The 88,503-nt window shown below is 41.9% G+C and carries 74 protein-coding genes and 1 tRNA gene (1 of these 75 cut by a window edge); 33 read left to right on the forward strand and 42 right to left on the reverse strand.

Annotated elements, in window-relative coordinates:
• The 3 genes from EPX21_RS06960 to EPX21_RS06970 form a co-directional block, all read right to left on the reverse strand.
• Nucleotides 1-465, reverse strand: the 5' portion of a protein-coding gene (locus EPX21_RS06960) for a phosphatidylserine decarboxylase family protein (RefSeq protein ID WP_134088947.1). Its footprint begins 213 nt before the window's first position; 465 of the gene's 678 nt are visible here — the first part of the coding sequence; it begins with the start codon at nucleotides 463-465; its stop codon lies off the left edge, out of view.
• A 119-nt stretch (nucleotides 466-584) separates the two neighbouring features.
• Nucleotides 585-1,118, reverse strand: a complete 534-nt coding sequence (hpt, locus tag EPX21_RS06965; protein ID WP_134088948.1) for a hypoxanthine phosphoribosyltransferase — start codon at nucleotides 1,116-1,118, stop codon at nucleotides 585-587.
• Nucleotides 1,119-1,124: 6 nt separating this feature from the next.
• The gene (locus tag EPX21_RS06970; protein WP_134088949.1) at nucleotides 1,125-3,143 is read right to left on the reverse strand and encodes a biosynthetic peptidoglycan transglycosylase; all 2,019 of its coding nucleotides are present in this window, start codon (nucleotides 3,141-3,143) and stop codon (nucleotides 1,125-1,127) included.
• 213 nt (nucleotides 3,144-3,356) lie between these two features.
• Here EPX21_RS06970 and EPX21_RS06975 point away from each other — a divergent pair, with 213 nt between their 5' ends.
• The 3 genes from EPX21_RS06975 (at nucleotide 3,357) to EPX21_RS06985 (ending at nucleotide 5,488) form a co-directional block, all read left to right on the forward strand.
• Complete coding sequence (locus EPX21_RS06975) at nucleotides 3,357-4,445, forward strand: Mrp/NBP35 family ATP-binding protein (RefSeq protein ID WP_134088950.1); 1,089 nt, start codon at nucleotides 3,357-3,359, stop codon at nucleotides 4,443-4,445.
• A gap of 45 nt (nucleotides 4,446-4,490) precedes the next feature.
• The gene (locus EPX21_RS06980) at nucleotides 4,491-4,769 is read left to right on the forward strand and encodes a NifU family protein (protein ID WP_134088951.1); all 279 of its coding nucleotides are present in this window, start codon (nucleotides 4,491-4,493) and stop codon (nucleotides 4,767-4,769) included.
• 65 nt (nucleotides 4,770-4,834) lie between these two features.
• A complete protein-coding gene (locus EPX21_RS06985; protein WP_134088952.1) occupies nucleotides 4,835-5,488 on the forward strand; it encodes a hypothetical protein in 654 nt (217 codons plus the stop codon).
• A 40-nt stretch (nucleotides 5,489-5,528) separates the two neighbouring features.
• Here EPX21_RS06985 and EPX21_RS06990 read toward each other — a convergent pair whose 3' ends face one another.
• From EPX21_RS06990 to EPX21_RS07000, 3 genes are all read right to left on the reverse strand, one after another.
• On the reverse strand, nucleotides 5,529-6,101 hold the full coding sequence (locus tag EPX21_RS06990; RefSeq protein ID WP_134088953.1) for a nitroreductase: 573 nt from the start codon (nucleotides 6,099-6,101) through the stop codon (nucleotides 5,529-5,531).
• 117 nt (nucleotides 6,102-6,218) lie between these two features.
• Nucleotides 6,219-8,405 carry a carboxy terminal-processing peptidase gene (locus tag EPX21_RS06995; RefSeq protein ID WP_240768571.1) on the reverse strand — a complete coding sequence of 729 codons (2,187 nt, stop codon included), beginning with the start codon at nucleotides 8,403-8,405 and terminating at the stop codon, nucleotides 6,219-6,221.
• 153 nt (nucleotides 8,406-8,558) lie between these two features.
• Nucleotides 8,559-9,761, reverse strand: a complete 1,203-nt coding sequence (locus tag EPX21_RS07000) for a tetratricopeptide repeat protein (protein ID WP_134088954.1) — start codon at nucleotides 9,759-9,761, stop codon at nucleotides 8,559-8,561.
• 158 nt (nucleotides 9,762-9,919) lie between these two features.
• On the opposite strand from EPX21_RS07000, the gene EPX21_RS07005 reads away from it, so the two are divergent.
• The gene (locus EPX21_RS07005; protein WP_134088955.1) at nucleotides 9,920-11,200 is read left to right on the forward strand and encodes a replication-associated recombination protein A; all 1,281 of its coding nucleotides are present in this window, start codon (nucleotides 9,920-9,922) and stop codon (nucleotides 11,198-11,200) included.
• Between the two features lie 19 nt (nucleotides 11,201-11,219).
• On the opposite strand, the gene rnc is transcribed toward EPX21_RS07005, so the two are convergent.
• From rnc to EPX21_RS07020, 3 genes are all read right to left on the reverse strand, one after another.
• Complete coding sequence (rnc, locus tag EPX21_RS07010; protein WP_134088956.1) at nucleotides 11,220-11,951, reverse strand: ribonuclease III; 732 nt, start codon at nucleotides 11,949-11,951, stop codon at nucleotides 11,220-11,222.
• A gap of 82 nt (nucleotides 11,952-12,033) precedes the next feature.
• Nucleotides 12,034-13,287, reverse strand: coding sequence for a beta-ketoacyl-ACP synthase II (gene fabF, locus EPX21_RS07015; RefSeq protein WP_134088957.1), 1,254 nt, complete (start codon nucleotides 13,285-13,287; stop codon nucleotides 12,034-12,036).
• Nucleotides 13,288-13,311: 24 nt separating this feature from the next.
• On the reverse strand, nucleotides 13,312-13,548 hold the full coding sequence (locus tag EPX21_RS07020) for an acyl carrier protein (protein ID WP_013664647.1): 237 nt from the start codon (nucleotides 13,546-13,548) through the stop codon (nucleotides 13,312-13,314).
• 268 nt (nucleotides 13,549-13,816) lie between these two features.
• On the opposite strand from EPX21_RS07020, the gene EPX21_RS07025 reads away from it, so the two are divergent.
• Together EPX21_RS07025 and pyk are read left to right on the forward strand one after the other, a co-directional pair.
• Nucleotides 13,817-14,236, forward strand: a complete 420-nt coding sequence (locus EPX21_RS07025; RefSeq protein WP_134088958.1) for an IPExxxVDY family protein — start codon at nucleotides 13,817-13,819, stop codon at nucleotides 14,234-14,236.
• Between the two features lie 190 nt (nucleotides 14,237-14,426).
• On the forward strand, nucleotides 14,427-15,857 hold the full coding sequence (gene pyk, locus EPX21_RS07030; protein WP_134088959.1) for a pyruvate kinase: 1,431 nt from the start codon (nucleotides 14,427-14,429) through the stop codon (nucleotides 15,855-15,857).
• Nucleotides 15,858-15,907: 50 nt separating this feature from the next.
• Here the strand turns inward: pyk and EPX21_RS07035 are convergent, their stop codons facing one another.
• The 4 genes from EPX21_RS07035 to EPX21_RS07050 all read right to left on the reverse strand — a co-directional run bounded on the left by EPX21_RS07035 (nucleotide 15,908) and on the right by EPX21_RS07050 (nucleotide 20,433).
• The gene (locus EPX21_RS07035; RefSeq protein WP_134088960.1) at nucleotides 15,908-16,987 is read right to left on the reverse strand and encodes a DUF4407 domain-containing protein; all 1,080 of its coding nucleotides are present in this window, start codon (nucleotides 16,985-16,987) and stop codon (nucleotides 15,908-15,910) included.
• A 13-nt stretch (nucleotides 16,988-17,000) separates the two neighbouring features.
• Nucleotides 17,001-18,317, reverse strand: a complete 1,317-nt coding sequence (murF, locus tag EPX21_RS07040) for a UDP-N-acetylmuramoyl-tripeptide--D-alanyl-D-alanine ligase (RefSeq protein ID WP_134088961.1) — start codon at nucleotides 18,315-18,317, stop codon at nucleotides 17,001-17,003.
• A 91-nt stretch (nucleotides 18,318-18,408) separates the two neighbouring features.
• Complete coding sequence (locus EPX21_RS07045) at nucleotides 18,409-20,058, reverse strand: PspC domain-containing protein (protein WP_134088962.1); 1,650 nt, start codon at nucleotides 20,056-20,058, stop codon at nucleotides 18,409-18,411.
• A gap of 15 nt (nucleotides 20,059-20,073) precedes the next feature.
• Nucleotides 20,074-20,433, reverse strand: coding sequence for a PadR family transcriptional regulator (locus EPX21_RS07050; protein ID WP_134088963.1), 360 nt, complete (start codon nucleotides 20,431-20,433; stop codon nucleotides 20,074-20,076).
• A 271-nt stretch (nucleotides 20,434-20,704) separates the two neighbouring features.
• On the opposite strand from EPX21_RS07050, the gene EPX21_RS07055 reads away from it, so the two are divergent.
• From EPX21_RS07055 to EPX21_RS07070, 4 genes are read left to right on the forward strand one after another with little or no spacing between them, the layout of a single operon-like run.
• Nucleotides 20,705-21,868, forward strand: a complete 1,164-nt coding sequence (locus EPX21_RS07055) for a galactokinase (RefSeq protein ID WP_134088964.1) — start codon at nucleotides 20,705-20,707, stop codon at nucleotides 21,866-21,868.
• 8 nt (nucleotides 21,869-21,876) lie between these two features.
• Nucleotides 21,877-22,950 (forward strand): aldose epimerase family protein, encoded by a 1,074-nt coding sequence (locus tag EPX21_RS07060; protein ID WP_134088965.1) that lies wholly within the window; start codon nucleotides 21,877-21,879, stop codon nucleotides 22,948-22,950.
• 21 nt (nucleotides 22,951-22,971) lie between these two features.
• A complete protein-coding gene (locus tag EPX21_RS07065; RefSeq protein WP_134088966.1) occupies nucleotides 22,972-24,642 on the forward strand; it encodes a sodium/sugar symporter in 1,671 nt (556 codons plus the stop codon).
• 50 nt (nucleotides 24,643-24,692) lie between these two features.
• Nucleotides 24,693-25,364 carry a DUF2461 domain-containing protein gene (locus EPX21_RS07070; protein ID WP_134088967.1) on the forward strand — a complete coding sequence of 224 codons (672 nt, stop codon included), beginning with the start codon at nucleotides 24,693-24,695 and terminating at the stop codon, nucleotides 25,362-25,364.
• A 1-nt stretch (nucleotide 25,365) separates the two neighbouring features.
• Here EPX21_RS07070 and EPX21_RS07075 read toward each other — a convergent pair whose 3' ends face one another.
• From EPX21_RS07075 to EPX21_RS07110, 8 genes are all read right to left on the reverse strand, one after another.
• Nucleotides 25,366-25,926, reverse strand: coding sequence for an NADPH-dependent FMN reductase (locus tag EPX21_RS07075; protein ID WP_134088968.1), 561 nt, complete (start codon nucleotides 25,924-25,926; stop codon nucleotides 25,366-25,368).
• Between the two features lie 38 nt (nucleotides 25,927-25,964).
• A complete protein-coding gene (locus tag EPX21_RS07080) occupies nucleotides 25,965-26,195 on the reverse strand; it encodes a DUF3820 family protein (RefSeq protein ID WP_134088969.1) in 231 nt (76 codons plus the stop codon).
• A gap of 4 nt (nucleotides 26,196-26,199) precedes the next feature.
• Nucleotides 26,200-29,538: a transcription-repair coupling factor gene (mfd, locus tag EPX21_RS07085; RefSeq protein ID WP_134088970.1), complete on the reverse strand. Its 3,339-nt coding sequence runs from the start codon at nucleotides 29,536-29,538 to the stop codon at nucleotides 26,200-26,202.
• Between the two features lie 32 nt (nucleotides 29,539-29,570).
• A complete protein-coding gene (locus EPX21_RS07090) occupies nucleotides 29,571-30,797 on the reverse strand; it encodes an FtsX-like permease family protein (RefSeq protein WP_134088971.1) in 1,227 nt (408 codons plus the stop codon).
• A gap of 11 nt (nucleotides 30,798-30,808) precedes the next feature.
• Complete coding sequence (locus EPX21_RS07095) at nucleotides 30,809-31,450, reverse strand: MBL fold metallo-hydrolase (protein ID WP_134088972.1); 642 nt, start codon at nucleotides 31,448-31,450, stop codon at nucleotides 30,809-30,811.
• A 268-nt stretch (nucleotides 31,451-31,718) separates the two neighbouring features.
• On the reverse strand, nucleotides 31,719-32,498 hold the full coding sequence (locus EPX21_RS07100) for a shikimate dehydrogenase (RefSeq protein WP_134088973.1): 780 nt from the start codon (nucleotides 32,496-32,498) through the stop codon (nucleotides 31,719-31,721).
• A gap of 91 nt (nucleotides 32,499-32,589) precedes the next feature.
• Nucleotides 32,590-33,351, reverse strand: coding sequence for a phosphosulfolactate synthase (locus EPX21_RS07105; protein WP_134088974.1), 762 nt, complete (start codon nucleotides 33,349-33,351; stop codon nucleotides 32,590-32,592).
• Nucleotides 33,352-33,415: 64 nt separating this feature from the next.
• On the reverse strand, nucleotides 33,416-34,819 hold the full coding sequence (locus EPX21_RS07110; protein ID WP_134088975.1) for a tetratricopeptide repeat protein: 1,404 nt from the start codon (nucleotides 34,817-34,819) through the stop codon (nucleotides 33,416-33,418).
• Nucleotides 34,820-35,282: 463 nt separating this feature from the next.
• On the opposite strand from EPX21_RS07110, the gene EPX21_RS07115 reads away from it, so the two are divergent.
• Nucleotides 35,283-36,164 (forward strand): bestrophin family protein, encoded by an 882-nt coding sequence (locus EPX21_RS07115; protein ID WP_134088976.1) that lies wholly within the window; start codon nucleotides 35,283-35,285, stop codon nucleotides 36,162-36,164.
• On the opposite strand, the gene EPX21_RS07120 is transcribed toward EPX21_RS07115, so the two are convergent.
• From EPX21_RS07120 to EPX21_RS07130, 3 genes are all read right to left on the reverse strand, one after another.
• A complete protein-coding gene (locus EPX21_RS07120; RefSeq protein ID WP_134088977.1) occupies nucleotides 36,161-36,856 on the reverse strand; it encodes a response regulator transcription factor in 696 nt (231 codons plus the stop codon). The genes EPX21_RS07115 and EPX21_RS07120 overlap by 4 nt on opposite strands.
• A gap of 11 nt (nucleotides 36,857-36,867) precedes the next feature.
• Nucleotides 36,868-38,670 (reverse strand): sensor histidine kinase KdpD, encoded by a 1,803-nt coding sequence (locus EPX21_RS07125; RefSeq protein ID WP_134088978.1) that lies wholly within the window; start codon nucleotides 38,668-38,670, stop codon nucleotides 36,868-36,870.
• Between the two features lie 221 nt (nucleotides 38,671-38,891).
• Nucleotides 38,892-39,257, reverse strand: a complete 366-nt coding sequence (locus tag EPX21_RS07130) for a DUF3127 domain-containing protein (protein WP_134088979.1) — start codon at nucleotides 39,255-39,257, stop codon at nucleotides 38,892-38,894.
• Between the two features lie 73 nt (nucleotides 39,258-39,330).
• Here EPX21_RS07130 and EPX21_RS07135 point away from each other — a divergent pair, with 73 nt between their 5' ends.
• The 3 genes from EPX21_RS07135 to EPX21_RS07145 are packed head-to-tail and all read left to right on the forward strand — an operon-like array spanning nucleotide 39,331 to nucleotide 41,529.
• Nucleotides 39,331-40,515 carry a class I SAM-dependent RNA methyltransferase gene (locus EPX21_RS07135; protein ID WP_134088980.1) on the forward strand — a complete coding sequence of 395 codons (1,185 nt, stop codon included), beginning with the start codon at nucleotides 39,331-39,333 and terminating at the stop codon, nucleotides 40,513-40,515.
• Complete coding sequence (locus EPX21_RS07140) at nucleotides 40,499-40,873, forward strand: hypothetical protein (RefSeq protein ID WP_134088981.1); 375 nt, start codon at nucleotides 40,499-40,501, stop codon at nucleotides 40,871-40,873. Before EPX21_RS07135 ends, EPX21_RS07140 begins: the two co-directional genes overlap by 17 nt.
• A gap of 5 nt (nucleotides 40,874-40,878) precedes the next feature.
• Nucleotides 40,879-41,529, forward strand: a complete 651-nt coding sequence (locus tag EPX21_RS07145; protein ID WP_134088982.1) for an HD domain-containing protein — start codon at nucleotides 40,879-40,881, stop codon at nucleotides 41,527-41,529.
• Nucleotides 41,530-41,593: 64 nt separating this feature from the next.
• Here the strand turns inward: EPX21_RS07145 and rplS are convergent, their stop codons facing one another.
• The 4 genes from rplS to EPX21_RS07165 form a co-directional block, all read right to left on the reverse strand.
• Entirely contained in the window at nucleotides 41,594-41,941 is a 348-nt protein-coding gene (gene rplS / locus EPX21_RS07150) for a 50S ribosomal protein L19 (protein WP_134088983.1), read from the reverse strand.
• 118 nt (nucleotides 41,942-42,059) lie between these two features.
• A complete protein-coding gene (trmD, locus tag EPX21_RS07155) occupies nucleotides 42,060-42,737 on the reverse strand; it encodes a tRNA (guanosine(37)-N1)-methyltransferase TrmD (protein WP_134088984.1) in 678 nt (225 codons plus the stop codon).
• 12 nt (nucleotides 42,738-42,749) lie between these two features.
• Nucleotides 42,750-43,271, reverse strand: coding sequence for a ribosome maturation factor RimM (gene rimM / locus EPX21_RS07160; RefSeq protein WP_134088985.1), 522 nt, complete (start codon nucleotides 43,269-43,271; stop codon nucleotides 42,750-42,752).
• 130 nt (nucleotides 43,272-43,401) lie between these two features.
• Nucleotides 43,402-43,932 (reverse strand): 30S ribosomal protein S16, encoded by a 531-nt coding sequence (locus tag EPX21_RS07165; protein WP_134088986.1) that lies wholly within the window; start codon nucleotides 43,930-43,932, stop codon nucleotides 43,402-43,404.
• A gap of 466 nt (nucleotides 43,933-44,398) precedes the next feature.
• Between EPX21_RS07165 and EPX21_RS07170 the strand changes: the two genes are divergently transcribed.
• Complete coding sequence (locus EPX21_RS07170) at nucleotides 44,399-46,576, forward strand: bifunctional alpha,alpha-trehalose-phosphate synthase (UDP-forming)/trehalose-phosphatase (RefSeq protein ID WP_134088987.1); 2,178 nt, start codon at nucleotides 44,399-44,401, stop codon at nucleotides 46,574-46,576.
• A gap of 8 nt (nucleotides 46,577-46,584) precedes the next feature.
• Here the strand turns inward: EPX21_RS07170 and EPX21_RS07175 are convergent, their stop codons facing one another.
• The 3 genes from EPX21_RS07175 to mqnB all read right to left on the reverse strand — a co-directional run bounded on the left by EPX21_RS07175 (nucleotide 46,585) and on the right by mqnB (nucleotide 50,021).
• Nucleotides 46,585-48,375 carry a glycoside hydrolase family 15 protein gene (locus tag EPX21_RS07175; RefSeq protein ID WP_134088988.1) on the reverse strand — a complete coding sequence of 597 codons (1,791 nt, stop codon included), beginning with the start codon at nucleotides 48,373-48,375 and terminating at the stop codon, nucleotides 46,585-46,587.
• 66 nt (nucleotides 48,376-48,441) lie between these two features.
• Entirely contained in the window at nucleotides 48,442-49,299 is an 858-nt protein-coding gene (locus EPX21_RS07180; protein ID WP_134088989.1) for a 1,4-dihydroxy-6-naphthoate synthase, read from the reverse strand.
• Between the two features lie 101 nt (nucleotides 49,300-49,400).
• Nucleotides 49,401-50,021: a futalosine hydrolase gene (gene mqnB, locus EPX21_RS07185; protein ID WP_134088990.1), complete on the reverse strand. Its 621-nt coding sequence runs from the start codon at nucleotides 50,019-50,021 to the stop codon at nucleotides 49,401-49,403.
• 93 nt (nucleotides 50,022-50,114) lie between these two features.
• Here mqnB and EPX21_RS07190 point away from each other — a divergent pair, with 93 nt between their 5' ends.
• From EPX21_RS07190 to EPX21_RS07205, 4 genes are all read left to right on the forward strand, one after another.
• Nucleotides 50,115-50,528, forward strand: coding sequence for a 6-carboxytetrahydropterin synthase (locus EPX21_RS07190; RefSeq protein ID WP_134089022.1), 414 nt, complete (start codon nucleotides 50,115-50,117; stop codon nucleotides 50,526-50,528).
• 20 nt (nucleotides 50,529-50,548) lie between these two features.
• A complete protein-coding gene (folE, locus tag EPX21_RS07195; RefSeq protein WP_134088991.1) occupies nucleotides 50,549-51,190 on the forward strand; it encodes a GTP cyclohydrolase I FolE in 642 nt (213 codons plus the stop codon).
• Nucleotides 51,191-51,243: 53 nt separating this feature from the next.
• Complete coding sequence (gene fabD / locus EPX21_RS07200) at nucleotides 51,244-52,131, forward strand: ACP S-malonyltransferase (protein WP_134088992.1); 888 nt, start codon at nucleotides 51,244-51,246, stop codon at nucleotides 52,129-52,131.
• A 187-nt stretch (nucleotides 52,132-52,318) separates the two neighbouring features.
• Entirely contained in the window at nucleotides 52,319-56,041 is a 3,723-nt protein-coding gene (locus tag EPX21_RS07205; RefSeq protein WP_134088993.1) for a HAMP domain-containing sensor histidine kinase, read from the forward strand.
• Between the two features lie 127 nt (nucleotides 56,042-56,168).
• Here EPX21_RS07205 and EPX21_RS07210 read toward each other — a convergent pair whose 3' ends face one another.
• On the reverse strand, nucleotides 56,169-57,143 hold the full coding sequence (locus EPX21_RS07210) for a hypothetical protein (RefSeq protein WP_134088994.1): 975 nt from the start codon (nucleotides 57,141-57,143) through the stop codon (nucleotides 56,169-56,171).
• Nucleotides 57,144-57,389: 246 nt separating this feature from the next.
• On the opposite strand from EPX21_RS07210, the gene EPX21_RS07215 reads away from it, so the two are divergent.
• From EPX21_RS07215 to EPX21_RS07230, 4 genes are all read left to right on the forward strand, one after another.
• Nucleotides 57,390-58,946, forward strand: a complete 1,557-nt coding sequence (locus EPX21_RS07215; protein ID WP_134088995.1) for a glycoside hydrolase family 10 protein — start codon at nucleotides 57,390-57,392, stop codon at nucleotides 58,944-58,946.
• A 181-nt stretch (nucleotides 58,947-59,127) separates the two neighbouring features.
• Nucleotides 59,128-62,472 (forward strand): exodeoxyribonuclease V subunit beta, encoded by a 3,345-nt coding sequence (locus EPX21_RS07220; RefSeq protein ID WP_134088996.1) that lies wholly within the window; start codon nucleotides 59,128-59,130, stop codon nucleotides 62,470-62,472.
• Nucleotides 62,473-62,500: 28 nt separating this feature from the next.
• Nucleotides 62,501-65,413: a PD-(D/E)XK nuclease family protein gene (locus tag EPX21_RS07225; RefSeq protein ID WP_134088997.1), complete on the forward strand. Its 2,913-nt coding sequence runs from the start codon at nucleotides 62,501-62,503 to the stop codon at nucleotides 65,411-65,413.
• Nucleotides 65,414-65,501: 88 nt separating this feature from the next.
• The gene (locus EPX21_RS07230; RefSeq protein ID WP_134088998.1) at nucleotides 65,502-66,485 is read left to right on the forward strand and encodes a pyruvate dehydrogenase complex E1 component subunit beta; all 984 of its coding nucleotides are present in this window, start codon (nucleotides 65,502-65,504) and stop codon (nucleotides 66,483-66,485) included.
• A 235-nt stretch (nucleotides 66,486-66,720) separates the two neighbouring features.
• Here the strand turns inward: EPX21_RS07230 and EPX21_RS07235 are convergent, their stop codons facing one another.
• From EPX21_RS07235 to EPX21_RS07245, 3 genes are all read right to left on the reverse strand, one after another.
• Nucleotides 66,721-67,194, reverse strand: coding sequence for an Lrp/AsnC ligand binding domain-containing protein (locus EPX21_RS07235; RefSeq protein ID WP_134088999.1), 474 nt, complete (start codon nucleotides 67,192-67,194; stop codon nucleotides 66,721-66,723).
• Nucleotides 67,195-67,811: 617 nt separating this feature from the next.
• On the reverse strand, nucleotides 67,812-68,300 hold the full coding sequence (locus EPX21_RS07240) for a hypothetical protein (protein ID WP_134089000.1): 489 nt from the start codon (nucleotides 68,298-68,300) through the stop codon (nucleotides 67,812-67,814).
• Between the two features lie 254 nt (nucleotides 68,301-68,554).
• Nucleotides 68,555-69,067, reverse strand: coding sequence for a DUF2911 domain-containing protein (locus EPX21_RS07245; RefSeq protein WP_134089001.1), 513 nt, complete (start codon nucleotides 69,065-69,067; stop codon nucleotides 68,555-68,557).
• Between the two features lie 146 nt (nucleotides 69,068-69,213).
• On the opposite strand from EPX21_RS07245, the gene hisS reads away from it, so the two are divergent.
• Nucleotides 69,214-70,584: a histidine--tRNA ligase gene (hisS, locus tag EPX21_RS07250; RefSeq protein WP_134089002.1), complete on the forward strand. Its 1,371-nt coding sequence runs from the start codon at nucleotides 69,214-69,216 to the stop codon at nucleotides 70,582-70,584.
• A gap of 107 nt (nucleotides 70,585-70,691) precedes the next feature.
• On the opposite strand, the gene EPX21_RS07255 is transcribed toward hisS, so the two are convergent.
• Both EPX21_RS07255 and EPX21_RS07260 read right to left on the reverse strand, forming a co-directional pair.
• Entirely contained in the window at nucleotides 70,692-71,492 is an 801-nt protein-coding gene (locus tag EPX21_RS07255; protein WP_134089003.1) for a phosphatidate cytidylyltransferase, read from the reverse strand.
• 8 nt (nucleotides 71,493-71,500) lie between these two features.
• Nucleotides 71,501-72,379: a CPBP family intramembrane glutamic endopeptidase gene (locus EPX21_RS07260; protein ID WP_134089004.1), complete on the reverse strand. Its 879-nt coding sequence runs from the start codon at nucleotides 72,377-72,379 to the stop codon at nucleotides 71,501-71,503.
• Nucleotides 72,380-72,469: 90 nt separating this feature from the next.
• Between EPX21_RS07260 and dusB the strand changes: the two genes are divergently transcribed.
• The 5 genes from dusB to EPX21_RS07285 all read left to right on the forward strand — a co-directional run bounded on the left by dusB (nucleotide 72,470) and on the right by EPX21_RS07285 (nucleotide 79,656).
• Entirely contained in the window at nucleotides 72,470-73,471 is a 1,002-nt protein-coding gene (gene dusB, locus EPX21_RS07265) for a tRNA dihydrouridine synthase DusB (protein ID WP_134089005.1), read from the forward strand.
• A 73-nt stretch (nucleotides 73,472-73,544) separates the two neighbouring features.
• The gene (gene apaG, locus EPX21_RS07270; RefSeq protein WP_134089006.1) at nucleotides 73,545-73,931 is read left to right on the forward strand and encodes a Co2+/Mg2+ efflux protein ApaG; all 387 of its coding nucleotides are present in this window, start codon (nucleotides 73,545-73,547) and stop codon (nucleotides 73,929-73,931) included.
• A 173-nt stretch (nucleotides 73,932-74,104) separates the two neighbouring features.
• Nucleotides 74,105-75,961: an ABC-F family ATP-binding cassette domain-containing protein gene (locus EPX21_RS07275; protein WP_134089007.1), complete on the forward strand. Its 1,857-nt coding sequence runs from the start codon at nucleotides 74,105-74,107 to the stop codon at nucleotides 75,959-75,961.
• Nucleotides 75,962-76,008: 47 nt separating this feature from the next.
• Nucleotides 76,009-77,868, forward strand: a complete 1,860-nt coding sequence (gene mnmG, locus EPX21_RS07280; protein WP_134089008.1) for a tRNA uridine-5-carboxymethylaminomethyl(34) synthesis enzyme MnmG — start codon at nucleotides 76,009-76,011, stop codon at nucleotides 77,866-77,868.
• 123 nt (nucleotides 77,869-77,991) lie between these two features.
• Nucleotides 77,992-79,656, forward strand: coding sequence for an Ig-like domain-containing protein (locus tag EPX21_RS07285; protein WP_240768572.1), 1,665 nt, complete (start codon nucleotides 77,992-77,994; stop codon nucleotides 79,654-79,656).
• Here EPX21_RS07285 and EPX21_RS07290 read toward each other — a convergent pair.
• Entirely contained in the window at nucleotides 79,634-80,149 is a 516-nt protein-coding gene (locus EPX21_RS07290) for a gamma carbonic anhydrase family protein (RefSeq protein ID WP_134089010.1), read from the reverse strand. The two genes, EPX21_RS07285 and EPX21_RS07290, sit on opposite strands and share 23 nt — an antisense overlap.
• A gap of 12 nt (nucleotides 80,150-80,161) precedes the next feature.
• A complete protein-coding gene (gene nadB, locus EPX21_RS07295; protein WP_134089011.1) occupies nucleotides 80,162-81,748 on the reverse strand; it encodes an L-aspartate oxidase in 1,587 nt (528 codons plus the stop codon).
• A 477-nt stretch (nucleotides 81,749-82,225) separates the two neighbouring features.
• Between nadB and nadA the strand changes: the two genes are divergently transcribed.
• Entirely contained in the window at nucleotides 82,226-83,221 is a 996-nt protein-coding gene (nadA, locus tag EPX21_RS07300; RefSeq protein ID WP_134089012.1) for a quinolinate synthase NadA, read from the forward strand.
• 31 nt (nucleotides 83,222-83,252) lie between these two features.
• Nucleotides 83,253-84,290: a thiamine-phosphate kinase gene (gene thiL, locus EPX21_RS07305; protein WP_134089013.1), complete on the forward strand. Its 1,038-nt coding sequence runs from the start codon at nucleotides 83,253-83,255 to the stop codon at nucleotides 84,288-84,290.
• A 70-nt stretch (nucleotides 84,291-84,360) separates the two neighbouring features.
• Here thiL and rmuC read toward each other — a convergent pair whose 3' ends face one another.
• Entirely contained in the window at nucleotides 84,361-85,701 is a 1,341-nt protein-coding gene (gene rmuC / locus EPX21_RS07310; RefSeq protein ID WP_134089014.1) for a DNA recombination protein RmuC, read from the reverse strand.
• Between the two features lie 262 nt (nucleotides 85,702-85,963).
• Between rmuC and EPX21_RS07315 the strand changes: the two genes are divergently transcribed.
• Nucleotides 85,964-86,656, forward strand: coding sequence for a zinc metallopeptidase (locus EPX21_RS07315; RefSeq protein ID WP_134089015.1), 693 nt, complete (start codon nucleotides 85,964-85,966; stop codon nucleotides 86,654-86,656).
• 50 nt (nucleotides 86,657-86,706) lie between these two features.
• On the opposite strand, the gene ybeY is transcribed toward EPX21_RS07315, so the two are convergent.
• Nucleotides 86,707-87,141 (reverse strand): rRNA maturation RNase YbeY, encoded by a 435-nt coding sequence (gene ybeY / locus EPX21_RS07320; protein ID WP_134089016.1) that lies wholly within the window; start codon nucleotides 87,139-87,141, stop codon nucleotides 86,707-86,709.
• A gap of 471 nt (nucleotides 87,142-87,612) precedes the next feature.
• Between ybeY and EPX21_RS07325 the strand changes: the two genes are divergently transcribed.
• Nucleotides 87,613-87,686 (forward strand) — tRNA-Pro (locus EPX21_RS07325).
• A gap of 254 nt (nucleotides 87,687-87,940) precedes the next feature.
• Here the strand turns inward: EPX21_RS07325 and EPX21_RS07330 are convergent.
• Entirely contained in the window at nucleotides 87,941-88,441 is a 501-nt protein-coding gene (locus EPX21_RS07330) for a hypothetical protein (protein WP_134089017.1), read from the reverse strand.
• Nucleotides 88,442-88,503: the final 62 nt, after the last annotated feature.

The raw sequence follows: 88,503 nt of genomic DNA on the forward strand, positions 1-88,503 counted from the left end.
CCTAAATAAAACCTCTACACCGAAGGAGCTTTCCACGACGATGGTGGTCCGCTCGTTTAAAGTGGACGATTTTGGGTTCCAAGCCATCAGGTATTTCCCCGGATGATATTTGAAAAACCGAACGACTCCCGCAATCGGACTGCGGTTGATGTGTACGTTGATAGGTGACATGAAAATAGATATCTGTAAACGTCGATCCTTGAAGTATTCGGTTTCTTCTGTTTCCTCGATAACTACGACCTTGCCGTCGGCCGGACACAGAATCTTTTGCTCACCGGGGGTTATCTTACGAATTGGACTTCTGAAAAACTGTATAACCGTTACCAAAAGCACGAACGAAATGATATACACAATCCAGGTCAGCACGACATTGTCTGAATAAAAAAAATGCACCAATGCGTTTATTACAAAAACGAACAATATGGAAAGCGCTAACGTTGTGTAACCCTCTTTGTGAAATTTCATCCGTGTATAAAATTGTATTTACCTGTATTACGGTACAAACTTAGCATATTTTTTTCATTCGAATGCCCTGCTTCCCCCACCTGGTGTAAATACCTGTTAGTTGTCACCTGAAAGCCGCCTCATACAGCCCGGTAAATGTCTTTCAGATTACGCCCTATCCCGTTATAATCCAACCCATACCCCACCACGAACTCATTTTCAATTTCAAAACCGACATAAGCCAGCTCCTCAAATTCATGTTCCAAGGCATCGGGCTTTAATAGCAAGGTACAAACAGCAATGGAGGCTGGTTCTTCTTTCTCTACCATTTGTATCACTTCTTTCAACGTGTTTCCAGTGTCTATAATATCCTCAACAATAATCACTTCTCTTCCTTTTAAAGAGTGGCTCAGACCGATCAAACTTTTTACTTCTTCCTGCCGTTGATCTCCATTATATGAAGCCATTTTGACGAAACAAACTTCTGAAGCAATGTGAACCTCCTTCATCAGATCCGCCATAAACATAAAGCACCCATTAAGTACACCAATAAATACGGGTATGCTATACTCGTAGGCTACATTCAGTTGGATCCCTATCAGCCGCAAGCGCTTTTTAACTTGCTCGTGCTCGATCATTAACTCGAAATCTTTATGGTCTATTTGTATTTTCATCACTTCTTATTGCTCTTGCTTTTTATCTTTTCCAAAAAGCTTTTCCAAAAAGCTTTTTGCTTCTTCGAATTCCTGTTCCAAAAGATCGCGTTTTATCGTGTCTGTTTGAAGTGTGTCTGGCCGCGCCGGCCTAAGCGCCTCACGAAGCCTCACGTCATAAAACCCATAGCTGCTGCTATCACGCGGAACAAGCCCTCTTCTCGCCATAATACCGCCTATTAGCCGAAAATACCCCCCTAAATAGGGCTTCAAGTGACCGTCCCATAGGAAAGGATAGAGACCTGTTTTCGGCTTCGGTATAATGCTGGCCAAGTAAATACTTTCACCCAAGTTTAGTTGCGATGGATGTTTGCCGAAATAAAACCTAGACGCTTCTCCAATTCCGTACACATTTCTTCCCCATTCGATGATATTGAGATACACCTCGAACATTCTGCTTTTACTTACTACCCGGTTGTTTTCTATTAACCACACCATCAGGATCTCTTCAATCTTTCTCGCCAAAGTCTTCTCTCTTCCGAGATATACGTTTTTTACCAGTTGCATGGAAATAGTGCTTCCCCCCCGCTTAAAAGCCTTTGCCTTTAGATTAGCGGTAATTGACGCTTTAAAGGCATCTTCCACAAAACCCTTATGACTGAAAAAGGAAGGATCTTCGGCCGTTAATACAGCATTTTTAAGAACAGGGGCGATTTGATCCAAAGGCGTAAAATTGGGATTCTCAGGCGATACATGGATGCTCCGCATCGCTTTCCCATCTTCGTACGCTGTATATATAAATGGCGTATTGATCTTAGCTAGATTTGTTTTTCCCCAGGAGTTTATTCTAAAATCCTTCTTATCCATTCCGGCAGACAAACGCACACTGTCGGGGTTATCCAAGTCGACAAACAAGTCTAAGTGATATTTTAATTTTCCGGATACCCTGATGCCTTCCAGGTTATCGAACATTCCCTGTGGAAAGGAATCGAACATGTCCTGTGCCTCTATTTCCGGCATCAATACTCCGGCCTCTACCGTTCGATGCGGCCTGAAGCTTAGCTTACCGAATGGGTGGGCCGACAATTGTTTGATCTTTACTTCAGAACTTTTATCTAAACTTATGTAGCTTTCGCCCACCAATACCTTTGCGTCGATAGTGGTTCGCGGAACTGCGATCTCTTGCTCGGATATTCTCCAATGTTGAACAATCAGATTTTTGGCTGCCAAACCACCGGAAACCTGCAATTCCCCACGGTCCATTACAACATTCCGAAGGTCGGTTTCCAAGGTATCGAACTTCAAGGTGAGCCCATATTTCCGCTTGATAATAGGCAATTCGACAGCCTTTCCTTCGGCATAAACCTTGAAGTAAAGCTGCTTTTTTTTCGGCTGAACTTTCCCGAGAACGTGCCATATTGCCTCCTTGCCATTGATTTCCACCGTAGAGGAGAGGTTTCCATCGTCAATTATGGCTTTCGGTACGGATAAGGTTTGTTTAGTGCTGTCATCTAGATAAGTCGCTTCGAAATGCGCCAGTTTCATGTTCTCGGGAACCTTATAAAGTACGCTATTGATCAATTTGTCAGCGAGTTCGGCCAGGTTCATGTCCGCCTGCCGTCGTACCGTATCTGCTTGTTTCTGCTTAAATAAAAAGTCGTAATTGCTCAAACTGTCCTTCTTCACAAAAGAGAGTTTGGCATCATGAAGGTTCAGTGCAGATACCTTGACATTGCCTGCTAACAGCGGCCACAGTTCTACCGTCACGTCGAGATACTCCACGTCTAATAGCTGGGCTCGCTGATTCGGTTGTACCCGAAAATTTTCGAACGTCACCGTACTGAACGCGGAAAAATAGGCATCATCTATGCTTACATCCAGATCATATTCGGTCTTTGCCCGCTCTTTTATTTGTTGTAAGGCCTCTTGTAGTAGGCCCGCTCTTTTATAATAAATGATGCCAAGTACAACAGCCGACACCACCAATATACCTCCAACGGCGATTAAAGCAATTTTAACGTGTTTTGAGTGAATCTTTTTAAACATATTCTTATCCTAGCGAATGAAGGCTTCTATATTTGGCAAAAGTAACACTATTCTATCATTATCAGCGGTAAACCTCATGAAGATAGGCGTACAAGCGCCATTCCGTTACGCAGAACCCGTTTGTTTATAAAATGTAGAAATACCGCAAACCTCCACAAACTCCACATTATGTGCCCCATATTTCGTATTTTTGCAAAAAACATGGAGTTCAAAATGATAACTAAAGAACAGGTATTACATGCTTTAAGTTTTGTTGAAGATCCTGATTTCAAAAAAGATCTTGTAACCCTGAATATGGTTAAAGACATTGAGATCATGCCCAACAAGGTTAGCTTTAGCGTGGTACTGACTACTCCGGCATGTCCAATGAAAGATCATATTGAACATGCCTGCCGTAACGCCATTGCACACTTCGTCGATAAAGATATTGAAGTTTCCATTAATATGACCTCACAGGTAAAGAGTGCTCCGAACCAACAGCTGGAGAACATTAAAAACATTATCGTTGTAGCTTCGGGTAAAGGTGGAGTTGGTAAATCAACCGTAGCAGCTAATTTGGCATTAGCCCTGCATTTAAAAGGGGCTAAAACGGGCTTATTAGATGCAGACATATATGGTCCTTCAATCCCTATTATGTTCGGCGTGGAAGGTGCACGTCCAAAAGCCTCGAAAACGGCCGACGGCAAGACTAAGATTGAGCCTATCGAAAAATTTGGAATTAAACTGCTATCCATTGGCTTCTTCACCGATCCAAACCAGCCCATTCCTTGGCGCGGCCCTATGGTAAGCGCGGCTATTAAACAATTATTCAATGATGCCGACTGGGGCGACTTGGACTACCTGGTCGTTGATCTACCTCCGGGCACCGGCGACGTACATATTACGGTTGCTCAAAATTATCCGGTGGCTGGTGCCGTGATTGTGACAACGCCACAAAACGTAGCATTGGCGGACGCCACGAAAGGAATCGGCATGTTTATGATGAACACGGTGAATATCCCCTTATTGGGAATTGTTGAAAACATGGCATATTTCACACCAGCGGAGCTGCCTGCCAACAAATATTATATTTTTGGAAAGGACGGCGGAAAACACCTTGCTGAAAAATTCGAGGCTCCTTTTTTAGGTGAACTTCCTTTGGTCAAAAGCATTAGCGATGCGGGCGACAACGGTTATCCTATCGTGACAGACGAAGACGACTTAATTGCACAGAACTTTTTGTCTATTGCCGAGAAGGTTGCACAGCAACTGTCTTTACAACACCGCTTGTCCGCACAACACAAGCCCGATTTTATACAATAAATAATTTTTAGTATCTTTACATCTATTTTTAAACCCACAAAGGTTATGAGCTTACAGGAGAGAGTAGAAGAAGCACTGAACACCCTAAGACCTTATCTTGAGGCAGACGGTGGCAATGTAACCATAGAAGAAATCACGCCGGACAATGTCGTTCGCTTGCGTTTGTTGGGGTCCTGTGCGTCGTGTTCAATGAGTATTATGACCTTCAAAGCGGGATTGGAACAGGCCATTCAAAAAGCCGTTCCTGAGATTACCGCGGTAGAAGCCATTAACATTACCGACCCGAATGACCCGAACGCCACCATGCCTCAACGCATTAACTAAACCTGATCGTCCTTTAACATTATTTAACAGGTGGTTTTGTTGAGTTTTGGTAGTTTTACTGCATTATGAAAAACATCATCTTTGTAGCTTGCTTACTTATTTTTGGCGTACCTGCTTTGGCACTAGCCCAGCAGTCTACGGAAAGAAAGCTCGTGCAGTTTAGTGGAGTTATACATAATGCCGATTCCAACATTGCTGTTCCTTATGTGACCTTAACAAACCTTTCTTATCAAAGGCAACTTTTTAACGCAAATCACCAAGGGTTCTTTTCATTTGTGGCTCATGAAGGAGATACAATTAAACTAAGTGCCGTAGGCTACCGCTCGGAACAGCTCGTTATACCAAGAACAAATGACAATAAAGTCACCGTTAACTTAACCATGAAGGCGCAGATTATTGATCTTCCTGTTGTTACCGTATACCCTTGGGCAAGTATCGACGAGTTCAACTACGCCTTTATGAACTTGCAGATTGCAGACGACGATTACTTGATCGCCCAAAGAAACCTCTCGTATGAGTCTTTGGTAGCAATGTCTAAAGTGGTTCCAAGAAATGCCGCGGAAATACAAAATCTAGATGCAACAGGCAGGCATATCGGATTGACGAACAAGGCTGTCAATCAACGTAATTCTAATGCTTTATTTAGTCCCTTAGCATGGGCAAACTTTATCAATCAGATTACCCAAGGAGATAAAAGCAGAGCGAGAGACCGGAATTGATCGCTCGGAGATGATTTCATGCATTTGTGGCGAATAAGCTTTAACGCTTCACCCAGCGAATTTTTTCTTCGATAGGCTTTCGCAATCCGAGCCTTTCCTTTTCCTCATGATATCCTAAGTAGAAAAGACCCAAGCACTCTTCATGCGCTTCAAGTTGTAAAAATTCCTGCATATCGCCTAGCGTCCCGGGCGTACTCCAATAGCCCCCGATGCCTTTTGCGCGTGCAGCTAACCATAGATTTTGTGTTGCACATCCTACAGCCGCAATTTCCTCCCACCGAGGAACCACATCGCTATAGGCTATATTAATCGCAATTACCGCTGCGGATTTCAGAACCTTTTCGCGAATATTGTCGTACTTTTTTTGTAAAAACTGCTCTTCGTCTGTTTGCAAGCGATATAACTCAGCCATCTTATCTGCAAGCCCTAAGAGGCCCTCCCCGTTGAACACCGTAAAAAACCAAGGTTGCGTAAGTTTGTGACTTGGCGCGTAATTCGCATATGTCAGAAGTTCTTTAATTACCTCATCCGGAATATCCCGATCAATATAACTTGCAGGGAAAATACTCCTTCTGTATTTTATATTATCCAAAATGATCTTCTCAGTAGACATAAGAAACTATTATAGGTAAACACTAACTCTTCTTATTTTTAAATGTAGAAAAATCCTGTAAACAAAGATAGCCACTTCGAGTGGCTATCTTTGTTTACAGGAGGCGCCCCCTAGGCACTACCTTACCGCGGTGGCTGTCTTGCTATTAGCGGCCGGCTTCAACTCTATAAAATCAGCCATAATCTCCAGACTTTCGTCTTCAATAAAATCATTATCCATGCGTGGCAACGCTTCCCCCTTGGCTATTGCAGGCAAGCCTTTTAGTTGCCGACGGGCATTTACCCGCTCTCGGTTTTTTGCCTCCTGCTCTTCTCGTTCTTTCTTTAACTTCGCTTCCTGTAAAGATACCGCAGTTTCCCCTTCCCGCTTATTAAACGTCTCGATATCATCAAGGAGGTATTTATATTCCGTGGAGTTCTTCATACGCTCGTTGTGCTTTTCGATCAATGTAGGTTTAACAGCACTTAGATCGGCATAAGGCGTAAATGCAGACGATTTAATCTGATCCCAGGGCAGGGCCGCCTTTTCCGAACTCTCACCAAATTTATCGGCCGCATAAATCATTGGAAACTCAATATCCGGTGTAACTCCCTTATGCTGCGTGCTGCTCCCGTTTACTCGATAGAATTTAAACGTAGTAAAGTTAATCTGACCAAATTTAGGTGCTCCTTGCGGCATACTTTCGTCTACATTAGTCGGCTCGCTTGCCTTATCTCTTGCACTCAGCAACAACCTATCTGCTCTGCTAATAAATTGGTCCATTACTACCGCGCTTTGAACGGTTCCTTTACCGTACGACTGCGTTCCGATAATAATTCCCCGTCCATAATCTTGAATAGCGGCCGCGAATATTTCCGACGCAGAAGCGCTAAACCGGTCGATCATAACGCCCAACGGTCCTTCCCAACTAATACTTTCGTCTTCATCGTTGTTGATCTCCACGCGGTCGTTCGGATCTCTTACCTGCACAACCGGGCCGGATTTAATAAAAAGTCCCGTTAATTCAACGGCCTCTATCAAAGATCCTCCTCCATTGGCTCTTAAATCCATCAACACCCCGTCTACCTTCTCTTGCTTTAAGGTATCTAAAATTCGCCTTACGTCTCGTGTGGTACTTTTGTAGTCCGGATTCCCCGCTTGCATTTCTTTAAAGTTCAAATAAAAACCCGGCACCTTAATGACACCGATTCTATAAGTGCGTCCATCTGCTCCCTTTACTTCTTTTATCTCCTTTTTTGCAGACTGCTCTTCATCCACAATCTTGTCCCTCACCAGCGATATAATCTTCGGCTCCGAGGTCAGTTCTTGTCCGGCAGGAATCACTTTCAGCCGAACCGTAGTTCCTTTAGGTCCCTTTATTTTAGACACCACGTTGCCAAGTCGCCAACCAACTACATCCACAAATTCGCCATCGCCTTGCGCAACCGCGATAATCCGATCGTCTTGCTTGAGTGTCTTATCCCGAAACGCAGGGCCGCCGGGTACAATACGCATGACCTTTACCACCTCGTTGTCCATCATTAACTGAGCCCCAATCCCTTCGAATGAACGAGCCATGCTTTCATTGAATCGCTGCGCGTCTTCCGGTGTGAAATAGTTGGTATGCGGATCAATTGCACCTGTAAACGCGTTCATCATAATTTGAAAAGCATCGTAGTTATTAGACGTGTTTTCTTGTGAAAGCAAATTTTGATAGCGTTCCTTCAGCGTCTTTCTATTCTTTGCTTCTTCTCCCTCTTTTCCCGTGCTGCTCAATTTCAAGTTTAAGAGATCATACTTTATTCTCTTCTTCCAACTCTCTTTAGCCTCTGCCTCAGTTTTAAACCAGCCCAATTGCTCACGGTCGTAAACAAAGGACTCGTCCTTTGTAAAATCGTACTTATTATCGATCTGGGAGATAGCATACTTCAATTGCTCATTAAATCGCTTTCTATAAACGTTGTAAATATGAAACATCGCACTTAAATCGCCATTTTTCAAATCATTTAGCAACACTTTACGATAAGGCTCAAAACTATCAATATCTGATTGGAGAAAGTAATTCTTCCCTTGGTCAAGTCCCTTCAAATACAGATCGAACACGGCCGAAGACAGAGAATCATTAAAAGGAACCTTCTTGTAGTGCGCCTTCTCCAATAGGGCCACTAAGTCCTTCGTTATAATCTCTTGCTTGGCATTGGGCCGCAGAACGCCTGCACCTTCATCCAATTTAACGCGTGGATTAGCACTGCAAGCAACTGCTGCAGCAATAAACAACGCCAAAAACAATTTTTTCAACATCTCTTGGAATGATTTAATATCCATTATTTAAATATATACTTTCTTGGACGACGCCGTCGTCAAGGCTTTAAATTTATCAAAAAAAGAACCAAAAACGACATCGCTATGTCGCACAACGCTATTTCCCTTGTAAATCATATAATTTTTACATTTGTGCGATGCTTGTTCTTTTACGGGTTACCTTTGCATAGAAAAATGCTGCATCACTGTCATGGCACTTCCTACCCTAGGTGCCGACGCAACATCCTTTACACTGGCAGGGGGGAATAACCGGTTTTTAATATGCTGATATTCAGCTAGGTATTCGGCGGCTTTTTCGTAGTCTTTTGTTTGCAAATACATATCGCCTAAGTCGTCATAAATACGCAGCGTTAACATTTCATCACCGGCCTGCAAAGCGTAGGTAGCAGCAGATGTATAGTCACTGATCGCTAGATCATACTCTTTCAATATCTTTTTCACGTTCCCAAGGTGATATAAACTGTATGACAGGTCGCGCTGTTTATCGTTTGCCATCGATGCGACTTTCACCGCTTGCAGATGAAACCACCTAGATTCGGTATATCTTTCTTCCAACAAATAGACAGCCGCTAAACTATTGTAAGCACTCACGCGGCCGCTTATGTTTTTGTCCCGCTTATATAAGGGCAAAACTCGCTTTATAATATCGTGTTGCGCTTCTTTAAACTGCCCTTTTCTTGCCTTCAATAGTGCCAAATGCTCTAGAGCCACCGCTTCGTTATGAATATTCTTTGCTTTTAACGCCGCTTTATTCATACGTTCATAATACAGCAACGCTTTGTCTGTACTGTCCAAAAACTCGTATAAAGCCCCCAGATTGTTTGCGATAACCGCCTGTGCATTGAAATCGTCGATTTCGACTTTTATTGCCAGTGCCCTTTCGAAACTACCGATAGCCCTTTCGTATCCCTTATCCTCTACATACAGGACGGCTAGGCGATTTTGTAAATCAGACACCATCTCCATGTTTCCGAGCTGCAAATACGATTGTAAAGAGCGTTGAAGAGCTGCTTGTAAATCCGCCCTGTTGGCGGTGTTTATGGGGTTAGGAAGCGGTGGGGAATAGGGTCCTGTTTGCTGCAAAACCGATGCCAGCCCCCGTTCTTCTAAACTCTTCATGACAGACACGGCTGCCCTATGTTTCCGCTCATACTCTTCTTCGAGCAGTTGCTCCTTTGTCTTTTCGGGAGGGAGCTCATAATAAAATGGCCCTATGCCTGTAAACTCTTGCTTTTTCGATACAGTGTCTGCCAACACCCCTCCATCATCACTTGTTTTATCGGACGACTTGCTTTTTACACTTAATGAAATACCTAGAAACAAACAAGAAGCCAATATATATTTAAGCGTCTTTTGCACGTACACTGTTTTTATTTTTTTGCTATTATACAAACTTATATAAAATTGATTTGATTTGCAATTTTATGATAACCAAGGATTAACTGAACGACCTGAAATCAACGCAAATAAATCGCTATTGCTTTTCGACAAAAATAACAGTAGGTTTGCTAAAAATCATGGCAAATATTCCTCCTTTGGCCGAGCGAATGCGGCCAGATAACATAGACGATTATGTCGGCCAATATCACTTGTTAGGCCCCGATGCTGTATTAAGAAAATCAATAGAGGCTAACAATCTGCCGTCAATGATTCTTTGGGGACCTCCCGGAGTGGGAAAGACGACCTTAGCCCATATCATATCCAAGCGGTTAAATCGTCCGTTTTTCAGTCTGAGTGCAATCAACGCTGGCGTCAAAGACGTGAGAGAGGTAATAGAGCAAGCGAATCGGAGCAAAGCGATGTTTCAGGAGCAGCCTATTCTCTTTATTGACGAAATTCATCGTTTTTCCAAATCGCAACAAGACTCCTTATTAAATGCAGTAGAAAGAGGCTTGGTAACATTAATAGGAGCGACTACTGAAAATCCTTCTTTCGAAGTGATATCCGCATTGCTGTCGAGATGCCAGGTATATACCCTTAAGGCTTTAGCAGAAAATGATCTGCTAACCCTTCTGCAGAAAGCGATAGCCAACGACCCTGTGCTGAAAGAAAAAGAAATCATCATTGACGAGCATGAAGCCCTTTTTAGGATTTCGGGAGGGGACGCCAGAAAACTTCTCAATGTGTTAGAATTGGTCAGCAACGCACTTCCAAGTCACGCGCATCACATCAATAATGAATTTGTGCTCAAACAGGTTCAGCAAAATATGGCGCTGTACGATAAGGCCGGAGAGCAGCACTACGATATTATTTCTGCTTTTATAAAGTCGATTAGAGGGAGCGACCCAAATGCCGCCGTGTATTGGCTTGCACGGATGATTGAAGGAGGAGAGGATCCCTTGTTTATCGCGCGGCGATTGCTAATTTTGGCTTCCGAAGACATCGGCAATGCGAATCCGAACGCTTTATTACTTGCCAACAACTGTTTTCAAGCGGTTAATGTTATCGGATGGCCCGAGTCGAGAATTATCTTATCGCAGACCGTGACCTATATGGCTTCTTCGCCCAAAAGCAATGCCTCCTATGAAGCAATAAACCGTGCACAGGCCCTCGTTAAACAAACCGGCAACCTGTCTGTACCGCTGCATCTCCGAAATGCGCCGACAAAATTGATGAAAAATTTAGATTACGGAAAGGACTATAAATACGCGCATGCCTACGAAGGAAATTTCGTCAACCAAGAGTTTATGCCAAAAGAATTAAGCGGTCAACAGTTGTATAACCCCGGAAGTAACCCGGCCGAACAAAAACTACGGGAACATTTAAGAAAATTGTGGAGAGATAAATATGGATATTGAAAACCTTTGCACGTATCCGTTAAACAATACCAAGTGCTTCACAGGCTTTTTCTGCGGCTAACTTTTCTGCGTTCTTTTTATTGTAATCTCGCCCTGTGCCCCTAACTTCGCCAGAGATAATTGCCTCTACCGTAAATAACTTAGCACTTTCCCCTTCGGCATTATTGGTAACTTCAAAGAGCACCTCATTTCCGGTAGATTGGCACCATTCAATCAATCTGCTCTTAAAGTTGGTTTCCGTCTGCTCCAGCAAATGAATATCAACATGCGGCTTAATGATGCGGCTCAAAAGAAAGTTCCGCGTAAACAGGTATCCCTTGTCTAAATAAACCGCGCCGACTAGCGCCTCAAAAGCATCTCCTAATAAAGAGCTTGATTTGCCGGGATATCCCACCATCTTCGAATCGTATTGTATGAGTTCATCAAAACCAAGTTTTCTGGCCAACTGGTTTAGATGCACCCGACTTACAATCTTGGATCTCATCTCCGTCAAAAAACCTTCGTCTTTGTACGGATACATCTTGAATAGAAGCTCCGCAATCACCGCTCCCAAAATGGCATCACCCAAAAACTCCAAGCGCTCATTACTGTTTTTGGTACCCTTTTTTACTTGTATCGCAACCGACTTATGACGAAAGGCCATTTGGTAGAGATACAGATTTCCAGGTATAAATCCCAGTAAATTCTTTAACGCCCGGACGTATTTGCGTTTGGGCGAAAGATAGAGCTTATAAATGCTAAAAATAGACATTATTCATTTGGAAATTTTCAGTATTCCACAGATACCATCAACGAAGCGTTCAAAGAAGATACGTTTCTTAAGAGAAACGCATCTATTCTTCGTACTTTTTGAATATTACTGAAGCATTATGTCCACCAAAACCAAATGTATTACTTAAAGCATAGTTAACCGTCCGACTTTGCGGTTTATTAAACGTAAAGTTAAGTCGGCTATCTAAGTTCGGGTCATCGGTAAAGTGATTGATCGTTGGTGGTATAATACCATTGCGGATGGCCAAAATAGAGGCGATCGACTCCACCGCGCCGGCCGCACCTAACAAGTGCCCTGTCATGGATTTGGTTGAGCTGATATTAAGCGCATAGGCATGCTCGCCGAAATGGTCGAGAATTGCCTTCGATTCGCTTATATCTCCTACAGGTGTTGAAGTACCGTGTACATTAATATAATCGATATCTTCATTGGAAATATGTGCATCTCTTATCGCGTTGGTCATTGCTAAGCGCGCACCAAGACCCTCTGGATGAGAAGCCGTAATATGGTGTGCATCAGCACTCATGCCGCCTCCAATAAGTTCCGCATAAATTTTTGCTCCTCGCGCTTTTGCGTGCTCAAGGCTTTCCAGAACAATTGTTCCCGATCCTTCTCCAGCAACAAAGCCGTCCCGATCATTGTCAAACGGACGCGAGGCCGTTGAGGGGTCATCGTTGCGCGTGGAAAGCGCATGCATGGCATTGAATCCGCCAATACCCGCCTCATTGATAATCGCTTCCGACCCGCCGCTGATGATCACATCGGCATATCCTGTACGGATATAATTAAGGGAATCGATCAAGGCATGGGTTGAAGAGGCACAGGCAGACACGGTAGAGAAGTTCAACCCATGCAACCCATACTTCATAGATATATGTCCGGGACATATATCTAATATCATTTTCGGTATAAAAAAAGGATTGTATCTCGGTGTTCCGTCTCCCTTAGCAAAATTGCTTACTTCATCTAAAAAGGTTTTTAAACCTCCGATTCCCGACCCCCAAATTACACCGATACGATTTGTATTTAACTTGTCAAATTCTAACCCGGCGTCCCTTACAGCCTCTTCCGTAGAGGCTAGGGCGTAGTGAACAAATGGATCTAACTTACGAGCCTCCTTCCGATCCATAAATTGAGTAGGATCAAAGCCTTTTACTTCACACGCAAATCTCGTCTTGAATTTCTCTGCATCAAAATGCGTAATAGGAGCAGCTCCGCTTACCCCGTTGATCAAACCATTCCAATATTCAGAAACAGTATTACCAATAGGAGTAAGCGCACCTAATCCTGTTACTACTACTCTTTTAAGCTCCATTTATTCGATTGGCCTAATTTTTAGTTAGTTAACGTTTTTTTCTAAGTAAGCTACAGCTTGTCCAACAGTGCTGATGGTTTCAGCTTGGTCATCAGGGATAGCTACGTTGAATTCCTTTTCAAACTCCATGATCAACTCTACGGTGTCTAGTGAATCAGCACCTAAATCATTGGTGAATGAAGCCTCTGGTGTAACTTCATTTTCGTCAACACCTAATTTCTCAACGATAATTGCTTTAACTCTTGAAGCGATATCAGACATGATTTTTATGGTTTAATGTTTAATAAATCAGTGCAAAGAAAAATAAAATTCAGCAAAAATCAAACCTTTTTAAGTTTTAGCCCCAATTACTTTATATACCAGGTATTTTACCAACGGCAATTGCAGCCAACTTCAGCTAGAAAATTACTCCCTTTTGGCTCTTCGTGCCCTAAGTGTTCTTTATAACAATCGATTTTTCATTTTGTGTTAAGTATGTAGATTGCAATAAAATAGCAATTTATCTAAGTTTGCAACAAAGTATAGAAAATTGAACAAGCTGACGTTAAAATACGAATTGGATATCGATTTCAATTTAGTGGCCATTACCTGCCCCCTAAAGGATTACCGCCTTTGCTATTATATTAATAAAGTTACAGGGCTCGACCTTCACAAGATCGATGATCATGAGATTTGGCAGGATCCGCAACAGATTTTTTATTTTGGAAGGTATAACCACGAGGACATCAATAATGAAACCTCCTATTACCTTTTAAATAATAAAGGCATAGAAGGCGGAACGCTGATTCCTGAAATGAAAGTTACCGATTTCTTTCTCTTGGTGAAGAATGCGATTGACGAAGAGCTTTTAGTCTGGCAGATCAATCAGATAAATAATCTTAAGGATGTGGTGGTTGCCTCCGAAATAGATCCACACAAGTTGAAATCGAGAGAAAATTTAGTATTTTAGCTTGAGAATGATTTTCTTACCTTTGCCTGTGTAACTTTTACACTATTATAGAAAAAAGTAAGAAAAGTCTTCTCAGAGGGGAGAAATAACAATTAAAAGAACAAGAAAATTAACAACCATAAAAGAGCTTCTACTTGCCCTACAATCAAGGGCTTATAGGATGCTCTAAGCCATTAAAACTAGCAATAAAATGAAGAAAGTTCATAAGAGAACTAAAATTGTGGCCACTTTAGGCCCTGCCTCGTCGCCGAAAGAAATATTAAGCAGCTTAATTGAAAAAGGTGTAGATGTATGTCGTTTAAACTTTTCACATGGTAGCCAAGAAGACCATTTGAAGGTGATCAATACGATCAAAGAAATTAACGCTGAAAACAATCTGAATATTGGCATTTTAGCCGACTTACAGGGCCCCAAAATACGGATTGGAAAAATGAAAGAAGGCGGAGCTATTTTATTAAATGGTAAACAGCTACGTATTACGACAAAAGAAATGATAGGAAATGAAGACGAAATCTATATTACCTATCAGGAATTTCCAAAGGACGTTACAGAGGGCGAGATTATTTTATTAGATGATGGAAAGATCCAATTAAGGGTGCTGAACACCAACGGTATTGATACCGTAGCTTGTGAGGTAGTTCACGGCGGCGTGTTAACCTCAAGAAAGGGCGTCAATCTTCCCAACACGAAAGTATCCATCCCTAGTTTAACGGAAGAAGATTTAGACAACCTCCATTTCGTGCTCAATTATGATGTCGAATGGATCGGTATGTCCTTCGTTCGTACAGCTGAAGACATTCTTCTGTGCAAAAAAATAATCGCCGAACGAGGAAAAACGGCGCGGATTATCGCAAAAATAGAAAAGCCGGAAGCCATCGAGAATATAGACAGTATTATTGCCGCTACTGATGGTGTTATGGTTGCCAGGGGAGATCTCGGTGTTGAGATACCCATGGAGCAGGTGCCGTTATTGCAAAAAATGATCGTTCAGAAATGCCGCGATACTTCTAAGCCCGTTATTATTGCTACGCAGATGCTGGAAAGCATGATCACAACGCCTCGACCAACGCGAGCGGAAGTGAATGATGTGGCAAATTCCGTTTTGGATGGAGCAGACGCAGTCATGCTTAGTGGAGAAACGTCAGTAGGTGAGTTTCCTGAAATAGTGATCGAAACCATGACCAAGATTATTAAAAACGTAGAGAGCACCGCTTATCCCTACTCCTCTCCACGTAAGCCGGGCCACAATCCTTCTACCTCTATTCCGGATTCGATCTGCGCCTCATCTGTATACCTCGCACAGCAAGTGAAGGCAAAGGCCATTGTTGCGATGACGTCATCGGGATATACAGCATTCGAAATTTCAAGTCATAGACCGGACTCTGATATCCATATTTTTACAGGGAACAAAGCGCTTTTAAATACCTTAAGTTTGCTTTGGGGAGTAAAAGGATTCTATTATGACGGAGAGGAAAGTACGGATTCTTCCATCGCCGATGTAAATTCTCAACTAAAGGAAACGGGCCTTATTTCTTCCGGCGACCTCGTTGTTAATACGGCATCTATTCCAATCAGCGAGAAAGGTCGAACCAACATGATTAAGGTTTCAGAAATCAGATAAATGGCAGCTGCTCATTATTAATGCGTATTTGTTAGCGTTAATAATGAGCGCTATCCTAATTCGGCCTGTATCTTTTTTAGGTAAGCGTCTACTTTGATCGCTTGTGCACGGTCTAATAATTCCATCTCTATAGCCCTGTCTTTATCGGATCGGTAGACAAGTACAAACTCCTCATTATTTATTAAAGCGTCATAAGGCCCTTTTGCACTCATCAGTTTAACCAGCACGGGCAAACATTCGAAAAAAACAAACAACAGACTGATAAATGTAATTGCCCAGTAATTACTCTCATTTATTTCTCCCGTTTCACGATACTTTAATTGCTCGAGCGCCGCATTGCTGTCGGCAAACCCCGCAAGCTTTACCATACTGTCCAGCTGAATGGAAGTTAATAGCTTTTCATCATATAGGCCATCGGCCTGCTTCTTTCCATTTAGCGCACGTTCCTCCGCATCAATTCTCTTCTGCAAATCGACAGCCCTATTTTCCTGCGCTATTAAAGATTCTTCTTTCCTCTTCGCATAGGGTCCGTATCCCATTATCCCGGAAGTTTCTGTTGTCTTATTGCCAAATATCTCGAAGTTCAAATTTTTACGATCTTGCTTAATCGCTTCTGAGAGCACATTGAGTTCCAATTTGAGCTCCTGCAATTTGGCCAGCTCGTTCCCATACTTTTCGCTGAAGGTGCGGTTTTGCTTATTTATGCGCTGTATTTGTCCGTTTAGGTAATTTATTTTGAGTTGTTCTTTTATTTCTTTATCAAAGATCTTTAACTCTAAAGGCCTGGAAATTACAATTCCGATCAATATCGCCAATAGTAAGCGCGGCGTGGCCTGTAAAACTTGTTTGAAAGGAGAAGCGCTCTTATTGATCGTCGAAACGATGTAGCGATCCAGATTAAAAATAGCTAAGCCCCAAAGCGCACCGAAAACCAAAGAAGCGGAAAACGCATAAGCACTTCCACTAAAAACAAAATAAAGCGCATAACTTGCCGCCAAAGCGGCAAACAGGCCCGTAAAGAAGATCGTTGCGCCGATGCTAACATATTTGTTATGTTCTGAAGGCGTTTTTAACAAGGTAGGAATATGTGCCCCGCTACAAAACCAAAAAAGCTGCTTAATCCTCCTCATAATCATTTATTGCTTATAATAGTACTAACAAGCGCTCAAAGGCCATTCCTCTTGATGCTTTTAAAAGAACCGTACTGTTAACAAGTGGGTGCGACTGCAGGGCTTCTTTGGCAGCATCCAGGTTTTCATAATATTCCATATCGTCCCCGCCCGCCTGTTTCTGCTCAAAAAAGTTTTTGCCGACAAAAATTTTCCGATTAAGCGGCATCGCGTTAACCCGTTCAATGAGGCGTCGATGCTCTTGAGGCGCTTCTTCTCCCAACTCGAACATATCGCCCAATATAACTGCCTTTTCTCCGGCATCGAGGCTCTCTAAATTATCCAGAGCGGCCGACATACTGCTGGCGTTCGCGTTATAGTAATCACAAATGACCGTATTTTTTCCTGTTTCAGTTATTTGCGACCGGTTATTGCTTGGCTTATATGCCTCTATCCCCTTATTGATTTCGTCCGGCTTTAGTCCGAAATATAGACCCACCGCCACTGCCGCTAATACATTTTCAAGGTTATATGATCCTGTAAGATGGGTGAATACCGACTGGTTTTCGCACCCATAGGCCTTGAAACTGTCCCACCGTAGCGTTAACACCGGGTTGACGGCCAGCAACTCACCGCTCACACTGTTCGCTTTGTTCATGCCGTAGGTGATAATCTCCTTGAAGGTCTTGTTGTTAGCCATGGCTAATAAATGACTATTATCTCCCTGCAAAAACAAAACACCCTTATGCGCTTCTAACCAAACATACAATTCTCCCTTGGCTTGCTTCACCCCCTCGAAACTGCCGAATCCCTCTAAATGGGCTTTCCCGACATTCGTGATAAGTCCCAACCCGGGCTTTGCAATGCTGCACAAAAAAGCTATTTCTCCGATATGGTTGGCACCCATTTCTATAATGGCTACCTCCACGTCGGGTTTAATTGACAAAATGCTTAAGGGCACACCTATGTGATTATTTAGGTTGCCTTTTGTGGCGTATGTATTAAATTTTTGCGAGAGCACTGCGTGCAAAAGCTCTTTTGTTGTCGTCTTTCCGTTTGTCCCCGTAATGCCGATAAGAGGTATCCCTAACTGGTCACGATGGTATCTTGCTAAATTTTGTAAAGTTTCTAAAACGTCCGAAACCAATAGGACCTTGTCGTTTTCGGCCAACACCGGCTCATCTACAACAGCGAAGCTAGCCCCTAATGACAAAGCCTTTTCTGCAAACTGGTTCCCATTAAATGTAGTGCCCTTTAGTGCAAAAAAAATGGATCCCGGAAGAATATTTCGTGTATCGGTAGATATACTCGGATGTTTCTGAAAAAGCTGATAAAGTTTGGCAGTATCCATAAGTCTGTTTTTGGCACTAATTTACATATTTATAACGCACAGAAAAGGATCTCGCTTGCATTCGTCGCATAATGTGTTGCCCAATTTCCTCTCAATTCCCAGTGCGAATTGAATCCGCGGGAAGCGCATGCTCTTCTTCCGCCATTTCAGCAATACACTTGAGTCCTTCTTCGGTCATAATCCATTCCGTATAAGACGCCCGGTTCTCCTCCGAAAAATGCTCCCGGCATTGCCAAACGGGCAAATTTCGAATATGTCGGTCGGCGTCATTGCTTACGAATAATTTTGCACCTACCGGCAATAGCATCTTGATGCTTACGCGTTGATCGCGCATGAGCTCTCCCTTGGGCAAGGTTGAATTGTTATCAAATACAACGTGCTGTGCTTGCTGCTGAACATTATAAATGATGCGCTCGGCTCTTTTAGCGGCTAAATCGAAATTCTTACCGCTAGCGTGAAATTCCTGCACCAATTTTGCGGGCCCTTTGCCTTCTCCTTTGATAATACTGATGTCTACTGCGTTCATATTCCGAAGATTCCCTCTCTTGCGATTAGACTTTATAATGGTTCCCAAAGAGTCTAACGAATTGCCATTTGTGTCGACCTTCTTGATCACATTCACATCATTCACATCGAGGTAATAAGCGGGAAAAGGCGCCAACATACGCTCCTGCACGATGGAGGCGTCTTCCCGAAAGTCTTGCGTCGTTTGGATGGTATAATAAGAAAGGGTTCCTGCGGAGACCAACCAGAGGATGAGTAATCCAAAACCGACATAACTTCCTGCTATGCGCCTGTTAAACACAATGCGGATGGCAAGGATGATAAGGGCTAAGAGAGGAATGGCTAAACTGAAAAATGCCGCGACAATAATCGTGTTTTTATAGGCTTCCGGGACAAGATATATCGGAAAATCCGGATCGTAAAACCCGCCGAAGCCGTCTCCCGTCCAATCTGGAATTGCAAGAACTAAGCAAATCAGTAAGCCGATAATACCGGCGCTCAAACCAAAGATGACAAGCGCCCCGATAACTTTTAATAGGACGACAAAGGCCTTGGCAATAAAATTGGCAGCACCCTCCAAAGAGTCGGCAGCTTTATTTAGGCCGGGTTTGATTCTTTCCCCGGCCATCGTAAAATTTCCTCGGAGGCCCTCCATTTCCTCTTCGAAATTCCTTTTGAAATTCTGTAAGTTAGGCGCCTCGCCACGCATTGCCATGCGATCAGCACGCGTTTTGGCTATTGGCACCACAATCCAGAGTATGATGTACAGCAAAAACCCTGTTCCAGCAAAAACAAAAAGAAGAACCATTGCCAACCTAACCCACAGCGTTTCGATATCTAAATAGTGCCCTAAGCCCGAACAGACACCGCCAAATACTTTGTCGTCGGGATCTCGGTATAATTTACGAGCACCAGAATAACTCGAACCGTAATAGGTCGATTGCGAATAGTCGTAGGCTTCACCGGTGCTTTCGCTTTCAAAATCGCTCACCTTTCCCATCTGCGCACAAACCTCTTCCACGTCCTGCATAGTGATGACTTCTTTCTTTCCCGGAACAATCCGTTCGTTAAACATCTCTGCTATCCTATTTTCAATGTCGCCAACAATCTCTTTACTGTCTTCTGTATAAGCAAAATGCTTCTTTACATCGATCATGTACGACCGCAGGGCGTCATAAGCATCCTCTTCAATGTGAAAAACTATGCCGTTTATATTTATTATTATCGTTTTATTCATGGCTAATCAAATTTATTAAAGGTTGGTGTCTCTTTTCTCTTCTATATTTCTCGGCGAAGTAGAGGTCTGTACGGCAAACACGAGCTCGTTCCACGTTTCATCCAGGGCTTTCAGTACTTCCTCGCCAGCTGCAGTTATCTGGTAATATTTCCTTGGCGGCCCTGAATTGGATTCCTTCCAGATATAACTTAACAGCTCATTGTTTTTTAACCTGGTCAACAGAGGATATAGCGTACCCTCTACCACCAACAAGCGAGCTGCCTTGAGCTCATTGATGATATCTGAGGCGTATATTTCTCCCCGGGAAATAATCGACAGAATACAGTATTCGAGTATTCCCTTCCTCATTTGGGTTTGTGTATTTTCTACTATCATATAACAAAGATATATGTTTTAGTAGGTATTATGCAATACATAGTAGCTTGCAAAAGCACAAATAGTACATAACAGACTGTAAATCAAAACAAAAATATTTTTTCCGTTTTTTGACCAACTAGCTTGTAACCGGTTTTTGTACATGCAATTTCACAGATTATACCCAATATATCCACGGAGAATAGGCAAACAGTGTATTTTTAACACAATCCATTTGCTTTTTAATGTTTCATCCAATACATTTACAAACTAAATCTTTATAAACAAAAGCATGATTAAAGCTGCCAACCTAAAAAGATCATTTATCGAAAATTTTAGTCAAGAACCCTTAATTGTCCGCTCGCCTGGAAGAATTAACCTTATCGGAGAACATACCGACTATAATGAAGGCCTCGTTCTACCGGCAGCTATCAATAAAAATGTATACTTAGCCATTGCAAAAAACGGCACCGATAAAGTTCGTCTTTATGCTATTGATCTCTCCGACTCTTTTGAAACAACGCTGGATGCCATAAAAAAGACCGACAAATTGTGGCCCGACTATATTTTAGGAGTAATTGAACAATTGCAGTTAAACAATTACGCTATTACGGAAGGGATCGACATTGCATTTACAGGCGATATACCACAAGGAGCCGGCTTATCTTCCTCAGCAGCTCTTGAATGCGCTACCGCTTTTGCTTTAAGTACCGTTTTTAATCTTAATCTAGCGCAATTAGATATAGCGCTATTATCACAGGCCGCTGAAAACCAATTTGTCGGCGTAAACTGTGGTTTAATGGATCAATTCGCCAGCGTCTTTGGCAAAGAACAACATCTTATAAAATTAGACTGTGCAGACTACTCTTACGAGTATATACCTTTTAACACGACTGATATTAAAATTCTGCTGCTCGATACACAGGTGAAACACTCCTTAGCGTCCTCCGCCTATAACGAACGCCGAGAACAATGCGAAAAAGGCGTAGAACTCATCGCTAAGCATGAGCCTTCCGTTACGAGCTTAAGACACGCTTCGGAAGAAATGCTTCTCAAATACGTTAAGCCGATTGACGAAATTGTTTACAAAAGATGCAGCTATGTAGTAAGCGAAATTAGCCGACTTCAGCTTGCCTGTGAAGACTTAAAAAAGGACGATTTTACTGCCTTTGGAAAACGCATGTTCGAAACACATGAAGGCTTGGAAAAACAATATGAAGTGAGCTGTAAGGAACTTGACCTGCTGGTGCAATTGGTAAAAAACAACCCTTACGTTTTAGGAGCCCGTATGATGGGAGGGGGCTTTGGCGGATGTACGGTCAATCTTGTAAAAGCGGATCGGGCAGAGCAAGTTGCCGAGGAAGTTGCCGCAGCGTATAAGGAACAAACCGGAATAAATATTCCCTACTATATCGCTGAAATAAATTCTGGAACAACTGTCGTTCATTTAACTTAAAATATAACATGGCCAAGTATCAGCTTCCCTTACTTAAAGATTTTAAAAAGAAAGAAGGAGATAAGACCACTGCGCTTATTATATTAAAGAACAACCGGGGAATGCAGGTGGCACTAACGAACTATGGTGCCAGAATAGTCAGCCTCATCGTTCCGGATAAGGACGGTAACCTTGTCGACGTCGTTTTAGGCTTTAACACCATTAGCGATTACTTGCAAGCGGATGAGCCCTATCACGGCGCCACTATCGGACGCTATGCGAACCGGATAAGTAGAGGAGCCTTTGCACTCGATGGACACGAATACCACGTTGCCCCGAACAACGGCCCTAATGCCTTGCATGGAGGGAATCAGGGCTTCCATACGAAAATCTGGGATCGAAGACTCAACAATCCAAATCAGGTAACATTCTATTATACCTCTCCGGACGGCGAAGAAGGCTTTCCAGGCCAGTTAACGGTATCCGTCGATTACATCCTTACAGACAACAACGAGCTTCAAATAAGCTATCGTGCCAAGAGTGATAAGGATACCATTATCAACCTGACCAACCATGCTTACTTTAACCTTAACGGAGAGGGAACAGGTACGATCGTTGATCATGTGGTTGAACTCGCTGCTGACGCTTTTCTTCCTATTGACGCTGTTCAGATCCCATTGGGAGAGGTCCGATCGGTAATCGGTACCCCTTTTGATTTTCGTGAGCCGAAACGAATATCGGCCGACATAGCGAAAGAGGATGAGCAACTTAAGAGGGGAGGATATGGCTATGACCATACCTTCGTTTTGACTAAAAACAACGCAGATAAGAACCCTGTCGTGGCATCCGCTTATGCCGAGAAAAGTGGCATTAAGCTTCAGCTACTTACAACGGAGCCCGGTATACAGTTTTATACCGGAAACGCGCTTACGGGCAAAGACATAGGGAAAACGGGGAATCACTATTCACGACAAGACGCATTCTGTTTTGAAACGCAGCATTTTCCCGATGCGCCGAACCAACCGCAATTCCCTTCAACGCTGCTAAAAGCAGAGCAAGCGTTTCAGTCACAAACCATTTATCGATTTAATGTGCTAAAATAAAATCACCATAAAAAAAGGCCAATGAAAACCTTACACACAACCGATTATTTTGTCTTTCTTTTTTATTTTTTGATCGTAGCGCTCTACGGCTACTGGGTATACCAAAGAAAGAAGTCGCTCACTGCCGATTCCAAAGACTACTTCCTTGCAGAAGGCTCCTTAACTTGGTGGGCAATTGGAGCTTCTTTAATTGCTTCTAATATTTCCGCAGAACAGTTTATAGGAATGAGCGGCTCCGGATTTAAAATGGGCTTAGCGATTGCAGCTTATGAATGGATGGCCGCTATAACACTTATTATTGTGGGCATCTTCTTCATTCCGGTATATCTTAAAAACAAGATATACACGATGCCGCAATTTCTCAACCAGCGTTATAACAGTACCGTCAGTATCGTCATGGCTGTCTTTTGGCTATTGCTATACGTCGTTGTTAACCTGACTTCCATTTTGTATTTAGGGGCCTTGGCGGTATCCAGTATTTCGGGGATAAATTTCACTGTTTGTATCTTCGCGCTTGCCATATTCGCTATTATCATTACGCTGGGCGGAATGAAAGTGATTGGTTTTACCGATGTCATCCAAGTGTTCTTCCTCATTCTCGGCGGATTGGCTACCACTTACATCGCGCTGAACTTAGTTGCCGATCATTTTGGCGTACAAGGGGCCTTGAACGGCTTAGGACTTATGTATGAGAAAGCTCCCGACCACTTTGAGATGATTTTCGGAAAAGACAATGAGAACTACCTTGATTTACCGGGTCTCTCCGTACTGATTGGTGGCCTGTGGATTGTAAACCTCAACTACTGGGGATGCAACCAGTATATCACGCAGCGCGCCTTAGGCGCCGATTTGAAAACGGCAAGGGGCGGTTTGTTGTTTGCGGCAGGACTGAAGCTGCTAATGCCCGTTATCGTGGTCCTTCCTGGAATAGCTGCTTATATATTATACAAAGAAGGATACTTTCAGGAGGAGATGATTCAAGATGGAAGCGTAAATCCCGACCACGCCTATCCTGTGCTATTAAACTTATTGCCAACAGGCTTGAAGGGATTGTCTTTCGCAGCACTCACAGCAGCAGTTGTGGCATCCCTTGCTGGTAAAGCCAATAGTATCGCTACCATATTTTCATTAGACGTTTACAAGAAAATCTTCAATACGGAAGCTTCTGAAAAAAAGTTGGTCAATGTTGGTAAAACAACCATTATTGTGTCCATGCTCTTGGCTATTGTGATTTCTCCTTACCTCGGGATAGATAAAAAGGGTGGCTTCCAGTACATTCAGGAGTATACCGGTTTTGTGTCGCCTGGCATTTTTGCCATGTTTATCCTCGGCTTCTTCTGGAAAAAAGCAACCTCCTCTGCGGCAATGTTTGCAACCGTTGGTGGTTTTATCCTCTCAGTTATTTTTAAATTTTTGCCGAATATAATGGATTTATCCTTTTTGGCTCCCCTTGGCTTTGCTGTCGAGAATGCGGAAGGCATTTACGAAATTCCATTTCTTGATCGTATGGCTTTTGTTTTCGTCATCTGTATCGCCGCGATGTTCTTCATCAGTATTGCCGAAAATAAGCGTGGTGTGAAGCCGAAGGGCTTAGAAGTGGACACCACTATGTTCAAGGTACATACCGGCTTTGCCGTCGGATCCCTCCTAATAGTAGGGGTAGTTGCTGCCTTGTATCTATTATTTTGGTAATTGCTTATCTTTGCTACGGGATGAATCCCGTAGCAAAAACTTTTAGTGTAATGCATATTTATCCGTCTACCTTCAATTTTTTAGCCAACTTAAAGGAAAACAACAATAGAGAATGGTTCCAGGAAAACAGAGCGGAGTATGACTCGGCCCATCAAAACGTAAAAGACTTCGTAGCCGCATGTATTACCGCCCTGTCGAAAATAGACCTTTATATTAGCGAAGACATTCCCGTTTCTAAATGCCTTTTCAGAATTTACCGGGATACGCGCTTTAGTAAAGACAAAACGCCTTACAAAAACTGGTTCGGTGCGGGTATTTCAGTTGCCGGACGAAAACTAAACGGCCCTGAATATTATTTGCATATAGAACCCGGCAACTCCTTTATTGCTGGTGGATATTGGCGCCCCGAGAAGGATCATCTCGCGTCTATCCGACAGGAAATTGATTATAATGGCGATCAATTTAGGCAGATTATCAGTTCGCCAAATTTTACTGCTCTGTGCGTTTTAAACGACGATGATAAACTAAAAAAGGCTCCGGCCGGTTATGATCCGAGTCATCCGGATATCGAATTTCTTAAACTAAAAAGCTTCACGGCGAGTAGCGCTTTAAGTGATGCTGAGCTTTCCGCAGGCGACGAGGCAATCAAACGCTTATCAGACTTCGCCGAAGCCATGTACGACTTCAAATTATTTCTGCACCAAGCGTTGGGACACGAATAAATTACTGACGGAATTCCTTTAGCGTCTCATGTAGCTTCTGAAGTTGAACAAACATCGCTTCCGCCGCTTTTTCATTGGCTTCGGTTGCAGCAAATCCACCTCCCTCATTTAGCTGTTTTGTAAAATTGGCTAATAATAGGCCATCAAAGGCGAACATCTGCAACGTATTTGTAACCTGTTTGAGCTGTTGTATTGCCCGGGTACCGCCAGCAACCCCACCGTAGCCCACCATGGCGACTGGCTTATACGCCCATTCTTTAAACAGGAAATCTAAGGCATTCTTTAGCGGTGCAGGCATGCCATGATTGTATTCTGGTGTAACAAATATAAAGGCGTCCGCAGCGCTGATTTTTGCGCTCCAATCTTTGGTATGTTGATGTGTATATTGCTGCATCCTGGGATGAACAGGCTCATCCATAAAAGGTAAATTGACCTGCTTAAGGTCTATTAGCTCGGTCTCGAACGCGGTATACTTTTTTGCTACCTCAAACACCCAATTAGCTACGGCCGGCCCTTTTCTGCCTTCTCTTGTACTTCCTAAAATAATCTTTAACTGAATCATACGCTTGTTATATATTTAATCTATAACAACCCGAGAAGTTATTTGTTGAACTTTTCGTTTTCCAGAGGAGACAGTAAACCTTCCAGTCCATTTAATTTAATCTCATACATCGTGGCTAGTAATATACCCAGCTTTCCTTTCGGAAAGCCTTGGTTTCGAAACCAGATGAGATAGCTTTCCGGCAAGCGCGATATAGGCCAATCCTTATATTTTCCATAAGGCATCTTATAAACGACTAGTTCTTTAAGGATTTCTTTATTGGGCTCCATTCTCTTAATTAACTAGTTCCTGAAGAAGCGTAACGGCCTCGTCAACACTCTGGATCCTTTCAAAACCGATGCGCAAACTTCCTTTCACTTCTTTTAAATTACAGATAGAAGGATTCGCCTGAACGAACTGCAAAATCTTTCCAAAACGTTCGCTTTCGAAATAGGGCGACTTTTTATTACTGATAAAGTATCCCCGTAATACGTTTTTCTTATAGGAGATTTTCTCAAAGCCGATCTCTTTTCCTAACCATTGTAAGCGAAGGGTATTCAATAGTTCTTTTACCGGATGCGGCACAGGGCCGAACCGATCAGCCAGTTCCTGCTCAAAAGAAGCGATCTCTTCTTCCGTCTTCAAAGACGCCATCTGATTATATAAATTATAGCGCTCGCCAACATTGGTAACGTAAGAATCTGGAATATACACCTCTAAGTCGGTATCGATTTGCGTAAAGTTAACGTATACGCGGGATTTCTCCTCCTTAAACAGGCCTTCAAATTCATCATCTTTCAATTCCTGAATAGCTTCGTCTAAAATCTTATGATACATTTCGAAACCGATCTCGGCAATAAATCCGCTTTGCTCGGCACCCAACAAATTGCCACTTCCACGAATATCCAAATCCCTCATCGCCACGTTGAAGCCACTTCCTAACTCACTAAACTCTTCGATGGCACTAAGCCGTTTGCGGGCCTCCGGCGTAAGGGTAGACAGGGGGGGCGACAATAGATAACAAAAAGCTTTTTTATTGGACCGACCAACTCTTCCCCGCATTTGGTGTAAATCGCTCAGACCGAACATATGGGCATGGTTTATAATAATGGTATTCGCATTTGGGATATCTAAGCCTGCCTCAATAATTGTAGTTGCAACCAATACATCAAACTCGTGATTTATAAATTTGAGCATCACATCCTCTAATGCGTCCCCTTCTAATTGTCCATGAGCAATCCCGCACCGCGCTTGGGGCACCAGCCTCGCAATCATTCCTCCCAACTGAGGAAGATCCTGCACGCGGTTATGAATAAAGAAAATCTGCCCGCCTCTATTGATTTCATAAGCAACCGCTTCCTGTATCAATTTCTCGTTAAATACATGCAATTCTGTTTGTACGGGTTGACGATTAGGCGGCGGGGTACTGATGATACTCAAGTCGCGCGCCCCCATAAGTGAAAAGTGAAGAGTCCGAGGAATGGGCGTCGCGGTGAGCGTCAATGTATCCACATTAACCCGCAATTGCTTGAGCTTTTCTTTCACACCGACGCCGAATTTCTGTTCCTCATCAATAATCAGTAAGCCAAGATCTTTAAACTTTACGTCTTTACTTACTAATCGATGCGTTCCGATAACGATATCTATCTCGCCTTCGGAAAGCCTTTTCAGTGTATCTTTAATTTGTTTGGCGGTTTTGAATCGATTGATATAATCGATATTGCAAGGGAAACCCTTTAACCGTTCGGAGAATGTACGGTGATGTTGTAAAGCCAAAATGGTTGTGGGAACAAGGACGGCCACTTGCTTACTATCGGCAACCGCTTTAAAGGCCGCTCTTACGGCCACTTCTGTTTTACCGAAGCCAACATCGCCGCAAACCAGTCTATCCATCGGATGAGGGGCCTCCATATCACGTTTTACGTCACCGGTGGCCTTCTCTTGATCCGGCGTATCTTCATAAATAAAAGAGGCCTCCAATTCGTTTTGTAAATAGGTATCGGGACTAAAGGCATTACCGGTTTGTGCCTTTCGCTGCGCATAAAGCTTAATCAGATCCCGGGCAATATCCTTAACTTTTTTTTTAGTGGTCTTCTTAAGTTTATCCCAGGTATCGGTTCCCAGCTTGTTCATTTTGGGAGCAGTTCCCTCTTTGCCTGAATATTTACTAATCCGGTTTAAGGAGTTTATATTGACATACAGTAAATCATTGTCCGCATAAACTAACCGAATCATCTCTTGCATTTTGCCATTAACTTCTACTTTCTCCAAGCCGGCATACTTTCCTATTCCATGGTCAATATGCGTAATATAATCTCCGGGTTTAAGATCCCGTAGCTCTTTTAATGTAATGGCCTGTGATTTAGCATAACCCTTTTTATGCTTGTATTTGTAATAACGATCAAAGATTTGATGGTCGGTATAGCATGCCAATTTAAGCTCCTCGTCGCTGAAGCCTTCCCGTAAAGCAATACTGATAGGAACGAACTTGGCGGTCTTGTCTAAATCTTCCAGAATAGCAAAAAGACGTTCGATCTGTTTAGAAGAATCGCTAAAAATGTAATTAGCGATTTTTTTGCCCTCATTTTCTTTGATATTATGGATGAGCAAACCAAAATCTTTATTGAAAGACGGTTGGGGCCGCTGTGCGAAATGTATTTGATGGTCAGAATTGTAGAAGAATTGCTTACCAAATTCTATTAAGGGAAAGTCCTGAAACAGGTTGGCAAGCATCTTCTCATCACTGAAGCTGAACCGGGGGTCGATCCATTCCGGATTGTGCTCTTTATCCTGCGCAGAAAGTGCCGACCACAACTTAGTAGCGTTTTTGTATCCGTTCTGGACAATGTCCAACGTAAACTGAACGTCTTTCAGCCAAATCACTGCATCGTCATCAATATACTCTAATAGGGAAATATTGTTTTCTGTAAGAAACTTGGCCTGCACATTGGGAACAATGGTTACCGTATGCATTTTATTAACCGAAAGCTGATTTTCAATATCAAAAGTCCGAATACTTTCTACCAGATTCCCGAAGAACTCGATCCGATAGGGCAAATCATTTGAAAATGAAAAGATATCAACAATGCCCCCGCGCACCGCGAACTGTCCTGGCTCATAAACGAAGTCGACCCGTTCAAAGTCATACTCAATTAAAAACTCATTAATGAAATCAATATCCAGCTTCGCATTGACAGCAATCTCCAAGGTATTCTTGCTCAGCTCGTCTCTGTTGATCACCTTTTCGGCCAACGCTTCCGGGTAGGTAACCACCAGCTTAGGCAGTTCGGAGATGTGATTGAGTGTGTTCAGCGTTTCCGCTCGTTGCAGGACATGCGCACTATCCGCTTGGGTGAAATCAAAGGGCTTTCTATAAGATGAGGGAAAGAAAAGCACCTGCTTATCCAACAGCCCCTCCAAGTCGCTTAAAAAAAAGGCTGCTTCCTCATAGTCGGGCAGTACAAAAACAAAAGGCCTTTCTTGAAGTTGGTAGCTGGCAACAGCCACAAAAGCGTCTGCCGATCCGATCAACCCTTTTAACTGAACCTTAGGCTTGCCTTCCTGAATCGCCTTCGTCAGCGATACCACTCCTTTATGTTCTTGATATTGTTGTAAAATTTCCTTTGTTGTCACCGTAATAAATTAAGAATAAGCATTCAGAATTCCTACTCTGACGCTTTTAATTGCTCCATATTTCTAACACTCAAACGCGATGATATCGCCGATGCTGTCCCGGAAACCAACAATACCGTTAGAAAGACCAGCAGAAAATCTCCCCAACGCATCGCTACGGGATAGACATCAGAGGCAATCGTACTTGTGCCCATTCGGACTAACCCGAACTTTTCCTGTATCATACAAAAAACCGCCCCTAGTACTAAGCCACCTATACAGCCTATCATCGAAATAAAAATTCCCTCTAAAAAGAAAATCCGTTTTATTAATGAATTGGGCGCTCCTAAGCTATTCAACACCGCCACGTCCTTCTGCTTATCAATCACCAACATAGTCAACGATCCGACAATATTGAATGCGGCAATCACCAACACAAAAGCTAAGATGAAAAAAACCATCCACTTCTCGCTATTCAGCAATTTATAAAGGCCGGGATTCTGTTCGACCCTGTTTTTTACAACGAACCTATCGCCTAACAGCTTTTGAATATCTTGTTGAACCCTGGCTAATCCTATTCCTTTTTTAAGGTTGATTTCGATCGCCGAAACCTCCTCGTATTCGCCCAACACTTCGCGGGCAAAATCCAAGGGAACAATCAACAAATCGTCCAGCTCCTGCTGTGCCTTAAAAACACCCACCGGAGCGATATTCCGGACATTGAATTCATCGGCCGGATTAAGCGCCGATCGGACGCCTTTTTTTGGCGAGAATACCTCGACCTCCGCTAATATATTGTTTAGGCTTACCCCTAAATTCGAATATGCCCCCGCGCCCAATACAGCATAATCTATTCCATTTTGCTGTAGTACGAATTCCCCGTCCCATAGCAGGCTCGCCGACGGTTTATTCAGCTCATATGATGAATCGACGCCCTTCATGCTCGCTATATACTGGTAGTCTTTATATCTTAATAAAACTTTCTCCTGTAAAACACAACTATAGTTAAGGATCCGCGGATCTTTTTTTATCTGTTGGAAAACGGCGACGTCTTCCTTAAAGACCTTTCCGGATGCTGGCTCGATACGCAATTCCGACGAGAAGGAGCTGTACATACTCAATACAAGTCCTTCTAAACCATTGTAAACCGAGAGTATGACAATTAAAGCACCGCTTGCCACCAGCACACCGATCATACTGATGGCTGATATGACATTAATTGCATTGACAGATTTTTTGGAAAAAAGGTACCGCTTGGCAATAAAGTTAGCCGTGTTCATATTAACTTTCTTTACGCCCTGACAAAAGGATTACTAGCCTTTTCCTCACCAATACGCGTTTCAGGTCCGTGCCCCGGATACACAATCGTCTCATCTGGTAAACGGTAAAGCTTTTCACGTATGTTTTTCAGCAACAGCTGATGATCTCCTCCCGGAAGATCGGTTCTTCCAATACTTCCTCTAAACAAAACGTCTCCGCCGATTAGTAGTTTTTCCCCTGCATGATAAAAACAAAGATGACCCGGAGAATGGCCTGGCGCGAAGATAAGATCTAAGGTGGTGTTGCCAAAGTTTATATTTCCTTCTGCTGGTAAAAATTCCATTGGTATGGGCGACTGCTCATAGCGCAATCCAAACATCGGTGCCCGTACCTGAACATCTGACATAACCGCCGCTTCCAGTTCGTGAAATTGAGGAAGGAGGCCAAATTCGTCGTAAATGAGCTTATTTCCTAAAACGTGATCTATATGACAATGGGTATTCAATAACAGCGCGGGCTGCAAATTATTGCCTTTAATAAATTGAAGCACCACGCTCTCCTCTGCTTCCGTATACATACCCGGATCAACGATGGCGCAAGCACGCGTCTCATCATACAGAATATAAGTGTTTTCCGCAAAGGGATTATTTTCAAACCTTTTTACGTATATCATAATAAGCAAACTTAGGTAAAATGCTTGTGATTCGCGACACCGACCCTATAAATTTGCCTAAGTTCCTGGCAACCCCCAAGCTCCTGAAGTAGCCCTTTGGTTAAATAGGATCGTCGCTTAATATAATGCCGTGTTATACTTTAAAGAGATATAGGGGATTGTTACATGAACGTGTAGCCGCATTGGGAAGACGGTTTCAGAGAATGGCGCTAAGTAATTCGTACGGTTTCCTTAGCGGGCCCCTTGCTAAAATCGGCGATTCGCCTGTTTAAGCGTTCCAGATTTCCCAATTTTTCTCCGCTTGCAGGTGCAGCATTTCTAAGCCATTCTTTATGGTGGCCCCGCGTTCTTTTCCTTCCTTTAAAAAGGCCGTTTCCTCCGGGTTGTAAACCAAATCGTATAAAAGATGGCGTTCACCCACAAATTCATAGGGAATTTCCGGCTTTTCATCCACTTTTGGGAAAGTTCCTAGGGGCGTAGTATTGATAATGAGTGAATGCCCCTCAATGATTTCCTTATTCAATTGCTCATATGAAAATTGCTTAGCATTTGCCCTTCTCGAAACAACCTCATAATCTATTCCCAACTTTTTCAGAACGTAAAATACCGCTCGCGCGGCACCTCCATTCCCCAGTACCAGCGCTTTGGTGTGCTGTCTTTTCAATAAAGGCTTTAATGATTCTTCAAAGCCATAAACGTCCGTATTATATCCTTCTAACTGCACCTTTTTCATACACATCTCGCCGCTAAAAAAAGACTCCACAGGATTGGATTTTACGATTTTAATGCAATTAACCGCATCGATTTCTTTGGCCTCAGGGGATATTTTATCTAGGTAAAACATCACGCCGATTTTATGTGGGATCGTTACATTCAGTCCACAAAGCTCGGGCTGTTGCTTTAATAAATCAGGTAGATCGCTGATGTTTGGAAGGGGTAATAATTCATAATGATAATCTTTAAGACCTTCTCTTTCAAACTTTTCGTTAAAATATTGCTTAGAAAATGAATGCTTAAGCGGATATCCAATCAATCCAAATTTCTTCATCACTATTATAATAATCCGGGAATTGCATCTTCCCATCTTTCATTAGAAACTTAACAAACACAAATTCACGATGTTTTTCCCCTAAGAGAAACTACATGGAAATAAAGTGATCGAAGGTATCGCCGCGAAGGCCTAAGCGTATCGTCTCTAAAGGAATGACCTCTTGCGGAGCGATGTTGCCCAAATTGACATTGCTACCGATCAATTTGATAAACCATACTTGCTGGGCTTTAATAGGAGCTTCCCAAATAATACATTCCTGCGGAATTTGCGTTAATATTTCGTCAATGAGTCCTTGCCGCACTTCCCCTGTCTCACGATAAATTCCCACATTACCACTTTCTCTTGCCTCTGCAATAACCTTCCATGACCCGGCAGCCAACTCCGCTTTTATAAGCTCGATCCAACGATAGGGCGCTATGATTTTTTTATCGTCCTTGGATCCAACTTCCGATATAACGGTCACCTGCTTACTTAAAAGCTCAATGTATTTGCATTTCTCTTCATGAGGCAAGGTGATTGATCCGTCAGATATCTCTGCGTATTCCATTTTGTACTTATCCAGCACTTTCCGGTATGCATCAAATTGATTCCTTATTAAGAATGCCTCGAACAAGGTGCCACCAAAATAAAAAGGCATCTTTGCGTCGCGATAGATCTGTAATTTCTCCTCAAGCTTTGGAGTAACCATGGATGTTGCCCATCCCAATTTTACGATATCAGTATGAGGTGCTGCAACTTCAATGAAATCCTGAGCTTGCCTGGTGCTCATACCTTTATCCATCACCATCGTTATCCCATTATTCCGAGGCTTGAGCGTCCGTATTGGGATATTGTTTAACTCAAAGTTCATAGGAATGCAAAGGTGAAAAAAAAAATCAACACTGCTATACTTTCGTGTTGATAAAATGTAATAGTTAACGGGTAAACTTATTGATAATTTCCATAATAACCTTGTTATCTTGCAGTTGGGGAAGATACTCGAAAAGAATATGATATTTCTCTGGATCCGCGGTAAGCGCGAGTTCCAGAAAATTCAACGCTTCTGTGTATTTTCCGGCCGCAAACATATACGCCACCATCCTATAATACAATTCCGGTGCATCTGGATTATTCTTAATAGCCTCTGAGATCACTTCTATTGCACTGGTAAGCTTTTCTTGTTCATACAAAATAGAAGAATAGTCAAGCCAGGCTTCAATATCAAGCGGATTTAGCTCGACAACTTTCTCGTACGCCGCCTCTGCTTCCACTATTTGCTTTAACTTGTAACGGGCATCGGCAATTGCGAACCAGTATTCGGGATTTTGATCGTCAATACCCAAGGCCTTCTTGTAAAAATGTAAAGACTCAAAATACCGCTCTTCATAATCTAACGTCACCCCGATCCCAAACCAGCCATCGCCAAGTTTTGGGTCGATTTTAACGGCTTTTTTATAATAAGACCTGGCCTCATCCATTTGTTCCAACTTTTCGTAGCATTCACCAATGGCACAATAGGTTTCAGCACTTGGCGGCTCGTACTCGAACGTCTCCTTATAAACATCAATCGCTTCGGCATATCGATCCAGGTTTACCAAAGCGTTTCCCTTATTGAAATATGCAGATGCAAAATTTTCCTTTATAAGAATAGCGTAATCATATGCATCGATTGCTTTCTCATATAAACTGAGTTTATGATAAGCGTTTCCAAGGTTATACCAAGCAGCATAAGAATAGGGCTCATTGTCAATGTATTGGAGATAAAAGCCGATGCTTTCCTCTTGTCTATCCAACACATCGTAGCAGAAAGCCAGCTCGTATAAGGCTTCTTGGTTTTCCATATTGTGCTCGAGGCTCTTCTTCAAGTACCTTATCGCCTGGTCATAATCGCCTTTATTCTGAAAAAGCATAGCCATCTGCAAAAATATCTCGTCGGGGTTTTCTGCTAGAGCCAACGCCTTTTCCAAATTTGCGATCGCTTCTTCATAACGGTCAATCGTTCCTAAAATTCCTCCTCTAATAAGATATATGTCGGCCTCAGAAGCCTCCAGCAACTCGGCTTTATCCAACGCCTTTAACGCTAAATCCAACTGATTGGTAATAGAATATAGCTGCGCTCTTTTGATGTGAAAAACGGCAGCAAAGGGGTGTTGACTAACGGCATAATCGACTACTTGAAGGGCTTTTACAGGATCATTTTTCTCCATATAATAGTCAATGATCCCTTCAAATGCTTGGGCGTCAAAAAAGTACTGATCCTCATTGCGGATCATCTCCTCATAACGTTCTACCGAAAATTTTGGATCTTCGGAGAATTCAAAATCAAAATCGTCTTCCATCGCAATTAAAATAATTAGTAGTTCAGTTATCGATTACCCTCCACATACTATATAAACAGAACTAGATTCCAATAGAATCTTCATTAACGTTCAACCATAATGCCAATATGTACAAAAACGAACAGCTTAGCTAATGCACTTGCTGATGAAATATGCCTTCAAATTACTCTTAAAACTGTTATTCTAAGAATTTAGTTTTCCACATACAAACACCCGCAAAAGCAACAAACTCTTTTACAGCCTTTTATCTCGTCCTTTTTTTGAATGGTTTGTTAACAACGTTCACCAGCAGTAATCTTTCGGGAAAAAACACCATCTCTACTAACCTTTGTGTATATACAAATATACATATTTTTCACGAAACTTTCGCTTGTGTAGTAGCTTGTACATAAACACTTACGCATTTCTGCTCGTATTATATTCTTCTTTTCTTTAGATTTACACCCAAATCCATGTACTACCTATGATCGTTTACAATCCAAAAGACTGGCTGCAAGCTGTGTTATCTTTTCGCCGCTCAGAAACAATAAAAAAGCTGTATCCCTATATCATTTTGATGGCACTATACAGCTGGTTAGTTGCTTATATAGAAATGGAGTATCTAAACCTGTCCGAAAAAAGCTGGTTACGAAACATTCCCTCGATGCACAGCCTGTTGGGCTTCGTTTTATCTATCTTACTCGTATTCAGAACAAACACCGCGTACGACCGATGGTGGGAGGCGCGCAAGCTATGGGGACAGCTAACCAATAATAGCAGAAATCTGGCTTTGAGAATAGCGAGTTTGTTGCCCGCTGCAGATAAAGCAAATCGTAGCTTTTATCGAAAAAGTATTCCCCTTTTTGCCAGCACGCTGAAAGAACATCTGCAGTCCAATGAAACGCGCTTTATGCTAGATGAAAAAGATCATCCTGAATTCACCTCCCTGGACGAAAATAAGCATGGCCCTAACCAAGTCGCGGCCATGATCTTTAAAAGAACGGACACCCTGTATAAAGAAGGGCTAATTACTGGCGACCAGCTTATTATTTTAAACCAGGAGCTTCTCTCTTTTACCGATATTTGTGGTGCCTGCGAAAGGATAAAAAACACGCCAATTCCTTTTACCTATACCTCTTTCATCAAAAAGTTCATCTCCGTTTATGTTCTCACATTACCTTACGGCTTTGTTTTCTCGCTCGGCTATTTTGTAATTCCTGCGGTCGCCTTCGCTTTCTATATACTAACCTCGCTGGAACTTATCGCCGAAGAAATAGAAGATCCTTTTGGAAGGGACGAGAACGACTTACCATTGGGAAAGCTGGTGGAAAACATCCGAAAACATGTGGGGGAGCTGATTCACTAGCCCACTAAAAGCTTATATCCTTTCCCGTGCACATTTACGATTTCCACCCTGGGATCTTCCTTCAGGTATTTCCTCAGCTTACTTAAAAAGACGTCCATGCTGCGTCCATTAAAGTAGTTGTCGTCATGCCAAATCTTTATCAAGGCCTCTTCTCGGGTCAGGACGTCATTTTTCTTTAAACATAGCATCCGTAAAAGCTCCGCTTCTTTGGTAGAGAGTTTCTGCTGCTGCCCATTGCGGGTAATCGTTTGGGCCGTATAATCGAAACTATAAGCGCCAAGATTAAATTTTACGGGCAATTCCTCTTCGGTGCCTCTTTCTTGAAGAGAACTCCGTTTTAAGAGGGCGTTGATTCTTAACAACAACTCTTCCACCCGAAAAGGCTTCGTAATATAATCATCACCTCCCAAATTGAACGCCTCGGTTTTGTCTTCCATCATTCCTTTTGCAGTAGCAAATATAATCGGTATGTTTTCGTTCAGTTTTCGAATTTCCTTTCCGAGAGAAAAGCCATCCTTTTTTGGCATCATCACATCCAAGATACACAAATCGAATTCTTCCTTGCCGAAGCTGCGCAAAGCCTCTTCGCCATCCTGACACAGCCTAACATCGAACTTCCCCTTGAGCTCCAAATAGTCTTTCAGTATTTCGCCCAAATTTGGGTCGTCTTCTGCTAATAAAATTTTCCGCATACCTTACGTGATTAGTTCTTCATAATAGGCAAAATCAGTTCGAATTCTGTGCCTTTATTTTTCTCACTTTTAACCTTTACCGTTCCTTTCATCCGTTTAATAATATCATGCACATAACTCAATCCAAGGCCAAAACCTTTAACATCGTGCAAATTTCCGGTAGATACTCTATAAAATTGTTCAAATATTTTAGACAACTGATCTCTGGTCATGCCAATCCCTTTATCAGCAACTGTGATATGGATATGATTCCCCACATTTTTTGTCTTGATGGTGATTTCCGGAGCACCCTTACTATACTTGATCGCATTGTCGATAAGATTGAAAACGACATTGGAGAGATGAAATTCATCTCCATAAAGAACCGGGTTCGATGCCTTTATCTGCAGGTCAACCCTCGCCTCCCGCTTCTTTAGCTGTAAGTCCATGCTGTCAATAACCGCCGTCACCAAATCATTCAGGTTCAGTTCCTGCCTGTCGAGCTTCAAATCTCCTTTATCGATTTTAGCGATATTTAGCACCCGCTCAATATGGTTTCCCAATCGGACGTTTTCATCATAAATAATGCTAGCAAGCTTATCTACGCGCTTGGCATCCGCTACGATCTCCGGATCCTTCAACGATTCGCTCGCAATCATAATTGTTGCTACCGGCGTTTTGAATTCGTGAGTCATATTGTTTATAAAATCGGTTTTCATCTCCGATATTTTCTTTTGCCTTAGGATGATGAAAATTGTGTATGTAAAACAACCGATTAGCACCAATAGCAAGGCCGCAGAGGAGCCCAACATCACACCCATACTGCCCAACAGTAAAGAAGTCCGACTAGGAAAGTTGATAGCCAATTTACCGGAAGATTTAATCATACTGTTCGGAAACAGAAGGGTTGCATACGAATTCTTCGTATTAAAGTGCCCGTTAAACGATGCCATCTGGAACAGTACCGAATCGTCGCTGCCTTCTGTGATCACCATATTGAAAGGAAGATTTATCTTTCGATGCAACAGCTCTTCCCTTAATTCTCGCTCTATATAGGAAGGATTCACCCGCTTCTTCAGCGGCTGTTTTGCCAGCTCAAAATCATTGGCCAGATTCTCTATCACGGACGTAGCGGATTTCTGCGCATTGGACATATACGAATCGAAAAACTGCGTGGCCTGCTTAATCTTCTCCTGCTCCTCATAGCGTTTAATCTGCTCGTCCAACTGCCGGTCGCGCGGAGGAGGTAATACCACGACGGCAAATTCATTCATGTAATCGTCCAGAATCACATACCGCACGCTGTCATCCTTCGCCTTTTTGGGATTGGTTACAGACCGCTCGGCATATATTTCCATGCTATTATTCTGATAAATGCCAGAAGGACTTTGCTTAATCGACACCTTTACCAATTTTTTCAGCTTTGGATCTCGCATATAGGTCTCATAAAACCAGTTAGGTATCAGCGTAGCACTCGGAAACTGACGCTTCAGCTCCGACTCCAGTTCCCGGTATTCAATCTCCGTTTGCCGCTGCTTCTTGCGGATACGCTCGATAAAAGCCTTGGCCTGCCACTCTTCTTCCAATTCCCGCTGTTGCTTCTCCCGAAGTTGCTTATTCCGGATGTTTTTTACCTCTTGTGCCTCAATAAAATCGATGGCTTCCTTCTTCTCCGCTTTAAGCACAACGGTGTTTAACGCCGCATTAACCGCTTCGTCAAACAATTGTGCTTTCAAATTATAGGATTGATGAATAAAATAATATTGCATAGCTATCACGCCCAAAAGAGCAAACAGCATTAATCCGATAATCAGCCCTATACTTTTACGCCTCATATACACAAAAATACGCAAGCAGTTGCTTTTCAGACGTCTTTTAACAAATTTTAACACACGAAAGCACGGGAATAATGGAGATAAAGCGCTTAAGGGAGACTAAGCTGTCGCTCCCTAAATTGCCAATATCGGTCTTTCGCTAAATCATAATCGGTTGCTCAAAAACAAAAAAGCAAGCTAGTTCCTTCACTAGCTTGCCTCTTATTTTGAGTAAATATCTTTTAAAAAGGTAAATCATCATCATCCCCGGGCGCGGAAGAAATGTCTACCGGCGGAACATACTGAGGTGCAGCACCCGCTCCTTCAGGGGCTACCTTATTTACACGCCATGCCACTAACGAATTAAAGTAGGTAGTAACGCCCTCCTTATTTGTCCACGGCCTTCCCCTCAAATTAAAAGAAACCTCTATATCCTCTCCGGGGACCAGGTTGTCGAAAAGATTAACCCGATCTTGCGTTGCTTCAAATCTAATGTATTCTACAAATTGTGGGTTCTCAGCATACTGAACGATCAAATCCCTTTTTTTAAAAGAATCTGTAACTTGCTGTACCGCACCGACTTCGTGTACCTTGCCTTTTATCTCCATAACATTAAAACGATATAAATTGTAAAATTAAGGATTTTTGGCGACAATAATCAGTAACTTCGCACAATAAGCTATGCAAGTTTTCAACACCCCACAAAAAGTTATTATTACCTGCAATAAACGACTATCTCCTTATTTGCAGCAAGAAGTTAAAGCGCTCGGTTTCGTAATTAAAAGAGCTTTTGGCACTGGCGTAGAAATCAGTGCAACCCTAAATGATTGCATCACACTTAACCTCAATTTGTATTGTGCAAGTCAGGTTCTATATGCCATCAACAGCTTCAACGCCAACGATGCGGCGCAGCTTTACACTGAAGTAAAAAAAATAGCCTGGGAGGATCTAATTGATTTCAATGGCTATTTTTCGGTTACATCAACGGTTAACAATGAAACGATTAGCACGCCGCTATTTGCCAATTTAAAGGTTAAAGATGCGATTGTAGATCGCATTAAAGAGAAAAAAGGAATCCGGCCGAACTCCGGGCCCGACCTTAATAAAGCAGTCGTTCATCTTTTTTGGCAGGAAAACCAAGCCGATTTGTATTTAGACACTTCCGGTGAAACCTTAGCCAAACACGGCTATCGAAAGCATCCCGGGAAGGCCCCTATGCTCGAAGCCTTGGCCAGCGGCGTATTATTTGCTACAGAGTGGGATAAAAAGTCGGCCTTCATTAACCCGATGTGCGGATCTGGGACACTCGCAATCGAAGCGGCCCTCCACGCCACAAACAGAAGACCAGGCCTCTATCGCATGAACTATGCTTTTATGCATTTTTTAGGCTATGATGAGCAGGTGTTTTTTGCCGCAAGAAGAAAATTGAAGGAACAAATCGTTAAAAATAGCGACCTGAAAATCATTGCTTCTGACATCTCTCAGGAAGCCGTCGAAATCGCTAAAGCGAACGCTAAAACAGCGGGCGTTGACCAACTGATAACGTTCGAAGCCTGCGATTTTTCGCAAACAACCGTACCGCCGTCTCCGGGATGCATTATTTTTAATCCGGAGTATGGAGAACGCTTGGGCATCCACACAAAACTAGAGCTCACTTACAAACGAATCGGCGATTTTATGAAGCAGTCGTGTAAGGGCTATAAGGGTTTTGTCTTTACAGGCAATCCGGATTTAGCTAAAAAAATAGGTCTTCACACCTATAAACGAGTTGAGTTCTATAATGGTAAACTAGACTGTCGCCTTTTAGCTTACGAATTGTATGACGGCAGCAGAAGAAAAGACGCACAAGATGATCAAAGCATTTAAGCTTTATACGCAAGAAGACGGACACTCCGATTTTAAAGAAGGCTTCATCACAAATGATCTTATAACGGAAGTCAAACACCTACATTTCAAAGAAACGCCCGCCAAATCGTCCTACGATTGGCATACAGCACCAAGAACGCAGTATGTAATTTCCCTCAAGGGTATTTTGGAGTTTACAACCTCGCGAGGCAGGGTGTTTACACTCCATACCGGACAGGTTTTAATTGCAGCCGACGTCACCGGTAAAGGCCATAAGTGGAAGTTGATAGGAGAGGAGCCTTGGCTCCGTGCTTATGTTGCTTTTGAAGAGGAGGAAGCGATCAATTTCCAAGAACATCAAGAACAAGCGGAACGGTAATATCAATGACAAGCGAAACGATAAAGCTTACAAAAGACTTTGTACAGTTAAAACTGCAAAAAGCGGAGGCCGGACACGACTGGTTTCATGTGGAACGTGTCTGGAAAAACGCGAAGCTGATTTTAGAAAAAGAAACAGCGGACGCTCACATTGTTGAGTTAGCAGCCTTACTCCATGATATCGCCGACAGTAAATTCCATGACGGCGATGAGGAACTTGGCCCTCAAATAGCCAGATCTTTTCTTCAATCTATTCAGGTATCAGAGGAAACCATCACCCACGTATGCAAGATTATCAAGAACATGTCCTTCAAGGCAAGCTTGGGGAAAATCGACTTTTGGTCTAAAGAACTGGAAATCGTTCAGGATGCCGATCGTTTAGATGCTATCGGGGCGATAGGCATTGCAAGAGCTTTCAATTATGGCGGATTTAAGAATAGAAGCCTTTACGATCCATCCATAAAACCGAAAGAACATCAAAGCAAAGAAGAATACAAGCAGACTACTGCTCCGACGATAAATCATTTCTATGAAAAACTCCTTTTGCTTAAAGCCCGGATGAATACCACAACCGGAAAGCAGTTAGCCGAAGCACGACACCGGTACATGGAAGATTTTCTTGTTCAGTTTTTTGACGAATGGGAGGGAAGGAAATAAAAAAAAGCCCTTTGTTTTTCCAAAAGGCTTTTTTTTATTTTATTCAGTTGGAACTGACCGTTCCTTATACTCTTTTTGATTTGATACGAGCAGCTTTACCCGTTAAGCTACGCAAATAAAACAGTTTCGCTCTACGTACCTTACCGTAGGTATCAACTACTATTTTATCGATGTTTGGAGAGTTCACAGGAAAAATACGCTCAACACCAATGCCGTTTGACATCTTACGGACGGTAAATGTTTCGCTTGATCCAGCTCCGTTTCTTTGAATAACTACCCCTTTATATACCTGTATACGCTCTTTGTTACCTTCGCGAATTTTATAGTGAACGCTAACGGTATCACCAGCTTTAAATGCAGGAACTTCATTTTTTGCTACCGCCTGCTCTTCTACAAATTTTACTAAATCCATGATTTTAAGTAATTAACAACGATTTTTAACCCGTAAAAATCGGACTGCAATATTAGCTATTTTATTTTAAAATTAAAAACCTATTTTATTTTTTATTTTTACTATAAGCGCTTGGCTTCTATTCGTCTAACAGATCAGGTCTCCGCTCGCGGGTTCTAAGCAAAGATTGTTCATATCGCCAATTGTCAATCATCGCTTGATTGCCACTTAATAAGACGTATGGCACTTTATGGCCATTCCAATCTGCCGGCCGCGTATAAACCGGCGCGTCCAGTAAATCCCCTTGAAAAGAATCGGACAAAGCCGAGGTTTCATCAGACAAAACGCCCGGGATAAGTCGGACAACCGCATCCACCAAGACGGCAGCTGGCAACTCCCCTCCGGATAACACATAGTCGCCAATGGAAATCTCCTTGGTAACGTAAATATCCCTTATGCGCTGATCAATTCCTTTATAATGTCCGCAAAGAACTATAACATTCTTTTTTAAGGCCAAACCGTTCGCCATGGACTGGTTTAATTGACAGCCGTCCGGACTCATGAATATGATTTCGTCGTACTCCCTTTCGCTTTTCAGCTTCTCTATGCATGCAGCAAAAGGTGCTATCTGCATAACCATCCCACTGCCACCTCCGTAAGGATAGTCGTCCACACTCTTATGTTTGTTAGTGGCATAAGAACGTAAATTATGAACAACGATCTCTGTTAGCCCCTTCTTTTGTGCCCGCTGTAATATGGAGTGGGCAAATGGACTTTCTAAAAGTCCCGGAAGCACCGTTATGATGTCAAAGCGCATACATTAGCTTTTTTAGTTATACACAGCCACCAAGCCTTCTGGTAAATCAACATGTAAAATATGACGCTCTTCGTCTATTTTCACAATGAAATCATCGTTTATCGGAAACATCAGCTCTTTAAACCCATGCTGAACTACGGCGATGTCCTGCTGCGGATATTCATTTATTGCTATAATTTCCCCCAATTCCCCATGATGTTCATCATGAACCAGGTAACCAATGAGGTCGGAAATGTAAAAACTTTCTTCATCTCGTTCCGGCATTTTGGCTTTCGGCAAATACACAGACTTCCGCAAAAGTGTTTTTGCTCGGTCTATATCCTCCACATCTTCGAAAAAGAAATACCCTGTTCGATTAGCCTGTATTTTTAAGGCTTCTACAAAGAATGGCACGAGCTTTTTGTCAATCTCTAAAAAAACAGAATCGAAGTCTAATAACTCATAATCATCAAACTCAAAATATACCTGAACCTCTCCTTTTAAGCCCCGGGTTTTGCTGATGTAACCAATATAAAAACACTCATCAATCTGCATAACAAAACTCAATATTCTAGATGATCCTTATTAAACCTCAATTGCTTCCTGGAATAAGCACAAGAAATTAAAATGCCATTCTTAGAGAGAGCTCTAAAGAATGGCATTCAATATAACACGCTATTTGTTATTATTCTGCGCTTGTAGTTTCTTCTCCCTCAGAAGCGGCCTCTGGAGCTTCCTCAGAAGCAGGCTCTTCTACCGGAGCGTTCTTTGCTGCAATAGCTGCCGCCCGGTCCTCTTTCTTCTTAGCCTCTGCTGCTAAAGCCGCTTTCTTAATTTCTTCTTTTGATTTAGAAAGCGTATCTTTCTTTCCTTCTATTTTATCTTCTTTCCCTTTCAACCAATCTTGAAAACGGTTCTCAGCAGTTGTCTCGTCAAAAGCACCTTTCTGCACACCACCTAATAAATGCTTTTTATAAAGCACACCTTTGTAAGACAAAATAGCACGTGCAGTATCCGTTGGTTGCGCACCTTTAGTTAACCAATCCAATGCTTTGTCGAAATTCAATTCGATCGTTGCCGGATTCGTATTCGGATTGTACGAACCTAAACGCTCAATAAACTTACCGTCGCGGGGAGCGCGTGAATCTGCCACTACTACATGATAAAAAGGCTTACCCTTTTTACCGAATCTTTGCAATCTTATTTTAGTTGCCATTTGTGTTAATTTATGTATTCAACATATTTCCCGGAGCTCTATACTGCGGGGCTGCAAAGATAAAAATTTTTCCGCTAAAAAAATAATAATTGTTAGTATTTCTTTGGAACTCTTGGCACTATACATACTTTAACAACAAGTACACCCATAATACAACGATTATAATCGCCAATATCCTACCAAAACCCTTCTTTATTCTTTCAGGCATCGCCTTGTAATAAAACGAAAAAAGGGCAATAAAAAATATCAGCAAAAACGGTAAAAGCTTTCTCATCAATTGCTCAAACCTACGGTTTTATTCGCTATTTGTTTCTATTATTTTTGTACACGCCTAGGTCGCAGACTTCTTCGGTCTTAGGTAAATTTTTACTATATTTAGAAACTTCTTAAAAAACGCCTAAAAATTGACAGTTTTCAAACTGTCCGTCATTTTTTGGGTTTATAATCATAAAAAATTAAAAATACTGTGAATAAGACAATCATCGTTTCCAATAGATTACCAGTAAAAATCGTCGAAGAGAATAATGGGTTAAGTTTCACTCCCAGCGAAGGAGGACTAGCCACCGGCTTAGGTTCCATTTATAAAGAGGGCAATAATATTTGGATCGGTTGGCCGGGTGTAGATATTCAGAAAGAGGAAGAACAACAATTCGTTACCGATGAACTAAAATCGCTCAATTTAATTCCTGTTTTCCTCAGTAAAGAAGAAATCAAACGCTATTACGAAGGGTTCAGTAACGAGGTTTTGTGGCCTATCTTTCATTACCTTTCTACCTATGCAAATTATAACTATCAAAATTGGCTCTCTTACGTGCAGGTAAACCAAAAGTTTGCTGATATTATTCTCAGGGAGTTAAATCCCGGTGATACGGTATGGGTCCATGATTATCAGCTTTTACTTGTCCCGGGCTTAATCCGCCTGCAACAACCGGAAGTATCGATTGCCTTCTTTAACCATATACCATTCCCTTCCCAAGAGCTATTCCGATTAATTCCTTGGCGAAAGGAACTGTTAAGGGGTATGCTGGGTGCCGATTTGCTTGGCTTCCATACCTTTGACGATGTTCGCCATTTTCTGAGCGCGGCCACGCACTTGCTACCTGTTCACGCAGATGCTAATCGCTTACGTGTTGACAACCGCATCGTTTTGGCCGAACCGTTCCCAATGGGAATGGACAGTGAAAAGTTTTCTAAACTGGGAAGCGATCCCGAAGTGTTAGCGCATATCCAGAATTTCAAACAGAACTTCGATGGAAAGAAGATCATCCTCTCAATCGATCGCCTGGATTACAGCAAAGGCATTATCCAAAGGCTCAATGCTTTTGAGCTCTTGCTTTCTAAAAACCCGGAATATATTGAACAGATCATTCTCTATATGATTGTCGTACCTTCCCGCGATACGGTACCTCAATATAGAAAGCTGAAAGATGAGATCGACAGGCTTGTTGGACGCATCAACGCACGGTTCAGAACCTTTGAATGGCATCCCATCGCCTATTTCTATCACGGGTACCCAATCGAAATTATTTCTGCATTATATAACGTTGCTGACGTCTGCTTGGTTACCCCGATGCGCGACGGCATGAACTTAGTGAGTAAGGAGTATGTAGCCAGTCGAAATGATAACACCGGCGTGTTGGTCCTAAGCGAAATGGCAGGGGCATCCAAAGAACTTAATGATGCGCTATTGGTAAATCCTAACAATATTTCCGAGATCCGAAAAGCTTTAGTGACCGCCTTAAATATGCCTAGACCCGAAATGGAAGAGCGGATGAAAGCCATGCGTGCGGTCGTTTTTAAATTCAATATCAAGCACTGGGTAAAGATTTTCATGAATCGTTTGCAACATGTCAAGCAGATGCAAAAGGATTCGATGGCCAACTTAGTGAAATCTTCAATACGAGCAGCCATACAAGAACGGTATAAAGCAGCCCAAAATCGCTTACTGCTGTTCGATTATGACGGTACCCTTGTAGGCTTTAAGAAAGAAATAGACGAGGCTTCGCCGGATGCAGCGCTTTATGATCTGTTAGACAGCTTTGTCGCGGACGAAAAAAACACCCTCGTTATTATCAGCGGCAGGAAGCACATAACGCTCGAACAATGGTTCGGCACAAAAAGCTATGCACTCATTGCCGAACATGGCGCTTGGAAGAAAGACCGCGGTGGCGAATGGGAACAACTTCCAGGCTTATCAACCAATTGGAAAAGTGAAGTGCAAAAACTGATGGAGGACTACACCGATAAAACACCGGGATCCTTTATCGAGGAAAAAAGCTATTCTTTAGCCTGGCATTACCGAAAGGTGCAAAAAGGACTGGGATCTTTGCGTGCAAACGAGTTGATGGATAACTTGCAGTACCACCTAAACACGTATGGACTCAAAATGCTCGATGGAGATAAGGTGGTAGAGGTTAAAAACGCCGATGTAAATAAAGGCAGGGCAACCCTCAACCTTCTGCATGACACCGACTACGACTTTATTCTCGCAATAGGCGATGACAGAACAGATGAGGATACCTTCAAGGCTCTTCCGGAAAAAGCCATCAGCATCAAGGTCGGCAGTAACGTATCCGCTGCAAAGTATTATTTGGAAGATCAGGAAGAAGTACGGGACTTACTCTCCTCTTTAGTGGAAAAGTAACTCCCTTATCAATCCCTTACCAAGAATCTCGGGGTCCCTAGTTTTACGGCAATCCGATTGACGGCATTAATAAGGCCGACATGACTATAGGCCTGTGGGAAATTTCCCCACTGGTCGCCGTTATCCGCATCAATGTCTTCACTAAATAATAAAAGATGGTTTGCGTAGGGCAGTAAATTCTCAAAGGTGTCAATAGCATCTTGGGTTCTGCCTACGCAAGCCAAAGCTTCTACATACCAAAAGGCACAGATCAGGAAAGTCGACTTCGGTTTACCGAAATCGTCGGCATGAAGATATCTGTAAAAAAGTCCATTGTCAGCGCGAAGTTCCTTTTCCAACGCACTTAAATGGTTCAAGGCCCGCTCACTGGATGGATCAAGGTAATTCATAATAATGAGCTGCAAGGTGCTGGCATCCAGATGTGGACTACCTACCGCGTGTGTATACACCTTCCTTTCCGGATCATAGCAATCTTCAATATGCTTGGCTGCCCGCGTAATCAACACGTCGGCACGATGCTCCAACTCGGGCTCCCGAATCTCGCGCGCTATTTTGGCTGCAGCCTTGGCTCCTGCCCACTGAAAAAGGTTCGTATAGCAATGATGGTTGGCAAAATTCCGAAATTCCCAGATCCCGGCATCTTTTTCTTCGATGGTCTGTTCAATTTTACGGATGATTTTCTCTAGCCAAACGGCAGAATGACTTCTTTCTTTATCTGCAAAACGTTTGTCCGTATAAAGCGGCAATATCGATAATAATACCTGCCCATACACATCGTTCTGCACGTGTTCATAGGCCTGGTTGCCGAGACGCACGGGCTTGTTGTCCAAATAGCCGGATAGATGGCTCAATTCCTCTTCAATCAGTTCCTTCCGACCGGTAATACTATAAAGCGGCTGATATCGGCCTTCTTCATTCGCCGATATATTGGCAATAAATTCGGCATAATGTTCCATTTCTTCAAACTGCCCGATTCGAAGCAAGGAAGCTAATACGTAATAACTATCCCGTATCCAGCAATATCGATAATCCCAGTTCCGTCCACTTCCCATGGCCTCCGGTAAACTGGAAGTGCTGGCAGCAATAAATGCTCCCGTATCTTCGTATTGATGAAGTTTTAAAGCGAGGGCCGATCGAATAACAGCCTCCTGGTAGAAGGGAGAGATCGTCGTATGTTTAATCCACGTTCGCCAATAATTAATCGTTTGCCTTAAAAAACGTTCTGCGGTCTCTTCCAAAGGTGCTTCCAAAGGCTCTCCATACGTCAATATTAGGTATTTCGTTTCGTGGAGGACGAAGGTACCGGGTTCAAAAAAATGACTTATCGGGACGTTTGTAGTTAACCGCATATGATCGCCGCTACCCGTAAACTCCACATGATTGCTCCCGCGGTGCCGATCCTGGGCTACCCGACCGTAATCGGTAACCGGATAACAACGCATACGGACCCGAGGCTCTCCACTTATGCGCTCCACCTTTCTAATTAACATTAAGGGCTTAAAATAGCGATCATATTGGCTAAATCTAGGAGCAAAATCGGTAACCTTAAAGACTCCTTCTTTATTGGAGATGGTTGTTTCCAAAATATTCGTGTTTGGAATATACCGCTGTTCGGACTCGAATTCACCGTCGGGAAGAATCGAAAACTCTCCCCCTTTGTCCTTATCAAGCTTACTGCCAAATACAAATGTACTATCGAAGGCCGGCCAACATAACCAAGAAATATTTGTATCTGTTTGCACGTGCGCGATGTAGGCACAGTTTCCTATTATTCCACTTTGATAGGTGTGTCTATTCATTCTATAAGTATTTCAGTGTTACAACAAGCAAATTTGCTGTCTGTTTAAAAAGAAGATCGTTTCTCATTAATTTAAGAACAGCGGCTTCTCCATTTGCGGGATCAAATTCAATTGCAGCGCTTTCTCAAACATCACCTGCACAGCCTTCCTTCCTTCTTCTCCTAAATCAAGCGAATACTTGTTAACATATAAGTCGATATGCTTATATATCACTTCTTCGCTCATTTCCTGTGCATGTTGACGAATAAAGTCGAATCCTGCATCCGGATGTGCAAAAGCGTACGCTACGCTTCTTTTGAGAATCCGATTCACTTTCGTTTTAATATCATCAGGAATATCTCTTTTTATAACGATTCCTCCCAACGGAATGGGGCATCCCGTTTCCTTTTCCCAGAAATCACCTAAGTCGATTACTTTATGTAGCCCTTTATCCTGATAAGTAAACCTGTTTTCGTGGATAATCAGTCCGAGATCAACTTGTTCCTTTAATAGGGCAGCTTCAATGTCAGAAAACAACAAGATTTCTTTGTTCTGTAGTTGGGGAAAAGCCAATCCCAACAAAAAGTTTGCCGTTGTATACTTTCCCGGTATAGCAACTCTTAAATCCGAAACCAGCGCCTCATCTCTTTCCCGAAGGATATGATCCACCAGTTCCGGTTTCTTGCAGATCAGGAGAGGCCCCACCCCAAAGCCCAAAGCACTGCCTGCGTCTAATAAAGTGTATTTATTGAGTGCGTATGCATAGGCATGAAAACTAAGTTTGCTTATATCGAGGGAACCTGTAAAAGTCTTTTGATTTAACGATTCTACATCCTCATATCGCACATCGAAAGTTAGGCCCTCGGTATCAATTTTATGATGGATCATTGCATCAAAAATAAACGTATCGTTAGGGCAAGGGGAAAATCCAAGTGTTAATTTCATTATTATTCTCTTTGCATACTTCTGTAAGACGAAGACATTCCCAACAAATGTAGCAGAACGAACAGTTTCTTTTTTGGGCAGAATGTCATTTTATCCAAAAATTAATCCGAACCAAAATAAGAGATAAGCCATTCGTTTAGGTTGGCCACAGCAAGGCCGATCTTCCATTTATTCCGATCTCTCCTTTCTACATAATTGGAAACACTCCGTATCTGGGCGCAAGGCAGCCCCGCCTGTTCGCAGGCATAATAAAAAGCGGCTCCTTCCATACTTTCTACATCTGCTCCCGTCCTTGCTACCGCCAGCGCGATACTCGCCTCATTCCCATGAACACTGTTTACTGTTAAGCCGGTTGCCTTCCTCAGCGCACTTATCTCTTTACTCGGAAAACCACTTATTGCTTGATAGCTTGCTTTGCCAAAACCCAAATCCTCTATTGATAAAAACTGCTGGTCGTCTTCCGCGCCCAACTCATAAAAGGTGTCGCGTTCAACAAATGTAAGTGCTCCGAGCGGTAGCTCTTTCGAAAAGGCTCCGCAAATTCCGACATTGATAGCATAGTCGTAGGTTTTCCTGCCCAATACGCTCCCTAAAGAGAAGGCCGTCGCCACCATTCCTACACCGGTTATTAAAACATCTGCTTTTTTTTGCTGCCCTTCCATTGCGCGGACGAAAGGCTCGATCTCTGCAGCGGTAGCCGCTACTACTAAACATGTACCCATAAGTAATAGAAAGGCAATATAATGATTTTCGTGGAGCTAAATCCTAAAATGTTAAAATTATTAAGCTTATCTTTGCGGGCTAATAAATTGATTATGATTTATATCACACGTAGAGAGCGTTTTAGTGCGGCCCATAAACTATACCGTGACGATTGGAGCTTGGAAGAAAACGAAGCTACCTTTGGTAAATGCAGCAACCCCAACTGGCATGGTCATAATTATGAACTCTTTGTTACTATAAAAGGAGATATCGATGCCAGCACAGGTTTTGTAATGGATTTACGCGTACTTAAAACCATCATTTTACAAAACGTTATTGAGAAGTTAGACCACCGCAACGTTAACTTAGACGTGGATTTTATGCAAGGCAAAATGGCCTCCACCGAGATTCTCGCCGTAGAAATATTCAATCAGCTTAAAGGGCCCATCGAAGCCGCAGGTGCACAACTTCATAGCATTAAACTTCAAGAAACCGAAAACAATTCGGTTGAATATTTTGGAAACTAGTATTAACAAGAAACCATTCGATGAATATTAACCATAACGAGGCCCCCTTGGACGACGAGCAGTTAGATGGCTACGTAAAAATCGATCGCTATAACGCTGATAAAGTTGGAAGCATAGCTGGTCATTATGAAGATATTCTTTCACAGCTCGGCGAAAATCCGAAGCGTCAGGGCCTGCTAAAAACACCGGAAAGGGTTGCTAAAGCGCTCCAATATCTAACACATGGCTACGATATTAACCCTGCTGCTATTTTAAAGAGCGCCATGTTCGAAGAGGACTACAGTCAAATGGTCGTCGTAAAGGATATCGAAGTTTATTCGATGTGCGAACACCATTTATTACCTTTTTTCGGAAAAGCACACGTGGCTTATATCCCCAAAGGGCATATCGTCGGACTTAGCAAGATCCCACGCGTAGTTGACGCTTTTGCGCGCCGCCTACAAGTACAGGAAAGACTTACAAACGAAATAAGGGATTGCATTCAAGAAACACTTAACCCGGCAGGAGTCGCTGTCGTGATCGAATGCAAGCACCTTTGCATGGCCATGCGTGGTATTCAAAAGCAGAATTCTGTTACAACGACCTCCGCTTTCACGGGCGAGTTTGCGCACGAACGGACACGCGCAGAATTCCTTCGGCTAATAACGGCTAGCCTGGACTAGCCTTTGTTCAATCATATACGCTGCTAATTTATAATCAAAACAATCATAAACGAATGAAGAAGGCCTATTTATTTCCTGGGCAAGGAGCCCAATTCGTAGGAATGGGAAGGGATCTTTACGAATACAAAGAGACTACCCGCGATCTATTTGAACAGGCAAATGAAATTTTGGGGTTCCGTATAACCGATGTTATGTTTGAAGGAACGGAAGACGATCTTAAAAAAACAAACGTCACTCAACCCGCTATTTTTTTACATTCCGTCATTCTGGCAAAAGCCCTCGGCGACGAATTCAATCCACAAATGGTGGCGGGCCATTCGCTGGGCGAGTTTTCTGCTTTAGTGGCAGCCCAGGCTTTAACCTTTGAAGATGGTCTCGTCCTTGTCTCTAAACGAGCCAATGCGATGCAAAAAGCTTGCGAAATTCAGCCCTCAACCATGGCGGCGATCCTCGGCCTTGATGATTTTACAGTAGAAGATATTTGTCAACGAGTAAGCGATGTTGTGGTACCCGCAAACTACAATTGTCCCGGACAATTGGTTATTTCAGGAACCATCGAAGGCGTTGACAAAGCCTGCGAATTGATGCTGCAGGCCGGCGCTAAAAGAGCGCTGAAACTAAACGTCGGAGGAGCCTTCCATTCGCCGCTCATGGAAACTGCTCGTGCAGAGCTTCAAGAGGCTATCGAAAAAGTCGCTATCGATGCGCCTATTTGTCCGATATATCAAAATGTGGACGCCAAAGCTTATACAGACCCTTCGAAAATCAAAGAAAATCTCATCTCGCAACTAACAGGCGCGGTGAAGTGGACACAAACGATAGAAAATATGCTGGCCGACGGCGCAAACACTTTTATCGAAGTCGGACCTGGCAATGTATTACAAGGACTCGTAAAAAAAGTAAATAGGCAAGCAGCAACTTCAGCTGCTCAATTGCCTTAAACCCGGAATCCGCACTAGCTCACGAACTGCAATGAAATGGATGTTTTCGATCATTCCATTTCGTTTTAATTCCTAACGCGTAATTTAGGGTAAACTATATTGAAGCGGTATTGTTTTTAAGCCTCATACGTTTTCTTTATACGTATGAGGTTTTTTTATATTTTTACCAAATGCAACACTTTTTACCTTGAATAACTCTTTAAAAATACGGGTACTACTTTTGGTGTTAACGCTTTGTTTCATCGGCACAGCGCTAACCATCCATATGACCTTTAGGAAAGAGGAAATTTTGCGCATAGAGGCCAAAAGGATTGAGCAGAACCTCCATAAGAAAGAACTTTTTGTTAAGGATTTTCTTAAAGATACCGCCAGCTTTAATGCCCTGAGAGACATACAGAATAATGAAAAGCTGACGGCATATGTTGTCGAGCATCTTGGCCAGGAAAAAAAAGTTTTTGTATATACTTATTCGAATAGCGAACTGAGCTTTTGGGGTTCTAATAAAATCGTTCCACAATCGGATGCCGGATTGCCGGAGGGCAGCTCCCTCATTGTAGCAAGCAACGGCTGGTATGAAGCCATTAAACGATCGAAAGGAGGCTTCTCCGTCGTTTGCTTAATTCCCATTAAAGCAAAGTACGCCCTTAAAAACGACTACCTCAGCGAACAATTCTCATCAGACCTGATCCGGTCGCAAAACCTGACTATTGCCAACTATGACGATAATCCCGTTTATAACATAAGAAGCAGCGATGGCAAATACCTGTTTTCCGTTAAATTAAAGCAACAAACCTATAACACACTTTTCTCTAAACTGGAGCTGGCCATGTGGCTCGCTGCGATGTTTTTTGCAACGGTGCTGATGAACAGCGTTTCCACATGGATAGCCGGTAAAGGAAAGGTGAAGCTGTCCACGCTGGTCTTCCTTGCCTTCTTTGTTCTCACCAGGTACCTTGATTTATCCAATGGTTTACTCGCCAATCACTTTTTCAATGAAATATTTGACCCCAAATATTATGCGTCCAGTTTCGTTTTCCCGTCTTTAGGTGCCTTTTTACTCAATGTAATTGCCGGTGCCTGGTTCATGTGTTATGTGTATAACTATCGATTTAAACTCTTCATAAAAAGATCCGCCACCAATACCTTCCTCAAAGTATTGTTTTTTGTCTTATCCTCTTTGCTGGTGTATATAATCGTTTCACAGGTTGTACAGGTTTTTGGCGGACTGATTGTTAATTCCAATATACAATTCGACGTCACCAATATTTTAAACCTCAATATTTTTAGCTGGCTCGGCATTTTCGCTTTATGCCTGGTGATACTCATTCTTTATTTACTTTTAGAAATTCTCCTTGCCGTCGCTTCCAGTTTTAATATAGACCGACGGCAATGGTTCACGCTCTTTTTTTTAGTCTTTCCTTTATATGCGGTAATCCTGTTCTTCTTTAACGCGCTAACCGTTGCATTCTTTCTCTTTAGCAGTGTCATACTGGTAAGGGCACTCACCTTTTTCAGTAATAAAGACTTTAACTTAGTTATCTTTATCACGACCCTGCTGCTTTTTGCCTGGATTGCTTCCCTGAAGCAAACTAAGTTTATTAACGACAAAGAACTTGAGTCGCAGAAACTGATTCTCCAACGCCTTGAGGCCTCTGATGATCCGGATGCCGTATTTATTTTTTATAGTATAGAAAACGCCGTCGCAAAAGACCAATATCTCATCAACTACTTTTCAAATCCGAAAAAATACAACCTGCTGGTTCTAAATGACTACATTAAGCAGACTTACTTTAGTGGCTACTTGTCGCGCTACGAGTTCAATATCTATGAGTTGAATAAAAATTTTAAAGGCGATGTTAACAGCATTGAGAAACTGGCTCACTATAAGGAAAAAGTAGAATCTGGTTCCATTAAAGTTTCGGAGTACTTTTACCGCGTTAATAACAATTTTGGCAGCCTTCTTTACTTTGGTCTGATCCCGGTTATGGTCGACGGAAAAGAAATCGGTACGGCCTTAATAGAACTCACTAGCAAGGCTTTTGAACGCTACGCTTCTTTTCCCGAAATACTGAGTAACGGCCGGCTCAATAAACAGGAAAACTTAGAGCAATATTCTTTTGCTCTCTACAGAAATGGAAAACTAATCAACCAATTCGGCGACCATCTGTTCCCCATTACCGATCGAAATTATCCCAAAAAGCGCCTTCAATTCATACAACTAGACAGTCCGAATGGGGGAGAAGAGCTTATGTTCCGTCCAAACGAACATATTTTACTGGTATTGAGCAAAGACCGGCGAGGTTTCTGGGTACAACTGGCGTCCCTATCTTTCCTGTTTTTGGTACTTCTGGTCTTTGCCGTCACCGTTTATGCTTCTCAATGGCTGGTGTTAACCTTTAAAAATTACGACTTCAGTTTCCGAACGGTAAGACGTTCCTTTTGGATAACACAGAACAAAATCCTCTACAGAACCCGTATTCAGGCCTTCGTGGTATCCGCCGTGGTGATTACGTTAATTATAGCAGGCGTTATCACGTTTTTCAGTGTGAGCAATCAATACGTACGTCAACAAGAAAAAAACACCGTTAAACAAATCAATCAAATGGCTTCCGGATTGGAAGCGATCACCTCCGGACTCGAATCCTACGCCCACAAAGACATAAACGATAAGAATCCGGAAATTGAGAGAGATATATACAATACTGCTATTTCTAACGCAACCGATTTATGTCTTTATAATACCGAAGGCGTTTTATTTTACACCACACAAAGTAAGATTTACGATTTAGGCCTAAGCTCAAAACATATGGATGCAAAGGCCTGGCTGCACATGTCTAAATATCATCGATCCGAGTATCTTAACAAGGAAGCTATCGGTGATTTAGAATATCCCGTCGCTTATGCTCCTATAAAAAACGATGCGGATGAAACCATTGCTTACCTCAGCCTCCCTTATTTTTCAAATGAAAAAGACTTCGCAGACCGTATCGGCATGTTATTGAGTACACTTATCAACGTGTACGCACTGGTAATTGTTGCGCTAGGGCTTTTTGCTGTATTCATTGCAAACCGCATAACCTCGCCGTTGAGCTTAGTTCAAAGAAGCTTAGCCAAAACATCCATCGGAAAAACAAATGAGCCCATATTTTGGAAGAGAAATGACGAAATCGGTTCTTTAATAAGAGAATATAACAATATGATTGCGGCCTTAGAGATAAGCGCCAACAAAATAGCCCAATCCGAAAGGGAAACTGCCTGGAGAGAAATGGCTAAACAAGTAGCCCATGAAATAAAAAACCCTTTAACCCCTTTAAAACTCGGCGTACAACTACTCGAACGCTCGTGGAAAGAAAATGACCCTAATTTCGATCAGAAATTTAAGCGTTTCAGTAAATCGTTCATCGAACAAATTGATAGTTTATCAACAATCGCCTCTGAGTTTTCAAATTTCGCGAAGATGCCGGATACGCAACTGGAAGACGTTGATATTATTGATATCATCGAAAAGGTCATTCCCATATATAGCAATACCGCTGCCGTTGAGATCTTTTTCACTTATCGAGGTAAGGGTCCAATAATGGTAAGAGGGGATAAAGATCAGCTCAGACGCTCCTTCAGCAACCTCATCAAAAACGCTATTGAGGCAAAAGCCGGCAGAGGAAAATGTATAATACATATCACGGCAAAAACAGCGGCTCATTCGCTTATTGTCACCATCAGAGATAATGGGAACGGGATAGATGAGCGGGTGAGAGACCGTATATTCCAACCCAACTTTACGACAAAAAGTTCGGGTACGGGTTTAGGACTAGCCTTCGTAAAGCAGACCATTGAAAGTATGCATGGCTCCATCCGCTATACCACCGAAATAGGCAAAGGAACGACGTTTTTCATCGAAATACCCCTATAGACCTTCAGAAATCAACGGAATGCATTTTGGGCTATTTTTGAAGAGCCATTGACGACTAAATTAACCTGTTTGCAAAAAAAGCCATGCTTTGTTCTGCATGGCTTTCAAAAAGAATCTATTTAAACGGTTAAATTAACCTTATCGTCCCTTTTCCCATAGTTCCTTTGTTTGTATACAAGACAACGGTATAAGTCCCTGGTTTAAAGTTTTCCACTCCTTTCCATTCAATGGTATAAAACTTCCCATCGTTTGAAAACTCGATGCCTGCTTTATCTGTATATTGCATTTCTACGCCGTCCACTGCGAAAATGTTATTCTCTGTGATTAAGAGATTACCATTTGGCTCGATAACCCTGATATATACGTCGTAAATAGCCGTTTTTGCAAGCGGATTATCGGCAATAGTGAACTCGATCTTAAGCTTATCTGTATGCTTAGCCTTGCTCTCAACACTTTCGTTACCATTTTTCCGCTCCTTTATCGCGTTCACGTTGATGGAGGAAAGCTTTAACGCAGATGCGATAGCCACTTTCTGTTCCAGCTCGCTATTGATCGTTTCTAACTCGCTTGCTTTTTCTGTTACCGTATTAACGCTTGCCTTCAAGCGATCCCGTTCTGAAAGTAACAGTGCGTTCTCACTTTTCAACTGCTCAATGTCTTTTGTGTACCGGGAAACCGCTCCTCTCAGCTCACTGATTTCTTCCTGCGCATCTAACAGCTCCGTCCGATTTAATTCATTTTGGGTCAGTTTTGCTCTAAGCTCTTCTATTTTCGTTCGTGCATTCCCTTGCGCTGTTTTCAGCGCTTCTGTCAGCTCTACATTCTCTCTCGTAACCCGATCCAGTTCTACTTCTATACGATCCAGCTCCGTTTCCATTTGAATTTTTTCACTTAAGATCGTCGTTTGCTGCTCGCTTGAATTCTTATACTTCACATAAAAATAAACGTTCGTGGCTAACAAAGCCAAAATAGCAAAGATGAAAAAATAAATTTTCGGGGTGTCTTTTTCCCCTTCGTTTAGACTGTTTATCTGTGACGAAGCTTCAACACTGTTGCCATCTAAAAGAACCGATGGCCTATATACTATATCATTTTCTTCCATTTTTTTGTCACGTTTAAGTGGCTGGCTAAAAAGGATTAGCAAAAATTGTTCCAACAACAGTTATTCAGTAAACAGCCGCCTTTTTATTAAAATACGATCGAATAGGACGTGCCCTGTACTGATATCCATACACAGCACCTCACGTATTAATACTTTTACCCGATTTTTTTTCTCATCCTCAATGCTATACTTATCTTTACAACTTTTTATAAGAAAAAACTACTGAGGCAAACAACAATAGTGTATATGTTAAAGAACATTCCTTCTCTTAATAAATCATTAAGTTCCTTTTTTTATTTCTTTTTATTATGCTGTTTTAGCGCCGGAGCAAATAATGTCGAATCTATCCCTAAACGGGAACTAAGAGGGGCTTGGGTATCAACGGTCGTTAATATTGATTGGCCAAGCAAGGCAGGTCTTTCCTCCGAAATCCAAAAACAAGAACTTTTACGCCTGCTGGATGCCCACCAACGTGCCGGAATAAATGCGATATTTTTACAGGTTAGGCCTTCTGCGGATGCCATATATGCCAGAGGCAAGGAACTGTGGTCGCGCTTCCTAACGGGTCGACAAGGCCAGGCACCAAGCCCTGTGTACGATCCTTTAGACTTCGCGATACAAGAGGCTCACAATCGAGGAATGGAATTACATGCTTGGTTTAATCCTTACCGTGCTACTTTCGATTTAAACGAATCTAATGTCAGTGCCAATCACATCACAAAACAACATCCCGAGTGGTTCTTCGTCTATGCCGGAAAAAAACTTTTTAATCCCGGTATTCCTGAGGTTCAACAATATATCGTAGATGTAATCATGTCGGTGGTTAAAAATTACGATATCGACGGCGTACATTTTGACGACTATTTCTATCCGTACCCGGCAGGCGGACAAAGCATACCGGACGAGCAGACCTTCCGGCGATATGGCCGAGGCTTTTCAAAAATTGATGATTGGCGAAGAAACAATGTCAACCAGTTAATAAAAACATTAGCCGATAGCATCCATCAGGAAAAAAAGTATGTGAAGTTTGGTATCAGTCCTTTTGGTATCTGGCAGAATAAAAAACAACATCCGGAGGGATCCGAAACTTCGGGACTAAGCGGCTACGCACAGTTATATGCCGACGCACGCGCTTGGCTTCAAAATGGATGGGTAGACTATATCAATCCGCAGATTTATTTCCCTTTTAAGAACCGTGCCGCAGCTTACGAAACGCTGATTGATTGGTGGAGCGCCAACACCTACGGAAAACATTTGTACATCGGCCAAGCGGCCTACCGAGCAGCCGATAACACCACGGGATGGAGGGATAGAAACCAACTTCCAAATCAAATCCGCTACCTCCGAAAATTTCCCAATATACACGGAAGTGTGTACTTTAGCTCCAAGTCGCTCGTAAACAATTTAGGCGGTTTTAGGGATTCCTTACAATACAATTTTTACCGTTACAAATCGCTTCAGCCAAGTATGCCATGGATCGATAGTATAGCGCCATTGCCTCCGCAAAACCTCATTTATCACAACTTAAACCGGGGAGGAATTTCACTGCGTTGGGACCAGCCGCCTGTCGCTTCCGATGGCGAAACCGCATACGGTTATGTGATATACCGATTTAACGAAGGCGAAGAAATCGATCTGAATAATGCGCAAAACATCCTTGAAATCATCTTCGATGCGAGCCGCACCTACTACACTGATCAATCGGTAAGGAGCGGGGCGAGATACACGTATATTGTAACAGCCATTGATCGAATGAAAAATGAAAGTATCCCTTCAAATACACAAATAACGATACCGAATTAAATACTAATTTCCTTCAGCTGCATTGACCCAAGCCGCTTACTCCTTGTAATGGGCCCTTTCTTCATGAGCTGTGCCGAGATCGGAAAAACAGAAACATTAAAACACCGATTTTTACCAAAGATTTTTATTCATCGCTCTGAATAAATTTACGTACTTTACGAAGTAAAGCGTTTTGTTCAATATGTCCAATATCCCACCTGTTAAGATTTTAAAGGCTTCCGCCGGTTCCGGAAAGACATTCAGCTTAACCGCACATTACATCTGTCTATTGTTCGGAAGCAAAGTGCATTTCTCAGAAATTCTTGCGGTAACTTTTACCAATAAGGCAACCGCAGAAATGAAAGACCGTATCTTGAATGTCATCGAGGGTTTAGCATTATCGAGTCCTGCGGTAGAATCCTACCGAACTATTATCCGAGACACCTATCCGGCCTTGTCTGCTCAAGATATACAGTCAAAAGCACAAGAAGTTTACAGACAAATCCTACACAACTATAGCAGATTTGCCGTCAGCACCATCGACGGCTTTTACCAAAAAATCATCCGCAGCTTCAGCTTCGAACTCGGTTTAAACGCATCCTATCGCTTAGAAATGAATAGCGAAAAAGTTAAAAGCGACCTCGTGGCGCGGCTCAATAAGTTGCTTGGTGATAGACCCGACCTGCTACAGTGGATAATAGACTACGCACGTAAACAGATAGAAAAAGACAGAAGTTGGAATTATACCACCGTCCTAAAAAGATTAGCCGACGAACTTTTCAAAGAACGTTTTCAGCCTTTTAATGAAGCGATCTCCCGATTAAACGAGGAGGATCGACAAAAAACCTTTACAACCATTAGTGCTTTGTCGGAAGAACTCGTTACCGGTTTTGAAAAAGAGATTGAGCGTCTGCTAAGAATTGCCGCGGATATCGTAACTGCGTCAGGCGTATCGGCCGATCTCTTTTTACGGAAATCGCAAAACCTGATTCCGAAAATTCCGTCAATGAGTGCCGACAGTATAGACACTATTGATAAATTCAGCGAATATGTCGATAACCCCGAAAAGTGGCAAAAAAACGGCGTTAGCGGTATCGTTTCCGATTTATATGATAAACTGAATCCCATATTACAGCAGCTTTTAAGCTATAAACAAGAACATAGCCGTACTTACTATTTGGCCAAAGCCGTTCAGGCCAACTTCTACTTTTTGCGACTGCTAAAGGAAATGAGTGTTTTACTGGCGGATTATAGAGACGAAAATGCGGTTTCCCTTATTAGTGACGCACAAAACCTCTTAAGAGAAATCAACCGCCATCAGGAGCAGAACGTTTCGTTCATTTACGAAAAGGTGGGAAACCGCTATAAATATTTCCTTTTTGACGAATTTCAGGACACTTCGTCCAATCAGTGGTATAACTTTCTTCCCTTGCTGAGCAACGCCTTGGCGGGCACTCCGGGAAATCGATCGACGGCTCATCATCTCATTGTCGGCGACGTAAAACAAAGTATCTATCGTTGGAGAAATGGCGACTGGCGCATTCTTCAACATCATTCGATCAAAGATTTAGGAAACCATCATGTCAGTCTCCATACACTTCAAGAAAATTATCGAAGCCTTCCGGCAATCATCAAGTTCAATAATTTTCTGTTTGACAAAGCCCCCAAGATTCTGCAACAAAAACTCAACGATAAAATTTATAAAGAAATAGGGGACGAATTGTACGACTCCTGGTGGCAAGCATCCGGATATGCGCAAATATTGCCGGAAGCTTATGCGGAAACTGCTCAGAAAATTCCGTTAGCGGAAAATGCAGAAGGAGGGAAGGTAACCGTCTCTTTCTTTCCTGTTACCAGTGCCTTTGCCAAAACGAGGGGTAAAGAATCAAAACCAGATGCCTTGCGAGCACTTTCTGATACCCTTATCGCTTGGTTAGCAAGCGGAAAATACCGGGCCAACCAAATCGGGATTCTGGTCCGCAATAATATAGAAGCGCGCGAAATAATTGAATATCTGCTTCAAATACAAAAGGGCCTCGATGAGCATAAGAGATTCGAAGTTATCTCTGGAGATGCCTTGCTTTTGCAAAACAATCCGGGCATCAGATTGCTCATTAATACGCTTAGAGCAATGATCACCCCGCCGGAAGAGGCTTCTCTTTACCGCGCAAATACACGCTATCTCTATCAGCAGATCCGGCATCTGCCGCAAGGCGAAACCGGAGATCTTTGGTTGGATGCCGCCCAGCACGATATAAAAATCTGGGGAGACACCTTGCCAGAAGTTATTCGTAAGAACTGGTTTGGTTGGCAACAGCTTCCCCTGGCCGAGCTGGCTGAATCGCTCATCAATGGATTTGGACTAACAGAGGACGAAACCGCCATTCCCTATTTAATGGCCTTTAGGGATATTGTTGCAGAATTTAGCGCACAAGGGGAAAGGGGCATTGCTTCTTTCTTAACTTACTGGGACGAAGACGGAAACAAAAAGGCACTACCGGCCAGCGACGGCGGCAATGCCGTGGAAATCATGACAATTCACAAATCCAAGGGCTTAGCTTTCGATGTCGTGATGATTCCTTTTTGTTCCTGGGAGCTCGATGGATTGATTAATAGCCATTTCTGGGTGGATACCAAAGGTACATCGTATGAAATTCTCAGAAGTGTCCCTGTTAAATACAACAGTATGTTGGTCAAGTCGTCGCTCTATCAAGCCTATCTTGAAGAAATGCTTTTTAATTACATGGATGCATTGAATCTCTTGTATGTGGCCGCCACACGTGCGCGTAAGGAGCTTTACATAAGCGCGCCGGGTATTAAGGATGGAAAAGAAAGCGACTCGCTCATTGCAGATTTACTCCGACAGGTATTGGAAATCCATAGCGACGAATTAGGTATTCAATATAATAATGGTATTGTATATCCTATGAACGAGCCTCCAAGTGACGTAGCACCGGATATGCAAACGCCTACTTTGCACCAAGCTGGAAGTATCAGTTACTGGGGGCATTCGCCCCAATACAATTGGAGTTTTAACCGGTTTCCAATCTCCGAGCTGTTGAAGGAAGCCTTAGATAACCGAAAAATTAAACGAGAACTCCTCTCTTTGGGCGAACAGGATACCGCCATTCGACAAGGTTTACTCCTCCATGAACTATTGTCCTTAACAACGGACATCGACGCGTTTCCAAAGCAGCTCCGTTCTATGCAAAGCGAAGGTCTAATTACAAATGAAGAGTTTTCACAACTGCTCAATGAGGCAATACATGTTCGTCAAAACCAACAATTGTCAGCACTTTTAGACAAACCTTACCAAAGCCTTAATGAACAGCGCATCATCACAAAAGACGGAAAGGTGCTACGTCCCGATAAAGTGCTAATTGGCGATAAAGAAACCATCATCATTGATTTTAAATTTACAGGTATGGAGACGGCGCAACATGTTAAGCAGGTGAAAGCATATCAACAGAATTTACAGGACATGGGTTATCCACACGTCCGCGCTTTCTTATTTTACGCATCTACTGATAAATTAGTAGAGGTATAACACATTTATTTCAGTTAATTCTTATACGATGACGCCTTTTTTAAAAGAAGTTTCGGCCGATCTGATCTCCCGTTTCGGATCAGATTTAAAAAATATCGCTATTATTTTCAATAATAAACGTCCCGAGGTTTATATGAAAAAACATGTAGCGGACCTCATCGGAAAACCGATTTGGAGCCCCTCTTTTTTTACAATCCAACAGTTCATCAAAAATGCCTTCGAAGAACAGGAAGCGGACAAACTGACACAGATCATAACACTTTTTCAATGTTATAATTCCATTCAAGCGCAGAGGGAGGGAAAATTAGCGAGTATCGATCAGTTCTACCCTATGGCAGAGGTCATCTTGAACGACTTTGCGCAACTGGATTATGACTTGGTTGATCCGGATGATGTCTATGCTGAACTTTACGATATTGCAATCATAGAAAAGCGATTTCCCAATTTTTCAGAAGAGCAATTAACGTTCATCAACCAATTCTGGTCGACATTCAGCAAGGAAAAGCAAAGTTTTATACAAGATCGATTTATCGAGTTATGGCAGCTCCTTCCTTCACTTTACACCGATTTCCACAGCGCACTGAAGCAAAAGGGCTTAGCGACCACTCCACAGCTGTATAAAGCGTTTGCAAATGGTTTGGAAACCTATCCTTCTTATGTTGATCAATACCAACAATTAATTTTTGTGGGATTTAATGCCTTAAACAGGGCGGAAGCTACGCTTTTCAAAAAATGGCAACAACAAAATCTCGCCCTTTTTTACTTTGATGCCGATGAGCATTACCTAAGCGATACACTACAGGAAGCTGGAACTTTTTTGCGTCGAAATTTATATACGCACGGACTGGCAAACGCACTAGGTAGCCCGTCGAATTATTTGGCCACTCAAAAGCAGCCCATTAAAATAGTAGAAACGACCAGCTATACTGCGCAAGCGAAATTGCTAGACAGCCTGTTAACGGATAAAGCGGACAGCGATGAAATAAATAAAGGCCTTGCCGCAGTCTTATTAGCGGACGAGCGACTATTGATTCCGGCCCTCCAAAGTATCCCATCTGTGATAGAAACCAACATAACAATGGGCTTTCCTATTTCGCAATCCCCTATTTATGGCATTGTAGACTTATGGTTAAGAGTGCAAGAACAGTATCTTTTACAGAAACGGGACTTTATCCATTACAAGGACATCGAGATTTTTCTTTCTCATCCGCTGATACAGACAAGCGATGATATAAAAGAGCGGGTAAGAGCGCTTATATATATAAACCACTATATTAATGTGCCGCTTGCAGCGCTAGAGGCCGTTGCACCGGTTCCATTCTTTGAGCGGCAAACCCAAGGAAAAGATTTAATTAAAAGCTTGCAAACAATCGTTAAAAATATCTTTAACGAAAGGAAAGAGCAACAGTTATTAACTTATCCTGATGCTGCCATCTTTACTGAAGTCTTTCGCATCCTCAACCAGCTACATGACGCCTTAAGCATACTCGACGATCTCCGTATCGAGTTTGCAATATCTTTAATAAAGAAGTCGCTACAAGGAATAACGGCAGCAATCGAAGGAGACCCACTTTCAGGACTCCAAATTATGGGATTATTGGAAACCAGAAATCTAGATTTTAAAGAGATCTATTTATTAGGCGTAAATGATGGCGTTTTACCTAAGACAAGTTCCGCTGCAACTTTTATTCCCGATTCCATACGTCGAGCCCACGGTTTGCCCGTATTGGAAAATCAAGAAGCCCTGTCCGCCTATCTGTTCTATCGCCTCATACAGCGAGCCGAGAAAATCACGCTTGTTTATAATGGACAGGTTGACGAAAACAGCTCTGGAGAAATCAGTCGCTTTGTAAAACAAATCCAATTTGAGACTAACCGTCCTTTTGTCCATTTCAAGCAACAACAAGCGGTACAGACGCATGACGTTCCCCTTAACATGGAAGTGAGCAAGAAAAATAAAGTGCAACAGATTTTAGCCCTTTACCTCGACCAAAATAATCCGGCGCGTCCGGGAATATCTGCCACTGGTTTCACCACCTACCTTCAATCTCCTTTACTTTTCTTTCTAAAATATATAGCGAAGATAAGAGAACCTCAACTGTTAACAGAGGACTTCGAAGCGAATCGAATCGGTTCGATTATTCATGAAATTATGCAATGGTTCTACGAAGAACTGAAGCAAGAAAGTCCTTATATCACTGCGCAACGCATAAAAGACCATTTAAGACGTCTCCCTAATTTATGTTTACAGGCAACTGCAAAGGATTTCTATGGAAATACGGCTCACTTTGAAACAAACGCCCTCTCTAGTATGGAGAAAATCGTGCTGGAAATTGCGAAAGAATATGCCTTAATATTTATTAATCACGATATAAACGTCGCCCCCTTTACGATTATCGAGTTAGAGAATAAAAAAGACTATGTTGTTGACTTTCCTATCCAGATTGATGGCGTAGAATCAACGGTTAAGCTCTATGGTATTATCGACAGAATAGACGAAAAGGATGGAAAAACGCGTATTGTCGATTATAAAACGGGCGCTGATGCGCTTGATTACACAGATATTGATAGCCTTTTTGATCCCACTTCCGGAAAGTTCAATAAAGCACTGCTGCAAACTTTGTTTTATACCTACATTTATGAAAAAAAGACCGGTAAGAAAGAGGTAGAGCCCAATCTATATGTCGCGCGAAAATTAAGACAAGAGGGTAGCCTCTTTTATACCAAAATGAGGGGCAATAAATCCCCTTTAGCTGGTCAAGGCCTAGCGAGCTTCAAAGACGCTTTTGAGCAACGTATGCGAGAGACACTCGAAGCGCTTTTTAATCGGAACATTGCCTTTAAACATGATCCAAACGTAGATTTGCCCTACAATGATCACTACCAGGAATTCTTTCAGTCAGGCACAGATCATGATATCGAAATCGAGAATGAATATTAACGAATTAGCGATCATTTACTTCATATTTTCAGTTTTTTAAACTACTTTTGCGTACAAAATTTGATTTAAACTACATTACTTATATCTAATGAGAGAAATACAGTTCAGAGAAGCACTTCGTGAGGCTATGGTCGAAGAAATGCGCAAAGACGACAAAATTTTCTTGATGGGCGAAGAAGTTGCCGAATACAATGGTGCCTACAAAGTGAGCCAAGGCATGCTTGACGAGTTCGGGGCTAAACGTGTTATCGACACTCCAATTGCTGAATTAGGCTTTGCTGGTATTGGTATTGGAGCAGCGATGAAAGGATTAAAACCAATCATTGAATTCATGACTTTCAACTTTTCGTTGGTAGCTATCGACCAAATTATCAATGGCGCCGCGAAAATCCATTCGATGAGTGGTGGCCAGTATTCCTGCCCCATTGTGTTTAGAGGGCCAACAGGAAATGCAGGCCAATTAGGCGCTCAGCACTCACAGAACTTTGAAAACTGGTACGCGAACACCCCTGGATTGAAAGTTGTCGTTCCTTCCAATCCGCACGATGCAAAAGGTCTGTTAAAGCAATCTATTTTAGATCCTGATCCCGTTATTTTCATGGAATCAGAAGTAATGTATGGCGACAAAGGAGAAGTTCCTGAAGAAGAGTATTACTTGGAACTTGGAAAAGCACATAAAATTCAAGAGGGTACAGATGTGACCATCGTTTCTTTCGGTAAAATGATTCCTCGCGTAGTTAAACCTGCTGTGGAAGAACTGGAAAAGGATGGTATCTCGGTGGATTTATTAGACTTAAGAACGGTTCGCCCAATTGATTACGCCGCTATTATCGAATCGGTTAAAAAGACCAATCGCCTTGTTATCGTTGAAGAAGCATGGCCTTTGGCTTCCATTTCCTCGGAAATAGCTTTCAATGTTCAGAAAAACGCTTTTGACTATTTGGATGCTCCGGTAATCCGGGTTACTTCAGCAGACGTACCCCTTCCATATGCACCAACACTCATAGAATCCGCTTTACCTAGCATCAAAAAGATTGTTAATGCGGTAAAAGAAGTCTCTTACGTAAAGTAAAAAGATCCAAAATGTAGATAAAGCCTGTCATAAAATATGATAGGCTTTTTTATTGTCCGTTACCTCAGTTTCAACTGAAATAAATTCAAGTCTTTGCTCGTTGTCGAAACAGACAACCCGGGTTGCGAGAGAGCCGCTGTTCAACTGGGTGCACATGAAAAGTAGTACCTCCTGGAAGTAAAAAGTCCGTACTTCCTAGACGCAGTTTACGCTTACTTTATCGCAAAAAAACAGGTTACAATAAGGAAATCTGACGCTTAATACTCTCTTCAAGCGAAATAATGGTTTCTGTTCTGGCAATTCCTTTAATAGCCTGTATGTCTTCATTCAAAACATGACGCAAATGATTCGTATCTCTACATATAATTTTAGCAAACATGCTATATTGACCCGTACAATAGTGCAATTCTACCACTTCTTTTACCTCTTTTAATTGTTCTACCGCATTTTTATACTGCGAACCCTTCTCTAAATAGATACCTAGGAAGGCACATATATCAAATCCGATAGATTGCGGGTTTATAATTAGATTAGAACCACGAATTATCCCCAATTCTTCCATTTTTTTCATGCGAACATGAATAGTTCCGCCAGAAACTACCAACTTTTTCGCTATTTCTGTATAAGGAACCGAGGCATCATTCATTAAAATAGACAAAATCTGTGTATCGAGGTTATCAAGTTCTAAAAATTGAGACTTTTTTTCCATTTTTTTTGACGTTTTATAAATTATAGACTGATTATTTTAATATTTTAACAAAAATGAACTTTTTTAATAAAAATTTGACAACTATTATGAAGTTTTATTATGTTTGTATTAACAAAAGGCGGAAGTTATTGAAGAATCAAAATTTCAAAAACCGGCAAACTTTTGTTTTGGATTTGCCCCTCAGTTTAATATAGGTTTATAATTGGTTAGCGTTGAAGCTCCTCTCCCAAAGGAGCTTCTTCTTTTTTTTTAAAATTAACATCCTATCCCGAAATATCACCATACTAAATATCTAATTCTTAATTGAATGCCTATATTTTAAAAATTTTTTCAAAAATAGCGAGTTTTTTTCTCATTCCCAGAAATTTTTTAACCTTTTATTTGCTATTAGGCCGTAAGCGGTATGGTTTAAGCCTTAGGCTGAAAGCAAGATGCCATAAGCTTTAGGCCGTTAACTGGTAAGGGGATAGAAAATAATAGGGAGTAGGGAGTAGGTTTTAGGCTGTATGTATGCTGTAAGCCTTAAGCTGGAAGCACGATGCTATAAGCTTTAGGCTTTAAGCCGTAGGCAGTAAGCACTGTTCATGAAGCAGAACCGTTCCAAAGAACAAAACGGCCTAGGCTTGCGGACGCTGCAATCGGCAGCCGGGCTGTTCCATGAGGCATTTCCGGCGAAGCCTGCGAGGAATCAGCAAAAGAGAAACGAAGCGAGGGCCACCGCCAAAGAGTGGCTTCTTTTGCGTCCGGACAGCCGGCAACGAATTGCAAGGGAGTAAGCCAGCCAAGCACCTTGCTCCACTTGGGTGCGTCCAAGTGGAAATGAGTTTTACGTTATAGGCTGTAAGCATTAGGCCGTAGGCAGTAAGCTCCGTTCGATCAAGCAGAACCGTTCCGAAGCACAAAAAACGGCCTAGGCTTGCGGACGCAGCAATCGGCAGCCGGGCTGTCCTAATACGTATTTCCGGCGAAGCCTGCGAGAAATCAGCAAAAGAGAAACAAAGCGAGGGCAACCGCCAAAGAGCGGCTTCTTTTGCGTCCGGACAGCCGGCAACGAATTGCAAGGGAGTAAGCCAGCCAAGCACCTTGCTCCACTTGGGTGCGTCCAAGTGGAAATGAGTTTTAAGCTTTAGGCTGTTAGCTGGTAGGGTGATAGAAAGTTAATAGGAAGTAGTGAATAGGTTTTGGGCTGTATGCTGTAAGCAGTATGCCATAAGCTTTAGGCTTTAAGCCGTAGGCAGTAAGCTTCGTTCAATCAAGCAGAACCGTTCCAAAGAACAAAAAACGGCTTTTTTGAAATAGTTGAACCGATAACCCGGTTCTTATTTCAAAAAAGCCTACTTTAAATTGAATCCTTGTTTGTTTACTTAACTGTAAAGCCAATTTTATAGGTGCCCCACATTAAATCCACTCTTCCATTGTCCGCAACAGTAATAGTAAACTGTTCTACTGAATCACTATTCTCTTCCGTCGCCACATCAACGCGAAGTGCGTCTTCCTTTTCATCATATTCCGTTCCCCATTTTTTCCAAACGTTGTTAAAGATAATGGTTGAACTACGCTCATCCGGTATCGTATGCAAACTGTACTTTCCTGCTTTCAACGGTTTCCCATCGATCGTGACATCTTTGTTCACTTCAAAGGTAGTAGCCTCATTAGCACCCGTTCGCCAAACCTTTCCTATCGGTGCAATATCTTGCCCTACCATCCTGCCCTTTACAGAAGGCCTGCTATAATTAATTGAAATGGTGACCCCGGATGTGGTGGTTACGCTCACACTGTCGGGTGGGCTGGGGCGCTTACTTTTGTCTTGTTGCGCCTGCGCTCCCATACCAATAAGTAGCATCAAAGCGCCAATAACTAGCATTTTTTTCATGATTTAATGGATAAGTAATAAAGGTGAATTTAAGACCTGAAGTTAAAACATTTCTGTCAGATTTTTGTTTCACGTATCTGTGTTTTTATACCTTATTCTATCAAAAAGCAATCCTAACTGATTAAAAATTTATCTAAGTTTGTGCCATGGCACAAATAAAACCCTCTTTAGCAAAAGGCACCCGCGATTTTTCTCCCTTGGAAATGGAGAAAAGAAATTACATTTTCGATACGATTAAGACTGTTTTTAAGAAATACGGATACCAAGAAATCCAAACGCCATCTTTTGAAAATCTACAAACTTTAACCGGCAAATACGGCGATGAGGGCGATAAATTAATTTTTAAGATTCTTAACTCGGGTGACTTTATCGCCAAGATAAGTCCAGAGAAATACACAACGCTGAACGCCAACTCCCTAACTCCCCTCATCGCCGAAAAGGCATTGCGGTATGATTTAACTGTACCTTTCGCCAGATATGTCGTCATGCATCAAAACGATATCACCTTACCTTTTAAACGTTTTCAAATCCAGCCGGTCTGGAGGGCTGATAGACCGCAGAAAGGCAGATATAGAGAATTTTACCAATGTGACGTAGATGTCGTAGGATCCGAAAGCCTATTGAATGAGGCCGAGTTTATACTCATCTATAAAGAAGCTTTAACCAATTTAGGTCTGAGAGATTTTACCATCAAACTGAATAACAGGAAATTATTGGCTGGCATAGCCGACATTATAGGAAAACCGGATCTGTTAATAGACATGACCGTTGCAATTGACAAACTTGATAAAATTGGCTTGGACGGGGTTAAAAAAGAGTTAATAAGCAAAGGTTTTGATGATGCAGACCTTGCCAAACTTGATCCTATCATCTCTCTATCGGGAAGCAATTCCGATAAATTGGCGACATTGAAACAAGTATTAAAGGATTCCGAAGTAGGACAAAAAGGGCTCGAAGAAGTGGATATGGTGCTTACCTATGTAAGTAAATTGGAAGCGCCGGCACTGGATAATGTCGAAGTTGATATTACCCTCGCTAGAGGTTTGAACTATTACACCGGAAGCATATTTGAGGTAAAAACCAACGAGGTGGCTATGGGTAGTATCGGCGGCGGCGGAAGATACGATGATTTAACCGGCATGTTCGGTTTAAAAGGCCTAACAGGCGTGGGTATATCTTTTGGTGCTGATCGCATTTACGACGTATTGTCGGAATTAAACTTGTTTCCGGAAAGCACAACCAAGGGTACGCAGGTTTTATTGACCAACTTCGATCAATCCGCTGAAGACTTCGCGCTGCAATTACTTCACTCGTTTAGAAGAAAGGGCATTGCTTCGGAGTTTTATCCCACTACAGCCAAACTGAAAAAACAACTGTCGTACGCCGACCAAAAGAAAATTCCATATGTAGTCATGTTAGGTACAGAAGAGGTCTCATCCGGTGTGCTGACCCTTAAAAACATGACTACCGGCGAACAGCAAAAAATGAGCAAAGAAGAGCTTCTCAATATATTCTAAATCAGCCGTTCCTGCCGAAAGGATCAACAATATAAAAGCCTCATTATTGATCCTTTCGTTTTAATTCCTAACGCGTAATCTGGGTTTAATGATGTTAACAATGCGGGTCAAATAACCAATTTTAGAAAACAGTACACCAAAGGCGCTGCCACCAGCAGTCCATCGAACCTATCTAATAAGCCCCCGTGGCCCGGCAATAAAGACCCTGAGTCTTTAACGTCAAAACTGCGCTTGAGCATCGATTCCGTTAAATCGCCCAAGGTGCCGAAAACGGAAATGATAATAGCGATTGTACACCATTTCCAAGCAGCTAAATCCACCGAGTAACGGTGTAAAATGAGGCTCACAATAACGCTTAACAACATACCTCCAATGAAACCTTCCCATGTCTTTTTTGGCGAATGCCTCTCGAACAACTTCGTTCTTCCGAACTTTCTTCCAACTAAATAAGCACCCGTATCACTTGCCCACAGCATAAATAAAAATGACATCGGAAGGTAGTAGTTATATCCCCCCTGTAAAAAACCCAAGCCAAAGAAGAATATAAAGGGCAATACCGCATAAACTACGCCTAAAAATGTGAGCGCTATATTATAAAAAGGTTGCTCATTTCTCCTATACAACTCGCGGATATAGACGAATACAACAAAAGGTACAGCTAGGAGCCAGGCGACAACATCTGTTAAAGCCAGAGACGATAATGCAATCGGTACAAATACAGCCGCCCCTAATAGAATTCCGCCAAGGTGATCCGGCTTTGCTTCTTCTTTACCAACCAATCTGTAAAATTCAGACAGACTAAGAAGAGCTAAAACGATAAAAAAGATACTGAATGTATAAGCACCAAAAAGCACCGATGCCAACATTACTAAAACAAAGAAAAAACCTGTTATTGCGCGCGTTTTCATATTAAAAATTAATTGTTTGAAAGCTTGGCTTGTCGCTTATAAAAATATAATACCGACAAACCTGCGAGCAAACTGACAATTGCCCATGGCCATTCATTAAGCTGAAAAGTGAAGGAATCTAATGATTTACCCGATCGTGTAAGATAAAAAGACAGAAGAACCGCGGAGGCATTGTTGATAAAGTGGGCAAAAATAGGCAACCAAATGCTACGCCCAAAGAAATATAAGTATCCACAAAGTGCTCCAATCAGCATCCTCGGTAAAAATCCATAAAACTGCAAGTGGATCGCACTAAAAATAACGGCAGTCAACCATATCGCTATATGGGGGTTCCTTATCCATTTTATGAGTATATTTTGCAGACAGCCCCTAAATAACAATTCTTCCCCTACGGCAGCTAAAACGCCTATCATAAAAATGTTTATAAACAAGCCCGCAACGGACTGGCGCGATAGGAAAGCGTGCGTCAAAACGTTTGTCTCGTCTTCCTTCCGACGCATCCATTGTTCAATACCCTTCATAAAATCCGGAAGATGCATCTGTTCATTCAGCAAAATCGTTAATTCAAAAAAAGGGTATAACGCCAACATTAACAAAAATATCAAGGCATATAGTTTAGCATCCGTAGGGAAAGACAGTGTGAAATACGGCTTGCTATTCTTCTCTATACGGTTTAATAGCAAAGCCGGCACTACAAAAGTGCCCGTCGCTGAAAAAATCTGCGAGACGCTGATAAAATTCAATTCATCCTCTGTCAAGTTGCTGAAACCCTTGTATCCAATCTGCATTACATCGCTACCAAAGATCAACATGCCAACTCCTAAACCCAACAAACTGAAAACGATAGCGGAAAACAATACCGTAATCAGCAAGTAAAGAAAAGACATACTGGGATGATTATCAGACCGATTATAGGGGTAAGCACTCAATTTTTTATATTTTTGCAAATTATTAAAATAATCGGTTGAATATAGGTAATGTCTGTCAAGATCGGAAATAATATTGATTTAGGAGCTTTTCCCTTGTTACTTGCTCCAATGGAAGACGTCAGCGATCCTCCATTCAGGTACGTATGCAAACAAAATGGCGTAGATATGATGTATACCGAATTCATATCTTCGGAGGGACTCATCAGGCATGCGGCAAAAAGCACGCAAAAGCTTGACATTTTTGAATACGAGCGTCCCATAGGTATACAGATCTTCGGCAGTGATATAAAAAGCATGGAAGAAGCAACGGAGATTGCTACCTTGGCAAAACCCGACTTAATAGATATAAATTACGGCTGTCCGGTAAAGAACGTGGCCTGTAGGGGAGCGGGAGCAAGTTTGCTGCAAGACATCGACAAGATGGTTGCCATGACTAAAGCGGTCGTTAATGCCACTCACTTGCCGGTTACCGTAAAAACCAGACTGGGTTGGGACGACCACACGAAAAATGTTTATGAAGTTGCCGAACGCTTACAAGATATCGGTATTAAGGCGCTTAGCATACATGGCCGTACACGCGCCCAGATGTATAAAGGAAATGCCGATTGGTCATTGATTAAGAAGGTGAAGAAAAATCCTAGGATTCATATCCCTATATTCGGAAATGGAGACGTTGATAGCGTGGAGAAAGCGGCTGCCTGGCGTTTGGAATACGAGGTAGATGGCATTATGATCGGTAGGGCGTCCATAGGCTACCCCTGGATATTCCGTGAGATAAAACATTTCTTTCAAACCGGTACCCGATTGGAAGGCCCTACTATAAAGGAAAGAGTAGAGGTATGTAAAACGCATCTCATAAAATCTGTAGAGTGGAAAGGTCAAAAAACGGGCATCTTTGAAATGAGGAGACACTATGCCAACTACTTTAAAGGAATCCCGAATTTTAAGGAGTACCGCATGAAGTTGGTAAGTCTCGAGCGTATGGAGCACATAGAAGAAGTTTTGGATGAAATAGCATATCGTTTTAACGAGGTAATAGTAGCGACCTAGATGAACAAAAATTGGTAATTAAGTATTTCTGTTTTATTCGGTCATTTCCTATATTGCTTCAAATTAAATAACAATGGTTACTGAAATTACTGAAGGTGTTAAAGTTTCGGTAGAGGCAATATACCAGCCGGAATATTCAAATCCGGAAAATGAGCATTTTATGTTCGCTTATAAAATCACTATTGAAAACATGAGCGACTACCCTGTTCAATTGTTGCGAAGACACTGGTTTATATTCGACTCGAACGGAACACATAGAGAAGTAGAAGGCGAAGGAGTAATTGGCCAGCAACCGCTCATTGCTCCGGGTGAGCGTTATGAATACGTATCAGGATGTAATTTAAAAAGCGACATGGGAAGTATGGAAGGAAGTTATCAGATGTTGAGGGAAATTGATGGAGCCCTGTTCGATGTAGTCATTCCGAAATTCCAATTGATACCCGATCACAAGCTTAATTAGCACAATCATCTTGCATATTACCCGCCAATTAACATATATTACTTAACTTTGCGAGTTAAATTGAGTTTACGGTAATAAGGCGTGTTGTCCAAGTGGAAAATTAACATAAGTAATTATAAAACAGACACTTATACAAAAATCTTATCGTAGCACGTTAAAATAAATTTTATAGCTTGAGCATTTTATCAACAGAACGCATTAGCCATTCCTTTGGCGATCGATGGCTTTTTAAAGATCTGACCTTTGGCATTCAAAAAGGGGACAGGGTGGCCCTCGTTGGCATTAACGGAACGGGAAAATCTACGCTTTTAAAGATATTAGCAGGTAAAATCGTTCCCTTCGAAGGGAAAGTGGTAAGTACGAAAGAGCTCCGTATCGGCTATTTAGAACAGGAACCCGATTTTTCGAATACATTCCTTGTATCTGATTTTATATATAATATCGATAATGAGGTTCAACAGCTTATTAAGGAGTACGACCAACTTATACAAGATGAATCAAGCGATCAGTTACGGGTACAGGAATTGGTAGAACTTCTAACCATTAAAGATGCTTGGAACTTCGAAAATAATATTAGGACTATATTAAGCCAGTTAGGCATAACGAACCTAGACCAACGTATAGAGAGTTTATCAGGTGGACAGAAAAAGCGATTGTCGTTAGCGAAACTACTCATTGATGATCCAGATCTATATATACTGGATGAACCCACTAACCATCTGGATATAGAAACTATCGAATGGCTGGAAAATCTGCTGGTAACCGGGCAGAAAACCATTATCTTCGTTACACACGACCGTTACTTTCTGGATAATATCTGCACGGAAATTAAAGAACTCCACCAGGGAGCTTTTTACACATATAAAGGCAAGTACGGCTACTTTTTGGAAAAGAAAGCGGAACGCGAGTCATCAGATGCGGCGTCCCTAGAAAAAAACAAAAATCTTTTACGAAAGGAGCTGGAGTGGATGCGCAGACAGCCAAAAGCTCGTGGTACTAAATCAAAAGCACGTATTGATGCCTTTTACGGATTAGAGGAAAAAACAAAGCTTAACCAGAAACAAGACACCATTACGCTCGATGTAAAGCTCAGCAGGCAGGGAAATAAAATTCTAGAACTAGAGAATGTTAGTAAAACCTTTGGCGAGAAGTCGGTTATCAACAATTTTTCTTACACCTTTAAGAAAGGAGATCGTATCGGAATAGCTGGTAAGAACGGAAGCGGAAAATCTACTTTTCTTAACCTGATAACCGGACAACTAGCTCCAGACGAAGGTAAAGTCAGGGTTGGCGAGACAACAGTTTATGGTTATTATAAACAAGGAGGCCTGGATTTCAGTAATACACAGCGCGTAATCGACGTAGTAAAAGAAGTAGCGGAGTATATTACAACCAGCAAAGGAGAGACGATCACAGCATCGCAGCTGCTGACCCATTTTCTTTTCACACCTGAGAAACAATTCAATTTAGTTGAAAAATTAAGCGGAGGAGAAAAGAAAAGACTACAGTTAATGCGTGTCCTAATAAAGAATCCAAACTTCTTAATCTTAGACGAACCAACGAACGATCTGGATATAGATACCTTAAATGTACTGGAAAACTTTCTAGAAAATTACCAAGGCGTTTTATTACTTGTTTCGCACGATAGGTTTTTAATAGATAAGTTAACGGATCAATTATTCGTTTTTCAACCAAACAAACCGGTAAGAATTTACAATGGAAACTATACAGACTACAGACAAGAGCAAGAAAGTGAACTGAAGGTAAAAAAGACAGAGACAAAAAAAGCTACGCTACCTGTAGAAAAATCAATACAAAAACCCAAGCTCTCGTTTAAAGAACAAAAAGAGTTCGAAAAATTAGATAGCGAAATAACCGAGCTGGAATCTGTAATAAAAAACAAAACGAACGAAATGTTGCAAACAACAGATCATACTCAACTTTCAACATACGCTAAAGAGATAGAAGAATTAAACATGCGTCTGGAGGAGAAAAGTAATCGTTGGTTAGAATTAGGAGAGTTAATATAAAGTTCCACGTGAAACGTCCGCGTTCCACGTGGAACATACATAAAAATATGTTTTCGAGATATAATATTATTGTGGTAGGAGCAGGCCACGCTGGGTGCGAAGCAGCCGCAGCTGCAGCTAACTTAGGATCAAAAGTTCTATTGATTACCATGAATATGGGAACAATCGCTCAAATGAGTTGCAATCCTGCGATGGGGGGCGTCGCAAAAGGGCAGATTGTTCGCGAAATAGACGCTATGGGGGGCTATTCTGGAATAATAGCGGATAAAACAACTATTCAATTCAGAATGCTAAATCTATCGAAAGGACCCGCTATGTGGAGTCCTCGTTCCCAAAACGATCGGATGCGCTTCGCGGAGGAGTGGAGACTCCAATTAGAGAATCTGCCTAATATAGACTTCTGGCAAGATACAGTTAAAGAGGTTATTGTTAAAAACGGTGCAGCGAACGGAGTCGTGACTTCACTCGGCGTTACCATCGAATCTGATGCTGTTATATTAACCAACGGTACATTCCTTAACGGAATTATTCACATCGGAGAAAAAAAGTTTGGCGGAGGCCGAACTGCAGAAAAGGCCGCTACGGGATTAACTGAACAACTTGTATCCTTAGGATTCGAATCCGGACGAATGAAAACCGGTACACCTCCACGTGTTGATGGCAGAACCCTCGATTATACTAAAATGGAAGAGCAGTGGGGAGATGAAAAAAGAGGCAAATTCTCTTTCGAAAGCATCGACCTGCCACAAGAACAACGCTGTTGTTGGATTACTTATACTAATAATAACGTACACGAAACATTAAAAGAAGGATTCGAAAAATCGCCGATGTTCGCTGGACGAATAAAAGGACTGGGTCCCCGTTATTGTCCTTCCATCGAAGATAAAATAAACCGATTTGCAGAACGAGACCGCCACCAAATATTTGTGGAACCGGAAGGTTGGAAAACCAACGAAATTTATGTCAATGGCTTTTCTACCTCTTTGCCTGAGGATATTCAGCTAAAAGCATTACATCAAATTCCGGGTTTTGAACAAGCAAAAATGTTCAGACCTGGATATGCTATTGAATATGACTATTTTCCTCCTGTCCAACTGGATCTAACACTAGAAACAAAGCGCGTTAAAAATCTATTTTTCGCCGGCCAGATAAACGGAACCACCGGTTACGAAGAAGCGGCTAGCCAAGGCCTGATCGCCGGTATTAACGCGCACCAACGGATTAATGATTTACATGAAGTCATACTTAAACGCTCGGAATCTTATATCGGTGTACTAATAGACGACTTGGTAACTAAAGGTACTGAAGAACCATATCGCATGTTCACTTCGAGGGCGGAACACCGACTCCTCCTTCGCCAGGATAATGCGGATGTACGACTGACACCGCTAGCACATCGATTAGGCTTAGCGAGCGATCAGGCTTTAGCCCGCGTAAACAACAAAATACGTGAATCAGATGAGATAGTAGATTATCTACGGAAAACATCCGTTGAAGCGGCTAGGATCAATCCTATATTGGAAACCTTAGATTCCAGTCCACTTTCCCAAAACGTGAAGATGTTTAACGTATTAAGTCGACCACAAGTCAACATTCGGCATCTGGCAAAAGCCAACGACCACCTCAATACCTTACTAAGTAGCTATAGCGAGGACATTATAGAACAAGCCGAAATAAAAGTTAAATACGACAGCTATTTCGAAAAAGAAATAGAAATTGTAAGCAAGATGAAAAAGATGGAGGATAAAGAGATCAATCCGGATTTCGACTACAATAAGCTCATCTCTTTATCGAAAGAGGCACGGGAAAAACTGATTAAGATTAAACCCCGAACACTCGGTCAAGCATCGCGAATTTCCGGTGTTTCTCCGGCTGATGTAAGCGTTCTCATGGTCTATATGTCATAAAATATATAAATACCTGATTTACAACTTGTTAATATAAATCAAAATAAAGAGATAGGAGACACTTTTTTTAAAAAGACAATGCTGATATCCAAAAAATACAAAAATAGCTTAAACAGCTTTAAAATGGCTTTAAAAATAAAACACCTAATTTTTGCTATTTTTATAGGATCACTTTTGTTCAATACGCATTGCGCAAGCGTTCAACAGCCTATGGGTGGCCCGAAAGATAGTATTCCTCCCAAAATATTAAATGAAACGCCTGCTAATCTTACGAGTAACTTTAAATCAAAAGAAGTGGTAATAGAATTCGACGAATTCATTAAGCTACAAAATGAGTTCAAAGAAATCAGCGTAACCCCTGATATGGAAAAGCTACCGCTTTATCAAATAAAAAAGAGGTCGCTCGTCATTACCTTGCCGGATACTTTAGAAGAAAATACCACCTATACAATAAATTTCGGGAAAGCTATTGGCGACTACAACGAAGGGAACCCTTTGTTGAACTATAGCTATGTGTTTGCAACCGGCGATCAAATAGATTCCCTAAACGTGTCGGGAACGGTCACAAATGCACTCACTTTGGAAAAGGAAAAAGAGACTACCGTCATGTTGATACCGACGCGGCAGGACTCTATATTCGGTAAACGCAAAGCTAACATCTTTACTCTCACCGACTCCGCTGGCAACTTCACCATCCGAAATTTAAAAGAAGACACGTACCGAATTTACGCACTTAAAGAAAAAGACGACAATCGGATTTTTAATGGCAGCGACGAAGAAATCGGTTTCTTGCCAGATTCTTTTCTGCTGAATAAAGACACCAGTAATATCAAACTGGCAACATCAAGACCTGTGCCTAAAACGCTTCGTCTACTAGATCGAAAAATAGAAAAGAACGGTACGGTCACATTCGTTTTCAACCGTCCATTGATACAACCGGAACTGGAGGTTGTTTCTCCAAGTTCCTTAAACGAGAACAAAATTGTCAATTACAACAGATCTGGAGATAGTGTATCCATGTGGCTAAGCGAAATGACTTTCGATTCCTTAAAGGTACATATAAAAGAATCCAATGAGCTATTGGACTCAACTACGATCCGCCGAAGTAAAAATGAGAAATACGACCGCGACCTGATCATCACAGATAATATAAACAGCCAAAAAGTGAATAGGGTCAAACACATCGTTCTAAACAGTACAGCACCTATAAAATCCTTTAATAAGCAAAACATCCTATTAACAGAAGACTCCATTCCTAGAAACAATTATCAGCTAATACAAGATACCAGTAGCAATCAAGCTTACCTCATCCGCTATAATTGGCGTCCTAAACGTAATTACCAACTGGAACTGAAAGAAAATGCTTTTCAAGGTTATTTCGGGGAGAAATCGAAAGCCGTAACCAGAACCTTCACCTTGGACGAAACCGAAAATTTCGGCGATATCATCCTTAAAATAAATGTACCCGATACAATCCAAAATCAGTACCTGGTACAAATAACAAACGATAAAAAAGATAATCTATTTCTTTCCCAACCTATCAGCAAGTCTGAACGCTTGGTATTCAAGCAGTTCCCGGGGGGTAAATATTTAATTAGAATTGTATATGATGCCAATAAAAATGGTAAGTGGGATCCGGCGGATGTCGAAAACAAAATCCTACCGGAAAAAGTATGGTATCATAGTAAAAACATTACGGTTAGACCAAACTGGGAACAAGAAGAAGTAATTGATATTCCTATGGAACAAACGCCCACCGATACGTCTAATCCACCCCAAACCAACTAGCATATAAGACGTAATTGTGCGGTAATTTATCTAATAAAGACCGCTGCTCCGTTGTTAAGGGCTTTATCTTCTTTGCAGGAACACCGGCGTACAAGAAACCGCTTTCACATACGGTATTCTCCAAAACCACAGCGCCAGCTGCAATAATCACATATTCCTCTACAACCGCTCGGTCCATCACTATTGCGCCCATCCCAACGAGTGAATGATCTTTCAGCGTACAGCCATGCACCAAAGCATTATGACCAATATTCACAAAATTACCTATATCCGTTCCGTTTTTAAGATAGGTACCGTGTATAACCACCCCATCCTGTATATTCGTATAATCGCCTATCTTGATGTAATTAACATCGCCACGGACCACGGCATTAAACCAAACAGAACAATACCTACCAATCGATACGTCACCTACAATGGTCGCATTTTCAGCGATAAACGTTTCTTCACCTATAAACGGCTTCTTATTCAAAACAGCTTTTATTAAGGCCATAACTTCCCTTTTTTAAAAAATAGTATCAACAAGTTCCTTCGCATGATGTGGATAGTCGGTTGTAAAATGCAATCCTCTGCTTTCCTTCCTGGCCATAGCAGATTTAATCACTATATAAGAAACCTGAATCACGTTTCTTAATTCACATAGTTTGACCGATAACTTGGTATTTTTGTAAAAATCCTCCGTCTCTTCGTAAAGCAACTTCAATCGACGCATAGCACGCTCTAACCGGAAATCCGAACGTACTATCCCCACATAATCGCTCATCACCTTCTGGGTTTCGCGCAAATTATGAGTCACCAAAATATCCTCATTCGATAAATGGGTATCCGTATCATCCCAGTCCGGTATCCCCTCCGGTATTTTTATGTCCTTATAAACACCAACAGCATGTTCAAATATCCGATGTGCATAAATCAATGCCTCTAATAAAGAATTGGATGCCAATCGATTAGCACCATGCAAACCGGTAGATGCACATTCGCCGCAAGCATAGAGATTCTTAATAGACGATAAACCGTCGGTATTTACCATAATACCTCCGCATAAATAATGAGCCGCAGGTGTCACCGGGATATAGTCTCGAGTTAAATCAATACCAATACTCAAGCATTTCGCATAGATATTAGGAAAATGTTTAAGCAATTCCCCTTTATCGCGATGGGTTATATCCAAATAAACAAAATCATCACCAGACCGCTTCATTTCATTATCAATTGCACGCGCAACAATATCACGAGGCGCTAAAGAACCTCGTTCATCATATTCGTACATAAACTCCTCACCATTCCGTCTCCGCAGCACCCCACCGAAACCCCGTAATGCTTCCGAAATTAAAAAAGACGGGTATTCACCTGGATTATACAACGACGTAGGATGGAACTGAATAAACTCCATATTGCGCACCTTTCCCTTCGCCCGGTATACCATCGCTATTCCGTCGCCCGTAGCTATTACCGGATTGGTAGTAGAAGAATAAATATGACCGGCTCCTCCGGATGCCATCACCGTTATTTTACTCAGAATCTTCTCCACGACGTTAGTGAGCGTATTCAAGGCGTAAATGCCGTAACAAGTGATATCATCGCTCGTCTTGTTAACAAACAAACCCAAATGGTGTTGTGTAATCAGGTCAACCGCAAAATAATGAGTCAATATCGTGATGTTCTCCGATTGATGGACCTGCTCCAACAGCGCCCGTTCGATCTCGAATCCGGTAACATCCTTATAATGTAAAATGCGGTGTTCCGAGTGTCCTCCTTCACGTGCCAAGTCGTAATTGCCTTTAGTCACCTCGTCAAAATGGGTTCCATACTGAATAATCTCCTTGATCCTATCCGGCCCCTCTTTCACCACGTTTTCCACAACCGTTCGATCACATAGACCATCACCAGCAACCAGAGTATCAGCGATATGCTTCTCAAAGCTATCAGACTTATCCACAACCACCGCTACACCGCCCTGCGCATACTTCGTATTCGACTCGTCCTCATTCGATTTTGTAACTATCAGAACCTTACCATACTTAGCAGCTTTTAAAGCGAAACTTAAACCGGCAATACCTGAACCTACAACCAAGAAATCAACATTTACCATCTTGAAAAATTAATCTATTGAAATCTGCCGCACAAACGGTGGAAAAACATGTTAAATATGTGGATTTTTTTGTAAAAAGTAAGTGGAATAAAAAGAATAACTCGTTAATATCTCCTTATCCACAACATTCGATAAACTTTTCAAAGAATTCTCCCGCTCCGACCGCCGACTTCTTAACTCATTTCCTCCCTAAAAAGAACCCACAAAAAAATATGGAAAGAAAAAGCCCGATAAAAAGTTGGCTTTGTAAATCAAAGCTTTACCTTCTCAATCATGTTGAAAAGCTGTGGATAAAAACAGAGATTCAAATAAAACAAGAAAAATAAGTACCGATTTCTTCACAATACTAACACACTAATAAACGATAAGAAGATTTTATATAAAAAGAATTATTGTTTTTATTGAAAAGTGGAAAAGCGGTGAAAATTCAATTTCATTTTCTTTGCGTACATTTGTGTAGTGAAATAGGCTCAGAAAATGGAAAACTATACGGAACAACTAGCAGCTAAAGGCTATATAGAGGAAACGATAGATCCTCGGTTGGACTTGGTACAAGAGATTAATCGACTTAAAAAAGAAAAGAACGCGGTAATCTTGGCTCATTATTATCAAGATCCCGAAATTCAGGACATAGCTGATTATATCGGAGATAGTTTGGGCCTTTCACAGGAAGCTGCAAAAACGGATGCATCGATTATCGTTTTTGCCGGTGTTCACTTTATGGCGGAAACAGCGAAAATTCTATCGCCCACAAAAAAGGTATTGTTGCCCGATTTGAAAGCCGGCTGCAGCTTATCCGACAGTTGTCCACCCCATTTGTTTGCGAAGTTCAAGGAACAGTATCCTGACCATCTCGTTATCACTTATGTAAACTGCACGGCCGAACTAAAGGCATTAAGCGACATAGTTTGTACCTCCTCGAACGCGGTTCAAATTGTGGATAGCTTGCCAAGAGATCAGAAAATTATTTTCGGACCCGACAAAAATTTGGGCGACTATGTAAAACGTAAAACCGGACGCGATTTAGTGCTTTGGAATGGGGCCTGCATGGTACATGAGATATTCTCTCAAGAGAAGATCGATCGTTTAAGGGCGCAATATCCAGGTGCCAAATTCATTGCCCACCCGGAATGTGAAGAACATATTTTGAGGCAGGCTGATTATATTGGATCCACAACAGGGTTGTTGAAATATACGATCCAAAACGACGCTGATACCTATATTGTGGCAACGGAGTCGGGTATTATCCACCAAATGCAAAAGGCTAATCCGGAAAAAACGTTTATACCGGCTCCGCCAAACAACGCTTGTGCCTGCAATGATTGTCCACATATGAAGTTGAATACCTTGGAAAAACTCTATAATGCCATCAAGTTCGAGCTTCCGGAAATCGATCTTCCTATGGATGTCATTAACAGAGCCCGTAGACCAATAGAACGTATGCTTGAAATATCAGCACAATTCGGACTTTAGCATAAAGACTTATTAACATTAGTGATTATACATGTTTGATAATAAAGAGAATACCGGTTTAGAAAAGTTGGGTGAATTCGGGCTGATTGATTTAATCAGTAAATCAATTGAGCTTAAGGAGGCGTCCACGATTAAGGGAATAGGGGATGACGCGGCTGTTATCCAGCATGAAGGAAAACAGACGCTTATATCGACCGATTTGTTGCTGGAAGGTGTACATTTCGATTTGCGGTATGTACCACTTAAACACTTGGGTTACAAAGCTGTGCAGGTAAATTTAAGTGATATTTACGCGATGAACGGTATCGCCTCACAGATCACGTTTTCTATAGGTTTGTCGAGCAAGTTTCCGCTTGAAGCTGTTGAAGAGCTCTATGCAGGTGCTATTTTGGCCTGTAAAAAGTATGATGTAGATCTGATAGGAGGAGATACTTCTTCTTCTAAACAGGGACTGGTTATAAGCGTTACCAGTATAGGTTATGCAGATCCCGTTAGCGTTACATACAGAAACGGGGCAGGAGAAGGCGATTTAATATGTGTTTCCGGCGACCTCGGTGGCGCTTATGTAGGTTTGCAGCTATTGGAAAGAGAGAAGCAGATATTTTTGGAAAACCCGAACATCCAGCCGGATTTAGAAGGAAAGGATTATATTGTGGAAAGACAGTTGAAACCCGAAGCAAGGCGCGATGTTGTTCAGTTACTAAAAGATCTTCAGATAAAACCTACGTCGATGATTGATGTTTCTGACGGACTGGCGTCGGAAATCTTACACATTTGTCGGCAGTCTTCAAAAGGCTGTAGGTTGTATGAAGAAAAAATTCCGATCGACCAGATGACTTATGATACGGCCCGTGAGTTCGGACTTGATCCGACTGTTTGTGCCCTCAGTGGCGGAGAAGATTATGAGCTGCTATTTACGATTAAACAGGCCGACTACGAGAAAATTAAGGGCGATTTAGATATTAGTGTCATAGGCCATATCATGGAGGAGTCCGCAGGATGTAACTTGGTGTCAAAAAGTGGCAATTTGCATCCCATCACGGCCCAAGGGTGGAATGCATTTAATTAATAGTTTTTTTAGTTGATCCCCTTTTTAATAGAGATGATAATGAAGACTAATCGGTTTCACGTGAAACTGATTAGTCTTCAATGAGTTTCTCTTCATCAAACAAGGTGATATCAATCTGTTTGCTCGCTTTCGCGCCCAATCTTTTTAATTTCTCAACCTTAGAGATTACGCTGCCCTTTCCAGTTTCGAGCTTCTTTCTCGCGTCTTCATGCGTTCTGGCCAGTATGGTGATTTGTTTATCTATTTTGTCCATGTCCTCTGTAAAGCCGACGAATTTATCGTATAACGCCCCGGCTTCCCTCGCTATCTCTAATACATTGCGTGTTTGGCGCTCTTGCTTCCAGATACTCGCGATGGTTCGAAGGGTTGCCAATAGGGTGGAAGGGCTTACGATCACGACGCGTTTGTCCCAAGCATCACTAAACAATTCACTATCTATCGTAATCGACATACTGAAAGCAGATTCTATAGGCATGAACAGTAAGACGAAATCAGGAGAATTGATTTTATATAGATCTTGGTAGTTTTTCCGGGAAAGTTCAGTCACATGGTTTTTTATCGAATTAATATGCTGTTTGGCAAACACTTCTCTCTCCTCATCAATATCCGCATTTACCCATCGCTCATAAGCGATCAACGATACCTTTGCATCGATTACTAAATGCTTTTCATCCGGTAGATCAATGATAACATCGGGCTGCATTCGTTTGCCATCCGCTGTATGAAAGCTAGCCTGCAAGCGGTACTCATTGCCTTTAACCAATCCTGATCGTTCAAGTACGCGTTCCAGTACCACTTCACCCCAATTACCCTGCTTTTTTTGATCGCCCTTGAGTGCGCGGGTTAAATTAATCGCTTCATCTTTAATAAGCTGGCTTTGTTCCATCAGCTGCATCACAACACCCTTCAGTGAATTTCGCTCTGCAGCTTCGTGGCTATAAGTCTTTTCAACTTTCTCTTCAAAGCTTTTGATATTTTGTTTCAACGGATCCAAAAGCTGATTGATGGTTTTATGGTTAGTTTCTGTAAACTTTAGCGTTTTTTCCTCCAGTATTTTATTGGCGATCAATTCAAACTCTTTATTAAACTGCCCTTTTATTGTAGCGATCTCTAATTTTTGCTCATTCAGCTTTTCCTGTTGCGATTCGAAATAAGCATTTAAGCTTTCGATAGTGCGCTCAGCAGCGGCGGCCTTTTCACGTTCCGTTTTAACTTCGTTCAATAGACGTTCGTTTTCCAGTCGATAACTCGCTGCCTGTTGTTCGGCCTTTGCAATCTTAATGAGAAGCTCATCACGCTCTTTCTGAGCGTCGGTGGATCCATCGACACTTGGTTGATTGGTACGTTGTGTGAGTTTGTACAGAAAGAAAAGCAGCACTATTAATAAAACGACTATTAACAAATTTTCCATATTGGTTGTTTTGCACAAAGGTAGACAGAAAAATTGATTCGGCTATAAGGCAGGTCCTATTTGATAAAGTCGCTATTTGGTCGGATAAATTGTCAGTACCATTCAGTATAAGGTTGATATATTGGCAGATAGTGTCAGTTGTTTTAATTTGACTCTAATTTTTGTGTAGTAATTTTACCAGAAAATACCTATATTAGTTAGAAAACCAAAATCGAGAAATATCGGTATACGGTTTGATGTAAATCAGTAAATAGTAAAAGAAATGGCAGGAGAATATTTGTTATTAATTGGTATTGCAGTTATAAGTTTTATTGTTCAGTGGCGCTTCAAGAGCAAGTTTAAGGAACATTCCGAAACGCCATTAAGCAGCGGTATGTCTGGCAGAGACATAGCTGAGAAAATGTTGCACGACAATAACATTTATGACGTGAAGGTCGTTTCTGTAGAGGGTAGATTAACAGACCACTACAATCCGGCAGACAAGACGGTGAACCTAAGTCCGGAGGTATACAGTGGACGAAGCGTTGCCTCGGCGGCCGTGGCAGCGCATGAGTGTGGCCACGCGGTACAGCACGCCAAAGCATATTCTTGGCTACAATTCCGATCGGCTATGGTGCCCGTGGTTAATGTAGCTTCTACATTGACTTCCTGGACGTTGATGATCGGTGTCATGTTGGCGATCTTTTCGGGTAACATTGTTGTGCTCGCTGTAGGGGTTGCAGCATTGGCCTTGGTTACGCTGTTCAGCTTTGTCACTTTACCGGTTGAATTCGACGCCTCTAACAGGGCATTAGCTTGGTTAGAAGCAAATAAAGGTATTATGGCGAGCAGGCAAGAGCATGATGGCGCGAAAAATGCCTTATGGTGGGCAGCAATGACGTATGTGGTAGCCGCTTTATCATCGTTGGCAACCTTGGTATATTATGCCAGTATTTTGTTAAGATCCAGAGACTAAAAAAGGGACATAGACTAGCAAGAGGGATCTATTTAGATCCCTTTTCTTTTTTATACAAAGGCTCTTTTAGATAGGTATTCATTCTCTTTTTCTGTCATCAACTTTTTGTCATCAGCTTTTTTATCGAGATAACCACATAGGTGTAAAACCCCATGGATAATAACGCGGTGTAGTTCATCGATTTCCGGGACAGCAAATTTATGTGCATTTTCTTTAGTCCTTTCTACACTGATAAAAATATCACCTGCAATCCATTCATCGTCCTCGCTATTGTCAAATGTAATGATATCGGTGTAGGTATCATGGTCTAAATACTCCACATTAATTTTGTGCAGGTATTCGTCAGAACAGAAAATAAAGCTTATTTCACCCAGCTTAAAGCCTTCCCCAGTAATAGTATCTTTTATCCACTGCTTTATCGCTAGCTTGTTTTTTAGCGTGTATTGTGTGTCCTCGGTAAAGAAATTTATTTTAGAAGCGGGCATATCTGTTTTTATTACAAAGGTACAATCTTTGGCATGTAAAAAACGGAGGATCATTGAGATAATCGCTGATTTAAGAGAAGGAGCTTTCTGTATAATGCCCTGTAACACTATTATGTCTAAAACATATAACAAATACTGATAAAACTAATAATGAACTTATACAAATCATAGAGTTGAACGTAATTTATCCGTAAATATACCGTAAATTCATCGTATATTTTACGACAAATTTACGGTCATTTTACGGCACATTTACGGTAAATCTTGGGATGTATCTATATTTTAATTAACTTCTTTATCTTTTTTATGGGTGTTTCATAGGGAGAATGGGGTAACTTTAGGTTAGCAGTGGTAACTTAATTGAAAGCTATTCAATGAAGTGAATAGTTATTTGCTCAAATACGAAAGGTGGAAAGGCTATAAAAATTGCGATTTCGGTATTTTTTATATAAGTTTGTCATCCAAAAAATTCGGGATGTAGCGTAGCCCGGTATCGCGCCAGCATGGGGTGCTGGAGGTCGTCGGTTCAAATCCGGCCATCCCGACTTTTAATAAAATAACCTGCTGATTTTCAGTAGGTTATTTTGTTTTCCGGACAATATGCGGACAGAAATACGTGGACTTTATATTTATGATAAGTTGTATAAAGATAGCATATTCTTTCTACGCAGGGAAGTGGGACTTTCTTTCAGAACATATTAGCTACTTTTAAACTGAATATTTTTAAGAGAAAAGCCACATTTTTTGGTTTATATAATGATGTTAAAATACTGTCCACTAAAATAAACTATATTTGCAGTTATTTTTCCTTTAAGTATTCATCTGGAAAAGACAGAATAACTTCTTGAGCGATTTGTCTGATAGTCGCTATTAACGGACTAAATGTATAGGTAATTCCTCCTTTTACGAAGACTATACCTGATGTTTGCCCTGACTTAATCGTGTAAAACTCATTTTTTACCTCTGAATCAACATGACCGCCCCCATCTTTATTTGCAACATACAAAACTATATCCCTTCTCGTGAAATCATGTCCATTGCTGTCTGTTAAAATTATCTCTTGGTTCCACCAATATTCAAAAGATACTATTTCATTTCTAGGTATCAGCTTACCAGGCACAAATACGGGATTAGGATCCACCTGCGCCAGAATGCTGGCTAGTCCATAGAACGATTTTATAATGTTACCTTTAATTTTCTTTCCTGAGGTAGATGTCATTTTATGATCCGACAGCTGCAACTGGTGTATTAAAGAATGTGAATTTGATGTTTGGTGAAACAACTGGATATACTGGCGCATACTGACCCCTCAAAATTGAATTAGATTTAGGGGTGTTTATTGCGTTTAAAGCCCATATCCGC

Origin of the sequence: Olivibacter sp. XZL3 (assembly GCF_004368405.1) — a bacterium.
Lineage (GTDB): Bacteria > Bacteroidota > Bacteroidia > Sphingobacteriales > Sphingobacteriaceae > Olivibacter.

Excerpts from the sequence above, each read along its gene's own strand:
- EPX21_RS07075 (WP_134088968.1), bottom strand. The coding sequence starts at position 25,926 with ATGATTCAGTTAAAGATTATTTTAGGAAGTACAAGAGAAGGCAGAAAA.
- EPX21_RS07060 (WP_134088965.1), top strand. The coding sequence starts at position 21,877 with ATGGCCAAGTATCAGCTTCCCTTACTTAAAGATTTTAAAAAGAAAGAA.
- hpt (WP_134088948.1), bottom strand. The coding sequence starts at position 1,118 with ATGAAAATACAAATAGACCATAAAGATTTCGAGTTAATGATCGAGCAC.
- EPX21_RS07050 (WP_134088963.1), bottom strand. The coding sequence starts at position 20,433 with ATGATAGTAGAAAATACACAAACCCAAATGAGGAAGGGAATACTCGAA.
- EPX21_RS07055 (WP_134088964.1), top strand. The coding sequence starts at position 20,705 with ATGATTAAAGCTGCCAACCTAAAAAGATCATTTATCGAAAATTTTAGT.
- fabD (WP_134088992.1), top strand. The coding sequence starts at position 51,244 with ATGAAGAAGGCCTATTTATTTCCTGGGCAAGGAGCCCAATTCGTAGGA.
- EPX21_RS07115 (WP_134088976.1), top strand. The coding sequence starts at position 35,283 with ATGATCGTTTACAATCCAAAAGACTGGCTGCAAGCTGTGTTATCTTTT.
- fabF (WP_134088957.1), bottom strand. The coding sequence starts at position 13,287 with ATGGAGCTTAAAAGAGTAGTAGTAACAGGATTAGGTGCGCTTACTCCT.
- EPX21_RS07080 (WP_134088969.1), bottom strand. The coding sequence starts at position 26,195 with ATGGAGCCCAATAAAGAAATCCTTAAAGAACTAGTCGTTTATAAGATG.
- nadB (WP_134089011.1), bottom strand. The coding sequence starts at position 81,748 with ATGGTAAATGTTGATTTCTTGGTTGTAGGTTCAGGTATTGCCGGTTTA.
- EPX21_RS07095 (WP_134088972.1), bottom strand. The coding sequence starts at position 31,450 with ATGATATACGTAAAAAGGTTTGAAAATAATCCCTTTGCGGAAAACACT.
- EPX21_RS07190 (WP_134089022.1), top strand. The coding sequence starts at position 50,115 with ATGATTTATATCACACGTAGAGAGCGTTTTAGTGCGGCCCATAAACTA.
- rnc (WP_134088956.1), bottom strand. The coding sequence starts at position 11,951 with ATGTCTATTTTTAGCATTTATAAGCTCTATCTTTCGCCCAAACGCAAA.
- EPX21_RS07235 (WP_134088999.1), bottom strand. The coding sequence starts at position 67,194 with ATGGAAAAAAAGTCTCAATTTTTAGAACTTGATAACCTCGATACACAG.
- rimM (WP_134088985.1), bottom strand. The coding sequence starts at position 43,271 with ATGCAGATTGATGAGTGTTTTTATATTGGTTACATCAGCAAAACCCGG.
- apaG (WP_134089006.1), top strand. The coding sequence starts at position 73,545 with ATGGTTACTGAAATTACTGAAGGTGTTAAAGTTTCGGTAGAGGCAATA.
- EPX21_RS07035 (WP_134088960.1), bottom strand. The coding sequence starts at position 16,987 with ATGAGGAGGATTAAGCAGCTTTTTTGGTTTTGTAGCGGGGCACATATT.
- EPX21_RS07215 (WP_134088995.1), top strand. The coding sequence starts at position 57,390 with ATGTTAAAGAACATTCCTTCTCTTAATAAATCATTAAGTTCCTTTTTT.
- EPX21_RS07220 (WP_134088996.1), top strand. The coding sequence starts at position 59,128 with ATGTCCAATATCCCACCTGTTAAGATTTTAAAGGCTTCCGCCGGTTCC.
- EPX21_RS07225 (WP_134088997.1), top strand. The coding sequence starts at position 62,501 with ATGACGCCTTTTTTAAAAGAAGTTTCGGCCGATCTGATCTCCCGTTTC.
- trmD (WP_134088984.1), bottom strand. The coding sequence starts at position 42,737 with ATGCGCTTTGACATCATAACGGTGCTTCCGGGACTTTTAGAAAGTCCA.
- EPX21_RS06990 (WP_134088953.1), bottom strand. The coding sequence starts at position 6,101 with ATGTCTACTGAGAAGATCATTTTGGATAATATAAAATACAGAAGGAGT.
- EPX21_RS07105 (WP_134088974.1), bottom strand. The coding sequence starts at position 33,351 with ATGAACTTTGAGTTAAACAATATCCCAATACGGACGCTCAAGCCTCGG.
- EPX21_RS07285 (WP_240768572.1), top strand. The coding sequence starts at position 77,992 with ATGGCTTTAAAAATAAAACACCTAATTTTTGCTATTTTTATAGGATCA.
- EPX21_RS07255 (WP_134089003.1), bottom strand. The coding sequence starts at position 71,492 with ATGAAAACGCGCGCAATAACAGGTTTTTTCTTTGTTTTAGTAATGTTG.
- EPX21_RS07070 (WP_134088967.1), top strand. The coding sequence starts at position 24,693 with ATGCATATTTATCCGTCTACCTTCAATTTTTTAGCCAACTTAAAGGAA.
- dusB (WP_134089005.1), top strand. The coding sequence starts at position 72,470 with ATGTCTGTCAAGATCGGAAATAATATTGATTTAGGAGCTTTTCCCTTG.
- EPX21_RS06970 (WP_134088949.1), bottom strand. The coding sequence starts at position 3,143 with ATGTTTAAAAAGATTCACTCAAAACACGTTAAAATTGCTTTAATCGCC.
- EPX21_RS07100 (WP_134088973.1), bottom strand. The coding sequence starts at position 32,498 with ATGAAGAAATTTGGATTGATTGGATATCCGCTTAAGCATTCATTTTCT.
- EPX21_RS06980 (WP_134088951.1), top strand. The coding sequence starts at position 4,491 with ATGAGCTTACAGGAGAGAGTAGAAGAAGCACTGAACACCCTAAGACCT.
- ybeY (WP_134089016.1), bottom strand. The coding sequence starts at position 87,141 with ATGCCCGCTTCTAAAATAAATTTCTTTACCGAGGACACACAATACACG.
- rplS (WP_134088983.1), bottom strand. The coding sequence starts at position 41,941 with ATGGATTTAGTAAAATTTGTAGAAGAGCAGGCGGTAGCAAAAAATGAA.
- EPX21_RS07065 (WP_134088966.1), top strand. The coding sequence starts at position 22,972 with ATGAAAACCTTACACACAACCGATTATTTTGTCTTTCTTTTTTATTTT.
- nadA (WP_134089012.1), top strand. The coding sequence starts at position 82,226 with ATGGAAAACTATACGGAACAACTAGCAGCTAAAGGCTATATAGAGGAA.
- EPX21_RS07090 (WP_134088971.1), bottom strand. The coding sequence starts at position 30,797 with ATGAACACGGCTAACTTTATTGCCAAGCGGTACCTTTTTTCCAAAAAA.
- EPX21_RS07290 (WP_134089010.1), bottom strand. The coding sequence starts at position 80,149 with ATGGCCTTAATAAAAGCTGTTTTGAATAAGAAGCCGTTTATAGGTGAA.
- EPX21_RS06995 (WP_240768571.1), bottom strand. The coding sequence starts at position 8,405 with ATGGATATTAAATCATTCCAAGAGATGTTGAAAAAATTGTTTTTGGCG.
- mnmG (WP_134089008.1), top strand. The coding sequence starts at position 76,009 with ATGTTTTCGAGATATAATATTATTGTGGTAGGAGCAGGCCACGCTGGG.
- EPX21_RS07175 (WP_134088988.1), bottom strand. The coding sequence starts at position 48,375 with ATGAATAGACACACCTATCAAAGTGGAATAATAGGAAACTGTGCCTAC.
- EPX21_RS07020 (WP_013664647.1), bottom strand. The coding sequence starts at position 13,548 with ATGTCTGATATCGCTTCAAGAGTTAAAGCAATTATCGTTGAGAAATTA.
- EPX21_RS07260 (WP_134089004.1), bottom strand. The coding sequence starts at position 72,379 with ATGTCTTTTCTTTACTTGCTGATTACGGTATTGTTTTCCGCTATCGTT.
- EPX21_RS07315 (WP_134089015.1), top strand. The coding sequence starts at position 85,964 with ATGGCAGGAGAATATTTGTTATTAATTGGTATTGCAGTTATAAGTTTT.
- EPX21_RS07135 (WP_134088980.1), top strand. The coding sequence starts at position 39,331 with ATGCAAGTTTTCAACACCCCACAAAAAGTTATTATTACCTGCAATAAA.
- EPX21_RS07130 (WP_134088979.1), bottom strand. The coding sequence starts at position 39,257 with ATGGAGATAAAAGGCAAGGTACACGAAGTCGGTGCGGTACAGCAAGTT.
- hisS (WP_134089002.1), top strand. The coding sequence starts at position 69,214 with ATGGCACAAATAAAACCCTCTTTAGCAAAAGGCACCCGCGATTTTTCT.
- mqnB (WP_134088990.1), bottom strand. The coding sequence starts at position 50,021 with ATGGGTACATGTTTAGTAGTAGCGGCTACCGCTGCAGAGATCGAGCCT.
- EPX21_RS07210 (WP_134088994.1), bottom strand. The coding sequence starts at position 57,143 with ATGGAAGAAAATGATATAGTATATAGGCCATCGGTTCTTTTAGATGGC.
- thiL (WP_134089013.1), top strand. The coding sequence starts at position 83,253 with ATGTTTGATAATAAAGAGAATACCGGTTTAGAAAAGTTGGGTGAATTC.
- folE (WP_134088991.1), top strand. The coding sequence starts at position 50,549 with ATGAATATTAACCATAACGAGGCCCCCTTGGACGACGAGCAGTTAGAT.
- EPX21_RS07145 (WP_134088982.1), top strand. The coding sequence starts at position 40,879 with ATGACAAGCGAAACGATAAAGCTTACAAAAGACTTTGTACAGTTAAAA.
- EPX21_RS07125 (WP_134088978.1), bottom strand. The coding sequence starts at position 38,670 with ATGAGGCGTAAAAGTATAGGGCTGATTATCGGATTAATGCTGTTTGCT.
- EPX21_RS07045 (WP_134088962.1), bottom strand. The coding sequence starts at position 20,058 with ATGAATAAAACGATAATAATAAATATAAACGGCATAGTTTTTCACATT.
- EPX21_RS07165 (WP_134088986.1), bottom strand. The coding sequence starts at position 43,932 with ATGGCAACTAAAATAAGATTGCAAAGATTCGGTAAAAAGGGTAAGCCT.
- EPX21_RS07005 (WP_134088955.1), top strand. The coding sequence starts at position 9,920 with ATGGCAAATATTCCTCCTTTGGCCGAGCGAATGCGGCCAGATAACATA.
- EPX21_RS07110 (WP_134088975.1), bottom strand. The coding sequence starts at position 34,819 with ATGGAAGACGATTTTGATTTTGAATTCTCCGAAGATCCAAAATTTTCG.
- pyk (WP_134088959.1), top strand. The coding sequence starts at position 14,427 with ATGAAGAAAGTTCATAAGAGAACTAAAATTGTGGCCACTTTAGGCCCT.
- EPX21_RS06985 (WP_134088952.1), top strand. The coding sequence starts at position 4,835 with ATGAAAAACATCATCTTTGTAGCTTGCTTACTTATTTTTGGCGTACCT.
- EPX21_RS07120 (WP_134088977.1), bottom strand. The coding sequence starts at position 36,856 with ATGCGGAAAATTTTATTAGCAGAAGACGACCCAAATTTGGGCGAAATA.
- murF (WP_134088961.1), bottom strand. The coding sequence starts at position 18,317 with ATGGATACTGCCAAACTTTATCAGCTTTTTCAGAAACATCCGAGTATA.
- EPX21_RS07230 (WP_134088998.1), top strand. The coding sequence starts at position 65,502 with ATGAGAGAAATACAGTTCAGAGAAGCACTTCGTGAGGCTATGGTCGAA.
- EPX21_RS06975 (WP_134088950.1), top strand. The coding sequence starts at position 3,357 with ATGATAACTAAAGAACAGGTATTACATGCTTTAAGTTTTGTTGAAGAT.
- EPX21_RS07330 (WP_134089017.1), bottom strand. The coding sequence starts at position 88,441 with ATGCGCCAGTATATCCAGTTGTTTCACCAAACATCAAATTCACATTCT.
- EPX21_RS07140 (WP_134088981.1), top strand. The coding sequence starts at position 40,499 with ATGATCAAAGCATTTAAGCTTTATACGCAAGAAGACGGACACTCCGAT.
- EPX21_RS07180 (WP_134088989.1), bottom strand. The coding sequence starts at position 49,299 with ATGAAATTAACACTTGGATTTTCCCCTTGCCCTAACGATACGTTTATT.
- EPX21_RS07245 (WP_134089001.1), bottom strand. The coding sequence starts at position 69,067 with ATGAAAAAAATGCTAGTTATTGGCGCTTTGATGCTACTTATTGGTATG.
- rmuC (WP_134089014.1), bottom strand. The coding sequence starts at position 85,701 with ATGGAAAATTTGTTAATAGTCGTTTTATTAATAGTGCTGCTTTTCTTT.